Here is a 110,231-nt window from a genome sequence, read left to right as displayed (position 1 = left end):
GGCGTGTAGGCCAGCACGTGATAACCCGCCACGGCCAAGGTCAGATAGGTCCACACGAACGGCAGCCAGCCCAGCGGACTCCACCCCGCGGGCACCACCACCACCGGACGCGGCTCGTCCCCGTTCAGCTTCACGGTCAACGCCGACAACAGCACCCCGTCGGCCCCGGGAATCTGCGTGATCTCCACCCCGGCGCCACCCCGGACGGTATCCACCACCTCCTGCAACTCCGGCGGCAGCACCCCGGCCGGCGCGACCCCGCGCACCGCCGCCAGCAGCGCCCGCGCGACCTGCACCACCTCCGGCGTGAAGGTCAGCCCATCGGCCCACATGCCATTGGCCGCAATACTTTCCAGGGTTTCATTGGTTACGTTCTGGACAGGTTCGGTCACTATCGACACACCCCGATTCCACTCATGTCGTGCATGATGAAAATGGTGAAAACCTGTGCCAGGAAACGCATCTGGCACTGATTCATCGTAGGAGCGAACCATACGAGCGCGTGGCGAACCGGCGAAACATACCGCGACTCACCCTCTCGCAGAACACATTTCACCGAGTATCCCCAGCGAACAATAGACTGGATTCAACCGACTGGTCGCGATGACCAGTCGGGACATCCAGACAAAGCAAATAGGCCGTAGCCCGCCGCCGAAGCGGCTGTCCGGGGCGGGGTTTCCCCGGACCAGCGTGGGACTACATCAGCGTGTCGCCCTGCCGTTGTGCCGAATCGACGCGGCCGGGCGTGGGTCAGGTTTCGGGGAGGGGTGGGGCGGGGGTGAAGGTGACGGGGAGGGAGGCGAGGGCTCGGTGGAATGGGCCTGGGCGCCAGGATAATTGGGGGGCGGGGAGGGCCAGGCGGATTTCGGGGAGGGCGTCGAGGAGTTGGTCTACGGCTTCCTGGGCGATCAGGTAGGCGAGGGAGCTCGCAGGGCAGGCGTGGGGGCCGATGCTCCAGGCCAGGTGGGATCTGTTGCCGGTCGATTGGCCGCTGCGGATCTCGGGGTCGGTGTTGCAGGCCGCCATGCTGATGACGACGGGTTGGTGGGCGGGCAGCCAGCAGTCGTCGATGAGGACGGAGCGGGGCGGGTAGCTGATGCAGAAGTTCGCCATCGGCGGGTCGTCGAAGAGCACTTCGTCGAGGGCGTCGCGGGTGGAGAGGCTGCCGCCCAGGGCACTGCCGGCGAACCGGTCGTCCACCAGGAGCAGGAGCAGGGTGTTGACGATCAGATTCTGTTGCGGTTCGATGCCCGCGCCGTAGAGGGTGACCAATTGGTGCACCATCTCGATATCGGTCAGTTCGGCGGAGTGGTGGAGCATGCGGGTGGTGACGTCGTTGGCGGGATGGGTTCGTTTGCGCAACGTCAGCTGGTGCAGGGCGTCGGCCAACAGCATGTTGCCCTGTTCGGCGCCGATGCCCTCGAAGATCGCGCGAAAGCCCTGCGCCGCCTGCCCGGCGAGGTCGACCGGACAGCCGAGCAGGTGGTTGAGCACTTGGAAGGCGAGCGGAAAAGCGTAGTCGCGCACCAGATCCGCCGAACCCGAGGCGCAGAACGAATTGATCAGCGAGACCGAGACCTGTTCGACGACGCTCTGCAGCCCGTATCGGTCGACCCCGGCCAGGGCGGCGGCATTGGCCTGCCGGTACCGCATATGTTCGATCCCGGTGGTGCGCAGGGAACTCGGCCGCCACTGCATCATGGGCAGTACCGGGCAGTCGGAGGGCACCCCGGCCTGCCACACCCGCGGATCGGCGGGAAATCGCTCGGGATCGTTGAGAATTCTTACCGCCGTGCGATATCCGACCACCAGGGTGGCCGATACGCCCGGCGCGAGGTCGACCGGAACCAGCGACCCGTACTTCTCCCGCATCTCGCGATACGCGCGATGCGGGTCGGCGGCGAATTCCGGGGTGTACATGGGTACCCGGGTACCGCCCGGATCGGCCGGCGCGGCATCCCCGGTACGGACGAACGGCACAGACTCTGACATCGAACTCACTTCACGCGGTGCACAACACTCCCCCGCCGCCGTAAACCGCACATCCCGGACGGACGCGGAACGGTCACCCTACCGACGTGTGCCACCCGCGTGCACGGCTATCGCCCGGTTCGGTGTCGACCCTCGAGATGGATATCGCGATCACCAAGGACAGCCGCGAGGTCGTCACCCACGACAGCACGGACCCCGTTTCGAGGGTTGATATCTGGCACAAAAAAAGCAGGCCAGCACCTTTTAGGGCGCTGACCTACTCTTTTGTTGTGGTTCTAGCTGGGATCGAACCAGCGACCCCTCGCGTGTGAAGCGAGTGCTCTCCCGCTGAGCTATAGAACCGGGTCTGTCGCCGAGGCGACTGTTTGGAGCGACGCTTGCGTGCCTCTCGAACGAGAATGAAGATTACACACCCCGTTCGCATCACACCAAATCGCGTGCACAACGGCGTAAAACTGAGGTTTCAGGGGGTGGTGGGGCGGGTGAGGTTTCACCGGGATGTTGCCGGGGCGTCACGAGGGTGTCGCCGGGGCGGGGTGGGATGGGTGGCGACTCGTGCGCAGCGGTCGCCCATCTCCCGGGCCGACCGGCGGAACCACATGCCTGTAGTTCGAAATTACCCCGATCTACCAGGCGATTTGTTACCTGCGCAGATCGTCGGCTAGTGTTCTACCTCGTCAGCGGGACAGCCGAAAGGCGCCCGGGACGAAATGCGGATGTAGCGCAGCTGGTAGCGCATCACCTTGCCAAGGTGAGGGTCGCGGGTTCGAATCCCGTCATCCGCTCGAGGGGCCAACACGGCCTGCTTGGCGGTGTGGCCGAGTGGTGAGGCAACGGCCTGCAAAGCCGTGCACACGGGTTCGATTCCCGTCGCCGCCTCTTCTTTTTGAAGAGCAAAAGACCCGCGCGATTAGCTCAGCGGGAGAGCGCTTCCCTGACACGGAAGAGGTCACTGGTTCAATCCCAGTATCGCGCACCACGTTTCATACAGATCAGGCCCGGCTCACGCCGGGCCTTTCTGCATTTCCGGGTCAGGCCAGCGCCTTGTCCAGACTCCAGTCGAGGTGGTCGGTGCGCTGCACCCGCATGTGGTTGGTGCCCGGTTCGGGGCCCAGATCGCGCTGGTGGAACCGGAACCGGTAGCTGCGGTCCACCGGGTCGGCCACGTAGTTCCACAGCGTGCGCTCGGGCAGCCCGCCGGTGATGCCCGCGGCCGTGTTGTCGACGAAAGCGCACAGCACGACATCGAGCAGGGCGTCGACATCGTCGGGGCCCCACAACCCGTCGTGCGCGGCGATGGCGTCGGCCAGCATGCGGTAGCGGACGAAGGAGTCGTGCTCGCGTCCCGGATCCACCTGCGGGAAGGTGTCGACACCCGGATAGGTGTGCAGGGCGTGGTTGGTGATGATGAACGGCGCGTCGCCCGGGGCGTCGGTGAAACGGTACTGGCGTGAGGTGCGGTCGATCTCGAAGACCGTGGCCGCGCCGTGGGCGTCGGCGATGAGCCAGTGCTGGCTTTCGGCGACCGGCACGAAGATGTGCTGGGTCAGCAGCGCGCGCTTGGCCTCGGCGACGGTGGTCGCGGTCGCGAGCACGTAGCCGACGAGCTGCATCGACGACAGGCCGTGGTCGAGGAAGCCCGCGCCACTGGTGCCCGGATTACCGGGCGCGGTGTGATCGACCAGCAACGCCATGATCAGGCCCGCGTCGTTGACACCGTCGTAGCCGGGGTTGATCAGATCGTGGCAGCCCAATTGGGCAACCGCGCGGCCGGATTCGCCGAGGGTGGTGATCAGCACCGTCCGCGAGCAGGACGGGTGCTCGTCCGGACCGGGCGCCATGCCGGTGGTGGCGCTCAGCGGCAGGGGGAACCAATCCATATTGCGGCCGAACAGCGGCCGCCCGGTGGTGGTGATCGACGGCGGGAACCACACCGCCGAACACGCCGGACCGCCCGGGACGTCGTATCCGACCGCGGTGGTGTCGAATTCGTCGCCGTCGACCGGAACGCCGAACACCGATGCCACACCGCGGGCCCGCGCCGCCAGCGCCGGATGATTGCGTTCCAAATAGATGCGCCGGGCCTGCGCGTACGCCGGATCGCTGTACGGCGCGATCCGGGCGGCGAAGTCCGAGCGGCCGAGCCGGGCGAGATCGGCGCCGATCTCCTCGTCCCCGCCACGAACCGTCACCGCCCGCACCGACATGAAATCGCCCACGACCGGGGCGAGCAGATACGAATCCTCAGAGATCATCGCGAACCTCCCGGTTGCCGAGTCCTGTTCAGCAAACGTATCGCAACCTATTCCCGCGACGGTCACAATCAGGGCGTCTGTCACCTGATTCGGTTACCGCGCATCGTGATCGATACCGGCCAGACTCCGCGCGGTCTGGCCCGTACACACCGAGCCCGCGGTGTCAGTTACCGCGCCGGGAGCGAATCAGAGCGCCGGGGCGGGCCCCGGTGTCCTCGCCGTCACGCAGCACCACCTCACCGGACACGATCGTGTGACGGTAGCCCTCGGCGCGCTGGAGCAGACGGCGGGCGCCGGCCGGCAGGTCATGGGCCATGGTGGGCGGCAGCAGGCGCAGGGCCTCGAAGTCGATGACATTGAAGTCGGCCTTCTTGCCGACCGCCACGACGCCGCGGTCATCGAGGCCGTACATCTGGGCGGTGTCGAGGGTCATCTTGCGGATCGCCAGCGGCAGGGGAATCCGCTCGCCCCGGGAACGATCGCGCGCCCAGTGGGTCAACAGGTAGGTGGTGTTGGAGGCGTCGCAGATCGCGCCGACGTGCGCGCCGCCGTCGCCGAGGCCGACCGCGCTGGCCGGGTGCATGAGCATCTCGCGGATCGGGTCGTGGGTGAAGCCCGAATAGTTCAGCAGCGGACGGTAGAACAGGGCCGTGCCGTCGCGGGTCAGCAGCTGGTCGTAGATGTACTCGAACGGTTCGATGCCCGCACGGGCCGCGTCGGTGGCGAGGCCGGCCGCCGGATCCGGCTCGTAGTCCGGCGGATCGCCCAGGGTGAAGGTGCGGTCCAAACCCATGCTGATGAAGGCCATCGGGTTGTCGGGGAGGTCGGCCTCGGTGAGGATCGTCCGGCGCAGGACCGGATCGCGGAGTTCGGCGACCAGGGCGTCGAGACTGTGCCCCGCGCGTTCGACCGCGGCCTGATAGCTGGGCCGGAACGAGAACGGGTTGAAGGTCTGCAGGCCGATCAGCAGACCCAGCGGCCGGGCCGAGACCTGCGGGCGGATCGGGATCCCGGCCTCGAAGGCCGCACCGGCGGTGTCCAGCAGCCGCTTCCAGTCGTCGGGCGCGCCATCGTGTTGCAGCAGGCCGTAACTCACGGTGCGGCCGGTCTGTTCGGCCAGGCGCACCATCCAGGCGAGTTCACGGTCGGGCGCGGCGAGGTCCTCGCCCATGATGCCGGCGGGGGCGAGTTCGAAGACTCCCGCACCCGCGTCCGCCAGGGCTTGGCCGATGGCGAACAGCTCCTCCTCGGCGGCGAAGGTGCCGGGCACCGGCTCACCGTCGATGGCCCGGTGCACGATGGTGCGGGAGGTCGAGAAGCCCAGGGCGCCCGCCTCGATGCCCTCGCGCACGAGTTTGGCCATCATGGCGATGTCCTCGGGTGAGGCGTCCTCGTTCTTCGCGCCGCGCTCCCCCATCACGTACGCGCGCACCGCGCCGTGCGGGACCTGGGTGCCGACGTCGACGGCCAGCGGCAGCCGGTCGATCGCGTCCAGATACTGCGGGAAGGATTGCCAGTCCCAGCGGATTCCGGCCGAGAGGGCGGCGCCGGGAATGTCCTCGACGCCTTCCATGAGGCCGATCAGCCACTCCCGCTTCTCGGGCGTGACCGGCGCGAACCCCACCCCGCAGTTGCCCATCACCACGGTCGTCACACCATGCCAGCAGCTGGGGGTCAGTTGGGGATCCCAGGTGATCTGGCCGTCGTAGTGGGTGTGGATGTCGACGAAGCCGGGGGTGACCAGCAGACCCTTCGCGTCGATCCGGTTCTCCGCCTCGGTGTCCGCGAGCCGGCCCGGCGGGGTGATGGCGGCGATGCGCCCGTTCTCCACGGCGATATCGCCGGTGTACGGCTCGGCGCCGGTCCCGTCGACGATGGTGCCGTTCTCGATGATGAGTGAGTAGCTCACGCGAGGTCCTAGCCTTCCAGGTTCACTAACACCGCACAGATTAACTAGACATAGCGTCAGCGATATCCGATTCGGCCAAATCCGCTACGACCTGTGGCGAAATTTGTTCCGCCGCGGGATCTCAGGCCGGAAATCATGGTGGTGCCCAGGAGGATTCGGCGGTGGCGACGGGCTTACCTGGCGGCCGAGCAGATCGCACCGCCGCAGATCGCCACCCCGGCCGCGCGAATTCAGTTGGGGGCGGACAGAACTGTCTGATCCCGGTCCGCCGGAGCGGGCCGGGCGAAGACCGCGATGGCGATGATGATCAGGAAGGCCAGCAGCGCCGTGCCGGTGCGGGCGATGTGGAACAGCCCCCAGCGGTGCAGGATCTGCGCGTAGTCGTCGGGACGGGGGCCGACGGCCCACTGCTTGATCTTGCCGTTGATCGGGACATTGCCGAATCGGGTGATGACGAAGGACGTGAGCACGAGGCCGAAAGCCGTTGCGGCCGAGCGGCGCACGACTCCCCCGCTGTAGATCGCCAGCAGCAGTGAGGTGAGGGCGGCCAAGCCCATCGCCGATTGCATGACGGGGCCATTGACCTTCATCAGCGCGGTATGGAAGGTGAACCGCACATCCAGCGGCACCGTCTTGAACGCTTGCGCGACATTGATCAATCCGTATCCGAAGGCGCCGCACAGATATCCGGTGGTGAGCAGGGCGGCCGCAGTGAGCAGTCGAGTGCGCATGGATGAGCCTTTCGCGGAGAGCACCGTCTCCTATTGGTTCAGTTTTCCGAATAGTTCAAATCTTCGAACCTGTATCCTGGATCTGTCAAGACCGCAGTACGACATCGATGGGAGGGGTTCGTGCCTCGGCCACAGCGAGCGGCGGACGCCGCGGGCGCACCGGTGAGTGCGGAACACCAGCGGCAACTGGAGGCGCTCGCACCCCTGATCGCCACGCATTTCCGGCGCGCCCACGGCGATATGCCCGCCGCGTTGCGCGAATCCTTCGACGCGGGCGGGCTCGGCAATCGGCACGGCGCGGTACTCGCGCAGGTGCTGGCGGCGGGCAGCCTCAGCGTCAGCGATCTGGCTCGCCGGCTCGGCATCAGCCTGACGAATGCGAGTCAGCTTGCCGGGGAGCTGAACCGAGCCGGGTGGTTACGTCGGCACAACGATCCCGCCGACAATCGCCGCACCCTGCTGTCGCTGCCCGACGATCGCCGCGACGACGTGGCAACCTTCATCAACCGGCGGTCGGACGCGCTGCTGCGGGCGATGGGGCGGCTGACTCCGACGCAGCGGCGAGGGTTTCTGGCCGGGCTCCAAGCCTGGGCCGACGAGATCGACTGACCACGGTCCACGGGGGCCGGGCCGCAGCGCGCGGTAGTTCGACCGCCGATTTCGGGCCCCGTTCGACGGCCCCGCCAACCGACCGGGACGACCTTGTCGGGCAGACTTGACCAGGTGGGAAACCTACCTGTGGCAGCGGTGGTGTGCGCATTCATCGGCGCGGTGTTGTTCGCCGTGTCCGCGGTGGCGCAGCAACGGGCGGCGGCGGATGTCCCCCAAGGGGATGCGTTGCTGGCCAATCTGATTCGCAGTCCACGATGGGTGGCCGGGGTGATCGGCGACGCGGGTGGGTTCGCGTTCCAGGTGGCGGCGCTCGCCTTGGGCTCGGTGCTGGTGGTGCAGCCGATTCTGGTGACGGCGCTGGTGTTCGCACTGCCGCTGGCCGCGCACTACAGCGGGCGGCGGGTGACCACGGTGATGTGGTTGCAGGCGGCGGCGTTGTCGATCGCGCTGGCGTGCTTCCTGGTGGTCGGGGAACCGACCGAGGGGGTCACCGAGGCGCCCTGGCATCGCTGGGCGCTGCCGCTGGGACTGGCGGCCGGTGTCATCGCGGTCAGCATCGTGGTGGCTACCACCGTGCGCGCGCCGACCCTGCAAGCCCTGCTGCTCGGCACCGCGGCCGGTCTGCTCTTCGGCGTCTCGGCCGCCCTCACCGACAACGTCACCCAGTTGTTCACGATCAGCATCGGGACCGCCCTCACCAGCTGGGAGCTGTACGTCCTGGCCGCCTGCGGCCTGCTGGGCCTGTATCTGCAACAGCGTGGCTATCAGGTGGGTCCGCTGTCGGCCTCGCTGCCGGCGTTCACCGTCGCCGAGCCGCTGGGCGCGGCCTTCCTCGGCATGACCGTCCTCGACGAGCGGCTGCGGTCCGGTCCGGTCGGCACCGCCTTCGTCGCTCTCTCGGTGGTCGTCATGTGTGTTGCGGCGGTGCGCCTTTCCCGCGCCCAGGCCGCTCCGCTGGCCGACCCGCTGCCCGAGACCGACTGACCGGCACCGCGACATGCCCGAAATCGCCCGTTTTCCTGGCGATTTGCATTAACCACCCACCCATAGGCTAATGTTCTGTCCCGCAAGCCGATCGGCCCACAAGGCCGGGTGAGCACGCGGATGTAGCGCAGCTGGTAGCGCATCACCTTGCCAAGGTGAGGGTCGCGAGTTCGAATCTCGTCATCCGCTCAAAGGGGGATTTACCCGCGCGATTAGCTCAGCGGGAGAGCGCTTCCCTGACACGGAAGAGGTCACTGGTTCAATCCCAGTATCGCGCACCACGTTCATACAGAAAGGCCCGGCTACCGCCGGGCCTTTCTGCGTTTCCGGGTACCGACGTCGTCGAGCGCCCTCAGCCCGACTCGCCGGAAAGCAAGGCCGATCGGGCCCGAAGAGGTGGGGCCGCACCGCCGGTTCCAGCCGATTTGCATTACCCACCCACCCATAGGCTAATGTTCTGTCCCGCAAGCCGATCGACCCACAAGCCGGGTGAGCACGCGGATGTAGCGCAGCTGGTAGCGCATCACCTTGCCAAGGTGAGGGTCGCGAGTTCGAATCTCGTCATCCGCTCAACCGAAGTCCGGATCAATTGATAACGATCCGTTCCAGATCCATTTCGGATCGATTCTTCTCCCCGCCGCAGCTTGGCAATAACCTCTTGGCATGACGACAAACGTTGTGACCGAACAGAATCCGAAGATCGCCGCCATCGCCGCCTTCTTCGAGGCCTACGCCCGCTACGACCTCGACGGGATGCGGGCCGTCCTCACCGAAGACATCAGCTGGACCATTCCCGGCCGCCACCCGCTGTCGGGCACCAAGCACGGGATCGACGAGGTCGTCGAATTCTTCAACCAGCTCTCGACCGCGGGGATGAAGGCCGAGACGTTCTTCCTCGAGGCCAATGACGAATACGTCGTCGACATCCACCGTGGCTACTCCACCGCCGGCGAGGGCAAGGTCGACACCATGTGGGCGCTCGTCTGGCATTTCAACGCCGACGGCAAGGTCGACCGCGTCGTGAACCTCTCCGGTGACCAGCACCAGATGGACAACTACGTCTGGCAGAACTACACCCTCGCCCCGCTGCCGACTCGCCTGGCGTAGGCGCGGCAGCCGCGGCGCGTCCGCTACTCGCCAGCCCCCGCCCGGACACCGATTCCCGGACTGGCAGAGTGAAGCGGACGCGCCCCGAGCGAGGAGGTTCAGACCATGAGCGGACGCACCCCCAGCCAGTGGGAGGAGATCATCGCCGCCGATCCCACCCACTCGACCCGCTACGTGGAGCGTTTCCGCAATCTGGCCGCCGAGGGCACCGACATCGTCGGCGAGGCGCGACTCATCGACGCCATGCTGGGGCGCGGCAGCCGCGTCCTGGACGCGGGGTGCGGGCCGGGCCGGATCGGCGGCCACCTGCACCAGGTGGGTCACATCGTGGTGGGTGTCGACGTCGACCCGGTGCTGATCGCCGCGGCCGAGCACGACCACCCCGGCCCCACCTGGCTCGTCGGGGACCTGGCCGAACTGGACCTGCCCGGGCGGGGCGTGCCCGCCGACTTCGACGCCATCGTCTGCGCGGGCAATGTGATGGCGTTCCTGGCGCCCTCCACCCGCCGGGCCGTCCTGTCCGCCTTCGCCCGGCACCTGGCTCCCACCGGCCGCGCGGTGATCGGGTTCGGCGCCGACCGCGGCTACGACTTCACCCAGTTCCTCTCCGACGCTCAAACCTCCGGGCTCACACCGGATCTGCTCCTGTCGACCTGGGATCTGCGGCCGTTCACCGCCGACGCGGACTTCCTGGTGGCGGTGTTCTCCCGGGCGAGCTGACATCGAAGGACCGACCAGCTGATCGACGCCGCCCTGGGATTGGATTCAGCGGCAGCAGTTCGGGTCGAGGACCAGGCACAGCGCTGACAGGGCATCGCGGTAGGCGCGGTGAAAAGTGTTCATGCCGCGGCGTTCCGATTCGATCAGGCCCGCCTTCTTCAGCTGGCCGAGATGGTGGCTGACGGTCGATTCGGCCAGGCCGACGGTCTCCGCGAGGTCACCGGTGTTCACCTCGCCCGCGGGGCTGGTGAGCAGCAACGACAGCAGTTTCACCCGAGCCGGGTCGGCAATCGCCTTGAGCCGCAGCGCGATTTCGAGCGCGGCGGCGTCGTCGACCGGGCCTGCGGCGACCGGGGCACAGCAGACCGGGGCGGACATGTCGATCACTGGTAGCGCCTTGGGCATGCGATCAACCTTACCGACCTTCTTGACATATGTCGAAGAAGTGGCGCAGACTCGGTCACAGAAGTTCTTCGACATATGTCTCACAAGTGGAGGTACGGTCCCATGTCCCGCATCCAGCTCGCACTCAACGTCGACGACCTCGATCAGGCGGTCGCGTTCTACTCGACCCTGTTCAAGACCGAGCCCGCCAAGCGCAAGCCGGGTTACGCCAACTTCGCCGTCGCGGAACCCCCGCTCAAGCTGGTCCTGATCGAGAACCCCGGCCACGGCGGCAGCCTCAACCACCTCGGGGTCGAGGTGGAATCCAGCGAGCAGGTCCACGGCGAGATCGCCCGCCTGTCCGAGGCGGGCCTGTTCACCGAGGAACAGATCGCCACCACCTGTTGCTTCGCCACCCAGGACAAGGTGTGGGTGACCGCCCCCGACGCCGAACGGTGGGAGGTCTACACCGTGCTGGCGAACAGCGAAACCTTCGGCACGGCACCGGTTCTCGCCTCCGGGGAGCCGGCGACGGATGCGCAGGCCACGGCGGTGTGCTGCGGCACCGCCGAGGAAGCCGCCGCGGAGGGAGCCTGCTGCGGCAGCACCGCGAAGGCCGAGGCGGTCGCTTCGGGCCAGTCCTGCTGCGGCTGATGTCGCTGTGAGTTCGCCGGTTGTTCGCTTGCGCCTGATTTCGACACCCGTCAATATCGACGTGTGTCGAAACGAGAACTGCCGCTCACCGCGGTGACCGCACCCGGATGTGAGGTCACTCCCCTGGTCCGGCAACCCTTGACCCCGCCGGCCGCCACCGAGTTGGCGGCGGTGTTCAAGGCGTTGTCGGATCCGGTGCGGTTGCGGCTGTTGTCGGTGATCGCCAGCCACGTCGGCCAGGAGGCCTGTGTGTGCGATATCTCCGACGGGTTCGACGTCTCCCAGCCGACCATTTCCCACCATTTGAAGGTGCTGCGGGAAGCCGGGTTGCTGTCGAGTGAGCGCCGTGGCTCGTGGGTGTACTACCGCGTCGAACCCGATGCCCTGCGACAGCTGTCGTCGCTGCTGGACATCGCTCTACCCGAGGCGGCCGCCCGATGAGCGCGCTGACCCGGCGGCTACTGGCCGAGTTCGTCGGCACCGGACTGCTGGTGTGCGTGGTCGTCGGGTCCGGCATCGCGGCGCAGCAGCTGTCCGCGCAGGATGTCGGCCTCCAGTTGCTGGAGAACTCGACCGCCACCGTGTTCGGGCTCGGGGTCCTGATCCTGATCCTCGGGCCGGTGTCGGGGGCGCATTTCAATCCCGTTGTCTCGGTGGCCGATTGGTGGGCGGGCCGTCGCCGCGGCACCGGTCTCACCACCGCCGAGATGCTCGCCTATATCGGCGCGCAGGTGCCCGGCGGCATCGCCGGGGCGGTGCTGGCCAACATCATGTTCGATCAGCGGGCCGTGCAGATCTCGACCCATCACCGGGTCAGCACCGGTCATCTGGTCGGTGAGGTGGTGGCCACCGCCGGGCTCATCGCCGTCATCTTCGCCTTGGTCCGCACCGGCCGTACCGCGCTGGCGGCCGTCGCGGTGGCCGCCTACATCGGTGCCGCGTACTGGTTCACCAGCTCCACCAGTTTCGCCAATCCCGCCGTCACCGTCGGCCGGATCTTCTCCGACACCTTCGCCGGTATCGCGCCCGCCTCGGCGCCGGCGTTCGTCGCCGCCCAACTCCTCGGGGCCGCACTCGGATTCGCGCTGGTCGGCGCACTGTACCCCGACTCCGCTCCGGCTGAGCGCACCGCGCTCGACGTTCCGACTTCGTGAAAGGGCCCGCCCACCAATGACCTCCGTCAAGCCGAGCGTCCTGTTCGTTTGCGTCCACAACGCGGGCCGCTCCCAGATGGCGCAGGGCTTCCTGGCCCACCTGGCCGGGGACGCCATCGAAGTCCGCTCGGCCGGAACCGCGCCCGCCGACACCATCAATCCGGCCGCGGTCGAGGCCATGGCCGAGCTGGGTATCGACATCACCGCTCAGACGCCGAAGGTCCTCACCCCCGACACGGTGCAGACCTCCACCGTGGTGATCACCATGGGTTGCGGCGACACCTGCCCCTACTTCCCCGGCGTCGACTACCGCGACTGGACCCTCGACGATCCCGCGGGTAAGGGTGTCGAGGCCGTGCGGCCGATTCGCGACGAAATCCGTACCCGGGTGGAACGACTCATCGAAGAGTTGCGGACATCAGGAGTGGATCCGCGATGAGTGCCGTCTCCCGACCCGCGCAGTCGCCGGCAGTCTGGCGCGGCGCGGACCTCAGCGACTCCACCGAATGGGCAACCGTCCTGACCGACGCGCAGCGCGCGGAGATCGTGGACGCCACGCGCGCGGCCCGTGCCGCCGGGCGTGACGTCACGAACCTGCGCCGCGAGGACTTCCCGCTGCCGGGCCTGGCCGATCTGCTGCGCGAGTGGACGGTCACATTGGCGCAGGGCCGCGCCTTCGTTCTCCTCCGCCGGTTCCCCGTCGATCTGCTGACCGAGGCCGAGACCGAGCTCGCCTATGTCGGTCTCGGCCTGCACCTGGGCACTCCGGTCAGCCAGAACGCGGCGGGTGACCTGCTGGGCCACGTCCGCGACGAGCGCCTCCCGCGCACCGGCCCGGCGGTGCGGCTCTACACCACCAACGAGCGTCAGGACTTCCACACCGACGGCTCCGACCTGGTCGGACTGCTGTGCTTGAAACCCGCGAAAACCGGTGGGGAGAGCCGCATCGCGAGCTCCCTGGCCGTCTACAACCACATCCTGGCCGAACGGCCCAATCTCCTCGAGGTGCTGCGCAGTCCCTTCCACTGGGACCGCAACGACGAGCAATCCCCCGGCGAGGCGCCGTATTTCACCCTGCCCGCCATCCATGACATCAACGGCGAACCCCGGATCTTCTACATCGGCTGGTACATCCGCGACGCCCAACGCCACCCCGGCGTCCCGCCCCTGACCGACCTGCAACTCGAGGCCATGCGCATGCTCGAGGACACCGCCAACGACCCCGCCTTCTACCTCCCCATGGAATTCGCCCCCGGCGACATCCAGATCCTCAACAACGCGAAGATCCTGCACAGCCGTGAGGCCTACACGGACCACGAGGACCCCGCCCGTCGCCGCCACCTGCTGCGCCTGTGGCTCACCGCCCATTCCTTCGCCACCGTCGAGGACATGCTGCGCGAGGGGATCCCGCCACGCCGGGGCTGATCACCGGGCGCCTTCCGGGCCGTGACCGGTCCCGGTAAGGAAATCGATAGCGATCGTTAAGCGCCGGACCATACATTTTCGGGGAGTCCAGCTCCGAGGGGGTGAAAGGCTATGGCGCTACGTATTTCCGGACAGGCGATCACCAGTGACATGACGCCTGAGACCGCGCATCTGGTTCCCGGTCCCGCCGGGAGCCGGTGGGTGCTCAGCTGGCTACCGGGGCGGGATCTGACCCGGGAGCAGGCCATCGACGGGATGGCGCTCGACGAGATCCTGAGCGACCTGGCCTCCACCGAGGAGGAATTCGTCCTGGAGTTGGCGGCGCTGCGAGCCGAATCGCTGGGGATGCGGCTCGAGGAGGCCGTCGTCCGGTTGGCGGCGCGCATCATCGAACGCGACCGCCGGCAGCGGCGCGCGGACGGTGCGGACCGTCCCCCGGGTGATTCCCCGGAGGGACGGTACTGCATCCGACGCGCGAATCCTCCCGTCCCCCACTGCCACTCGCGCGCGCACTGACCGTTCGCCCTAGAATTGCGGCCACAGACCAACCGGGGAGGATCCACGTGGCCGCAACGATCACCATCTCGATCACCGACGCCGACGACGACATCGCCGAACTGGCCTCGCTGTTCGAGGCGATCGTGGTGGACGACGACCTACGCGCCGTCCACAAACGCCTGATCAGCGGCGAACCCGTCCCGGACGCGCTCGGCGCAACGGAACTCATCAAACTCGTGGTCGAATCCGCGCCGTTGATGGGTGCGGTCACCGCATGCGTGACAGCCTGGATCGCCAGCCGCACAACCAAATTCACCTTGCGAATCGGCGACTCGGAAATCTCGGTCAAGGGCGACGTCTCCGAGGACGTCGTACGGCAGGCCCTCGAACAGATCCGCCCCAACGGGGTCCAGAAGCCGGACCCGGAGCACATCGAGGAAGCGTAGTCCTGTCCCGATCCAGGTCATGGAGGGGACTTCGGGCGAATCCCTAGGTCGAGTTGGCGACGCACTGACGTCGGCAGCATCGAGCACCGATGGTCCACCGGTAGCTGAGTGGGGCTTCGGACAACACAAGCCGCTCGGTCATCGGCATGAGCGCGCACTCGAGCTCGCTAGAGCCAGTCGGGTGACACGGTGGGGCGCTGGCTGTGTGCCCGGGTGGACGTGGCAGAGAGGTTATTCGGCTTCGGAACGAGAGTCGAGGGGTGGGCAGGGCGTTTGAGGTGCAAGGTATTCGACGGCGACGTCGTCGAGTTCCGAAGCGGATCAGCCTCTGCGAAGACGTGAGGCAGCGCGGTATTGCGGGAGCAGCCCCGGCATCGGCCGACATCGTCTCCGTCGAGCTGTTTAGCCGTGCTTGGGACGGTGGATTCCAGGGTGCCTACATCTCTGTGATAGCGACGACCTCGACCCCGGTGACGATCGAGGTCAACGGAGTCACGCTGGGGGGCAGCCCATTTGCGCTGAAGCCAACCAACGGCGCCAACTACACCGTCACCGTCCAACTCAACCTGGCAGCCGGCGATCAGCACATCGTCGCCTCGCAGAAGACTGCGGATGGCACGATCAGCCAGCAGTCCACCGACGTCAGGTCCAACGGCACCACTGGAAGCTCCTCCTTCACCCCGAACCCGATCCAAACGATCCTGAACGGCTTTCAAACCGGCAGCACCGGCGGCCACCCCGTGACGTTCGGGATGAACTAGGCGATGGACTCGCGGGCGAACCATTCCGTTCTGGCGCGCCCCGCCAACCTGGGTCGCCGCGGCACCGCGGCGGTCGAGAGGACCGCCTGATCGTTTTCCGAACGCCACTGCACGCGAGTCGCGCGGCGTGGTGGATCCACCGCGCGACAACGCGATCCGGGTGGATCGCCCGCCGGGTGGATCGCTCAGACTCCCGATCCACCCGGCCCCGCCCCGCCATTACCGGTGAAAGACCGGCACGAGAGTTCTCCCGCCTGGGCTTGTTCGCCGACCGGCATCCGGCGCGAGCCAGCCCAGATAGAGATTCGCCAAGAGATTGCCTAGACCGGGTTTCTGGCACGAAAGGTCATACCTCTCAGCACTGTTGCGCTGTCTTTCCCGTCTACAGTGGTCGTCGTCTCCGAGTGCTGGGGGTTCGCCCGGAGATGATGGGTAGGTGTCTCGACTCTGCCGGTCCCAAACGCACATCCCAGCGTTCGGCAATCGAGACCCCTACCCCCGGCCCAGATTCCTCGCGTGCAGCGACACCACTCAGCGCACTCCCCCAGCTCGATGTCGGCCGGGTCGGTCAGTGCGGTATGCCGCGTGGTGTGCGTTCAGAGATCCATGCGCGAGCTGTTGATACCGGCTGTTTTGGATATTGAGCCCAGTGCGACCTCATGTGGCCACTGCTCTCGCAACACTCGATCCAAGTGGGGATCCGCTGATGCCACGCAAATCGGCAGCCGTTCAGGGTCTGTCACGGTCGCATCAACCGGGGCTCTTAGCATTCCCCATGGTGGAATCTGGTTCGCTAGATAGCCTTTGATCTGAAGCTGGGAATAGCCCGGGCTCCACCAGGTTTCGTAGATTGCCTGAAATTCGACGGGATGAACCAGCAGCCAAACACAATAGGTGATGCGGTAGCCGCCGGTGAGATTGATCGGAAGCATCGCGCGTACAAACGTTCCGATTTGCTGCACCTGAAGTAGCTCAGAATCGCGTATTGTCGTGCCGCTCATCCACAAATCCGCGGCGGGCACCGGCTCGGGCAAGTGCATCATCGGTTCCGGAAGCGTGAACCGATAATGTCGATCGTGCTCGTCAAGCACATGACCGCAGTCGGGGCAGGTATCACCAGGCATCGCGCCAGTATCACCGATCAGCCTGTCGCAGTTACCGGAGGGAGCCCACCAACCTCGACGTTCATCAGCCTCGGTGTCGCGTTGTCTTCACCAGGCGGTTCATGGACCGGCACGGCGGAGGTGGCGGAGGAATCGACGAGATTCGAATCCACGGCGCTTCACCATCAACTCCGGGACCGTCTGGTCGAGGAGTTGGGGCCGGTATCCGAGTACGTCTTCGGAGAGGATCTGGACAACGACTACTGGCGACTCCCCAAAGTGGTCATCACTGTTGCCCCGCACGACGGTTTCATCCTGTTGGACCTGGTCAACCCGAGATTTCAGCGGGACCTGGACGAAGAGGGCGCTCGCGACTTCATGTACGACGAGGACGAAGAGGAAGACGACGAGTACGAGGATGAGGACGACGACTAGATTCAGCAAGCTGCGAGGTTCCTGAAGGGTCCGCTCGACATCCGGCATTCGGCATTTCAGGATGTCCTGCGCGACAGATGATCTCGTGACCGGATCGAACCGATAAGCAGCCGTTATCGGCGGTCAGACCCTCCCCCTTCTCCTCCGAACAGTCGGCTGGCGGTGATGTGCTGTTTGGGACTCGCGTCCGCTGGAGTTGATCAGGGAGAAGGACCAGGTTGCGTTCGATGCGACCGGCCGGGCGTGTGCTGCGGTGGGTTGGCGGTATGCGGTGTGCGATCGGCTCGATGGGCCTCTGGTTGCGAATCAGCCGGTGGCTGGCGGGCTATCAGCATCCGTGGTGCATGAACACCGAGGTTCCAAGCGGCTGGTGGAGGTGTTTGCGACGCTGGGGCGCAACGGTTCACCCGCGGTGATTCATAGCCTTTCGGTGCGCAGCGGCGACGGCCTCGGACGCGCCCCCGTTCTGGTAGTACCAGGGGTACTGGAACATGTGGTGACTGGTGCGATCGAAGACCGCGGCGAGCTCCGACCATCGACCGGCGTGGGCGAGCGCGTATCCCAACACGCTCATGTCGTGGAGCATCAGGGCGTGCATCGGCGGCTGCGACCCCATCAGGACGGCCATCGCCCGGTCGATGTCCGCTTGTGCGCGCGGCGTCGTCCAGAGTGGGTGGGGCGGATCGACGGCCACCCGATGATCCCCGTGTTCACGCAGCATGTATTCGCAGTGTGCTTGGAGCGGCACGACCACCAACGGAGAACCCTTCGGTGCTTCCGATGCGGCGGTCTCAGCGAACTCGTACATCTGCTCGTGCGAGCCGTACCATTTCTCGGACGAGAACTGCAGGGCGGCAATATATCCGGCCCTGTTGTAGGGATCGCGTGCGCAGGTTTCCTTCCAATACGACCGGAACGAGTCCGGGGATTCCTGCCCACCGATCACCAACCACAGCCTCGCGACCCATGGAGTCGGATCATCCGGGTTCAACTCGATCGCCCGCACACACCACTGCTGCGCACGACGCAAGATCGTGGCGAAGTTAGCCATTGCCTCGTCCGAGGTCTGACTCGCGTAGGCGCTTCCCCGAGCGTTCCAGGCGCACAATACTTCCGCTTTCGCCCGCAGCACATGCGCATCGGGATCGTCCGGTCGTTCGGCACACCATCCGGCCAACCACGTCATAGCCGGTGCCGCCGACTCCGCCAGTGCCTCCACGCGGTAGGAACGCCGATCCCAGTCACGCCCGGTCGCCGCGAGCAGCTTCGCCGCGGGCATCCAGCTCCCGGTCGTCTTGATCTCGTCGAGCGCCGTCTTCAACGCCGAATCGTCTGCGGCCCATTCGGTAACCACCACCGGCGTGGGCCTGTGTCCGAAGCGGCGGAGGAACCCCATCTCAAACTTCCAATCTCACATCCAGCCCGAACGGCATGTTCGCGGCGCGCTCATGATCAACACTAGCGGGCCGGTGCGATACATACCGAGCGGTCCACTGGTGGACGGGAGGGCGGCAGACACCGGGCCGTCAGCGTCAACGTCGAGAGGAACCCGCGGGCGCGTACCCGAGATTCCGTTCCCTCTCGAACCACCCCGAATCCGGAAGCGGAAGCGGTAGCTCCACGAGGTCAGATTCACGCGGGAATGCGCACTATTCGGCATGAGCGGACGTTCGGCTGCAGTCGGATCGGTGCGGCCTGCCGATCTTCCGTTACACGGCGGATGCGAGCAGCCCAATCTCGAAGGACAGCGGTCTCGGCGCAGTCGGTCTGCGCAGGTGTGGCGGATTTCCTCGAAATCGAGGCAAGATCGGAAGCGGCAACGGCGGCTCGCTCGTTGAGAGCCCGAGGACACTGTCGAAGGAGATCGTGATGGCGGAAGCGTTTGTGCTCGGTGGCGTTCGGACCCCATTCGCTCGGTACGGTGGTTCGCTGTCGCACATTCGGGCCGACGACCTGCTGGGGATGACCATGAAGGGTGCGTGCGAACGCGTCGGCGTGGGTCTCGATCAGATCGAGGATATTGTCGCGGGCTGCGTCAATCCGGCCCACGAAGGTATGGGTGATGTCGCGCGGTGGGCGGCGCTGGCGGCGGGATTCCCCGACACGGTGGCCGGGGCGACGATCAACCGGTTCTGCGGGTCGTCCCTGAGTGCAACCATCAATGTCGCGCACGCGATCAAAGCAGGGGATCTGGGTGTCGGGATCGCCTGTGGTGTCGAGTCGATGTCGCGGTCGGGATGGGCGTACATGAAGGGGGACAGCCCGTTCGGCCCCCGTGGCCCGGTCGTCCTGCTCGACACCATGTGGGCGGGTGCAGGCGGTCCCGCCAATCCGGCGCTGCTGGCGCGCAATGCTTACATCGGAATGATCGAGACAGCGCAGAATGTCGCCAACCGCTACGGGCTGACCCGAGAGGAAATTGACGCGTTCGCGCTGCGGACGCAGCGAAATGCCAAGGCGGCCAGAGATTCCGGCCGATTGGCCAAGGAGATTATGCCGGTGGAGATCGGCGCGACGAAGAAGACCCCCGCCCGCCTGTTCGAGCACGACGAGTTCATCCGCGACGACACCACCGCCGAGAGACTGTCGGCGCTGCCCCCGCAGCCGGGGACGACGCAGATGACCGCAGGGAACTCGACTCCCCTGACCGACGGAGCCAGCGCACTGGTGCTGGCCTCGGGTGAACGAGCGGCCGAACTCGGCGTCGAACCGCTGGCGCGGGTGGTGTCGTCCGCGGTGTACGGGATCGATCCGCTTTATATGGGTTTGGCTCCGGCGTGGGCTCTACCCCTGGCGATCCAGCGTGCGGGCCTGGCACCCGAGCAGATCGACGTGTGGGAAGTACACGAGGCATTCAGCGCCCAAGCCCTGGGCGTGCTGCGTGAACTGCCGAACCAGCTCGACGGTTTCATCATCCCCGACGAGAAGCTGACACCGAACGGCGGCGCAGTGGCAATCGGTCATCCGTTCGGCGCTACCGGCGCCCGCTACGTTCTGACCCTGGCCACCGAACTGCGGGAACGCAATGCGCGCTACGGCGCGATCGGAGTCTGCATCGGATCCGGTCAAGGAGTCGCAATCGTCCTCGAAAACCCGTCCGCCGCCTGAGAAATCTCAGCGAAGAAACGACGTACGGGGATCCCAGGGAGGTCAGGAGACGACCTCGATAAGCGTGCCGGTGGCGTTGTCGAAGACAACGCCACTCGGACGTTGTCGCTGTCGACGCATGTGCCATTACGGTCATCAGCAGTTGCGGACGTTCGACCGGCCTCGGATCGGTACTCCCAGTTGATCTTCCGATGCTCCGCGTCGGCCGGCTCGGGCAGCGCGGTATGCGGCAGTGGCGGACGTTCGCCGACGCCGTGGCAGGGCTTCATTCTCTACGATTCGACCGTGCGAAATCTGTTCGACCCCAGCGCTCTCGGATGGCCGCAACTGCACGACTCACTGCACGTTTACGTCCTGCCTGGACCGGAGTTCGCTGGCGTTGTCCAGCCAGCGGTCGACGTGATCGCGCAATTCGATTTCTGTGTGCCGGTGGCACCGCAGTGGATGCACGCCACAGTCACCCGGATTCATCGGTTACCTGCTGAGAGTTGATCACGCTGCGTCCCAGCAGGCTCGGACTTGGCCGCTTCTCACACTGCGGTATGCGGCATTTCAGTACGTTGCTGTTCGCATCGTCATGATCCCTTCACCAGGGATCGAGTTCAGCGAGCATGGCGCGGAATCGGCGTGCGTCGCGTTGGGGAAGTCGGTGCGCCACCATATCGAGGACTTCCCACACCTCCTCGACCCGAGTGCAGCAACCCCAGAGCCCGCAGCCCCGATAGGCCGGATCCCACAATCGGCGGTAGGGGTTTCGCACGAACAACCGCCATTCATACAACGCGTCGGTAGTCGCGCCGGGCCACAGTCGGGTCCGCTCGAGGCCGGCGAGAACCACGCAGCCATGCGGCGAGAGCCCCGGAATGCGCGAGACCTCTCTACCGAGGTTCGGAAGGTACGGCGAAGGCGTGAGCGGCGTGCCGCGGCGGTGGAGCCGCAACCGCGACAGCGCTTGATACCGGAGCTGGACGGGCCGTCTACGCGGCATTGCCCTTTCGGATCGAGGTCATAGGCGAATCCTCGCAGAAGGTGGTCTGTTTCGCACGTCCACGGGCCTCTGCAAGCCGCACGGAATTCGGCATGAGGGTGCGTTCGGCTGGCCGCAGCCCGGCCAGGCCGATCAGCCTTGTAGCGGTATCCCGTCGCCGAGTGGCACATCCTGGAGGGATTTTGTCCAGTGTCACCTCCACCATGTGCCACTCGGCATTCGGCATGAGCGGACGTTCTGAACAGCACCGGGTTCGGCCGCCGGCGCCTCGCGCTGGCCGGTTCGGGCAGCGCGGCATGCGGCAAGACAGGACGTTCCCTGTGTGCGCCGATCTTCCGGCGGTGAGGTGGCGGCTACTCTCCTCGCCAGGGCAAGCCGTGGAACGCGAACACGGCCTTGCCCTGATCCAACACGCTCACGACCACCTCCGCCGGCGCCGGCGCGAAGATGTCCACCACCTCGAGCTCCGCACCTCGCCGATCATGGTCGAGAACGTGTGCGCGCCGGCCATTGTCGAACTGCCGCAACATGCCCGACGGCCACACGTCTGGCCGAGCGCCCTGACAGCACAACAGTCGGCCCATGGCCTCCAGATATTCGCGGACAGCGAGCAGGCAGCTCAGGTAGTCGTCATCGGCCGACCCGAACACGCCATGACCCACCAACTCCACCCGCGCCACGGAAGGCTCACCCAGACGAAGCACGACCGGCCATTGCACGCCCGCGGAATCAACCGCCGTCAAGTTCACAACCTCGGACATGTTGTTCAGTCGACTCGGATCACGATGGCGGAGGCGTTGTCGTTTCCGCCGGCTGTCTCGCAGGCCGCCAGAAGGGCGGTGACGACGGAGTCCGGCGGTGTATCCCGACCGAGAAAGGTCCGTAGGTCGTCGTAGCCGACCTGCTCGGATACGCCGTCGGTGCACAGCAGGTATCGGTCACCGGGTCTCATCGTCACGCTGAACACATCGGGTTCTGGCGCGGACCCATGGCCGACATAGCGGGTCAGTTGATACCGGGCTGCCGCGGCCTGTGCCGAGTCGAAAGGGTACAAACCATGCACAGCCCCTAGCCATGCCATCGTGTGGTCGGTGGTCAACAGTTCGAGCAGCCCGGCACGCCACCGATATACACGAGAGTCACCGATCTGAACGAGCCAGCAACCCTGTGGCGCGGCGATCATGGCGGTAAGAGTGCACCCGGCGAGGTCCCGCAATTCACGGCCGACACGGCTCACCCTGGCATGAGCTGCTGCCACCGCGTCGCGCAGCGTGTCGGGCCCCGGGTCTGCCACACGCGTGGCGTAGTCGACGAAGGTATCGACGGCGATCCGCCCCGCGGCCGCGCTGCCCGCTCCATCTCCCATACCGTCGGCCAGCACCGCGAACAAAGGTTTCTCAACGAGGTAAGTGACGTCGAAGTTCGCCGAATAGCGGTTGCCCGTATCGCTGCCCACGGCGGTTCTGATGTCGAGACCATCCACAGCGTCAAGGCTATCCACGGCGAAACGCCGACGCCCGATTGGGCGAGCGCCTCGGCGGCAGATCACTCCGTTGGATCGTCGGCTGTTCCGGTCCGCCCAGCACGATCGGCTGGTAGGCCAGCGCCTTGTCCACGATCTGTTCAGGAGTCAGCGGCGGGTCGGAGAAGTCCCAGAAGATGTGGTCGGAGATGTGCGGGTCCGCCACCGAATCTTGTAGCTGAGTGAGCCATTCATCCAACTGCTCGTCACTACCTTCGGCACTCGCCACACGCGCGACCAGTTCGATGAGCTGCCCACGATCGAGCTTGGCCATGCCGACTCCCGACTCCATAGTGATTCCCCACCCATGATCGCAGCGGATGCCGGAGAACCTGCACGGCCGGCCGAAGGCGTGACCAGTTACGAACCGTGGCTTTCGCGTACTGTCCGGAAGACTCGGGCCTGGGTGGTGGCCGATGCCCGTACCGCCCCGGTCGTATCGCGGAGAGTCCCTTGCATGCCGGCCAGTTGGTGGTCGATTCGCCCGTCGGCTTCCAACAGCGTGGGCGCGGGTGCTGCGTGGCCTGACGACCAGATGACCGACAGATCGAGGCTGACCATGCGAGTCAGGGGAGACTCGGTCCGCATCCCGGCGTCCAACAGGAATGCGTCGAAGAACATGATGTCGGTTAAGCGTCCGCAGATCTCGGCGGATCGGTGCTCCGAGTCTGCGGTGTCCGGCACCGCCCACAGCGCGACGCGCGCTTGTCCGTCATAGAAGTCGTCGTAGGTCAGCGGGTAATCCAATGCCCGCAGGTTCAGTCCTTTCAAGAACGGTGCCCATTCGGTCACCCAGGGCACACGGTCGCAGTCGTCGAACGAGATCGGCTGGGTGCCTTGGCCTTCGAGGCCATTCACCATCTGCGGGTCTACGAACCACGCCAAGGCGGTCAACACCAGGGCGCCTTCCTGTTCGATGGTGACCTCACACAATCCGCAGCTGCGGCCTGCCGACAGCGCCCGCGCCGCCACCCGCAGCGCGCCGGGCTTGGTGGGCGCGGTGAACACGGTGTGGATGCTGCGTAATGTGCGGCCCGGCATGTGCGCGAATCCCGCCAGCGCGGCGACCGCCGCGGAGTAGCCCCCGAAACCTATTCCCTGATAGCACAATTCGGGTGGCACGATCGACCGGAACCCGGAGTCTTCCGCTTCCAGGCGCACGTCCCCGAGCGGCGTCGGAATCTGCAACGGCGTCGTCATGGTGAACCGCCTATCAGTCGCGCAGGAGAAGGTCGAAATGCCTCGATCAAGCTTGCCCTCCTCGATGGTGTGCGTGACCTGTTGGCTGCGGAGGTCTTCCTCACGTTCGAGCCACGCCTTGTGCAGTTCATCGGCCAGCTGATCGTCGTTGCACGGTCGGGTTGTCGGCCCCGCGTCTTATGGTGGCGGCCACGCCGCACAGGGCAGCCGTGCCAACGAATGAGGGAGAACGTGTCGTGCTGTACGTCGTGGTCAACGGATTCTGGGGCCTCCGCGGGGAATCCGTGCCGGGCATCGCTGAACGGTGGTACGCGACGCTGCGCGCGCTCGCGGACATCGATGGCTCGACGTTCGAGCGATGGCACGAGGCCGGCGCGGACCTCCCGTCCGATCCCGTGGTGGAGCCCTCGGTCCCCGCACTGGCGGACTACATCGAGCGCACTAATACCGGACCCGACCTCGACGTCATCGGATACACGACGTCGCTGTGGGCGAAGAACACCGGTACAGCTCACGTGTCCATGGCGATTCACGCGGGCAGTACCTCGCGCTACGCGGTGAACTCCGTCGTACTCGCCTTCCGGTCACGCGAGATCGACGAGACCGCGCAGGTGATTCGGCGCGCTCCGCAGATCCTGCGTCTGCTCGCGGAGCACTGGGAGATCGACGCCGGACAGGTCTACGACAAGCACCAGTACCGCGCGGTGACCGAACGATTCGACTTGGCCAACAGCGCACCCCGTTGTGGGCGTGCGGTCTTCCTCTCCGCTCGCCGGGCCGCCCTGGCGCCCGAAGAGCTGCCCGCAACCTACGTCCACACCGCACACGATGGGCTGGTCATCGACCTCACCGGTGACGGCACGCAGTCCCCGGCCATCGAGACGATCCTCGAAGCGAACATCCGACTACGTGCCGCCGGGGCAATGGACGAGCTCCCGATCCCGTTCGACCGCGCTACGTTCTGATACCCGTGCTCACCCTCACCCTGCTATTGGGCGGCCATGGGCTGGAGCGGAATGCGCCCCCACTTGATGATTCCGCTCATGATGCCAGCCGCTACATCGCGACGAGGTCAGCCCTTCCGAACATCGGACACTCAATTGCTCGGCGGGAATTGCCCCTTCGCCACCACCTTGCCGCCCGAGAGCGTGAAGGTCACCACGCTGGGGCCGCCGCTCGGGCAGCACAGGGCGTCACTGGATTTCGCCCACTTGTATTGCACCGAGACGGTATTCGCGGTCTTTCCGATGACCTTGGTGTAACCGTAGGGGCTGGACGTCGCGGTACCGAGGTAGGTGCCGTTGGTGAAGAACAGGACATGGGTGTACGGGTGAATATTGCCCGATTCCACCGTCATCCACGACAGTACGCCCTCGCAGCCCGCCGAAATCGGGTCTTCGCTCGCGAACGGATTACCCCACGCGCCGGTCGAGGCCGGGGCGAGGCTCTTGATCGCCGAATTGGAAAGCCCGGAATTGAGGTCGAAGCACATTCCGTGGCCGCTGCCGTTGGGTGCCGGATTCGTGGTCACCGGCACGATCGCGGACTGCGGCGAGTCGGTCGCGGCACCGGTGGCCGGTGCGGCCTGTGGCGGATTGGCCTCGCCCGCAGAGGGATCGCCGCCCTGGCTGCCCGGGGCCTGGGCGGGCGGCGGAGCCGACTGGTCGCCCTGCGCCGGTGCGGTCGTCCTCGGGGATGCGGCCACTGTCGTGCTCGCTGGTCCCGCCTGGGTCGACGAGCTGCCGGAGCATCCACTCGCGGCCGCCACCAGGGCGGTGGCGAACACGGCGAACAGCACTGGTTTGGCCTTCATGTTTCTCCTCGCATCGACACCTCATCCCCGACTTCCATCCGAATGGAAGGACATACTGGTCATCGGGTTCAATAAGGCGGGCGTTAATCGGAACGCTTGCGGGCGGTATGCCCCAAAAATCAAGGGCGGCTGCGCAATCGGTACTCAGGTTTCCGCAAACAGCAGGTTCGACAGATAGATTCAACCAACGGCAGGAAGTTGCGGCTGGCGGCGGCTCGCCTCATGACAAGCACACGCGGTCGAGGAGCGGCGCAGCGCAAGTGGTTCGCTGCGCATAGCATTCGGGATATGCGTGGTGGCGGGTGGTTTCGTGTCGTGGTGTGCTTGGCCGTGCTCGGGAGTACCAGCGGGTGCATCGGGGCGGTGGATCGGGGGGATTTCGAGAAGGAGATACGGGCCCGCGGGGGCGGGTTGGTGAGTGCGCTGCCGCAGGGCGCTATCGCCGCGCTGGCGCAGCGTATCGGGGCGAGCGATCCGGAGGTGAACGTCATCTTGCTGACCGCACCGAACTCCACCCAGTTCCGACTGGTTGTGAACAACCAGCCCGCCCAAGTGACCAGGTTCTTCGACGGGGGTGATTTCACCGCGCGCGAACCCACGGTCCGGGTGCGGGTCCGGCCGCCGGGACCACCTCGCGTGCTGGACGACTACTCGTTCACGCTCGGCGACCTGAGTGACCCACGCCCGGTGCGGGTTTCCTCCTTCGACGACCTGGACGGCGAGAACTTCAGGGTCAGCGAGGTGCCGGGGCTCTCGCGGATCGAGGACATCGTCGATACGGCTCGTACGCGCAGCGAGATCCCCGACGGGCAGGTCACCGCCGTCCTGGTGAGCCGCTTCGGCCGGGACATCCGCATGGTCGCCAATGTCGTCTCCGCGCGCTCGGAGGTGGTCGTCGAGTTCGACCGCGCCGGCGTGTTCCTCCGAGCCCAGTAGGTGTAGACGATGCCCCGTGTGATGGCAGCCCTGTCGACCGGCCTCGCCGTCGGCGCTTTCAGCATTGTCGTGCCCGTCGCCATCTGGCCCGGCGAAGCGAAACTCACCGCTCCCCTGTTCTGTTCGGCCCCGGCCACCGAACCCATGGTCGTCTCCGACACCTTCCACGACTCCGAAGGCACCTCCACCAACTACACCCTGTACTGCGTGGGCGACCACGGCATTCTCACCAATGAAGGCTTCGCCCTCCCCATGGCGGTGATGCTCACCGCCCACGTCCTGATCGTCACGGCGTTGGTACTGCTCGCCACCGCGTTCAGAACCAAGGCGGAGCCCGCGCGCGACCAGCCGGATGGAGTGCAGGACGCCATCGAACTCTGACCCTTGTTCCGGCGCGGCATCAGGAGAACCTGCGGGCCTTGGTGGCGAGGGCCGCCCGGCCCCGAGGGGTGATGCGGTAACGGCCCTGGGGGCGGCTGGGGGTGATGAGGCCCCGGGATTCGAGGTGGGACAAGGCGGTCCGGGTGCGATGGCCGGTGAGGCTGGCCGACTGCTGGATTTGCGGGGCGGTCAGGGTGCGGTCCGGGTGGAGAGCGGTGAGGACCGCTATTTCGGCGGGGGTCATGGGGTCACCTCGGGTCGTGGGTGCGGTGGCGGCCGGTGGGATGGCCGGGCGGGCAAGGGATGACGAGGTGGCCGCCGCCGGTGAGGGACAGGCGGAGGGTGTCGGTGCGGGACTCCCGCGAGAGACGGTAGGAGTCCACGGCGGTGCGGGCGGTGATCGCGGTGCAGAGGGCGATGATGGCGAGCAGGGCCCATGCGTCCCAGGGCATTTCGGCCTCCCTTTCCGATGAAATTTCGAAATTCGGTGTGGCGCGCCGAATCCCAGTAGACATCAGGCGGGACGGATTGGCACTATCGAAGAGCGCAATTCCACCGAGATTGTTGGACATCCAGATTGGCCTATTCCAGTACGGCGCTCCCCAGATAGCGAGGCTAACAAAATGGCTGGGTCGACACTTCCACGCAGGGCACTTGGACGCACCCTGCGCAGCTTCCGGTTGCGTGCCAGTAAAGGACAATTCGTCGCAGGTCGGCATGTCGATATGTCACCGCAGAGCATCAGCCGAATGGAAGATGGTCAGCGGGTCAAAATATCCACTGCTCAAATACGCGAATTGCTCGAGTTCTATGGCATCGCGAATCCCAGCCAGGAGCGCGATGATCTGCTCGCACTGTGGGAAGAGGTGAAGCAGCAGGATCTGGTATCGAGGGCACTGGGGACATCCAAGGGTTGGTGGCGGTCGTACAGCGACCAATTCACACCACACTTCGACCACTATCTGAACCTGGAGACGGCCGCCAACCACCTCACGACCCACCAACTCGTCATGGTCCACGGGTTACTGCAGACGCCCGAATACCGCCGCAGCCTGATCAAGGCGACACACCCCGACCTTTCGAATGTAGATGTCGAGCGCCGGCTCGAGCTCGCCGCAAAGAGACAGGAACGCCTCAACGACAAGAACTTTCGACTCGACGCCATCCTGTCGGAGGCGACGCTGAAGCACCAGCCCGGGGGACTCGCCGTCATGGTCGAGCAACTGCAGCACTTGGCCGAGATCGGCACACGCGAGAACGTGTCCGTTCGAGTAGTGCCGTTCACCGTCGGCACACACGCCGGTCTCGCACTCCAGTCGTTCGGCCTGCTCGAATTCCCGCCCTTCGCAAACCATCTCAAGGAACCGCCGGTGGTCTACGTCGAAGGATCTGTCGGCGCACTCTACTTGGACCAGGAGCAGGTGATCATCCGTTTCCAGCAAGCGATCACCGCTCTCCGGCGAGTAGCGTTGAGCGAAGACGACACCAGGGAGCTGTTGTCGGCCACCACGAAGGAGTACGCGAAGTGATCAACAATCTGCGCGACGCCGAATGGTTCAAGTCCTCCAGGTCCGCCGATGCGTCCGAGTGCGTCGAGGTCGCATTCGTAGGCAAGCGCGCACACACTGTCGGGGTGCGGGATTCCAAGGATCCTGGCGGGCCGGTGCTCGTGTTCTCCGGGGAGCAGTGGGATCGGTTCCTGGGCAGCGAAGTCTGGCGTCGTTAGTCGCGGCGCTGGACTCGGCGCTCGGTTACTGTGCGGGAGATGAGCATCGAGTTTCTGTTGACGACGCTTGTCATTGTGGCGACGCCGGGTACCGGGGTGCTGTTCACGCTGGCCGCGGGGTTGGCGCGCGGGGTGCGGGCCAGTGTGATCGCGGCCTTCGGGTGCACGCTCGGGATCGTGCCGCATATGGTGGCGGCCATCACCGGGCTGGCGGCGCTGCTCAACGCCAGTGCTGTTGCGTTTCAGACCTTGAAGTACCTGGGCGTGGCGTACCTGCTCTACATGGCGTGGAATACGCTGCGGGACAAGGAAGTTCTCGCCATCTCGGAGGAGGGTTCCGAGGCCGCGCCCACGGCGGGACGGGTGATCGTGTCCGCCGTTCTGCTCAATGTGCTGAACCCGAAGCTGACGATCTTCTTCTTCGCGTTCCTGCCGCAGTTCGTGCCGACCGGTTCGACCGGCGCCACCGTGCGCATGCTGGAACTGAGCGGGCTGTTCATGCTCGCGACCTTCGTGGTGTTCGCCGTGTACGGAGCCTTCGCGGCGGGGGTGCGCGGCCGCATCATTTCCCGCCCCGCTGTGATGACGTGGATGCGCCGTGTGTTCGGGGTCTCGTTCATCGCACTCGCGGGACGGCTGGCCGTGCAGAACCAATAGGTGTGAGCTGCGCGGGTTCGGGGGCGGAGGCCGATATCACCATCTGGAAATTTGCCCGGATCGCTGGGCGTTTGCGATGGTGGAGGTAGTCCCGATCAGGGGCCCGGACGAGGGAGCCGTACCCGGCGTGCGACAAGACGGCCTTCGGAGGTTGTCATGTCGTGGCTGGTGCTGGTGGTGTCCGGGATATTCGAAGCCGTGTGGGCTACCGCGCTCGGGAAGTCGGAGGGATTCACCCGGCTCGGGCCGACCGCCGTGTTCGGCGTCGCACTGGTGGTGAGTATGGCGGGGCTGGCGTACGCCATGCGCGGACTGCCCGTGGGGACCGCATATGCCGTCTGGGTGGGCATCGGGGCCGTGTTGACGGTCGTGTATTCGATGGCCACCGGGGAGGCCGCTGTCAGCGCGGTCAAGCTGGTGCTGCTCGGCGGGATCGTCGCCTGTGTGATGGGGTTGAAGCTGGTCGGGTAGAAGGTTATTTGGCCGGGGCCAGCTTCACCGCGTCGCCGGGGATGGCGGGGACCGATTGGATCGTCGGGGTTTTGGCGGAAGGGTCGGGCAGCTGGAGTCGCCAGTCGTCCGAGACCCAGACGACGGTTTCGGTGGACGCGGTGACGCTGGCGTCGGAGTAAGTGGCGTAGACGGTGAGGTCGGCGCGATCGGGGGTGTAGGCGGTGAGTTTGTAGGCGGCGATGTGGGGGGCGACGGTCTGGTTGGCGGGGGCGGTGATCGAGATCTGGGCTCGGGCCAGGACCCAGGAATCCTTGGCGGCGCCGGGGATCAGGGAGATCGCGGCCACCTGGGGCCAGATGCCGTCGGGGGCCAGGGACAGGCGAGTGCTGTGGTTGATGGCGGCCAAAGCCGCGCCCTGGGGCGTGCGGGTGTAGCCCGCGGCGGTGGTACCGAGTTTGCTGGGGCCGTCGTGGCCACCGATGGGGAGTTGGACGCCCTGGTAGTTTTCCCAGCGCACGTCGGCGGGCGGGCGGGACGGATCTGCCGCCGCGGTGGTCGATTTGGCGGCGGGCTCGTCGCCCAGACCGCAGGCAGAGACGGTGACGGCGGTCGCCGAGACGAGTAAGGCCGCCAGTGCGGCGGTGAAAGTTTGCGCGTGGTGTGCTGAATTGGCGCGCACGATGATTCCTCCCGGACAACCCGAGTACGGTCGAGAAGCGTTGCGGGGACGCGAGTTCGGCGGCCGCGCGGTCGGGCTCACTCTATGACGCGGACGGGCCGGACGGAGGGTCCAGCGGTGTTGATCGGATCGGTTTAACAATTCGTCACTCCTGTCACGGAACCGGTTGCGGGGACCCACGATCCGGGTAACATCAGGGCCGCAACATGATCATCGCAGGTGGTGGGGTTGATGATGGATCATCGGGACCTGATTCCGGTGGGCCGCCTGTGTCATCTGCCAGTGGTGCGTAATGCCCTGGCGTTCGGGGGGATCGGGTCGCGAGCCCGCTGCTGTCCGTTCGGGGAAGGGGAACCGGGGAGATGAAGACCAAACGAACGTCGATCCTGCTGTCGATGCTGCCCATCGCGCTCGTCGCGGGCCAAGGGGTCGCCGTCGCGGCGCCGGGGCAACCGGGGCTCGCCGTGCCCGGCGACGGGCAGCCGGGATTGAGCACCCAGCCCCCGCCGCCCGCGGCGCCCAGCCCGGCGGATTACATCCCCGACCCGCCCATCCCGGCCCCGAACCGGCCGCGACCCAAGCAGCAGACGACGCCCTCGCCGCAGCAGAACACGATCATTCAGCCGCAGGCCACTCAGCCACAGGGCGACGAGCCGGAGGTGACACCGCCTCAGGCGGAACAGCCCTCGGCCAGCGCGCCGGAAGTGATGCCCACGGACCCGCACAAGCTGCGTGTGGGAACGAATTCCGTCGTGCTTCCCGACTTCGTTGACACCAAGTCACGAGACAAGGCTCAGTCCTATCTCGACATGGCGGAGTGGCAGATCGCCGCGTTCTATGACAGCTTGGGCTTCCCCCGCGACCAATCCGACCGCATGGCCGCCGGCAGCGTGTCGGGCAGTGTCGCTGGTGCCGGTGTCGGCATGGTCAGCACTGGGCTTTTCGTTGTCGGTGGTTGCGCGGTCGGCGGAATCATCGGTGGCGTCGCCGGAGCAGCAATCGGCGGCATTCCCACGGGCGGCGTTGGTGCACCGGTAGGCGCTGGCATCGGCGGTTCGGTTGGATGCTTGGCCGGTTCACTGATCAGTGGATTCCCCGGCATGTTCGTCGGCGCAGCACTCGGAGCCGTCGCGGGCGGTGTCCTCGGTGGCCTGACCGGCGGCACACCGACCACGCCTCCGGCTGCCCCGGTGTCGCTCATCGATGCCGCCGCGCAGGCACCCGGTGCGGACTCAGCGACGGGTTCACCTGGGGTGCAACCGGTTTCGGCTTTCATCACGCTACCTGGAGTACCCGCGCAGGTCGCGCAGGTGCTCGCGCCCGCGTTGCAGCAACTCGGGGCGGTGATCGACCAGGTCGCGCCGATGGCTCAGGGGGCGGCTCCGGTTGTGCAGCAGGTCGCTACGGCGATCGAGCAGGTTGCGCCGGTGGCGCAACAGGCGGTGCCCGCGGTGCAGGAGGTCGGGGCCGCGATCGAGCAGCAGGTGACGCCGGTCGCGCAGGCGGTGGCTCCGGTGCTGGAGCAGCCGGTGGCGCAGGCCGCGCCGGTGGTGCAGCAGGTGGTGGCCGATGCGGGGCAGCAGGTTGCCGCGGCGGTGCCGCAGGCCGCGCCCGTGGTGGAGCAGGTGGTGCAAGGCGTGAACGCGCAAGTCGATTCGTTCCGGGCCGCGGTGGCGCAGATGCCCGCGATCACCCCGGAAGCCTTCATCGCCGCCCTGCAGCCAGCCCCGCCGGGCGCGTGACCGCAACGACACGGATGACGCCGTGACCGCAGACGACAACGCCGGCAGCGACTCCGCCCCCGGCCCCCTACCCGCCCAGCATGAACCCCGCGCCGCCGACCCGGCCGCCGCGGCGCACCACCACGAGCCCGCACCGGACCGGCCGGACAGCGATTTCCTGCGGCTCGAGCCCAGCGCGCCCGAGCCCCAACCCGTCTCGACCGCGCGACCAGGCAGCCACGCGCGTCCAGAAACCACCACGCCCCGAACCGAACCCACCGCCCAGCAGGCGGGAGCGGGAGCCGGGACTCACCGATCACGGGCCGAGACCGCCGATGGGACAGAATCCGGGGCGCGGCAGACAGAATCCGGGGCGGATCAGACCGAATCCGGTCCGCACCGGACTGAATCCGTTGCACACCAGACCGACTACGCGGCCGCGCCCGTTGCACTCCAGGCCGACTCCACGGCCGCGCCCGTTGCACTCCAGGCCGACTCCACGGCCGCGCCGGTCGCACTCCAGGCCGACTCCACGGCCGCGCCGGTCGCACTCCAGGCCGACTCCACGGCCACGCCGGTCGCACACCAGGCCGACTCCACGGCCACGCCGGTCGCACACCAGGCCGACTCCGCAGCCACGCCCGCTACACACCAGGCCGACTCCGCAGCCACGCCCGCTACACACCAGGCCGACTCCGCAGCCACGCCCGTTGCACACCAGGCCGAATTCGCGGCCACGCGGCGGGTGCCCAAGCCTGGCGCGTCGCGGCATCGACGCGAATCGGGCCCGTCCGAGGATCAGGAGCCGGTGACCGAACCTGCGGTCCGTGGGGAATCGGTGGCGGGTGAAGGGGTTGGGCGGCGGCCGGTGATGCCGGAGATCGTGCCGGTCGGGGACCTGCCTGAGGCCCGGACCCAGCCGGTGGAGGTGGCGGGGTGGGCCTCGTGGCTGACGGAAGGGGCCGTCGCGGAGCCGGTTTCGGTGGGACGGGATTCCGGGTGGGACGACGAGTGGCGGGCCGTGGAGGATCTGCGGGCCGAGGATCCGATGGCGGCGCTGGTCGACGAGGCGCGGCGGCGGGCAGTGCAGACGCAACGGCGCATGCGGATCCGGGCACGAGCCCTGGCGATTGCCGGGGTTTCGCTGGCGCTGGTGATCGTGGCGGGCGTGGCGTGGCTGGTGTCGTCGGCCGGGGATTCGAGTGAGCCGCAGGCCGTTCCGGGGAACAGTGCGGGGAGCACGTCCGCGGGCCCGGCGCGCACGAGTACCGCCAGCGGGAATCAGCCGGGACTGGCCGTGTGGTGCCGGGAGTCGGATACGCCGCAGCGGGTGAGCGGGGCCGGGGCCGGGAACCTCGACAGCGGGCCCGGGGTGATCATGCGGCTCGAATACGCGTGGTACGTGCTGCGGGACGCGGCGGCGGTGCGGTCGGTGCTCAGCGCCGATGCCCGCGTCGCGCCGGAACAGGCCACGCGCGACGCGATCTCGGCGACACCGGCCGGGACAAAGCACTGCGTGACCATCACCGAGGCCGACGGCGACCGGTGGAACGTCACCGTCGACGAGAAGCACCCCGACGGCACCCAGACCTCGTGGCAGCAGGTCATCACCACCGCCACCCGCGACGGGCGCACCACCATCACCTCGATCATCGCCGGAAGCCGGTGAGCCATGGTCGATATCGACGACCGGATCCGGCCACCGGCCGGCCACGGCGGCGAGGGCGAGTCGTACGACAGTGACCTGATGCGGCCCGGCCCCGCCGGGTCACCCACCGATGCGGTGCCACTGCACGGCGGGCGGGGACGACTCGTGCGGGCCGCGGTGCCCGCGGCGCTGGTGCTGGGCGGATCCGGGTCGTCGGGAGCCAGCACCACCGCGCTCGGATTGGCCGCCGCGGCCGCGGTGGACAGCGACGGCGAGGTGTGGCCGGTCGTGGTGGACGCCACGCTCGGCGGCGGGGACGTGGCCTTGCGGGGCTGCGATACCGCCGCACCCGTGAGCTCACTCCAGAATTGGCTCGGCACCCGCGATCCGGGGACGGCCGCCAGCGTCGGGGCCTGCTCGGGACAGACCTCCACCGGCGTGCGAGTGCTGACCCGGACACCGGACCCGTTGCCGCGCAGGGAATCCCTGACCTCGGTGGCCAGATATCTCGAAAACGCCGGACTACTGGGTGTTTTCGACGCCGGCGCGCCGGTCACCAGCCGGTTGGCCGCTCCCCTGCTGTCCGATCCCCGCGTCGGGCTGGTGATCACGGTGGCCGCACGGCCCGACGCCATCAACCGATTGCAGCCCGCGCTCACCTGGCTGGACGAGAACTTCAGCGAATTCGTCGTCGGCGACGCCGTCATCGTCCTCACCGAACAGGTGCCCGGCTCCACCGCCACCGTCATCGACCACGTGCGCACCCACCTGGGCTCCTGGGTGCGCGCCGTCGTCCAGATCCCCTTCGACCTGCACCTCGCCACCGGCGGCCCCATCTCCTGGCACCGGCTCGCCGCCGAAACCCGCGACGCCTACCTCACCCTGCTGGGAGCGCTGCGATGACCAGCACCCAGCTCCCGGGACCGGCGACGCCCCGACCGTCCGCCTCGTGGCAGCCCCGAGGGGCCGGAGCCTGGCGTACAGCGGCCACGCCCCCAGCCGACCCGAACCGGCCGCAAACACCCTCCGGCACAAACCAACCGGCCGCAAGTAGCCCGGCCGAGCGGCCCCCGAGCGAACCGATCCAGCCACCCACGAGCAGCACGCCACGAACAACCCTGGTCAGCACGAACCCGCCGCCCCCGGACGGCGCGACTCCAATCGTTGCCAGCGGCACGCCTCCAGCCGTTCCGAACAGCACAACTCCAACTATTCCTCCGAGCAGCACGAGCACGACGACGCCGAGCAGCACGAGCACGACGACGCCGCCCACCGCGAGCCTGACCGTTCCCGGCAACGCAAGTAGGACAAGCCCGGGCAGCGCGAACCCGCCGGAACCGGACGACGGACAGCACCATCCCCAGGGCGACGTCAGCGAGCGATCGCGCGGCCGCGACATGCTCTTCGAAGCTGTCGACCAGACTCCCCCGCCGACAGGCGTGCCCCCGGTCGCGATGTGGCATCGGGCGGTACCGAACCGGCCGCCCCGGCCACCGCTGCTGTGGCTGGTCGGCGTGCACGGCGGGGCGGGGGTCAGCAGTCTCGCGGCCAGTCTGCGCTGGGCCGGGGATGCCGGGCAGCGCTGGCCCGCGCGGATCGGCGCGGGCGCGGATATGGACTCGCCGCTGGTGGTGCTGGTCGGGCGGAGTCATCTGCGCGGGGTCAACGCGCTGCACCGCGCGCTGCTGGCGCATCAGGCGCGGGCGACGCCCGCCGGGAGCGCGGTCGTCGGGGTGCTGACGGTGGCGGATTCGGCTCGGCCGCTGCCGGTTCCGGTCGCGCAACGGCGCGAGGAGATGGAAGGACTGGCCATCGAGCTGGGCGCCCGCACCTGGCGGCTCGGGTGGCTCGAACAATGGCGGGCGCTGGAACCCTACGAGATGGCGGCCTGGGATCCCGCCGCCGGAGTCTCGCCGATGGAAGAAGGCGATCCCACCCGCACTCCCCCGCAACCGGTTCGGCTCCTGGCCGAGCAGATCCTCACCGCGGCACGCACAGCCGGGACCCGGATCACCGAACGCGCGCAACACGGCGCGGACCCAGTCGGCCCATAACCTGAACGAGGTGCGTCGTGCATCGACAACTGCTGTCCACCCGATGGTTCCGAAGCGCGGCGCTGCTCACCGCCGCCGTCTGCGTGGTGGGGACCGCGGCCGCCGGGCCCGGCGTGTTCGACCTCGCCGTGGCCCACGGCGGCCCGCCCGACACCACGGTGCCGATCGACACATGCCCGGCCCTGTACGCGCTCGGCATCCAAGGCACCGGCGAATCCTCCCCCGACGCCGCCGTCACCACCGACACCGGCATGCTGTCGGAAGTGTTCCGGCCCATGATGGCCGACGCCGGGGACGGCCTCGTCGACCGCGCCTACGTGCCCTACGAGGCGTCCTTCGGCGGCGTGGTCGCCGTCTCCAAGACCACCTACAGCCAGTCGGTGACCGGCGGCCTGGAACGACTGCGGTCCATGGCGAAACAGATCACCGACCGGTGCCCGAACACGCGGCTCGCCATCGCCGGATACTCGCAGGGCGCGCACGTGGCCTCGGTTTTCGCGCAGGAGGTCGGGGCGGGCAAGGGGACCGTGCCCGCCGAGAAGGTCGCGGCCGTCGCCCTGTTCGGCGACCCGAACCGCAATGCCAACGCGCCGCTGTTCCCCGGCAAACCGGACCAGAAACTGCCCACCGCCGCACCCGGAACCGACGGGAAAACGGTTGCCGGGCTGGGTGATCCGCCCGCCACCAAGACCGCCTCCGGCGCGGGCATCGCGCCCGACTCCGGCACGCTGGAGAACTTCGGGTCGCTGGTCGGGCGAGTCGCCGAATTCTGCACCGAAGGCGACCTGGCCTGCGACACCCCCGTCGGCGCGCCGCTGGTGCGGACCGTCGCCAATATCGCGGGGCAGGTGGAGCTTTCGGCCGGAGACCCGATCGGATCACTGAAGTCGATCGCGGAGGCGCTGGCGTTCACCTCCATCAAGACCGCCACCTCCGTGGTGAACAAGGACCTGTCGGGGACCTCGCTCACCGACATGTCCTATCAGCCGCAGAAATCCATCTCGCAGCGCATCGCCGACGCCTCCAACCCCAATACCCAGGTCGACATCCCGGGCGCGTTCCAGGCGCTGCTCAAGGTCGGCACCATCGCCATCAACTCCATCGTGGCCGTGGTGAAAGACATTCTCACGCCGGGCAATATCGCCGAGATCGCCACCGCCGGACTCGCGAATCCGATCGCCGGACTGGCCGTGTTCGGGGCGAAACTGGTCGGGGCCGCGGCCAACCTGGTGCCGCCCACCACCATCAGCAGACTCACCACGCAGGCGTTCTCCGCCGTCACCCAGAACGTCACCGACAACAAGGATCTGCTCGACATCACCACGTGGGTGCGATACTGGGACACCGCGCAGAAGCACGACTACACCCACGCCCAGGGCGCGGGATTCGGGGCCAGCCCGACCGACTGGGTGGGACGGTGGTTCGCTGCCGTCGCACACGACCTGTCGGGAGCCGCGACACCCGGGGCCACACCGCGAGGCGGTAGCGACAAGCCCAGCGTGGGAATGGATTTCGCGGGCACCACCACCGCGACCACCACGGTCGTGCCGGGTGGGCAGTTCCCGCTCGGCGGGGCCACGACCACCCCGTCCAGCGGCGCGGCCACCACCGTGCCGAGCGGCGTGCTCACCACGACGCCGAGCAGCGGGGCACCGCTGATTCCCAACCTCATCCCGCAGGCGACGCCATGAGCACCACCGAATCAGGTTCGCGGACAACGGGTCCGGGGGCGGAACCGCCCACCCCCGCGACCGAGGGCGCGTACACCGGCAGCTGGGCGGACTGGATCACCGGCGCGAGCGGGCCGCCGCCGCGGAACGCGTATGCGGGGTCGACGCGCGGCCACGACGTCCACAACGCGTACGACGACGATCCTGACGACGGATACGACGAGTTCTACGACGACGAGACCGGGGACTACGAAGCCGCGGAATACGAGGCGCGGCACCGGGCCGAACACAGCACGACCGACAACCGATCAGCCCATGGACGATCCGATGCCTGGACCGCGGACCACGTTTCCCCGGCGCGGACCGGCGATGGGCCGTCGCACGCGAGGAGTTCGGAGCCGCCGCAGACCCGGGAGAGCGAGCCTGCCTCGCGGTACCGGGCGGCGCACCCGGCATCGTCAGCACACCAGCCGTCCCCGCACCCGGCGTCGCCAGCACACCAGCCATCAACGCATCCGACACCGTCGTCCCGTGAGGCCGCCGCGCAGCGAACCCGGACCGCACACGATTCCCCTCGCGCCCAGGCGGTGTACGACTCCCTGCAGGATCGGGCGTCCAGCGACTTCACCCCGCCCCGCGAGCGCGGATCCTCGGAATGGGGGTTCCCGGACGAACGCCGACCGCTGAGGCGAGCGCCCCACCCGACCCGATCGGGGCCGCGATTCCGGTTCCCCGCCACCGGCGAACGCGGGTGGGCGGTCCCCGTGCTGGGCGCCCTGGCAGCGATCGTGGTGACGGCGGCGATCGTCGTGCAGATCGCCAAGGTCGGCGAGGGCGACGACCAGCGTGCGAAGGCCGGGGCCACCACGCCCGCGGCGGCCCCGGTCGCCGGCGCTCCCGCCACGACCGCCGCCACCGATCAACCCGCGTCCGGGCTGCCCGCCAACCTGTGCCCCAACGAGGCCAAGGGCGGCACCGTCCGCGGCAACGGACCGGGTAGCACGCGGTCCGGGCCGGAGGCGATCCTCGCACTCCAGAACCGGTATTACGTCGACCGATCCGGCAAGGCCGTGCGCGAGATGTACGCACCCGACGCACCCGCGCCGTCCATCGAACAGATCCAGGCGGGCATCGACTCCATACCGGTCGGCACCACCTACTGCGTGCAGATCATGCCCGGGCCGTTCGACGGCCAGCACATCATGGTCGTCACCGAGCAGCATCCCGACGCCACCAAACGCACCTGGGCCCCGCAACTGGTCATCACCACGCAGTTCGGCGGCGCGACCCTCATCTCCGCACTGGTCCCGATGAACGAGGACACCCCGAAATAGCCGGTACGACCCGGCCCGGAAGGCGAGGTGGCAGGCAGGGGTACTCAGGGTTAGCCAGGGCGTTTTGGAATTGGCGCGCGGGTGGGCTAATGTTCTCTCTCGCAGCCGGACGGGCGGAGACGCCGGAACGGAAGCGATGCGGATGTAGCGCAGCTGGTAGCGCATCACCTTGCCAAGGTGAGGGTCGCGAGTTCGAATCTCGTCATCCGCTCAACACGACAACGAAAGTTGTTCTCGCGCACTAGATCTGGCGCACATTCCCGGGCATGTCGGCCCGAATTCGCGGTACCTTTGCAGGGTGACCATGTTGCTCAGCGCCTTCCACGACACTGTGCTCTCCCAGTATGACCTCGTGTCCGCCCCACTCGCCCAGCTCGGAAACCCGACCCCGGAGACTCCCCCGGTCGCGGACAAACTCATGAAGCTGGTTCGCTACTTCACCTGGTTCGTGCTGCTGTCGGGCGTCATGGCCATCACCTACGCCGGCGGCCGGTTCGCCTGGGAGAAGTGGTCGGGCAGCGGGCTCGCCTCGCCGAAGATGGTGGCCGGCGCGATGATCGGCGGCATCGTCGCCACCAGCGCGGGCACCATCATGAACGCCGTCCTCTGACCCTCCCGCGCGTACAGCGCCGACTGTCGGTGGCCCCGGCTACGCTCGTCGAACAGACTGGCGAACACGGGTAGGGGCCGCCTTGACGACGAGCGACACACGCACCGCGCGCACCTTGTTGCGCGACGACCCGGCAGACGGGGTCGACTTCGGGCTGGAGCACGTCCACGAAGTCCTGGCGGGCCTCGCCGCCGAGGTGGCGGCCGACCGGCCCCGCGATGCCGAACTCATCACCTGCCGACTCGGACTCGACGGCGAGAACCCCGAAACGCTGACGCTGCTCGGCGCGCGCTTCGGGGTCTCCCGCGACCGGGCCCGCCAGCTCTACACCCGCGCGGTCGGCGCCATGCTGCGCCAGACCCTCGCCACCGGCCAGCCCGACCTGTCGGTATTCGCCCAGCGGTACCCCGTCGGCCACGGCGACGAACGCCTCGTGCGCGCCCTGCTCGCCGAAACCTATGCCACCGACGGCGATATCGCCGCCCAGGACTGGGCCTACCTGAAACTCCGCCTCGCCGGACACGACCTCCAGGACGCGAAACGCCTGGCGGGCTTCGTCTTCCAGCGCATCGCGGGCTGGCAGCAGAAGGGACGCTGGCATCTACTGCCCGGGCCGGGGCAGGACGGGACCGCCGCGGTCACGACCGCCGATGCGGGAGACGACGTCTGGGCTCCGTGGCTGCGCCGCGCCGAATGGCCCGAGGGCGGGAGCCCCGAGCCGCTGCCCGCGCTCCCGGCGGGCCGCCTCGACTACGACGACGACAGTCGCGGCCACATGTTCTCCGAAAAGCTCGGTCGCGAAGTGACTTTCGACACCGCGTTGCAGGCCCGCCTGCTCCGGCTGCTCGACACCAGCTCGCGGGTCGAGACCTTCCGCGAGCTGCCCGTCGCCGTCACCTACGACCTCGACGGCAGCGAGCGCGTCCACTACCCCACAGCCGCAGCCACCTTCACCGACGGCCGCACCGTCCTCATCGACGTCTCCCCCCTCGCCCACACGGCCCTGCACCCCCAGCGCACCCGTGCCGCCGCCTCCCGCGCGGCCGCCTTCACCCGCGGCTGGGGCTGGCTCACCTGGACCGGCAGCCGCCATGGCCTCCCAGAACTGCTGTCCCGCAAGGTGGACACCCACCACGAGTCCACCCTGATGAGCCGCCTCTCCCAAGGCCCGCTCACCTGGCCCGCCCTCGACGCCTTCCGCACCGAGAGCGGGCTCACCCTCCTCGACCTCGCCGCCCTGGTCCACCGCCACGACTGGCAGTGGCACCGAGGCCCCTTCCGCCTCACCCGCTGACCACCGAGATCAGGGAGCATTCACCGACGAATCTCGCCCGATTCTCCGCCAGGACCGCTCCGTGATCTTGGTACAGACCGCGCCGGTCACGGCTGTGACCGCCGCCGGTACGGAAACACGAAGCGGCGCACCGCGATCACGCCGGACCGCTCATCGGATGTCTCGCCGGTGGCGAGCAGGTGCGCGATCACGGGGTGGCGGTCCCGAACCAGCGGGACAGCGCCATCAGGAGGTCTTGTTGGTCCGAGCCCGCCCAGGCTATGTGGCCGTCGGGACGGAGCAGGAGTGCCGGGGCGGGGAGTTGGTCGCTGATGTCGACCACGTGGTCGACTCGGTCGGACCAGCCGGTGATCGAGAGGGTGCCGGTTTGGTCGAGGAGAAGGCCGCGGGCCTGGTGCAGGTGTTCGTAGAGGCGGCCGTTCTTCAAGGGGACGTCGCGTTGGCGGCGGCCGATCAGGTCGTCGGCGGAGCCGAGGTCGTAGCGGATATTGAGGGCGGTGACCTTTTCGATGAGGTAGCGGTGAACGTCCTCGAACTCCATGAGTTCGGTCAGGATGCGGCGGATGGCTTGCTGGCCGGGGTCGAGGGAGGTCAGTTCGCTGGAAGCGCGGGCGGTGGTGAGGACGTCGGCGGCCACGGGGCGGCGTTCGGATTCGTAGGTGTCGAGGAGATCGGCCGGGGCCCAGCCGGATACGGCGGCGGCCAGCTTCCAGCCGAGGTTCACCGCGTCCTGGACGCCCAGGTTCAGGCCCTGGCCGCCATTCGGGGGATGGATGTGGGCGGCGTCGCCCGCGAGGAAGACGCGGTCCACGCGATAGCGGTCGGCGAGGCGGGTGGCGTCGCCGAAACGCGACAGCCAGCGCGGGGAATGGGCTCCGAAGTCGGTGCCCGCCAGGGCGCGAACCTGGCGGGTGAGGTCGTCGAGGGTGGGCGGGGTGTCACTGTCCTCGGCGAGGCCGTCAGCGGGGGCACCCAGGCGGTAGACGCCGCCACCGAGCGGGACCGCGCCGAAACGGCGGTGGGTCTTGTGGACCTCCATGACCGTCGCCATCACCTCGTCCTGCGGGGCGGTGAGTTCGACCTCGCCGAGCAGGGTTTCGAAGCGGGCCGGTTCGCCAGAAAAGTCGACGCCGACCAGTTTGCGGATGGCAGAGCGGCCGCCGTCACTGCCGACCAGGTAGCGCGAGCGCAGTGTCGAACCGTCCGCCAGTTCGGCCGTCACGCCCGTCTCGTCCTGGGTCAGCCCGGTCACCAGCGCGCCGTAGCGGATCTCCGCGCCGAGCTCGACCGCCCACTCGGCCAGCAGGCGATCGGTGATCGGCTGCGGCAGGCCGAGCACGAACGGGAACGAGCTGTCCAACGTCAACGGCTTCGACGGGACGATCCCGGCGAAGAACGCGCTCGGGTCGTGCTGCTTGCCCAGCGCCACGAACCGATCCGCGACCCCGCGCTGATCGAGCACCTCCAGACTGCGCGCGTGCATCCCCATCGCCCGCACCACCTTGGTCGGCTCCGGATCGCGCTCCAGCACGACCACTCCGACCCCGTGCAACCGCAGCTCCGCGGCCAGCATCAACCCCGTCGGCCCGGCCCCGACAATGATCACATCGACCATGAACGCCCTCCTGATTTCCGCAGGTCATCGCCTTACGGTCGACGATTCTGCGGCATACCCGGGGCCTTGCCGCAAGCCCCCCACTGCGATATACGTTGAAGGGGGAGGGAAATTCGAACGCGATCGTCTACTTCAGGACGAGTCCCGCGGCGATGAACGTCACGATCACCAGGACCGCGAACCAGGTGATCAGCTGCCAGTGCATGATCGCCGACTTCTGGGCCGCGACCGTCAGGCGCAAAGTGGCGTCCACCCGATTGTGGTCGGCGATGCGGCGACGGGTCTGAGCCAGGTCGTCGGCCTGCTGCTGAGCCGCGATCTCGGCGCGCTCCAGGCGGTGGTTCAGGCGCAGCAGCTGTTTGGACTTGTCGCGGGTGGCCTTGCGGGCCAGCGCCAGCGCGGTGCGCTGATTCGTGAGTTCCTGACGCTGGCGGGCGATGACCGCGGCCTGCGTGCGGGTGTGGCGCTCCCAGTCGGTCACTGTCGCCCATCCTCCCGTGTGTTCGTCGCGGCAGCCGAACGCTATTTCGGCGGCCACCCAGCCCGTCACGAATTCGTCCAGTTCGCACGAGGTTTGGCGCGCCGACACTACACCGCCCGGCCCGGCGGTCAGCAGCCCGCCGGTCACCCGGTACGCGCGGCCCGCGGCGGCGAAATCGTCGAGAGCCAGCGCGGGCAGCTGCGCGGTCCAGAACCCGGGCGGGCAGATCCAGAGGACTTCACCGCACCCGCCGGTCCGCAGCTCGGCCGTGATCAGCCGGGCGCGCGTCAATTCCGGTGGCGCACTGGATACCTCGATCGCACAGGTGCGATCACCCTTGCGCCACAACACATCAACAGTGTGCGCGCCGACTACCGTACCCAGGCTCACCTCCTCGGCTCCGGCCGCGAGCAGCTGCCCGCGCAACCAGAACTCCAGCCGTCGCACATCCTGACGGCAGTCCGCACAGTCGGTTTCCCGGCACCGCTCCCCCGCCGCATGACCCTTGCCCGCGGCACGACCCTTGCCCGCCGCGGCCGGCGAATCCGTCACCGCCGCCGCGGGATTCACGCGCGAGACCGGGTCGGCGAGAGCCACCGACCGGTCGCGCTGACCATCCGCTCGCCTCATGCTCACAAGATCACCCCAGCCACCACACTCACCGCAGGGGCCGCTCCCGCCTCATCGGAAACCACCAGCCCTAGCTGTCACTTCCAGAGTGCCGCAGCGCATGCACCCACCGGCAGCAAAGCGACCAGATTCGTTACGCAACCGCGAGCCGCGTGTGATCAAGCGCGTCGCGGTTCGTAATCGTCGACCGCGATGCCGAGACCGAACTTCGCGCCATGACAATAGTCGTGACCGGCCACGCCCCAACCGGTCCGTCCCCGATGCCCCGGTAATGTCCGGGATGCCCGCTCGCGCCCCCGCCGCTACTCTTTCGAAATGCTCCCGCCGCAGTCCCCGAACCCGCAGCTCAGCGCGCTACACCCGACCCTGAGGGCGGCGCGCGCCGCCAACTCGGCGGCGTTCGCGCTGCAGGGGTTCTTCCTGGCCGTCATCCTCACCGAACTTCCGCAGCAGAAGGACAAATTCGGGCTCACCGACGGCCTGATCGTGGCCTCGGTCGCGATGATCTCGCTGCTCGCCGGGGCCGGCAGCATCACCGCCGAGCGGATCGCGCTGCGCTGGTCGAGCCGGACCGCGCTGCGGATCGGGCTGGCATTGATCGTGGTGGCGGGCGTGGCGATCGCGGTATCGCCGAACAAGATCGCGCTCTTCGCGGCGCTCGCGGTGTACGGCATCGCGCTGGGCATCGTCGACGCCGGAACGAACATGCAGGCGGTGTTCATTCAGCACGGCTATGGCCGCTTCGTGCTCGTCTCGTTCTATGCGGCCTGGAGCGCGGGATCGGTCGCGGGCGCGCTGCTGGTATCGGCGTTCGAGACGCTGGACATGCCGCTGACGATCTCCATCCTGATCGCCGCCGCGGTGGTGCTGGCCGGGTGCCTGGCCGCCGGGCCGCGCCTGCTGGGCACCGACGAGGCCGAAGCGGGTCCGGCCGAACAGGAAACGACCAGTTCGGTGCCAGTGCGCATCTTCTGGATCTTCGGCACGGTGATCGCGCTCGCCTTCGCCATCGACCTCGCGGTCGGCAACTGGTCGGCGCTGTACCTGAAGGACGAACTGCTGTCGTCCTCCTGGACCGCCGCGCTCGCACTGGCCGCCTATCAGGGCGCTTCGCTGCTCGGCCGCCTGACCGGCGACCTGTGGGTGCGCCGCTTCGGCCCGCGCACCGTGGTGCGGACCGCCGCCGCGGTCGGCTCGATCGGCCTGGTGATCGTGGTGTCCGCACCCGGACCGGCGGTGGCGATCCTCGGATTCCTGGTCGCCGGAATCGGCTTGCCGGTGATTGCACCGTTGTGCTTCAGCGAAGCCGGGCAACTCACCAGTGGCCGCGACCTCGACGCGCTCATAGCGCGGCTCAACCTGTTCAACTACGCGGGCACCCTGGTCGGCGGCGCGGTGGTCGGCGTGCTCGCCGACGCCGTGAACATGCGGGCCGGATTCGCGATTCCGCTCGCCTTCGCGGTGCTGCTGATCGGGTTCGCCCGCGTCTTCCACCCGCGCGCCACCACCGCCCCCTCGCCCACCGAACCCGCGGCGGAGCCTGCTTGACTGGACGCATGAGCGACGCCGTAGCAATCGAACCGGCGGTCGCGGACGATGCCGACGAGCTCGCCGCCGTGGCCGCCGTGACCTTTCCCCTCGCCTGCCCGCCCGGATCGACACCGGAGGACATGGCGGCGTTCATCGCGGAGGTGCTGTCGGCGGACCGGTTCCGCGAGTACCTCGACGACGGGGAGCGGTCGGTGCTCAAGGCGGTCCTGGACGAGAAGATCGTCGGCTACGCGCTGCTCAACGCGATGCCGCCCGCGAACCCCGACGTCGCCGCCGTCGTCACGCAGCGCCCGGTGACCGAACTCAGCAAGATGTACGTGCTGCCGGGCCAGCACGGCAACGGAGTGTCCGCGGCCCTGATGCGCGCCGCCCTGCAGACGGCGCGCACCGGCGGCGACATCGCGGTGTGGCTGGGCGTGAACCAGGACAACGTGCGCGCCCAGCGCTTCTACACCAAACACGGCTTCACCGTGGCCGGCACCAAGACCTTCACCGTCGGCAGCCGGCTCCACCACGACTACGTCATGCTGCACCGGTTCTGACACTGGTTCTGACACGCCGCCCGCGAGCGGCGACCGCACCGGCAACCGCCGATTCGGCATCGCCCGCGACCAATTCGACGTGGCTGCCCCGGAACCGCTGCCGCATACGGCGATCGTGGGTCACCAGGACCACCGCACCGGTGTAGCCGTCCAGGGCCTGCTCCAGATCCTCGACCAGGCTCGGGGACAGGTGGTTGGTCGGCTCGTCGAGCAGGAGCAGATCCACCGGATCGGTGACCAGCCGGGCCAGTTCGACACGGCGCCGCTGACCGTAGGACAGCTCGCCCAACCGCAGGCCCAGGTCGGCCGGGCGGAACAGGCCCAGCGCCAGCAGCGCGTCGGCATGCTCGTCCGGGTAGCCCGTGCGGCCGGACGCGAACGCCTCCAGCACCGTTCGATCCGCCGGACCCGACGTCTCCTCCTGTCGCAGATGCCCGACCCGGCCGCGGACCGTGACCACGCCCGAGTCGGCGGCCAGCTCACCGGCCAGCAGCCGCAGCAGCGTGGTCTTGCCCACGCCATTGGGGCCGGTCACCAGCATCCGATCAGCCGCACCGATCCGCAGCCCGGCCAGACGCAAACGGCCCTGCACCACAACCGAACTCAACTCGGCGACCGGCGGCAGCGCGGACCCCGCCGACAGCACCGACTCCGGCTGCGGCGCGGCCGGTGCGTCCGGGAGGGCGAGATCGGCGGTGAAGCGGAGCGGGTCCGGGGGTGGGGCGATGGGATTCGTGGTCAGGCGGGAGACCCTTTCCTTGGCGTTGCGGATGCGGGATTGCGCGCCGTGGCCGCGGCTGCGGGTCCGGAAGGGACCCGCGGCGAAGACCGCCAGGGGGAGTTTGCGCGGAATCGCGTCCAGGCGTGCGACATTCGACTCCGCGAGGCGGCGGTTGCGGGACAGTTCGGCACGCCAGCGGTCGTGCTCCTGGTGTCGGCGGTGGCGTTCGGCGGCCTTGGCGGTGAGGTAGCCGGCGTAGCCGTTGCCGTGGCGGGTGACCGCGCCGCCGTCCACCTCGAGCACGATCTTGGTGATGCGCTCGAGGAAGACGCGGTCGTGGGTCACCGCGACCACCGTGCCGGAATGCTCCCGCAGGTGACGTTCCAGCCATTCGACCGCGCCGTCGTCGAGATCGTTGGCGGGCTCGTCGAGCAGCAGCAGTTCCGGCGACGAGGCCAGGGTGGCCGCCAGCGCCAGCCGCCGCCGCTGACCGCCGGACAGCGTGCCCAGCAGTCGATTTCGGTCCAGGTCCGGCAGGCCCAGGCCGTGCAGGGCCGCGTCCACCCGGGCGTCAACCGTGTATCCGCCGCGCGCCTCGAAGCGGGCCACCAGGTCGGTGTACGCGTCGAGCCGCTTGCCGAGCGGGCCCGGGGCGACGAGATCGGCTTCGGCCGTGCGCATCCGGGACTCCAGGTCCCGGAAATCGCTGAGCGCCAGGTCGATCGCGTCGACGACGGTGGCGGTGGGCGGGAGCTCCAGGGTTTGCGTCAAATAGCCGACACCGCCCGCCGCCCGCACGACGACATCACCGTTGTCGGGCCGGTCGCGACCGGCGATGAGCCGCAACAGAGTCGACTTCCCGGCCCCGTTGTCGCCGACGATGCCGACCTTCTCACCGGGACCGATGGACAGGCTCACCTCGTCGAGCACCACGCGATCGGCGTAGCGCTTGGTGACGCCGGACAGGGTCAGCTGGGATACCGCGGAGGGTTGGACAGAAAGCACAGGGGTCTCCTGTTCTGGCTCGCGCGCGAGCCGGATCGTGGGGGAACCCACGCGAAAATCGGTCGCCGACAGGCGAATACGAGCCACTGACCAGCGGATACGCGTGGGGAGGGAGTCGCGGCGGAGCAGGTGCTCAACGCGGCGACGCGATCACAAGAAAAGGAAACCGAAACCCATGAGGACTCGAACGGTAGCGGTGACGCGACAGGGTCGTCAACCACTTTGATCGGGATCACACACACGGCGAGCGCCGGGCGGGATCACCCGCCCGGCGCTCGACCGTGCTGTTCACGAAGTGTGAAACGCCTTGTCAGGCCAGCAGTTTCGCCTTCAGTGCGGCGATGTCCGCGTCGGTCAGCTTCAGCCCGTCGCGCACGTAGCCGTCGAAGCTGCCGTAGCTCTTGGTCGCCTGGTCGAAGGCCGAGTCCAGCGCCGAGGCGGTCACGCCGTTGAGCATGTCGCCGTCCTTGGCGCCGCGGTAGTAGTTCGACAGCAGGTAGTCGTAGTAGACCGTGTCCTTGTCCACGCCCAGGAGGGTGAGCAGCACCGCCGAGGTCCAGCCGGTGCGGTCCTTGCCCGCGGTGCAGTGGAACAGCACGCCGCCCGGGTTGTAGGCGATGTCGCGCAGCACGTTCGCGAAGCCCTCGTTCGCGCCGGGCGCGGTGATGAAGGCGCGGTACAGGTCGGTGCCCGCGGACAGGGTGGAGGCCATCACCTGCGGCGGGGCCTGGCCGATGATGTCGTCGTGGTGCTCGGTGGCTCCGGCGGGCACCTTGTCCTGACCCATCAGCTGCTCGTAGCCGGTGCGCAGGTCGTGGATGGAGACCACATTGTCGGCGGTGAGCTTGGCCAGGTCGGCGTCGGTGGCCTTGCTCAGTTCGCCGGTGCGGAAGACCAGGCCGGTGCGCACGGTGTGGCCGTCAGCGGTCCGGTAGCCGCCGGCGTCGCGGGCGTTGAGCACACCGGTCAGGCCGAGGGCGCGGTTGTCGGTGTTGACCAGCACGCTGCTAGTGGCGGCCGGCGGGTCGGCGGCGACGGCGGTCGCCACCGAACCGAGACTCGCGGACAGGGCGATGGTGACCGCCGCGGCGGCCTGAACAGCACGGTTACGCAAGGTGGGGCTCCCTTCCGGGGCCGAAAACCGACTTCGACCCGGTTTTGGCTGACCACCGAAATCTATTACCCCGGCAAACTATGAAAGCCACCGGGGTGGGCAACGCCCGGGATCTCACCGGAGACCCCGAGCCCACCGGAACCGGATCAGGCGTGAACCGGAGCCTCGAAACGCGACAGCGCCAGCAGACGCGAGATCGCGCGCAGGTACTTCTTGCGGTAGCCGCCGTCGAGCATCTCCTGGGTGAAGATCTCGTCCAGCTTCGCGCCCGACACCGTCACCGGGGTACCCGCGTCGTAGAGCCGGTCGGCCAGCACCACGATGCGCAGGGCGACAGCCTGATCGGTGACCGGGTGCACGCCCGAGACGTACACCGCCGACACGCCGCTGATCAGCGCGCCGTAGCGGGACGGGTGCAGGGTGCTCAGGTGCTTCAACAGCTCGTCGAAGTCGTCGAGCGTGGAATCCGGTGTGGCCGTGGCCCGTTCGACCAGCAGCTCCTGCGAGGTCGGCTCCGGGGCGGGCGGCAGATCGCGGTGCCGGTAGTCGGGGCCGTCCACGCGGATCGGCTCGAACAGCGAACCCAGCTTCTTGATCTCGCGCAGGAAGTCCTGCGCCGCGAAACGGCCCTCGCCCAGCTGGCCCGGCAGGGTGTTGGAGGTCGCCACCACCGAGACGCCGCGCGCGGTCAGCTCGGTCAGCAGCCGCGAGACCAGCATGGTGTCGCCCGGATCGTCGAGCTCGAACTCGTCGATGCACAGCACGCTGTTGGCCGACAGCCGCTCCACGGCGTTGTTGAAACCCAGCGCGCCAACCAGATTGGTGAGCTCACCGAAGGTGCCGAACGACTTCGGGTTCGGCACGCTGTGGAAGATCGAGGCCAGCAGGTGGGTCTTGCCCACGCCGAAGCCGCCGTCGAGATACAGGCCGATGCCCTGCACCGGCTTCTTCTTGCCGAACAGGCTCTTCTTGTCCGCGGCCTTACGCAGCTTGGTGACCTGATCGGCGAACAGTTCGGCCTTCAGCACGGCCGCGGCCTGCGACGGTTCCTTCGGATCCGGGATGTAGGAACCGAAGCTCACCTCGTCGAAGGTGGGCGGCGGAACCATCTGGGCCACGAGCTGGTCGGCCGGAACCTCCGGGTGGCTGTCGACGAGGCGTTTCTGCACTGCGTCAGCGTAGATCCGGGCCCGCGTGGGGCTTTACGCAGCATGTGCCGAATGCGATTCAGCTCACAGAACCCCGCCGCGCCCGCACCCGGATCGCATCCCGCACCCGACGCGGATGGCATCCGATGGCCAACGCGCCCGCACCCGAGGCTGAAACCGCGTGCCCGACCTGGCAGGCTGTAGCGCATGCGCTGGACTCGGGCCGCTCTGCTGGCGTCGACACTGACGGTATTGGTGACCACCGCCTGCGGGGCCGGGCCGTCCGACCGGCCCGCCGTCGCCGTGGAACACCCGCACCAGGCCGGAAACGCCCCCACCACCGCGCCCGCCGACACTCCCCCGCCCGCACCCGAGGTGCCCAAGGCGGAATTGCAGTGGAAGGACTGCACCGCACCGACGTTCAGCCTGCTCTCGCTCGGAGCGCCGCCACAGGGTCTGGTGCTCGAATGCGCCGAGTACACCGCGCAGATCGATATCGCGGGCAATGTGTCGGGCATCTTCAAGAACGCGGTGCTGCGCGCTCGCTACGACCGGACGCCCAAGGACGTGGCGCCGCTGGTGCTGACCTCCGGATCCGACCGGTCCTCCACCTCCACCCTGGCCGGACTCGCGGCCGGGCCCGCCAGCGCGCTGCTGGCCGCGCGGCCCATCATCGCGGTGGACCGGCGCGGCATCGGCAGCTCGGTGCCGGTCAGCTGTATGACCGACCCGCAACGCCGGGTGCTGGCCGACCAGGCCCAATTCACGCGCGGCACAACCGATCCCGTGGACGCCATGGCGACCGCCGGCCGCGAGGCCACCGTGGCCTGCCTGGACTTCCTGGCCCCGGGCCAGGGCCTCTACGACGCGCCGCACGCCGCCGACGACATCGAACAGCTGCGCAAGCAGTTGCAGGTGGACCACATCGCGCTGCTGGGCACCGGCACCGGCGCGAACGTGGCGCTGAACTACGCGCGCAAGTACGGACCCAAACTGGGCCGCCTGATCCTCGACTCGCCCCAGGCCATCGGGCTCGACGCCAACGGGCGCGCCGAACAGAAGGTGAAGGGCCAGGAGGCCGCGCTCACCGCCTACGCGCAGCGTTGCGCCTCCCTGAACTGCTCGCTCGGCGCCGATCCGCGCGCGACGGTCGTCGACCTCGCCAACCGGGCCGCCGCCGGGCAGCTGCCCGATCTGTCCGCCTCCGCGTTCGTGACCACGCTGAGCGGTTACCTCGGCGACTCCCGCGCCCACGGCAACCAGCAGATCACCGAATTCGCCGACGCCCTGACCGCCCTCGGCAAGGGCGACCGCGGCCCGATCACCCCGTTCGTGCTGCGCGCCACCGCCGCGATCGCCACCGACGGCGAATACGTCAACCGCTGCACCGACAATCACGAGCCCTCCACCCCCGGCAAGGCCAAGGAACTCGAAACCGCCTGGGCCACCCACTATCCGGTGTTCGGCAAGGTCGCGGCCATCGACCTGATGGCCTGCTCGGCCTGGCCCGCCGCCACCCCCATGGCACTGCCCGACAAGCTCACCCTCCCGGTCCTGGTCATCGGCGGCAGCGCCGACCCCGTCACCGGTCAGGACGGACGGCCCACCGTCACCGGCGCCCTCGGCACCGCCGGAGCCCGCACCGCGACCGTCGTCTGGCAGGGCTGGGGCCACCCGACCTTCGCCCACTCCGGCTGCGCCCAGCAATCCCTCGCCGACTACCTGAAGGAAGGAAAGCTCCCCGCGGACGGCACCGCCTGCCCCGCCTGACACCGCGGCCGCGCGCCTTTTCGGGCTCGAGAACAAGGACCGGCAACCTCCATCGACCAGGGCTGGCCGCACCACGTGACGCGTCGGCCATCCCACGGCGGCGGCCGACACCGTGGGCAAGGCCGACCGTCGCACCAGAGGCTGCGTCGAATTGTCCCCCCGTATGCCATCGCAACCACTGATCTCGCAACGTTCGGGGTAACTCGCCGGGTACGTCCGAAATCGGTTCGGCACCCAGCCGCCGGCACGGATGAGAAACGGACGACGGCACCCGAGCCGCCCGCTGAGGTCCCGGAGAGGCGGAACTGCGGGTCGGCGCATGTGTGACGCGGGGATTCGGTGTACCGTGCCCGAGTGTTCCTTCGCCAGCTCGAGCCCCGCACCGCTCGCACCACATCCGAAGTACTGAACTTCGTCCTGTGGCCGTTCGCGATACTCACGGTGCTGAACCGGGTGTTCATCAAGGCTGTCAACGGGTTCATCACCGACGACTTCCGTCCGGTGTACAACGCCTCGCTGGCGTTCCTCAACCACCACGCCATCTACGGTGAGAACTACGACACCACCGACCCCCACTACCTGTACCCGCCGAGCGGGACGCTGCTGATCTCGCCGCTGGCCATCCTGGACCCGGAGAAGTCGCGGTGGGGGTTCATCCTGGTCAACGCGATCGCCATCCTGCTTGCCTGGTACCTGCTGCTCAAGCTGTTCGACTACTCGGTGAAGTCGGTGGCCGCGCCCGCGCTGCTGCTGGGCATGTTCGCCTCCGAGACGGTCACGAACACGCTGGTGTTCACCAACATCAACGGCTGTCTGTTTTTGTCGATGATGGTGTTCATCCACCTGATCCTGAAGCGCAAGGACCTGTGGGCGGGCGTGGCGCTCGGCCTGGCGATCGCGGTCAAGGGGCCGCTGCTGGCGCCGCTGCTGCTGATCGCGCTGGCCCGCGGGCAGTGGAAGGTGTTCATCACCGCGCTCGGAATCCCGGTGGCGCTCAACCTGATCGCGTGGCCGCTGATCGTCGACTTCGACCAGTTCTGGTCGCACACGCTGCCCTACCTGACCGAGTCGCGCGACTACTTCAACAGCGCGATCGTCGGCAACGGCGCCTACTACGGCGTCGCCGACTGGCTGGTCTGGGTCATCCGGATCGCCATGGCCGCCATCGTGGCGCTCACGCTGTGGATGCTGTACCGCTACTACCGCGAGGACGAGGTGTTCTTCGTGTGCACCTCGGCGGGCATCATGATCACCGCGACCCTGCTGCTCGGCTCGCTGGGCCAGATGTACTACTCGATGTACCTGTTCCCGCTGCTGATGACCGTGGTGCTGCCGAACTCGGTGATGCGCAACTGGCCCGCCTGGGTCGCGGTGTTCGGGTTCATGTCCTACGACAAGTGGCTCTCCGACCGCTGGCAGCACCCCGGCCGCGTGGTCGAGTACCTGCGCACCACCTTCGGCTGGGGCCTGCTGCTCATCGTCGCGTTCTGCGTCCTCGGTGACCGCTATCTGGCCGCCAAGCGCGAGGGCCGGCTGCGGGCCGGCAAGTCCCTGGACCCGGCCTGGATGCACCCAGAGTGGGCCGCCACCGAACCGGAACCGGTCGTCGCGCCCCGAACCAAGGCGGGCGCGGCGTACTAGCGTGGAAACATGAGTTCCGACGCCAAACCCACCCCGACCGCCCTGCCGGTCCCGCGCATCCAGCTCACCCCGCAGGAATGGCGCACCAAACTGACCCCCGACGAATACCGTGTCCTGCGCGAAGCGGGCACCGAGCGGGCGTTCACGGGCGAATACACCGACACCGAGACCGAGGGCGTCTACTCCTGCCGGGCCTGCGGGGCCGAATTGTTCCGCAGCACCGAGAAATTCCATTCGCACTGCGGCTGGCCGTCGTTCTTCGACCCGGCCGAGTCGGACGCGGTGGTGCTGGTGGAGGACGACTCCCTGGGCATGCGACGCGTCGAGGTGCTGTGCGCCAACTGCCACAGTCACCTGGGGCACGTGTTCGAGGGCGAGGGTTACCCCACGCCCACGGACAAGCGCTACTGCATCAACTCCCTCTCACTGCGACTGCAGCCCGCGGAGGACTCCACCAGCTGAGCTCACCGGCTGGCGGCGAGACCGCTCTCGGCCTTGGCCGCTTCCCGCGCCAGGATGCGGGCCCGCTGTTCCTCGAATCGGATGACGTCCTTCTCGAGGTTCTCCATGTACAGGCCCAGTTCCTCCCGGGCCTTCTCGCCGCGCGCGGTGAAGTCGTCGCGCTCGAAGATCTTCCAGATCTTCAGCACGGGCCACAGGACCTCGTCGAGGTGCTGCCGTAAATCGTAGATGCCGTGCTTGACCATGAGTACGCCGTTGCGCCGCCAGTTCGGCATGCCGTGGCCCGGCATCGCGAAGTTCATCACCACCGAATTGATGCATTCGATGGCCTGATCCGGGGCGAGGTCGATCGCGGCCCCCGCGACATTGCGGTAGAAGATCATGTGCAGGTTCTCGTCCGCGGCGATGCGGGCGAGCAGGCGGTCACAGACCGGGTCCTCGCACACGCGGCCGGTGCTGCGGTGGCTGACGCGGGTGGCGAGCTCCTGGAAGGTGACGTAGGCGACCTGGTCCATCACCCCGCCGAAGCCCATGGGCGCGTTCACGCCGCGGGTCATGTGCACCATCCGGTCGTGCTCGAGCGCGACCGGATCGACCGCACGGGTGACGACCAGGTAGTCGCGCATGGCGATGCCGTGGCGGTTCTCCTCGGCCGTCCAGCGGCCCACCCAGGTGCCCCACGCGCCGTCCATCGAGAAATTCTCGGCGATGGTGCGGTGGTAGGACGGAAGATTGTCCTCGGTGAGCAGATTGGTGATCATCGCGACCTTGGCGACCTCCGAGAGCCTGGATTGCCCGGGCTCCCAATCGGTTCCGCCCATCGCGGCGAAGTTGTAGCCCTCGTCCCACGGAATGTAATCGTGCGGATTCCACTCCTTGGCGATGGCGAGGTGCCGATCGATATTCTGGCCGACGACCGGTTCCAATTCGGTCAGCAGCTCGAGTTGCGTCAATTCTTTCGCCATGCAAAGCCCTCCGATGTCGGTAGAGACAAACTTGCAGACCAATCGATCGCGCTCACAGTAGTCTGTCGGGCTCCCATGCCGACTGCCGCATCGGCGAGTCCTGCCGGCATTCGACACCCGACGGGTCCGCTATATCCGAGTTGTGCACATATACCGGATCTTTCGCGGCCAGATTGACCAGCGCCATCACGCCAATGAATACATCGACGAGTTTCCACACCAGGGTCGGTGACCCCAGCGCACCGCCGAATACAGCCGGCAGCACCAGCATTCGATAACCGAGCAGCATCGGCCGGCTGATGGTCAGGAATTCGACATCGGCCTCCCCGTAGTAGTAATTGCCGATCAGGGAACTGAACGCGAGCATCACCACGATCACCGTCAGCGCGTGACCCGACCACGCGCCCAGGGTCTGCTCGAGCGAGCGCCGGGTGATGTCGGCGCCGCGACGCTCCGACCTCACCGGATTCGTGGTGAGGATGATGAACGCCGTGCACGATGGCGTCATTGATGTCGACGATCGCGGAGTCGAGGGTGTGCACCCATTGAGGCTATCGACCGGCAACTGCCAGATGTGGCTTCTCGAACCCGGCCAGTCGCGATGCGCCGCGGGGAGCACGTGTTCGAGGGCGAGAGATGTCCCGCGCCCGCAAACAAGCGCTACCGCGTCGAACCGACCGCGCGCGGGCCACACCCCTCGGGCGGCACAGGCGGATCGGGTCGCAGAAACTCTATGGGGCGGCCCCGATGTCGCGCATGCCCCGAATTCTGCGGGCAGGCAGCGGGTTACCGTGCGGCAACGACCGCCGCGGCAACCCGCCGAACACGTCAGGGCAGCGCGTTGATCAGCTGCTCGAGCTCCACGCGCGGACCGGTGAAGAACGGAATCTCCTCGCGCACATGCCGGCGCGCCTCGGTGGCGCGCAGATCGCGCATCAGGTCCACGATGCGGTGCAGCTCCGGGGCCTCGAACGCGAGGATCCACTCGTAGTCGCCCAGGGCGAAGGACGCGACCGTGTTGGCGCGCACGTCCGGGTAGTCGCGGGCGGCCTTGCCGTGGTCGGCGAGCATCTTGCGACGCTCCTCGTCGGGCAGCAGGTACCAGTCGTAGGAGCGCACGAACGGGTACACGCAGATGTAGTTGCCTGCCTCCTCGCCCGCCAGGAACGCGGGGATGTGGGACTTGTTGAACTCGGCCGGGCGGTGCAGGGCGGCCTGGCTCCACACCGGGTTCGAGATCTGGCCCAGCTCGGTGACGCGGCGGAAATCGGAGTACGCGGCCTGCAGATCCTCGATCTGCTCCGCGTGCCACCAGATCATGAAGTCGGCGTCGGCGCGCAGACCCGCGACGTCGTAGATGCCGCGCACCACGACACCGCGCTCCTCGAGCGACTCGAAGAAGGCCGTGGCCTCCTTGATCGCCGCCGCGCGGTTCTCACCGAGCTCGCCGGGCTCCACCTGGAACACCGAGAACATGAGGTAGCGGATGGTGTCGTTGAGGGCCTTGAAGTCGAGTCGCGCCATGGCCCCCATCGTGCCACTGCCCCTCCGACCGCCCGGAATCGGGCAGGACGGACAGCGGATTCAGCGGGCGGTGGCCGCCCAGGAGGCGATGATGCGGCGCAGGCCGTCGTGGAAGACGGCGTCGCTGGTGAGCAATTCGGTGACGGTGTCCAGATGGGTTGCCATGATCGGGAATTCATCGGGATCCAGGGCGGCCAGGCGGCCCCGGGTGGCGAGCTGGGTGGGTTTGCGGTCGCGGAACTCGACCAGGCTCGCGCAGCCCAGCGTGTAGAGATAGCACTCGCGGTAGGCGAAGAACGACTGCTCCGGGGTCAGCCCGAGCGAGATGTTGTCGGCCAGTTGCGGTTCGGTGAGCCGGGCCAGGATGCGGCGGCCCACCCACGGGCGCGGGCCGCGCAACATGACCAGGCCCGGGTAGGCGGTGAGCAGGTCGTACCAGGCCGAGAAACGGCGCTCGGTGGACTCCGACCAGTCGCCGGAGCCGGGCGGAACCTCGGGGAGGTCCAGGGCCAGGACGTCCGCCACGAGTTCGACCAGGCCGTTGAAATCGCCGCCGCCGCGGCGCACGACGGTAGTGTGCGAGACCCGCAGATGCGCGGCGATGCCGCGGAAACTCAGCTCGCTCGCGCCTCGGGATCCGATGATCTCCAACCCCGCGCGGGCGATCGCCTCGGGAGTCGCCTCGGCCAGCGACTGGGAGTTCCTGGGCATGTATCCATCGTAAGTTACAGTGTAACCAGGGGGTCGATCGGCCCGGGGTTCCCGCAGGCCGTGCGCGCGGAACAACGTGCCCGACCGGAAGTCTGACCAGATCGAGCGAAAAGAGCGCACGTGCAGTTGACCCATGCCGACGTGACAACCGCGGCCGAACGGATCGCCGGACACACCCGGTCCGTCGTGCTCGCCCGGGCGGACACCGAGACGGTGCCGGTGGCCGGGGACGTCTGGCTGGCGCTCGAGCACATGCAGCACACGGGCAGTTTCAAGGCGCGGGGGGCCGCGAATTTCGTGCTGGCGCACCAGGCCCGGGGGCGGCTGCCGAGGGTCGGCATCACGCTGGCCTCCGGCGGGAACGCGGGCGTGGCGGGAGCGTGGGCGGCGCGACTGGTGGGCTCCAGCGCCACGGTGTTCCTGCCCGACGCCACCCCCGCCGTCAAACTGGCTCGGCTCCGGACGCACGGCGCGCAGGTGCTGTGCGGCAACGGCGGATACGCCGAGGCGGCCGCCGAATGCGAGCGGTTCGCGGCGGTCAGCGGGGCGCTGCGCTCCCACGCCTACGACGACCCGTACATCGCGGCGGGCGCGGGGACCCTCCTGGAGGAGATCGTCGCCCAGCTCCCGGACCTCGACACCGTGCTGGTCGCGGTCGGTGGCGGCGGGCTGCTCGCCGGAATCACGGTGTCCGCCAACCACCATGGCGTGCGGGTGGTCGCCGTCGAACCCGAGAACTGCCGCGCGTTCAATGCCGCCCTCGCCGCCGGGGCACCCGTCGACGTCGACATCGACTCCGTCGCCGCCGACTCCCTGGGCGCGCGCCGCGTCACCCCCATCGCCCTGTCCGCCGCCGCCGCGGGCGACGTCCAGTCGGTCCTGGTCACCGACGAGCAGATCGCCTCCGCCCGCCAAACTCTGTGGGACACTCGGCGACTCGCCGTCGAACACGGCGCCGCGACCGCCCTGGCAGCCCTGCTGTCCGGCGTCTACGTCCCCTCGCCCGGCGAGACGGTGGCGGTTGTCGTGTGCGGCGCGAACACCGACCCGGCCGACCTCGTCGCACGATGACATCCGACGATCACTGACACCACCGGCGCGCACCGCCGGGCGCGCTCGGCGGATATCCGGCGCCGCAGAGCGTCCCCGCGGCGGCAGATACCCAGTGGTGCAAGCCATCCTCAGCGGCGCGTCGGCACGGCCGGGCGGGGATCCAGCCCCCAACAGGATCAGGGCGAGCGCCGCAGGGCGTCCCCGTGGCGGCAGATATCCAGTGGCGCAGGCCATCCTCAGCGGCGGGTCGGCACGGCCGAGTGGGGATCCAACCGCCGAGGATCAGGGCGAGCGTCTCAGGCCAGGTGGGCGGCGATGCGGGCGGCGGCCTTGCTGCCGCTGGCGGCGCAGGCCGGGACTCCGACGCCGTCGAGGTAGGCGCCCGCGAGGGCCAGGCCGGGGAGATCTGTTGTGGTGGAACGCAGGTCGAGGATGCGGGTGACGTGGCCGGGAGCGTACTGCGGGAGGCCGCCGGGCCAGCGTTGGACGACCGCGTGCAGGGGGCTGATGTCGGCGCCGGTGACGGTGGCGAGGTCCTCGACGGCGGCGGTGGTGAGGGCGGCGTCGGACCAGGACTGGGTGGAGTCGTCGCCGAAGCGGCCGAAGGAGGCGCGGACCAGGGCCACGTCACGGGTGGCGAGGTGGGGCCATTTGCGGCTGGAAAGAGTGAAGGCCTTGGCGCGCAAGGGTTCACCGGTGGCGACGAGGATGCCGGAGTTGTCCGGCAGGGCGGTGTCGGCGGGCAGGGTCAGGGCGACCACGGCCGAGGAGGCGAGTTCGATACCGGCGGCCAGGTCGGCGGCGTCGGGGGCCACCTCGCGCAGGAGGCGCGCGGTCACGGGGGCGGGTGTCGCGAGCACGACCGCGTTCACCTCGCCGATCGGGTCCAGCTGCCAGCCGGTCGCGGTGCGGGTGAGACGGGTTGCGGCGGTGCCGGTTTCGGACTTCACGTCGGCGGCGGCGCGCAGGGCGTCGAGCAGGACGCGGTAGCCGTCGCGGATGCCGCCGAACACCGGGGCCGTACTCGGGGGCGGGAGGGCCTCGGAGACGGCCCGGGTCAGGCTGGTCGCGCCCCGATCCAGGGCCGCGGCCAGGGTGGGCAGAGCGGCGCGCACGCCGATCGAATTCGCCAGGCCCGCATAGACTCCGCCGAGCAGCGGGTCGACGCTGCGGCGCACCACCTGCTCGCCGAAACGGTCACCGACCAGGTCCCCCACCGAGACATCCGCGCCCGGCTTCCAGCGCAGCGGCCGCGAGGGCTCCGCTTCGACCTGGGCCAGGGTGTCCGCATCCACCAGTCCCGCAAGCGATTCCGGTGTGGCGGGGATCCCCATCAGGGTGCGTTCGGGCAGGCGATGCCCGGTCCCCTCCGACCACACCAGGGGCCGCCTTCCCGCCGGGAACACGAGCTGATCCTCGATCCCCAATTCCCGCATCAATTCCGGGATCTCGGGCCGTCGTCCCACGAACGCCTCGGCCCCCAGATCCACCGGATCCCCGTCGATGTCGACGGTCCGGAGAATCCCCCCGACCCGGTCGCGCTCCTCGACGAGCACCAGCTCCGCCGACTCCCCCAGGGCCTGACGCAGCCGGTATGCGGCCACCAGCCCGCTGATCCCGCCACCGACCACCGCGACCCGCATCGATCACTCCTCGCCCGCTCGTCACCGCCGCGAACGCACCGCTCGCAGCGCGCGACCCGCACCTCGACGTCGAGCCGCTCCGACGCCAAACCTACTCCCGCCGCCCGGCCCGCCCCGCGTCGGTGCCGCGTCCGTGAGCCTGTTCCCGCGCCCTGGCGTACCCGTACGCGCCAACCCGGACCGGCCATCGTCGATCGCGCGGGAGTGTCCGAAGGATCATCCGCCCGACCGGCCCGCTGTGACCGTCCGAGCGCGACCGAGCGATCTCGCCCGGCGGATCTTCCACACCGCGCCGGCGACCGGCGACAGCGGCCGGACCGGTCGCCCGCACGCGCTCGTGGGTGCCGCGCCGACGTCGCCCGAGAGCAGCGCTCAGGCCCGCACCGCCGTCGTCAGAGCGGGGTGGGGAGGCTGTGGATCAGGGCGACGGTGTCGGTGATGACCGACGGGTCGGTGTTGGGGAGGACGCCGTGGCCCAGGTTGAAGATGTGACCCTTCGCACCGAGGGTGATCGCCTCGTCGGCCTCGCGGGCGATGCGGCGGACCTCCGCGTCGATGGCAGCCGGCCCGGAGAAGAGGACGGCCGGATCCAGGTTGCCCTGCAACGCTTTTCCGGGGCCGACCCGGCGGGCGGCCTCGTTCAGCGGGATCCGCCAGTCGACGCCGACGACATCCGCGCCCGCTTCGCCCATGGCGCCCAGCAGTTCTCCGGTGCCGACACCGAAGTGGATGCGCGGCACGCCGGCGGCGGCGATCTCGGTGAAGACCCGTTCCGAGTGCGGCATAACGTATTCGCGGTACTGGGCCAGCGACAGCGCGCCCGCCCACGAGTCGAACAGCTGCACCGCGTCCACGCCCGCGGCGATCTGCGCGCGCAGGAACTCGATGGTGATGTCGGTGAGCACGCCCAGCAGCTGGTGCCAGGTCTCGGGGTCGGCGAGCATCATCGCCTTGGTGCGCTCGTGGTTCTTGCTGGGACCGCCCTCGACCAGGTACGACGCCAAAGTGAACGGGGCACCGGCGAATCCGATGAGCGGGGTCTCGCCCAGGGCGTCGAGCAGCAGCTTCACGCCCGCGGTGACCGCGCCCACGTCCTCGGGGCGCAGCCGCGGCAGGGCGCGCACGTCGGCGACGGTGCGCACCGGGTCGGCCACGACCGGGCCGACACCGGCCACGATGTCGAGGTCGATGCCCGCGGCCTTGAGCGGAACCACGATGTCGGAGAACAGGATTGCCGCGTCGACCTGATGGCGGCGGACCGGCTGCATGGTGATCTCACACACCAGTTCCGGGTCGAAACACGATTCCAGCATGCCGATTCCGGCACGCACCTCCCGGTACTCGGGGAGGGACCGACCGGCCTGTCGCATGAACCACACCGGACGCCGATGCGGCACGCCACCGGTGGCGGCGGCGAGGAACGGGGCATCGGTCAGCTGGCGGCGGGCGTGAGTAGTCATCGCCGCCCATCGTAAAGGGGCGCGGCGGCGCGCCTCGCACTGCTGGGTGCCCGAGAGGTCTACGGTTGCGTTTCGTGACACCGCTCGACTTCCGCGACGGCGCTGCCCCGACCCCGGAGCCCGAAGAACCAGCCCGGTTCCGCGCCGCGGTCGAGGCCATGGGAACCGCGTCAGTGCATCCCCGCATCGAACTCGCACCGATCCGCCCGCCCCAGCGCCTGGCGCCGTACTCCTACGCCCTCGGCGCGGAAGTCACGCGACCCGACAGCAATGTGGTGCCCGTCGACTCCGACGGCGACGCGTTCGGCCGCCTGATCCTGCTGCACGACCCGGCCGGACAGGACGCCTGGCACGGCGTGTTCCGCTTGGTCGCGTACTGCCAGGCCGATATCGACTCCGCCCTCGCCGCCGACCCCCTGCTGCCCGAGGTGGCGTGGAGCTGGCTGGTCGACGCGCTCGACTCGCGCACCCCGTTCACCGCCCTGGGCGGCACGGTGACCGCCACCAGCTCGGTCCGCTACGGCGACATCGCCGGGCCGCCACGCGCCCACCAGCTCGAGGTACGGGCCTCCTGGACCGTCACCGACACCAACCTGCGCCCGCACGTGGAGGCGTTCTGCGAGGTGCTGGCCTACGCGGCCGGGCTGCCGCCCGCCGGGGTCACCCGGCTGGACGTGCGCCGGGGCGAGGGCACCGAGTAATTGCGGCCCGCGCCCACCGCTCGCCGAATTCCCGCCCGTCCGGGCGGGAAACCCCCTCTCGCCTGCGAGAACATCTGTACTGCAACGAAATCGCTAGCCGGTGAGTACGATTCCCCATGGCCCGACGCAGTGTCACGGCCGGTCGTTTCACCGACGTGACGCGGCTCGCCCTTGCCCAACCCGTAGAGTTCAAGACCATGTCCGTACCAGATGAACCCGAAGCCACTGCCGCGGTACCGTTGCTCGCGCCAGTGGACGGTGTACCGCCGGTACTGGACTCTGCCTCCGAAGTGGTCGCGGCCGCCCGCCGCCTCGCCGCCGGCACCGGCCCGCTCGCGGTCGACGCCGAGCGCGCCTCCGGCTTCCGCTACTCCAATCGCGCCTACCTGATCCAGCTGCGCCGCGAGGGCGCAGGCAGCTTCCTCATCGACCCCATCCCGGTCGACGGCGACCTGGCCCCGCTCGCGGACGCCATCAACGGCCTGGAATGGGTGCTGCACTCCGCCGACCAGGACCTGCCCGGGCTCGCCGAGCTGGGGCTGTACCCGGCCGAACTGTTCGACACCGAGCTGGGCGGACGCCTGGCCGGATACGAGCGGGTCGGGCTGGCCGCCATGGTCGAGAAGCTGCTGGGCCGCGAACTGAAGAAGGGCCACGGCGCGGCCGACTGGTCCACCCGCCCGCTGCCCGACGACTGGCTGAACTACGCCGCCCTCGACGTCGAATTACTGCTCGAACTGCGCGCCGCCGTCGCCGCCGACCTGTCCGACCAGGGCAAATCCGAGTGGGCCGCACAGGAATTCGAGCACGTCCGCACCGCCGAACCCTCCGGCCCCAAGGCCGACCGCTGGCGGCGCACCTCCGGCATCCACACCCTGCGCCGCACCCGCCAGCTCGCCATCGTCCGCGAACTATGGACGACCCGCGACCGCCTGGCGCGCCTGCGCGACGTGGCCCCGGCCCGCATCCTCCCCGACTCGGCCATCGTCTCGGCCGCCACCAGCGAGCCCAAGACCATCGCCGCCCTGCGCGCCCTGCCGATCTTCGGCGGCCCCCGCCAGCGCCGCTACTCCCGCGAATGGCTCGGCGCCGTCGAACGCGCCCGCGCCCTCCCCGACACCGAGCTCCCCCCGCTCACCCAGCCCTTCGACGGCCCGCCCCCGGTCAACCGCTGGGAACGCCGCGACCCGGCCGCCGCCGCCCGCCTGCAACGCGCCCGCGCCGCCATGACCGAACTCTCCACCGAGGTCGCGGTCCCCGTCGAAAACCTCCTCACCCCCGACCTGCTCCGCCGCATGTGCTGGGACGGCCTCCCCAAATCCGTCACCAACGGCGAGGCCCCGACCCTCATCGAGGACTTCCTCTCCGTCGGCGGCGCCCGGCCCTGGCAGCGCGCCCTGACCGTGCCGCGCCTCAGCGAAGCCCTCTACCCGAAGGCGTAGCGGCGGACGTCGCCGAGCCAGCCTCGCGGCCCCCTGCTCTGTGGCCCAAAGAAGTTGGGGCACATGGGTTTTCCGCTTCCTTCTCATCGCCCGGGGCGCGCGGGATAGATTCTGCCGACCCCCACACCCAGGGGATGCAGAAGGAGCTCACGGATGGCGAACAAGAACCGGGCGTTGCGACATATCGGCTGGGGCGCAACGACTTTGGTAATCGGCGCGACGGTCACCGCGCTGACCGCGCCCAGCGCCGCGGCGGACGTCGGTCCGGTGCAGGTGCTGGCTTGTCCGTCGGACCCGGCGGCGTCGACGCCGTGCGTGACGCCGGGGTCGTATGTCGTGGGACAGGCCTACACGATTTCTACGTCGTACGGGATCTCCTACGGATGGGACGGGGTGCAGACCAACACCTTCGTGGATGCCTTCGACAACGGAGCGTGCGTCGCGGGCACCACGGCGACCGACATCGACGGGATCCACAATTACACGCACATCACCTGGGTTCCGGCCACCCCGGGAGCGCACAAGATCCGCGTGGTTCAGGGCTCCGACTTCGCCGACACCACCGTCACTGTCGTCGCCGCGCCGCCGGGGTCGACCAGCGTCACGCCGCCCGCGCAGGCCCCTTGCCACGGGGACGGCACGATCTCCGGCAGCGCGGCGCTCCCCAAGATCGTCATCGGTCCCAGCTCGGGCAGCTCGCAGCTGTTCCCGACCGGTAGCGCCAGCCGCCGGTGATCCGTCCCTCGGCTCGGCAGGGAGCCGAGGGATCCGGCCGTCGCTCAGTCCAGGAAGTTGGGTGGGCGGCGGTCGCGGCGGGCGCGGACGGCCTCGTCGAAGTTCTCGGTGGTGAGACGGACGTAGAGCTGGGCCATGCCCTCGGTCTGCATGTGGGATTCGAAGCTGCCCGCCTCCAGACCGCTCCACAGCAGGCGCTTGGTGAGTTCGCCGCCGCTGCGGCTCCAGCGCAGGATCTGGTCGGCGGTGTCGTAGGCGGCCTCGAGGAGTTTGTCGCCGGGGACGACGCGAGAGACGATGCCGATGCGCTCGGCTTCGGCGGCGTCGACGTCGCGACCGGTCAACATGATCTCGAAGGCGCGGGTCGAGCCGATGGCGCGCGGGAGCGTGTAGCTGATGCCGAGTTCAGCGGCGGTGAGACCGTTGTTGATGCCCGCGGCGCGGAAGTACGCGTCCTCCGAGGCGATCCGGATATCGGTCCCCATGGCCAGGCAGAAGCCGCCGCCGATGGCCGCGCCGTTGATGGCGCTGATCACCGGCTGGTGCATGCGCTTGATCGTGAGCATCACATTGTCGAGCAGTTCCATCGAGCGGCGGCCGATGGTGGTGCGCGTCAAGCCCTCGACACCCGGCACCTTGCCCGCGTGCTGCAGATCCGCGCCCGAGCAGAAGCCGTGCCCGGCGCCGGTGAGCACGACCACGCGCACCTCGTTGTCGGCGGAGACCTCCTCGAGGGCCTCGCGCAGCGGCACCATGACATCGAACGCCATGGCGTTCATCCGCTCCGGCCGATTCAACGTGACCAGCGCGATCTGGGGACGCGGCTTCTCGACCAGCACAAACGACATCCGAACTCCTGACCAGAAAACTGTAACCTGTTACAGAATCTACGCGAGAAGTCCAGCTCCGCCTAGAAAAACGGAACCCGCGATCCGAGGATCGCGGGTCCGTGAGCTGCGAGCCGGTCACCCGGCGTCGGTCGGCCGGCTACTCGACGGCGGGCAACAGCGCTTCGGCGAGATCATCACCGGAGGCCGTCAGGTCGCCGGTCGACACCGCACCGAGCCAGCCGTGCACGCGCTGCGCCACCTCACCGGGCACCAAGCCCAGATCCTGGTGGATCTTGCCGCGCGCGGAATGGTCCAGGAAGAGCTGCGGCACACCGAGATCGCGGGCGGGCACGTCGACACCCGCGCTGCGCAGCCGCGCGGACACCGTCGAACCGATACCGCCGTGCAGACCCGAATCCTCCAGGGTGACCACGAGCCGGTGGTTCCCGGCCAGCTTCACCAGCGTGTCCGAGACCGGCAGCACCCAGCGCGGGTCGACCACCGTCACCGAAACACCCTCGGCCGCCAGCAGATCCGCGACCTCCAGGGCGAGCCCGGCGAACGCGCCGACCGCCACCAGCAGCACATCGGCGTGCACGTACGCGGCGTCGCCCGTGTCGGGCAGGCGCAGCACGTCGACATCCTCGAAACGTTCGACCGCCTCGATCTCCTCGACGGCAGCGCCCTTGGGGAAGCGGATCGCGGTGGGCCCGTCACTGATGTGCAGGGCCTCCCCCAGCTCCTCGCGCAGGCGCACCGCGTCACGCGGCGCCGCGACCCGGATGCCGGGCACGATGCCCAGCACCGACAGGTCCCACATGCCGTTGTGCGAGGCGCCGTCGTCACCGGTGATGCCGGCGCGGTCGAGCACCAGCGTCACCGGGAGCTTCAGCAGCGCCACATCCATGAGCAGCTGGTCGAAGGCGCGGTTGAGGAAGGTGGAGTAGATGGCCACCACCGGGTGCAGACCACCCAGGGCCATGCCGGCCGCGGAGGTCATGGCGTGCTGTTCGGCGATGCCGACGTCGAACATGCGGTCCGGGAAGCGGTTTCCGAACGGGGTCAAACCGGTCGGTCCGGGCATGGCGGCGGTGATCGCCACGATGTCGTCCCGCTGCTCGGCCTGCGCGATCAGCTCCGAGGAGAACACCGAGGTCCAGCTCGGCCCGGACGGGCCGCCCACCGGCACACCGGTCTCCGGATCGATCCGGTTGATGGCGTGCATCTGATCGGCCTCGTGATCCTCGGCCGGTTTGTACCCGCGACCCTTCTGCGTCACCGCGTGCACGATGACCGGACCGCCGAAGTCCTTGGCGCGACGCAGCGCCGCCTCCAGCTGGACCTGATCGTGCCCGTCGACCGGGCCCACGTACTTCACCCCGAGATCGCTGAACAGCTCCTGCGGGGCGACCGCGTCCTTGATGCCGGTCTTGATGGCGTGCAGCATCGAGTACGCCGAATCCCCCACGCGCGGAATGCTCTGCACGATCCGCTTGGTGGCGTCGAGCGCGTGCTCGTAGGCGGGCTGGGTGCGCAGGCCCGCGAGCCGCTCGGCCAGACCGCCGATGGTCGGCGCGTAGGAACGGCCGTTGTCGTTGACCACCACGATGACCGAGCGGTCCTGCCCGGCGGCGATATTGTTCAACGCCTCCCAGCACATGCCGCCGGTGAGCGCGCCGTCACCGACCACGGCGACCACGTGCCGCTTCTGCCGGGTCAGCGCGAACGCCTTGGCCAGCCCGTCCGCGTAGGACAGCGAGGCCGACGCGTGCGAGGACTCCACCCAGTCGTGGGCGCTCTCGGCGCGGCACGGATACCCCGACAGCCCGCCTTCCTTGCGCAGCGTGTCGAATCCGTCCTTGCGGCCGGTGAGGATCTTGTGCACGTAGGCCTGATGCCCGGTGTCGAAGATGATCGGGTCGGCAGGCGAGTCGAAAACCCGGTGCAGGGCGATGGTCAGCTCCACGACGCCGAGGTTCGGCCCGAGGTGCCCGCCGGTGACGGCGACCTTGCGCACCAGGAACTCGCGAATCTCCTCGGCCAGCTCCTGCAACTCCGGTACCGACAGCCGGCGCAGATCCTCGGGCATGTCGACCCGGGAAAGCACTCCCACGGCTATTGCTCCCTCCGGATGTCTCCTGTGTTTGCAACAGTCTACGGAGCCCTTTCCGGCCCCCGATGCCAGGAACGAAACACCACCTGCGACATCCGTGACAGATGTGAGGCTCAACACAGATTACGCCCGTTACGCTGGGCCTGTGCTCCCCTCCGGCGGCGTCGTGGCCAGCATCATCGAGGAAGTGTACGAGCTCTGTCGCGCCGACACATCGGGAACGCTCGCCGACTACATTCCCGAACTCGCCGCCGTGCAACCCGATTCGTTCGGCATCTGCCTGGCAACCGCGGACGGGCGTATCTACGGCAGCGGAGATCTCGACGCCGCCTTCACCATTCAATCGATCTCCAAGCCCTTCACCTACGCGCTCGCCCTCGCCGACCAGGGGCCGGCCGAAGTGGCTCGGCGCATCGACGTGGAGCCGACCGGCGAGCCGTTCAACGAGATCAGCCTCGACCCGCGGACACAGCGGCCGCGCAATCCGATGATCAACGCCGGGGCCATCGCGGCGGCCGGACTCGTCAAGGGGACCGACGCCGCCGACCGATTCACCCGAATCCGGCGCAGTTACAGCCGATTCGCCGGACGCGAACTCACCATGAACGAGGACGTGTACGCCTCCGAGGCGCGCACCGGATACCGCAATCGCGCCATCGGATACCTGCTGCGCGGGGCCGACATCATCGACGTCGAACCGGACGAGGCGGTCGACCGCTACTTCCGGCAGTGCTCGATCGACGTCACCTGCCGCGATCTGGCCGTCATGGCCGCCACCCTCGCCAACAACGGCGTCAACCCGCTCACCCGGGAACGCGCCCTGACCGGACCGCTCGTCCAACAGGTGCTCTCGGTCATGACCACCTGCGGCATGTACGACGCGGCCGGGGACTGGGTGACCACCGTCGGACTGCCCGCCAAAAGCGGTGTGGGCGGCGGCATCCTGGCGGTACTGCCGGGACAGATCGGAATCGCGGTGTACTCACCACGATTGGACGCGCACGGCAGCAGCGTGCGCGGAGTCAAGGCGTGCCGGGAACTGTCGACCCGGCTGGGACTGCACTTCCTGCACGTGACCCGGGCCGCGCACGCCGCCATCCGGACCGCCTACACCGTCGCCGACACGCCCTCCCGGCTGCGCCGCGACCCCGACGAACTGGCGGTGCTGCACGAATTCGGCGACCGCGCGCGCATCTTCGAACTGCACGGCGACCTGCTGTTCGCCGGAGCCGAATCCGCCGTGCGCGCCGTCGAGGACACCGCCGGTGAACTCGAGGCCCTGGTCCTGGATCTGAAGGAGGTCGGCGACGTCAGCCCGATCGCGGTCCGCATGATCGAGGACCTGCGCACCGAGCTGGCCACCGCCGGTTGCCCTGTGGGACTGGTCGATCCGGACGCAAAACTCGGACAGCTCGCCTCCAGCCTGGATCCCGCCGACGTGCACGGGCGGGTGTTCATCGATCGCGACGCCGCCACCGAATGGTGCGAACAACTCATGCTCGACAAGCATCGGCCCGCCGGGCAGCGACAGCCCGCCGCCCTCACCGTCGACCAGCATCCCGCGCTCGCCGACATGCCCGCCGACGAGCGGGAGCGGCTGGCAAAGGAATTCGAGACCCGCACCATCGCGCGCGGCGAACTCATCGTGCCGCGCGACAGCGAACGCTGCGGGCTGTTCCTGATCCTCGACGGACGGGTGCGGTTCACCTTCACCGACCGCGACCACCGCCGGCACCGGCTGATCACCCTCACCCCGGGCATGTCGTTCGGCGAGACCTCGATGCTGGCGGACATGCGCTACGCCAACGACGTGTACGCCGAGACCACCGTCCGGCTGGCCGTGCTGCCGCCCGCACGCTTCGACGAGCTCACCGACCAGGCCCCGGAGATCAAGCTCGCGCTCTTGGAACGGCTGGCGGCCGCCGCGTACGCCCAGGCCGACGCGGCCGTGCGCGCGGTCTCCGCACACGGCGGGGCCTGACCACGGACGCACTCCGCCGACCCCCGCCGGCTCGAGGGCTCGTGCGCCGACCGTGCGCGACACCCGGAACTGGCTCGACGATGCGACCGCCACTGCTCGCGGGACGGTGCGATCGCGAGTGCTCGCGCGGCCGATCATCGGGGCCGCACTGTCGGTGGGCCACCGCCGACGCGGCCCCCGGGTACGTCGGCGGGCGTACGCCCGATTACGCCACCGCGTGCAGGCGCGCCGCCGGGAACACGCCTACGCTGGCGGACAACGAAATTCCTTCCCTCCCACGAGGCGGATGTCATGACCGATTTCGATCCCGCGGTCTACGGACCGCCCACCGTGCGTGTCGGCACCGCGGAACGCGAGCAGGCGGCCGCCGCGCTGGGTGAGCATTTCGCGGCCGGCCGCCTCGACCTCGCCGAATACGACGACCGGGTGGGACGCGCCTACGCCGCGAAAACCGCGGGCGAGCTGGCTGTCCTGTTCGGCGACCTACCCCGGCCGCAACCTCCGGCACCGCGGGTCCAGGCCGCGCCGCCCGCTCCGCGCCGCGCGCTGCCGCTGGTGCCGGTCGGGGCGGGCGCGCTGGTGGTGCTCGCGCTGGTGTTCGCGATCGTCACCCACATCTTCCCGTTCTTCCTGTTCCCAGTGTTGTTCTTCGTGTTCGCGCGGGGCCGGCGCGGCTACGGCTATCACGGTCCGCGCTACCACCGCGGCTGACGGCTATGGTGGATCCGTGGGTGTATTCGGTGAACTGTTCCCCGGCAAGAAGCTCGAGGACGACGGCAGCGAGGACGGCGGCGGCCAGCTGCACCAGCCGCGCGTGAGCCTCGACCTGGACGCGGGAGTCATCCGCGTGTCCCCCGCGACCCCGCCCGCGCCCCCGGCCGACCCGGACACGCCCGCCGAGCACGCCTGATACCCAGCCGCTAGGGTGGGCCCCGACAGGCGACGAGCCGGGGACGAGGGGCGAAACACCGTGACGGACAACCATGATCAGTGGCGCAACCCCGACAGCCCGGCGGCACCCGCGCATTCCCCGCAGGACCCGAACCGCGCCTGGGGCGAGCAGCCGACCACGAATTACCCTGGGCACCAGCCGATAACGCCGGACCCGACCATGGTCCACCCGGGCTATGACCCGACGGCCGTCCACCCAGGACCAGCGCCCGTCCCGAATCACCCCGGCTATGAGCCGACCGCCGTGTACCCCGGCCAGAACCCGGTGACCAACCAGCCCGGATACGAGCCCACGGCAGTGCACCCCGGCCACACACCGGCCCCGAATCATCCTGGGTACGAACCGACTGCGGTCTACCCCGGCCAAACACCGATCCCGAACCAGCCTGGCTACGAGCCGACGGCGGTGCACCCCGGCAACACACCGGCCCCGAATCATCCTGGGTACGAACCGACTGCGGTCTACCCGGGGCAAGCGCCGATCCCGAACCAGCCCGGCTACGAACCGACCGCGGTCTACCCCGGCCACACACCGATCCCGAACCAGCCCGGCTATGAGCCGACGGCGGTATATACGGGGCAGCAGCCGATTCCGGGATACCCGGGACAGGATCCGGCGGCGGTCTACCCCGGTCAGCCCGTTCCCGGCTACCCGTCCGGTGCGTACCCGGGTCAGCAGTCGGCACCGAATTACTTTGGCCAGCAGCCCGTTCCGGGGTACGGACAGTCGCAGCCCACGCCGGGCGGCGGAGGCAATCGCACCTGGATCGTGCTGGCCGCCATCGTGGCCGTGATCGTGGTCGTCGGCGGCGGGATCGCGGCGTACGCGCTGACCCGGGACTCGTCGAGCTCCACCACCGCCGCGCCCGGTACCACCACCGGCCCGGCTCCGACCAGCCGCTCCGGAGGACCGTCGACCGGGCCGTCCAAGTCCGGTGCGCCCAAGCCGGGCGCGGGGACGGTGGCCGTTCCGGCCTACGGCGTCAGCTACGACGTGCCGAGCGGTTGGTCGGTCGGCGACCCGTCCGACACCGTGCCGCAGAGCGGGATCGACGGCACGTTCACCGGGCACGGCAAGGCCACCGAGGGCGGCGGCTACTGCCCCGGCTCGGCGTACCGGTCGCTCGCCTACGTCACCCGCGCCGACGGCAGCGATCCGGCCGCGGCCGCGCTCAAGGTCGCGAAGATCTCCGCCCAGGGCGGCTACATGGACAAGTCCGGCGGCGCCGCGGGCGCGCCCAGCGCGGTGACCACCAAGAGTGGCATCGCCGGCCAGCAGGTGGAGACCTCCGGCAGCTGGAAGCCCGAGCCGGCCGGCTGCACCACGACCACCTACTCGATCTACACCTTCGCCTTCACCGGCCCCAAGAACGCCCTGCTGGTGCTGGCCATCCTGGCCGACCGCGGCACCACCGGCGAGCTCGCCGCCGACCAGGCCAAGCAGATCATCGCCAGCGTCCGCACCTCCTGACCCCTACGCTGACGCCATGGCCACTATGGACGACGACGCCATCGCCGACGCCTTCCTCGTCGAGGTGCGGCCCTACTCGGTGCCGGTGATCCTCGAGGAGTACGACCGGCGGTGGCCCGCCCGGTACGAGGCCGAGGCGACGGCGATCCGGGAAGCGCTGGCCACGAGGGTCTTACGTCTCGAGCACACCGGTTCCACGTCCGTCCCGGGTCTGGCCGCCAAGCCCATCATCGACATGCTGCTGCTGGTCGCCGACACCGCCGACGAAACCGCCTACGTCCCGGCCCTCGAAGCCCTCGGTTTCACCCTGCGCGTGCGCGAACCGGCCTGGTTCGAGCACCGCTGCCTGGTCCGGCGGGTCGAGGACGGCGCACCCTACAGCGTCAACCTGCATGTCCTCTCCCCCGACCGCGCCGCCCCCGAAATCGAGCGCATCCTCGCCTTCCGCGACCGCCTGCGCACCCACGACGACGAGCGCGCCCACTATGAGCGCACCAAACGCGAACTCGCGCAATGCCGATGGAAGTACGTCCAGCACTATGCCAATGCCAAGAGCGACGTCATCGAGGAGATCATCGCGCGCGCCCTCGCCGCCCGCTGAATCACGATCCATAGACTGGGGCGATGCCCCTCGTCGAGGTGACCCACAAGGCGGAACTGCCCGAGACGATCCTGCGGGAGTTGGGTAAATGGCTGCCCCACCTGGTGTCGCAGGCGGTCGAGTGCCCCGAGGAGCCCTACGACGGGGATCTGCAGCCCGGGGACGTGGAGATTCGTTTCCGGCCGTTGGGCACGTTCGACCGGTCCGGACTGGACGTGGTCATCGAGATCCGGTCGAAGTACTTCGCGAGCCGCGCCGACAACCGGCAGGAGCGCTGTGACCGGCTGCTGGCCGATATCGAGAAGTTCGTCGACGCCACGATCGGCGTCTATCTGACACTGCCCGTCGCCGCGTGGGCCCAGAGCGAGTAGCCGCTCACCGGGACCGCTTCCATCAGTATTTCAATCACTGATTGAAATACTGATGGAACCGTGTTTCACTGCTTGGCATGGTCGAGAAGGTGTCCGCGGGAACGCGGGAACGGCTCATCGCCGCGGCGGAGCAACTGCTGCTGACCGAGCCGTACGACGAGGTCTCGGTGCGGGCGGTGTGCGCGGCGGCCGGGGCCAATCCGGCGGCCGTGCACTACCACTTCGGGTCCAAGGAGGCGCTGGTCGGCGCGCTCATCGAGGATCGGCTCGGGCCGTTGTGGGCCGAGGGACTCGCCGGAGCGCGGGGCGGGCGCGATTCGGTGCCCACGGTGGTGGACGCGATCCTCGCGCCGTTCGTCACGCTGGCGGCGGATCCGCTGGGGCGCTTGCACTTACGGCTGCTCGCCCGCTTCGTCCTGGGACGGCATCTGACCACCTGGCGAGGGCCGTGGTTCCAGATGGATTCCTGGGCGCCGCTGCTGCCCGAACTGTCCCGGGGCCAGGCCGCGCAGCGCTGGATGCTGGCCTTCGACCTCATCATCATGCGATTCGGCGCACCCGAGATCGAGGATCACGGCATGCCGGAATCGGCGCTCACGGCCCTACGCACCTTCGTGGTGGCCGGACTCACCGCATCGGGAGAACAACCATGAACGACATCTTCGCACCGGCGAAACTCGGCCCGATCACCCTGCGCAACAGGGTGATCAAGGCCGCCACCTTCGAGGGCCGCACCCCCGAGGCGCTGGTCACCCCCGAGCTCATCGACTTCCATCGCGAGGTCGCCGCGGGCGGGGTCGGCATGACCACGGTCGCCTACTGCGCGGTCGCGCCGGGCGGGCGCACCGACCGGCACCAGATCTGGATGCGGCCCGAAGCCGTTGCCGGACTGCGGGAGTTGACCGACGCCGTGCACGCCGAGGGCGCGGCCGCCAGCGCGCAGATCGGGCACGCCGGACCGGTCGCCAATGCCGCCTCCAACCGAGTGCCCGCGCTCGCGCCCAGCCCCCTGTTCAGCCCGCTGAGCATGAAGGCCATGAAGGTGCCCGGCGACGCCGAGATCCGCGAACTCATCACCGCGCACGCGCGGGCCGCGCTGCTCGCCGAAGAGGCCGGATTCGACGCCGTCGAAATCCATTTCGGCCACAACTATCTGGTCAGCTCGTTCCTGAGCCCGCTGCTCAACCGGCGCGGCGACCGCTGGGGCGGGCCGCTGGTCAACCGGGCCCGGCTGGCCCGCGAAATCGCCTGCGCCGTCCGCGAAGCCGTCGGCGACCGGCTCGCGGTGACCGCCAAACTCAATATGGAGGACGGCCGTCGCGGCGGGCTCACCATCCCCGAGAGCGTGCAGGTGGCCGCCTGGCTCGAAGCCGACGGCGCCCTCGACGCGCTCGAATTGACCGCGGGCAGTTCCCTGCTCAACCCGATGCTGCTGTTCCACGGCGACGCGCCGCGCAAGGAATTCGCCGAGGTCCTGCCCGGTCCGGCACGGCTCGGCTTCAAGGTGGTCGGGCGCGCCTTCCTCAAGGAGTACCCGTACCAGGAGGCGTACCTGCTGGAGCGGGCCCGCCAGTTCCGCCGGGAACTGTCCATGCCGCTGATCCTGCTGGGCGGCATCACCAATCTCGACACCATGAACCTGGCCCGCGCCGAGGGCTTCGAGTTCGTCGCCATGGGCCGGGCGCTGCTGCGCGAACCGGACCTGTTGCGGCGCATCCAATCCGAGGCGGGCACCCAGTCCGCCTGCGTGCACTGCAACAAGTGCATGCCCACGATCTACACCTCCACCCGCTGCGTGTTCCGGCCGGAGCGGACCATCATCGATTTCGACGGAAGGCAACGAGCATGAGCGGGGCAAGCCCGGAGGCGGCGGCGGAGCGTAACCACGGAGGGCTCCGCTCAGGCTCGAATGGACACGGCATGAGCGGACGGCTCGACGGGCGGGTCGCCCTGATCAGCGGCGGCGCATCGGGAATGGGCGCGTCGCACGCGCGCGCGTTCGTGGCCGAGGGCGCCTCGGTGCTCATCGGCGACATCTCCGACGAGGCGGGGACGAAGCTGGCCGCCGAACTCGGCGACGCGGCGGCGTTCATCCACCTCGACGTGACCAGCGCCGCGGACTGGCGGGCCGCGGTGGACGCGGCCGTCGAACGGTTCGGCAAGCTGGACGTGCTGATCAACAATGCCGGCATCCTCGACTTCGGACCGCTCGGCGAATACACCGAAGAACAGTGGCAGCGCGCACTTTCCATCAATCTGACCGGCCCGTTCCTGGGCTTGACCGCCGCCCGTGACGCCTTGGTGGCGGCGCGGCCCGCGTCGGTGGTGAACATCTCCTCGGCCGCCGGGATCCAGGGCGTGCCGGGCGCGCACGCCTACACCGCATCCAAGTTCGGGGTGCGCGGGCTGACCAAGTCCGCGGCGATCGAGCTCGCCCCGCACGGGGTTCGAGTGAATTCCGTGCACCCGGGCGGAATCCTGACCCCGATGATCGGGGTCCCCGAGGGCACCACCGCCGATCGCGCGGCCAACCCCCTGGCCCGCCTGGGCACCCCCCAGGAAGTCACCGACGTGGTCGTCTTCCTGGCCAGCCAAGAATCCAGCTACTGCAACGCCGCCGAATTCGTCGTAGACGGCGGCATGACAGCCGGCCGCCCCGTCTGATCCGCCGAGTGGCACATGCTGGAGGCGGAATCGGATATATCCCCTCCGGGATGTGCCACTCGGTGAATTGTCACTGCTTGTAGGTGGCCAGGAAGCGGCCGATGCGCTCGATGATGGCTTCGAGTTCGTCGGCGTGGGGCAGCGTCACGATTCGGAAGTGGTCGGGGCGCGGCCAGTTGAAGCCGGTGCCCTGGACGATGTGGATCTTCTCGCGCAGCAGCAGGTCCAGGACGAACTGCTCGTCGTCGTGGATCTTGTACATGTCGAGATCGATGCGCGGGAAGGCGTACAGGGCGCCCTTGGGCTTCACGCACGAGATGCCCGGGATGGCGTTGAGCGCCTCCCACGCGCGGTCGCGCTGCTCGCGCAGGCGGCCGCCGGGCAGGGTCAGGTCGTAGATGCTCTGGTGGCCGCCGAGCGCGGCCTGGATCGCCTGCTGCGCGGGCACATTCGCGCACAGACGCAGACCGGACAGCATGGTCAGGCCCTCGAGATAGTTCTCGGCGTGCTCGACCGGGCCGGAGACCACCAGCCAGCCGCCGCGGAAACCGGCCGCGCGATAGGACTTCGAGAGCCCGGAGAAGGTCAGGCACAGCACATCCGGGGCCAGGGCCGCGGTCGCGGTGTGGGTGAGGTCGTCGTAGAGGATCTTGTCGTAGATCTCGTCGGAGAAGACCACCAGGTTGTGGCGGCGCGCGATCTCCAGCATCTGCCGCACCACCTCCGGCGAGTACACCGCGCCGGTGGGGTTGTTCGGGTTGATGATCACCAGGGCGCGGGTGCGGTCGGTGATCTTGGCTTCGATATCGGCCAGATCCGGCATCCAGTCGGCCTGCTCGTCACAGATGTAGTGCACCGGACGGCCGCCGTTGAGCGCGGTGGCGGCGGTCCAGAGCGGGAAATCCGGTGCGGGAACAAGGACTTCGTCGCCGTTCTCCAGCAGCGCGGTCATGGCCATCATGATCAGTTCGGAGACGCCGTTGCCGAGGAAGACCTGCTCGACGTCGATCTCGCTCAGACCCAGGGTCTGGTAGTACTGCACCACCGCGCGGCGCGCCGAGAGCAGGCCCTTGGACGAGGAGTAGCCGCTGGACTGCGGCAGGTTGCGGACCATGTCCTGGAGCAGTTCGGCGGGCGCTTCGAAGCCGAAGGGCAGCGGGTTACCGGTATTGAGCTTCACGACGTGATGCCCCTCGGCTTCCAGCCGTGCGGCATGCTCGGCGACCGGTCCACGGATCTCGTAGGACACGCCCGACAGCTTGCTCGACTGCTTCACCTGCATGAACGACCTCTTCTCGGTGTGGTTGCCGCACACTCTACTTGGAATTTCCAAGTTTGCACTTGGTATTTCCAAGTTGTTGGTTACAGTGGGATCGTGCCACGCCGAAGCTACGACCACTACTGCACCGTGAGCCGCGCCCTCGACATCGTCGGCGACCGGTGGAATCTGCTGGTGGTCCGCGAACTCTGTTCGGGCCCGCGCCGCTACAGCGACCTGTTCGCCGACCTGCCCGGCATCAGCACCGACGTGCTGGCCGCCCGGCTCAAGGACCTCGAGCGTGACGGGATTCTCACCAAACGCCGCATCGGGCCCAGGGCGGGTACCGCGCTCTACGAACTCACCGACTCCGGCGCGGCGCTGCGGCCGGTCCTCGACACCCTCTCGGCCTGGGGCACCGCCCAGCTCGGCGAGCAGCGCGCCACCGACGCCGTCCGCGCCCACTGGTTCGCGCTCCCCCTCGGGCGGGCCGTCGCCGAACTCGTCCCCGCGGGCACGGTCACGGTCCGTATCGGCGACACCGCCTTCCACTACGTGATCACCGAGACCGGCCTCACCCACCACGACGGACCGGCCGACACCCCCGACCTGGACCTGCGGCTCGACCTCGCCGCGGCGAGCGAGATCGCCACGGGCGCACGCTCACTCGCCGACACCCTCGCCGAGGCCACGGGCACCGGACATCCGGCCGCCTGAGGCGGACCGTCCGCGCGGCACGGGCGACGGGTCACCCGGCGTCGGTAGCATCGGCTGGGTTGCGCCCGCATCGACCGAGGAGGACCGCGTGACCAGCGATAACGTCGGCACCATCACGATGATCGGATCCGGGAGCGCCAGTGCGACACCGGACATCATGCGGGTAGCCATCTCCGTGGACACCCGCGCCGACACCGTGGCCGCGGCCTACGCGCGCGCCGGGGAACGGGCCGACGCGGTGATCCAGTCGCTACGCGGGGACGGAGTACAGGGACGCGACATCTCCACCAGCGGGCTCACCGTGCGGGCGGAAACCGTATGGACCGATGGCAATCGGGAGAAGCTGGTCGGCTATACGGCGGGGACGTCGCTGACCGTGACACTGCGTGACATCGCCGGGCCCGACGGGGAAGCCGAGTCCGGCAAGGATGGTGGGCCCGCCGCGATCATCGCCCACGCCGTCGCCGCCGGAGGTGACGATGTGCGGTTGGGCGGGCTGACGCTGACCGTGGCCGATGAGGAATCGCTGATGGTCCGCGCTCGCGACGAGGCCTGGGATCACGCGGTCAGCAAGGCCGAACAGTACGTATCGCGGGCGGGCCGCGCACTCGGGCCGGTCGTCGAGATCACCGAGAACATCTCGGGCCCGACCCCGGCCCCGCGCATCGCCTTCGCCGCCGCCGCGAAAGCCGGAGGGGCCCCGGCCATGCCGGTGGAGCTCGGCGAGAGCGAGCTGTCCACCAGCATTCGGGTCACCTGGCAGCTCGCCTAGCCGGGAGTCCCGGCTACCCCACCGCCACCCTGCCCCCGGCAAGACCGTGTGGACCGCATTCCGGGTCCACCTCGCCTTCGGCTCCAACTCGCAGCTGCGGGCCCTGGCCGTTCACTTCGGCCCAATCCGCGTGCGTGGCCGGCCCACAGCTCAGGATCGACCCCGTTGCCGAGTCAGTGCTGGACTTGGGCCAGCAGGGCGGTGAAATGGACGACGGTCAGCTGGACGCGGAATCTGGTGGCGTCGGCCCTGGTTCGGTGCGGGAACGGGTCCTCGTCGGTCAGGCCGCGCAGGTCGCGCAGCAGGCGGGTGCCCTCGGCGATGGTGAGCCGTCCGGTGTCGACGAGGTGGCGGACATTGCGGGTGCCGTCGAGGTCGCCGGTGCCCGTGGCGTAGGCGGTCACCTGGAGCAGGGCCGAACGCAGGCGCTTCTCACACGCCGGAAATCGGCCGCGCCCATAGTGTTTGACGGCGGCGCGCAGATGGTCGAGGGCGGTCTGCTGGCCGCGCACCTCCAACTCGGTCTCCAGCAGGGTGACCCGGTCGGCGAGCCGCACCGGCAGCTCGCCGGTGGGTTTGAGGCGGCAGCGCACGGTTCCGTCGGGGCCCTCCCCCGTCACCCGGTCGATCTTCATGCGATACCCGTCGGCCAGCAGCGCCCGGCGCAGCTCCGGCATCCACGCCGGAAGACTCTTGCGCTGCAAAGACTCCCCCCGCAGAAAGCGCGACACCGTCACCTCGACCAGATCCAGCAGCGCCCGATCCGCCTCCGCGTTCCCGCCCTGCGCCGCGACCCGCGCCCCGTACACCGGACTCACCAGCCGCCCCCAGTAGCTGTCGGCGTTCACCCACATCGGGACCCCGTACTCCGGCCGCTTGAGATCCACCCCCAGCAGCAGCGCCTCGAGCGAGTGGAACTTCGACTGATCCCCGTAGATCAGTTCCAGGACCGACGCCAGCGTCGGATCCGACAACGTACTCATGGGCAACATCTTGGCGCAGCCCCCGACGCCGCCGCCCGCCAACCCACCTGCGCCACAACAAGATCAGGGAGCGGTCGACGCGGGGAATCGGAGGGAATCCCGCGATGACAGCTCCCTGATCCCGGAGGTCAGCGTTCGAAGGCGGCGATGCACTCGACGTGATGAGTGCCGGGGAACGCGTCGAAGACCCGCAGGGCCACGGGGCGGTACCCGGCGGAGCGGTAGAGGCCCACGTCGCGGGCGAAAGAGGCCGGGTCGCAACCGATATGGATGACGCGGCGCGGAGAATGCCCGCTCAGGGCGTTGATCACGTCCTTGCCCGCGCCCGCGCGCGGCGGGTCCAGGACCACGACATCCGGTGCGGCGCCGGACTGTTCGTGAATCCAGCGCTCGACCCGCTCCGCGGTCAGATCCACCCACGGCATATCCCGCAGCGCCGCCCGGCCTTCGCTGACCGCGGTGCGGGCGAACTCCACACCGTGCACGACACCGGTGTCGCCGACCTGCCCGGCCAGTCGCGCCGCGAACACGCCCACACCGCAGTACAAATCCCACACCAGCGCGCCCGGCGCGGCATCGGCCCACTCGGCCACCACATCCGAATAGCACTGCGCCGCACCGTAATGCGGCTGCCAGAACCCGGTCGCCGACAGCTCCCACCGGCGCTCGGCGACATACTGCACCGCCCGCCCGGTGCCATCCACCACCCGCTCGGTCCGGGCGCTGTGCGCCGCCGCCCGCCGCGCGGCGGTACTGCGCCGATCCCCGCCACGACCGGAGCCGCCCGCGGAACCCCCGGCGCGACCGCCCCGCTCACGCCGCTCCCGCTGCCCACTGCGTTCGTCCCCGGCGGGCGCGATCTCGACCAGATGCCGCATCCCGTCCCCGTCGACGGCCACCACAAGATCGGCCCCGGGCGTCCACTCGCGTTCGGCGATCCCCTCCATGGCCCCCGCCATCGGCTGTGGGCACCCCAGATCCGTGATCACCTCGGTGCTCCGATACCGGTGCACCCCGGCCCGCCCGTCAGCGTCCACCACCAGCCGCACCCGGCTGCGCCAGCCACCGGCATACGCGTCCGCCGACGGCGGCCCGACCAGCCGCACGCCGTGTCCGGGCCCGGCGTCGTGCGTCGCGGAACTGCCGATGAGGGCGCTCGCGACATGCGTGGCCACTCCCCCGATCCGGCCCGGCGCGACACCCGTGTCCGGGCGGCCCCCGGCGCGCGATTCGGATACCGGTCCTGACTGAGCCTTTTCGGGCACGGCAGGCTCGGAGGCACCCGCGGTCGGCTGCGATTCGGGGCTCGAGCCCGCCAGCAGGGTCGCGCCGAGACTCGTGGTCACGCCACGGGTCCGTCCGGAACTGCCCGGCAGGGCGATCAGTCCGGTGCGGGAGTCCGGTTGCGCCGCCGCACCGGTCGGCAGCCCGAAGGGCACCGGGATGGGTTCGACGGTGAAGTCCGGCTCCCAGTCGGCGAGGCGGCGCAGCTGGTCGGCGACGACCTGATGCTTGAGGGCGCGCTGCGCCTCGGGGGTAGCGAAGGTGAAGTCACAGCAGCCCGCGCCGCCGGGGCCCGAGACCGGGCAGGTGGCGGGGACGCGGTCCGGCGACGGGTCGAGGATGTCGATGGCGTCGGCACGGCAGAACGAGCCGCCACGATCCTCGGTGACCAGGGCGCGGACCAGCTCGCCCGGCAGGCCGTGGCGGACGAACAGCACGCGGCCCTCGTGGCGGGCCACGCAGAATCCGCCGTGGCCGGGCGGGCCGAGACGAACCTCGAAGACCTCGCCGTACCAGTCGGGTCCGCTCACGATTCGTCCCCGAAACCACGACGCACCGAACCGGGCGCGTTGACCACACGGCTCGGGTGAGCCCGCCCCGCCGACGAGGACAGCTGCCAGGGGACGCTGGTCACCATGACGCCGGGCTCGAACAGCAGACGCCCCTTCAGACGCAGCGCGCTCTGGTTGTGCAGCAGCTGCTCCCACCAGTGGCCGACCACGTATTCGGGGATGAACACGGTGACCACGTCGCGCGGTGAGGTCTTGCGCACGCGCTTCACGTAATCCACCACGGGCTTGGTGATCTCACGGTACGGCGATTCGATCACCTTGAGCGGCACCGCGATATCGCTGGACTCCCACGCGCGCACCAGCGCCCGGGTGTCGGGTTCGTCGACATTGACCGTGATGGCCTCGATGGTGTCGGGCCGGGTGGCGCGGGCGTAGGCCAGGGCGCGCCGGGTCGGCATGTGCAGCTTGGACACCAGCACGATGGAGTGGGTGCGGCTGGGCAGCACCGCGTCCCAGTCGGCCTCGTCCAGCTCCCGCGACACGGAGTCGTAGTGGCGGCGAATGAGTTTCATCAGGCCGAAGATCGCCGCCATGGTGATGATGGCGATCCAGGCGCCCGCCAGGAACTTGGTGACCAGCACGATGATCAGGACGGTCGCGGTCATGGTCAGGCCGACGGCGTTGATCACCCGTGACCGCTTCATCCGCATCCGCTGAGCGGGATCGGTCTCGGTGCGCAGCAACCGGGTCCAGTGCCGCAGCATGCCGGTCTGGCTCAGCACGAACGACACGAACACGCCGACGATGTAGAGCTGGATCAGGCGCGTCACCTCCGCGCCGAACAGCACCACGAACGCGATAGCCGCACCCGCCAGGAACAGGATGCCGTTGCTGAACGCCAGCCGGTCACCACGGGTGTGCAGCTGACGCGGCAGGAAACGGTCCTGCGCCAGAATCGAACCCAGCACCGGGAAACCGTTGAAGGCGGTGTTGGCCGCCAGCACCAGGATCAGCGCGGTGACGATGGTGATGAAGTAGAACCCGGCCGGGAAGCCGGAGAACACCGCCCCCGCCAGCTGCGCCACCAGGGTCTTCTGCTCGTAGCCCGCGGGCGCGCCGATCAGGTCCGAGGTGTTGTGGGCGTAGACGATGCCGACCTTCTGGGTGAGCACGATCATGCCCATGAACAGCGTGACCGCGATGCAGCCCAGCAGCAGCAGGGTGGTCGCGGCATTGCGCGACTTGGGTTTGCGGAAGGCCGGCACACCGTTGGAGATGGCCTCGACACCGGTCAGCGCCGCACAGCCGGAGGAGAAGGCGCGGGCGATGAGGAATACGAACGCCAGGCCGAACAGATGCTCGTCCTCGGCTTTGAGCCCGAACCCGTACGACTCGGCGTGCACGGTCTGCCCCAGGAAGATCCGGACGAAACCCCAGATCAGCATGATGAACATGCCGATCATGAAGGCATAGGTGGGAATCGCGAACGCCGTGCCGGACTCGCGCACACCACGCAGATTGATCGCGGTGAGGATCACAATCGCCGACACCGCGAACAGCACCTTGTGCGTCGAGACGAACGGCACCGCCGACCCGATATTGGACGCCGCCGAGGAGATCGACACCGCCACCGTGAGCACGTAGTCGACCAGCAGCGCGCTGCCGACCGTCAACCCCGCGGTGGGTCCCAGATTCTTGGTGGCGACCTCGTAGTCGCCGCCGCCGGAGGGATAGGCGTGCACGTTCTGCCGATAGCTGGCCACCACGACCGCCATCACCAGCGCGACCGCCAGACCGATCCAGGGTGCGTAGACGTAGGCGGACAGACCGGCCACCGACAGCACCAGGAAGATCTCCTCGGGCGCGTATGCCACCGAAGACAGCGCGTCCGAGGCGAAGACCGGGAGCGCGATCCGCTTGGGCAGCAGCGTATGACCGAGAGAATCGCTGCGGAATGGGCGGCCCACCAGCATGCGCTTGGCGGCCGTCGTCAACTTCGACACTCCTGGCAGCATAGGTCAGTCCGCGGGGGACCGTGTTCGCGGCGCGACGTGGCCGGTCCGCGGCCGTAGGGTGACCTCGGGCGCTGTGAGGTTTTTCCGGTTCCGGTTTGAACATGTTCCGGAGGGGGAAAGTGCCCGCAGTGAAACTCGAGCGGTACGGTTGCCACCCGGCCGATATTTCGATCAAGCAACCAGACCGCACACCACGGTTTTCGGGAATGGGGTTCGTACGGTGTACGTCGTGATCATGGGATGTGGGCGGGTCGGATCCTCGCTCGCCCGCGCCCTCGTCCGCATCGGCCACGAGGTCGCGGTGATCGATCAGAACTCGAGCGCCTTCCTGCGCCTGGGCCGCGACTTCCCGGGCCTGTGCATCACCGGTGTCGGCTTCGATCGAGATGTGCTGACCCGGGCCGGAATCGAACGCGCCGGCGCCTTCGCCGCCGTCTCCTCCGGCGACAACTCCAACATCATCTCCGCGCGCGTCGCCCGCGAGACCTTCGGCGTGGAGCGCGTGGTCGCCCGCATCTACGACGCCAAACGCGCCGCCGTCTACGAGCGCCTCGGCATTCCCACCATCGCCACCGTGCCCTGGACCACCGACCGGTTCCTGCGCACCCTGGTCGCCGACCAATCCACCACCACCTGGCGGGACCCCACGGGGACCGTCGCGGTCACCGAACTCGACGTGCACGAGAACTGGTACGGGCGTTCGGTACACGATCTCGAGGAGGCCATCGGCGCCCGAGTGGCCTTCGTCATCCGCTTCGGGCAGGGCGTCCTGCCCACCGGCAAGTCCATGCTGCAGGCCGACGACCTGGTCTACATCGCCGCCACCTCCGGCACCGTGGGCGAAGCCGTCGCCCTGGCCGCCAATCCCCCTGCCCCCGAGCACTGATCGTGAAGGAATCCCGATGAAGGTAGCCATCGCCGGGGCCGGAGCCGTCGGACGCTCCATCGCCCAGGAACTGCTACGCGGCGGTCACCAGGTCATGCTGCTCGAGCGCCGCCTCGACCACATCGACCCCACCAGCGCGCCCGCCGCCGTCTGGACCCACGCCGACGCCTGCGAGCTCGAGACGCTCGAGGAAGCCGGACTCGAGACCTACGACGTGGTCATCGCCGCCACCGGCGACGACAAGGTGAACCTTGTGTTCAGCCTGCTCGCCAAGACCGAATTCGGGGTGCAGCGGGTGGTGGCCCGGGTCAACGACCCGCGCAACGAATGGCTGTTCGACTCCTCCTGGGGCGTCGACGTCGCGGTGTCCACGCCGCGGCTGCTGGCCTCGCTCGTCGAGGAGGCGGTCTCGGTCGGCGACCTGGTGCGACTGATGACGCTGCGCCAGGGTCAGGCCAACCTGGTCGAGATCACCCTGCCCACCGATACCCCTCTGGCGGGCAAGGCCGTTCGCACCCTCACCCTGCCCCGCGACGCCGCCCTGGTCACCATCCTGCGGGGCGGGCGCGTCATCGTCCCGCAGGCCGACGATCCGCTGGAAGGCGAGGACGAACTGCTGTTCGTCACGTCCATCGAGGCCGAGGACGAGCTGCGCAAGACGCTCGGCGTCAATGGGGTCAACGGGCTCGGCTCGGCCGAAGCCACCGCCTGACCCGCGACCCCCGCATACGGCGATGGGCCGGGCGCACCCCCTGCGCCCGGCCCATTCGCCGTCTTCACCCCCCGAACCCTCAGGACGCCTCCCGCAGTTCGGCGCGCAGCCGGTTCAGCGCGCGGTGCTGCATGACCCGGACCACGCCCGGGCTGGTGCCGATGGCCTCGGCGGTCTCGGCCGCGGTCCAGCCCAGCACGATCCGCATGACCAGCACCTCACGGTGGGTCGAGGACAGCACCTGCATGAGGTCGCGGGTGGCGCGACGGGTCTCCATCGCCAGCGCCCGCTCCTCCGGGCCCGCCTCGGTGTTCGGAGCGTCGGGGAACTCCGCCACCGGGTAGGCCGGGTGCAGCTGCGCCCGCCGGAACGCGTCGGCCACCTTGTTCGCCGAGATGCCGTAGACGAAGGCCAGGAAGGACTTGCCCTGGTCGCGATAGCGCGGGATGGCCTGCACCGTCGCCAGGCAGATCTCCTGCGCCACATCGTCCGCAGTCACGTGCAGGTGGCCCGCGCCGCCCATGCGAGCCGCGCAGTAGCGGCGCACCAGCGGGTACACGATCTTGAGGATCTCGGAGACGGCGGCGCGGTCACCGGCGGCGGCCGGGCCGATCAGCTTCTCCAATTCCGCTGCGGCGCGCCGGGACTCCGACGTCGCCACACTGCCGGTCTTGCTGCTTCCCCGCCCCGCCGGGTGCCGGCGCGAGGCTGCAATCTGCACCGCGGTCCCGAGCCCCTCGCCCCGTTCCTGCGCTGCCACTGCCTTGCCGTCGGTACTCAACACCGCGTTCCTTTCTCCGTAGCCTGTGAGAGCTTCTGAGAAAGATCGTGCTCGCCGGGAGCCCGCCGAAATAGGTACCCCAGGGGTGGGTTGGTCACCCCCTTCCGTCCCCCGACGGCCCCGAAGGTGTTGCGCGACGCGGATTTAGCGCGATAAGTGCCCGAAATGGACGATTGAGCTAGACGGCGGAGTCCGCGGCCCCGGCCGCATTCGCCCTGGCAGAGGGCAGATGACCGGCCTTGCGAACCGCCCAGAAGGTCACCAACGCCGCCACCGCGGTCAACGGCCACCCCATGGCGATGCGCGCCACCGCGAGCAGACCGGTGCTGTTGGCCGCGTACAGATGGTTCTGCACCAGGTACCGGGCCACGAACACCAGCGCCCACACCGCGGTCGCGATGTCGTAGAGCCGCATGGCGCGCTTGTCCGAACGCCACCCGGTGCCGTGCCCGTTCAGGGCGCCCCAGATCACGCCCGCCAGCGGCCAGCGCACCACCAGCGACAGCAGGAACGCCCCGCCGTACACCAGGCTCGCGTAGATGCCGAACAGGAAGAAGCCCTTCGCCTCACCCATCCGGTAGGCGATGAACGCGCACACGCCCACCCCCAGGAAACCGGAGATGGCGGGCTGGATCGGACCGCGACGCACCAAGCGCCACACCAGGATCGCCCCGGCCACGGCCAGCGACGCCCAGATCGCGGCGGTCAGGCCGCGCAGCGAATTCACCGGCACGAACACCAGTACCGGCAGCGAGGAGTAGATCAGGCCCGACAGGCCGCCCATCTGCTCGAGCAGGGTGGGCTCGGGGCCGTCCTCGGCGCCCTCGTGGTCCTGGTCGGCGGCGCGTTCGGCGTCGACCATCGCCTGCATGTCGTCGTCCAGCAGCGCCTTGTCCAGCCGCCACGGGGTCTCACCGGCCTCCGGTACCGCGTTGAGCTGGACCGTGGGCGGATCGAAGGCGGGCGCGCCAAAGGGCTCGGCGGGGCCGCGGCCCTCGTCGCCGCTGCTGGTGGGGTTCGGCATGAGTGTCAGGAATTCCCGCGCAGTTCGTAGTAGGGGTTGTAGATGACCTTGCCGCCATCGCGTTCACCGACGCGGCCGCGGACCAGAATACGACGGCCCGGTTCGATTCCCGGGATACGACGCCTGCCGATGAACACCAGGGCCACACTGTCGGTGCCGTCGAAGAATTCGGCGGCGACCTCCGCCCCGCGGGCCTTGGGACAGGCCTCGACACTGCGGAGCCGGCCGACCATGGTGACTTCCTCACCACGCCGGCATTCCGATGCCCGGGACGCGCCCGACGCCTCCGACGTCTCGGCGAGCTCCTCGGCATCCAAACGATCCAGGTCCTCCGTCAGTCTGCGGCCGAGCCGCCGGAAATAGCCTGACGGGGTGTCCTTCCCACCCGCGGATGGCATCTCGCACGCTCTCCTGTAGAGCTCGGACGGCGTGGGTCTCACGTCGTTCGTTCCTTCCACGTCGACCGGGCGGTTTGCCACCCGGCCGCTCGTGGCCGTACCTCCGCCACTGTAGATGGGACGGGCTGCACCCGCCACGCGCGCCCGTCCCCGCTACAGTCGGCCGGTGCCCGATCTTCCCCGTCCGGCGGTCGCCGTCGCCCTGCCCGGAACCGGCTCCGACGCCCATTTCGCCCGCCGCGCCTTCGGATCCGCCTGCGCCGCATTGGATCTGCCGTTCCTGGCGGTCGACCCGGACCCGCGCGCCGTGATCGAGAGCTACCGGGCCGCCCTCGACGCCGCCGCCCGCTCCGGACCCGTCCTGGTCACCGGGATCTCGCTCGGCGCCGCCGTCGCCGTGGACTGGGCCGCCCAGCACCCCGACTCGGTCTTCGGCGTGGTCGCCGCCCTGCCCGCCTGGACCGGCGCCGACACCACCGGCTGCCCCGCGGCCCTGTCCGCCGCCGCCACCGCCGCCCAGCTGCGCGCCGACGGCCTCGACGCCGTCATCGACCGGATGCGCGCATCCAGCCCCGCCTGGCTGGCCGACGCCTTGACCCGCTCCTGGACCTCCCAGTGGCCCGAACTGCCGTCCGCGCTGGAGGAGGCCGCCGCCTACGCCTGGCCCGAACCCGGGCTGCTCAGCCGGGTCAGCGCACCCGTCGAGATCATCGCCGCGGTCGACGACCCGGTGCACCCGCTGGCGGTGGCCGAGCAGTGGGCCGCGCACCTCCCCCACGCCACGCTGCACCGGATCACCCTCGACGAGTTGGGTTCGGACCCCTCGATTCTGGGTACCCGTGGCATCAATGCCCTCTTCCCTCGCCGCGTCACCACCCCCTGACCGAATTCCGGCCCACCGCAGCACAACTCCGGCCCAGCGCAGCACAACTCCGGCCCAGCCGACCGCGTTCGCCGGGTCCGAGGCCCGGCCGTCCGCCGCGCGGACACCGATTCCGCTGACAGCGAAACGGGGCGCCGCCCGTGTGGCGATGCCCCGTTTCGTCGTGTGTCAGAGCCGAATCCGGGTCGGTGATCGCGACCCGGACAGCTCGGCGCGGACCTCTACCGCTCGGTCAGTTCAGACCCAGCTGCTGCATGGCCGAGCCCTCCGCGCCGCGCCGCGGTTCGGTCGGGGCCTGCTCGGGCTGGAAGGCCGGACCGCCCTGCATGGCGTCCATCTGGGCCTGCATGGCCTGCTGCTGGGCCGCCAGCTGCTGCTGGTGGGCGGCGGCCAATTGGTCGGCCAGCTCCTGGGGTAGGACCACGGGGAGGGGTTCGCGGACCGGTAGCGGCTCGTCGCCACGGCGGACCACGGTCTCACCCATGACCGCGCGAGCGGCCGCGACCAGCGGCGTGTTCTCGTCCGCCGCGCCGGTCGGGCCTGCCGCGACGAGGCGAACCATCCAACGGTGACCGTCCACGCCGATGAACCGCAGATCCGCGCCCTGGGTGATGGCGTGCAGCTCGCGACCCCACGGACCCTGCACCACCGACACCTGCGCGCCGTCCTTGCGCAGCGTCTCCGCGAGATCGGCTGCCACCGAACGCCATTGGCCCGCCGACTTGGGCGCGGCGTAGGCCGCCACGGTGATGCGGCCGTGCTGGGTGGCCAAGTGCACCGCCTGCGGGGTGCCGTCGGGGGTCATCTCGACCTGCAGCTGCCCGCCCGGCGGCACCGGCACGATGACCGAGCCCAGGTCCAGGCGCTGTTCGGCGATGGCCTCGAGCCGGTCGGCGACGTCCTCGTAGTCGTACGGGCCGATCTCGGGGCCGCGCGCGGGCGCCGGCTCGTCGTCGTATTCGTCTGCCGCGTCGGCGGTTTCGTCGTCCTCGTACTCGTCGTACTCGTCGTACTCGGCGTACTCGTCGTCGTACTGCGGCGCGTCGTCTCTGTCGCCGCCCTTGCTCTTCTTGCGTCCGAACACCATCGTCATGCCTCCTTGCCGGTCGCCTGACCCGCCCCACCGGACTGCGCGAGGCTGGCATGCCCACCGCTGGATCCGTATCCTCCCGCGCCGCGCGCGGTGTCGTCGAGCGTCTCCACCTCGACGAAGTCCACCAACTCGACCTTCTGCACCAGTAATTGTGCGATGCGGTCACCCCGCCGGAGCTCGATCGCGGTGCGCGGATCGTGGTTGATCAGGCACACCTTGATCTCACCGCGGTATCCCGCGTCGACCGTGCCGGGGGTGTTGACAACCGACAGGCCCGCCTTGGCCGCCAGCCCGGAGCGCGGATGGATCAGCCCCACCGTGCCGATCGGGAGGGCCACCGCGATGCCGGTACCGACCAGCACCCGCTCCCCCGGTTCGATGATGACGTCCTCGGTGGTGCACAGGTCCACGCCGGCGTCGCCCTCGTGAGCACGCGTCGGTACGGGGATGCCGGGATCGAGCCGCAGCAGGGGAATAGGTGGAATACCGGTCACGTGCGCCGAGCCTACGCGTTCGACCGCTCAGCCATTGACCTAGTCTGAGGTCGTGTCCGACCAGCCCCCTCAGGTGAAACCTCAGCCGCAGACCAAGCCCCTCTACACCGAGCGCCTCTGGGTGCCGCTGTGGTGGTGGCCGGCCGCGCTCGTCGTGACCGGACTGCTGGCAGCCGAAATCCACATGGGCGCACCGGGTGTGCGGGCCTGGCTGCCTTATGTGCTGCTGTTCCCCGTCGCGGCGTGGGTGCTGCTGTGGTTCTCGCGTCATCGCCTGGAAGTGGCCCCGGACGCGGACGGCGTCCCGGAACTGCGCACCGGCCGCGCGCATCTGCCCGCGACCTTCGTCAAGCGGGCTGCGCCGGTTCCGGCCAGCGCGAAGAGTGCGGCGTTGGGTCGACAACTCGACCCCGCCGCCTTCGTCCAGCATCGGGCCTGGATCGGGCCCATGGTGTTGCTCGTCCTCGACGATCCCGAGGATCCGACGCCGTACTGGCTGGTCAGCACGCGTCATCCGGAACGTGTGATCGCAGCGCTCGGCCTGGAGAACGCGGCCGAATCGGCCTGATCCCCTTCGATCACATTTCCTGAGAAGTACTGCGCGATCCGGCCCGGCCCGCGCTCGGCGAACCGAGCGCGGGCTGGCCGGACACGCTCCGAGGGACCGAGCCTTAGGCGGCGCAGTCCATGCAGATCAGCTGACCGCCGGCCTCGCTGGCCAAGCGGCTGCGGTGGTGCACCAGGAAGCAGCTCGAACACGTGAATTCGTCCGCCTGCTTCGGGATGACCCGGACCGAGAGCACTTCCTCGGAAAGGTCCGCGCCGGGAAGCTCGAACGACTCCGCGGTATCGGATTCGTCGATATCCACGACGGCGGACGCGGCTTCGTTGCGGCGAGCCTTCAGCTCCTCCAGCGAGTCCTCCGAAACGTCGTCGGATTCATTGCGCCGCGGTGCGTCATAGTCGGTTGCCATGTCGTCTTCCCCTCGTCCTCACTCCGTATATCCCGGACCGGCACCCGTCCGACCGCCTCCTGCCGGAGCCTGATCGGGCCGCGGTACCGCCCCGCCCGTGGTGTACGTCACGCGTACACCGGTCACAGATCCGGGCCGGATAGTTCCTCATCCGCACCGGATCGCGCTCGGTCAACGCAGGACATGCCCTTGTTGTTCCCGAAATCGAACCCCAGATTCACCTGGGTTGTACGATCTGGGCCGCCAGACAATAGCGGACCCCGGGACCAAAGTCGCAATCAAAACCCGCGCGAGTTGAAACTGAGGGGCAATCGTCACCGCTGAGGGAACTGTCCGAGATCTTCCGCACCGCCTCGAGACCTCCCCTCCACCTTCGCGACACCCCGCGCGCCACACCGGTGCCCGACTTGCCGCAGCCGTTCACGCGACATTCCCGACGTTTTCGTAGAGTGTGGGCGTGGTTTCACTGATCACCCAAGGTAAAACGACCGATCCGACTGGGCGGACGTTCATTCGCCGACGCTGGGAGCCCTGGGCCGCCATGGTCGGCGTCATCGCCCTGATCTGCGTCGTCGTGTGGTTCAAGGCGCTGACGACGAGCGAGGGTGACCAGGGCGCGATGGCCTGCAACTCCCCCAGCCCCGCCTCCAGCACCGCCGCGGCCAAGCCCACGCCGCTCGGCGAACGGGTCGGCAACTCGCGGCTGCGCGATGTGCAGCCCGCGGCGCTGGCGGCCTCCAAGGTGCGGGTGTTCAACGCCAACGGACAGCGCGGCCAGGCCGCGCATGTGGCCTCCCAGCTGGGCGATCTCGGTTTCGCCAGTGCCCCGGACGTGCAGATCGGCAATGACCCGGTCTATGTGAACGGCGACCTGGAGTGCACCGGGCAGATCCGCTTCGGTGTGAAGGGACGTCCCGCCGCGGCCGCGGTCCAGCTGGTCGTGCCGTGCGCCGAGCTGATCGAGGATCAGCGCCAGGACGAGACCGTGGACATGGTGCTGGGCTCGCTGTTCCGCGATATCCGGCCCAGTACCGACGCCGAAGAGGTGCTGCGGGCGCTGAAGAACCCGACGCCGGGCACCGCGCCCGCGGTGGACCCGAAGCTGCTCGACGCCGCGCGCCACGCGAAGTGTTGAGAATCTCTTTCGCGACGGCGCGGCTCTGACCGTTCGCGGCGTCCGCGAAACTCGCGCCGTCACAGTCGAATAGATGCCCCGGGGCCCGATGCCCCGGGACGAATCGATCGCCGCGACCGCCTCGGTCGCGGCGATCGGCTGTCCAGCCCTCTGTCAGGAAATCGGGATAGGGGTGGTGACATCGAACCGTTCGAACATGCCGAACAGTTCGTCAGCGATGCCGGGCGCCGCCGCCGACACCAAATCGCCTGCCGCGCCCGGCGAGTCGAGCTCCGGCGGCAGGATCAGCCGTGCGCCCGCCTCGGTGGCGATCAGCGCGCCCGCGGCCCAGTCCCACAGGTTCAGGCCGTGCTCGAAGTAGGCGTCGGTCCGGCCCTCGGCCACCGCGCACAGGTCCAGGGCGGCCGAACCGAAGCGGCGGAGGTCGCGAATGTGCGGCAGCACCTTGCCGATCAGTTCACCCTGGCGGGTGCGGCGCTCGGTGGCGTACGCGAAGCCGGTGGCCACCAGCGCCATGGACGCCGTGTCGACCGGGTTGGCGCGCAACGTAACCGGGTCGCCGCCGGGGGCGGCGCCGTCGGGGCTGGAGTCGGCACGGTGCGCGCCCAGGCCCAGCCCGGCGCTGTAGGTGACGGCGTGCGCGACGTCGGCGACCGCGCCCGCGACCGGTCGGCCGCCGCGGACCGCGGCCACCGACACCGAGTAGGACGGGATGCCGTAGACGAAGTTGACGGTGCCGTCGATGGGGTCGACCACCCAGTGCACCAGGTCCGGGTCGTCGGCGATGGTGCCGCCGTCCTCCTCGCCGACCACCCGGTCGCCGGGGCGCAGCTCGGCGACCAGCTTGCGGACCAGCTGCTCGGTCTCGGTGTCGACGATGGTGACGGGGTCGGTGGGGGTGGACTTGGACTGCACGGCGTCGGTGGCGTGCGCGCCCGGCCCGAAGACCTGCGGGCGGCGCTCGCGGACGTGGGCGGCGGCGGTCTCGGCGAGATGCACCGCGACCCGGCGCAGTTCGGCTATGTCTGAAGTGTCGGTGTTCGTGGCGTCGGTGGGGGCGGTGGAAGTGAAATTCGATTCCGGCACGAGCTCCATCGCAGCACAGATCCGGCATCGCGCGCATTAGGCTTGTCGTGCACGACACAAGGTGCAGGTCGAGGGAGAGAACGAGGTGTGGTCCATGTCCGATCCCGGGCACGCGTTCGGCATCGATATCGGTGGCAGCGGTGTGAAGGGCGCCGAGGTCGATCTCGCGACCGGTGAGCTGGTCTACGAGCGCATCAAGATCGCGACGCCGCACCCGGCCACCCCGAACGCGGTCGCCGAGTCGGTGGCCAAGCTGGTCGCGCAGGCCGGCTGGGAGGGCCCGGTCGGCATCACCATGCCCAGCGTGGTGCTGCACGGCCAGGTGCGCACGGCCGCCAATATCGACAAGACCTGGATCGGCATCGACGCCCGGCACCTGTTCTCGGTGGCGCTCGGCGGCCGCGACGTGACGGTGCTCAACGACGCGGACGCCGCGGGCATGGCCGAGGACCGTTACGGCGCGGCAAAGGATCTCAGCGGTCTGGTAATGCTGCTCACCTTCGGCACCGGTATCGGTTCGGCGGTCATGTACAACGGTGTGCTCATGCCCAACAGCGAGCTCGGGCACATCGAGGTGGACGGCCGCGAGGCCGAGCATCGGGCGGCCGCGTCGGTCAAGGATCGGGTCGGCATGAGCTACCCGGAGTGGGCCGTGGAGGTGTCCAAGGTGCTGGTCACCTTGGAGAACCTGTTCTGGCCGAACGTGTTCGTCGCCGGTGGCGGCATCAGCCGCGATCACCAGGAGTGGATTCCGTTGCTCACCAACAGAACCCCCGTGGTGCCGGCCGCTCTGCGCAACACCGCGGGCATCGTCGGAGCCGCCATGGCGGTGTCAGCCGGTATCGCACCGTAAGTAAGCTGGTTCGATCGTTACAATGGAACGCATGCCCGGCGGTGAGCCGGAAACCGACACCGGCACGAGAGCCGGCTTATCCCCCCGACAGAACCGCTCCGCCGGATGATCACTCTGGCGTGACGCCGCACGAGACCGTCACGAAAGGGCGTACGTGGTAGCCACGAATACCCAGGACACCGCCGATTCGGCAGCAGCCGCCGACTCAGCAGACACCACCGCAGCACCCGCGGTCAAGAAGGCCGCCGCCAAGAAGGCTCCGGCCAAGAAGGCCGCTGCGAAGAAGGTCGCGGCCAAGAAGACCGCGGCCAAGAAGGCCACGAAGGCGACCGCCAAGAAGACGGCCGCCAAGAAGGCGTCGCCGAAGAAGGCGGCCGAGCCCGGTGCCGAGGGTGGCGAGGGCGACGAGGCCATCGACGACGAGTCGTTGGAACTCGACGACCTGGGTGACATCGAGCTCGACGAGGACGAGCTCGAGGACGAGGAGATCGTCGACGAGTCCGACGACGAGGAGGGCGAGGCCGCCGCGCCTGCCGCCGCCGCCGAGGCCGACGACTCCGAGGAGGCCGACGAGCCGTCCGCGAAGGACAAGGCGTCCGGTGATTTCGTCTGGGACGAAGAGGAATCCGAGGCACTGCGCCAGGCCCGTAAGGACGCCGAGCTCACCGCTTCCGCCGACTCGGTCCGCGCCTACCTGAAGCAGATCGGTAAGGTCGCGCTGCTCAACGCCGAGGAGGAGGTCGAGCTCGCCAAGCGCATCGAGGCCGGCCTCTACGCCACGGAGAAGCTGCGCGAGTTCGCCGACAAGGGCGAGAAGCTGCCCGTGCAGTCGCGCCGCGACCTGCAGTGGATCATGCGGGACGGCAACCGCGCCAAGAACCACCTGCTGGAGGCCAACCTCCGCCTCGTGGTCTCGCTGGCCAAGCGCTACACCGGCCGCGGCATGGCCTTCCTGGACCTCATCCAGGAAGGCAACCTGGGTCTGATCCGCGCGGTCGAGAAGTTCGACTACACCAAGGGCTACAAGTTCTCGACGTACGCCACCTGGTGGATCCGTCAGGCCATCACCCGCGCCATGGCCGACCAGGCCCGCACCATCCGCATCCCCGTGCACATGGTCGAGGTCATCAACAAGCTCGGCCGCATCCAGCGCGAACTCCTCCAGGACCTGGGCCGCGAGCCCACCCCGGAAGAGCTCGCCAAGGAAATGGACATCACGCCGGAGAAGGTGCTGGAAATCCAGCAGTACGCGCGTGAGCCCATCTCGCTGGACCAGACCATCGGCGACGAGGGCGACTCCCAGCTCGGTGACTTCATCGAAGACTCCGAAGCTGTCGTCGCCGTCGACGCGGTGTCGTTCACCCTGCTACAGGACCAGCTCCAGTCGGTCCTCGAAACGCTCTCCGAGCGTGAAGCAGGCGTCGTCCGCCTCCGCTTCGGCCTGACCGACGGCCAGCCCCGCACCCTGGACGAAATCGGCCAGGTCTACGGCGTCACCCGCGAACGCATCCGCCAGATCGAGTCCAAGACCATGTCGAAGCTGCGCCACCCCAGCCGCTCGCAGGTTTTGCGCGACTATTTGGACTGAGTTCCGAACCTGATTGGGCCCCTGAGCTGCGGCTTCGGGGCCCAATTTCTTTTTCGTGGCAAAGCTTTTTCGTGGCAAAGCACAGAGCTCTCAGTCAAGATAGTGGGATGGCGATCGAACATACGATCGACCTCGCCACGCTGTTGCCCTCGTGGGAGCTAGCACTGCGGGCCGAACGCAAATCCGACCACACGGTGAACTCGTACCTGTACGGCGTCCGCATCTATCTCGACTAGTGCGCAGCCAAAGGCCATCCGCCAGAGCGAGACAGCTTACGCTTCGGCGCTTTCGGTGTGGCTCGCCGAAGAAGACGAACTCGATTCCGATCCCCTCCTCGGCCTCAAGCCCCCAAGCTCGACGAGAAGGTCATCCCCGCCCTCACCGACGACCAGATCAAGGGAAGGCTCAAAGCCTGCCAGGGCAAGGACTTCCGCGACCGCCGAGACGAAGCGACTATCCGGCTGATGCTCGAAAACAGGCATCGAAGACTTCCATCCCACGTCCTCAGACATACCGGCACGCCCCGCTGGCTCAGCGCCGGCGGAACCGAAGGCGGCCTCATGGCCCTCGCCGGATGGAGCACCCGAGACATGATCGACCGCTACACCAAATCGACAGCGGCCGCCCGCGCAGCCGAAGAAGCCCGCGGTCTGAATCTTGGAGATCTGTAACAGATTCCGACCGTTGCCGTGAAAACCAGAGCCGCGGTGGGGCGAGGATCCCTGCCGCGGACCTGCTGACACCTGGCGGAACATCACCTGACGCCAGTTGGGCAATCTCGAACTAGGTGACCTTCTGCGGCAGCGGAGCCTTCCAGGTTCCGTTGATTGCCGCCTCATCGGGCCAGTAGAGCCGCTCGATCAGGACAAAGGGCCCCGCGGGCGCCGGCAACCAGTTCGATTCCTTGTCCGCTCCGGGAGAATCCTGCTGCACGTAGAACGTGTAGCCACCATCCGCATCCGGCTTCAGATCAGGAAGCATCGGGGAGTTGATCAGGTAGCGATTGATCGGGTTGGCCACCAGCAGGCTCTCCGGCATCCTGTACATCGTGATGGACCAGAACCCCTTGACCGGCGGCAACTGCCCGGGGGCGAACCGATAGACGTACTTGTTCGCTCCGTCCAGCGTCGCACCCGAGGAGTCCTGGCGGAAGATCGGATACATCGCCTCGGCTTGGTCGTTACCGTAGATTCCGTTGATCGCACCGGCCATCCGGTACAGGTAGTTGTTGCCGAGCATTTGGCGACTACCGAAGAGCTGAGCGCTGACGACCTCACCCTTGTCGATCTTCTCCTGCAGCGGGTTGTACTCGTTCCAGGCGTCGGTGAGCCCGTCCTGGAAAGCTTGCTGCTGATCTGCGGGCAGCGTGCTGATGTCGAACTTCTTGTCGGTTCCGATTCCGATCGAAGCGAACTTCGCACGAAGGTCCTTCTCCGACTCCTGCACCGGTACATACTGCAGCACGAAATCGAGTGTGTTGAAGAACTGCGTCGACTTCCTCTGGTCCTGAGGGTTCTGCGGAACCATGAAATCGATCGTGGCCGGTGCGGTGGGCGCCGACTTACTCAGGAACTTCGACAGCGGTTCCACCTTGTAGCCGGCCTGAATCGCCTTCACATTATCGATATCGTCCGGACCGAACAGTTGGGTTCGGTACAGCGCGAGTACGAAATCGGTTTCGGACCGCAGCACCTGGTCCACGCCGGCGGGCTTCTCGCCCTTCCAATCGGGTCCTGCCAGCAGATACTTCCCCGCCTTGTTGCCCGTTGTACGGCTACCTACGTAGGCCATGTTGTAGGTGTAGGCGTCGATGAACTGGACCGAGTAGTACCGATTGCTCTCAACCTCCGGCACGGTCAACACCTGCGGTTCCGCGCGAAGATCCGCACCCAGCGTTGTATACGGAGTGTCGGAGTTGGGGGTCTGGACGGCGGTGTCCGCGGGGGTTGCCACGTGAGCATCGGAGTGCAGGACGTTCCAGGGGCTACGGTACTGTGAACTCTGTTTGTCCTGGAAGTACGAATACTGGATCCGATAGTTGTCCACCATCGGATAACCGTAGACGTACGCTTGCTTCGCGATATCGCGAATTTTCGCGGTGCTCACCGACTTATCGTTCGCGTTCTTGCCATTCGATTCCTCGCTGCCACTGCAGGCGGACAGTGTCACGACGAGCGCCGTCAGGGTGATGATGGCCGACCAGCGTCGCCAGGATCCACTTCTCTTCAACAAAGCACTCCTCCATCGTTGCCGAAGTCATCGAACGACTTGCCGGACCGGGCGCACACACCCGGTCCGCGACGCGAAATCACCTGAGCTATGCGACCTTCTGCGGCGCCTGAGCGCGCCACGTTCCGTTGAGAGCGGGCTCCTGGGGCCAGTACAGACGCTCGGTCAACCGGAATGGCCCCTCCGGTGCAGGCAACCAGTTCGACTCCCTGTCCGCGCCCGGAGATTCGTGCTGTACATAGATGCTGTATCCACCATCCGGATCCTGCTTCAGCGACGGCAACATCGGAGAGTTGATCAAGTATCGGTTGATCGGATTGGCGGACAAGAGGCTTTGCGGCATCTTGTACATCGTCAGCGACCAGAACGCGTTCACCGGAGGCAGTTGCCCCGGAAGGAAGCGGTAAATGTATTTGTTCGCCCCGTCGAGCGTGGCACCCGCAGCGTCCGAGGAGAAGCTCGGGTACATCGCTTCGGCCTTGTCGTTGCCGTAGATACCGTTGATCGCACCGGCCATCCGGTACAGGTAGTTGGTGCCGAGCGTTTGGCGGCTGCCGAACAAGTCGCTCGGTTGAAGCTGTCCGTCATTCACCTTCGCCTGGATCGGGTCGTATTCTTTCCATGCATCGGCGATCGCTGTCTGGAAGGCTTCCTTCTTCTCGCTGCTCATCGACTCGAGATCGAGATTCTTATCTGTACCGATTCCGATCGAGGCGAACTTCGCACGCAGCTCCTTCTCCGTATCCAGCACAGGCGCGTACCGCAGGACGAAGTTGAGTGTCTCGAAGAACTGTGGAGACTTCTTCTGATCTTCGGAGCTCTGCGGCACCGCGAAATCGATCGTGGGTGCGGCAGCGGGCGCAGGCTGCCCGAGGAACGTCGATAGCGGTTCCATTTTGTAGCCGGCCTGGATCGCCTTGACGTTGTCGAGGTCGTCGGGTCCGAATAGCTGCGTTCGGTACGCAACGAATGCGAAATCCGTTTCTGCGCGCACAACCTTGTCGATACCGTCAGGCTTGTCACCCTTCCAACTCGGGCCCGCGAGGAGGTACTTCCCCCCATTGTTTCCGGTCGTCCGGCTGCCCACGTAATCGAAGTTGTAAAGATACGAGTCGATGAATTGGAGGGAGTAGTAGCGATTGGACTCGATAGTCGGAACCGTCAGCACGAGTGGTTCCGCGCGTAGATCAGCACCCAGAAACGAGTACGGGGTGTCCGAGTTCGGAGTCTGTATGGTGGTGTCCGCAGGGGTGTATACCTTTGCAACCGAATGCAGCGTATTCCACGGGGCCATATACTGCGGGTTCTGCTTGTCCTGGAAGTAGGCGTACTGGATTCGATAGTTATCGACCATCGGATAGCCATAGATATATGCCTGCTTCGCGATTTCGCGAATCTGGTCGGCACTCGCTCCAATGTCTTTCGCATCCTTGTCGTCACCGCCACAGGCGGTCACCGTTAGCGCGAGCATCGCTACGGCGACGGCTGCAGATCTTCGGCGCCGCGACCTCCGTCCGGTCGTCAGACCAGAATTCAACGCGACGCCCCGACGACGATTGAACATATTGCCTGTTTCCCTTCGCAAAGTATGTTTCCTATACTCAGAAGCACCAGACCAGATCGGCTGACCCTGGCATTGGGAGGGTAATACAGAATCCAGCTGATCCTTCGACAAACGCAAGTGTCGTCACGAGAGCAATGGATCGATCCGGACCGACCGAGACTATGGGAGCCGCGATGGCGCCGAACAACAAGGCGTAGCGGTTTGCGGCAAACACCGAGGCGAGGGTGCTACGCATTTTGCGTATCCTTCTACTAAAGGCTCATTGTCAGAGGTCCGTTCGCATTTGCACAATAGTCGGGAACAAGCCCGATGATCCGACTCGGATCGGTGGTCACACCAGCCAGTGCGGACACTCAACGGGCGGGGTGAGGGCACAGGATCCGCACCGGCACCTGGCGCCGATTGTGATTCCGGCGCGCCACATCGGGTAGGTCTTGCAAGCGAACCCCAATCGGACCTCTGACTAGAACTGTTGGCAGCCGTTCGGGGAGCGATTCGCAAAAACGGGACAATTGGGGAACACGGCCAACAGGGAAGGGCCGAACGGTGAATCGTTCGGCCGCCTCATATTTGGCCGTCGCGCGTACCGATCCCGTTGCCGCTCACAGCATTCCGCGGCCCGTGCACTCCATGGCCGCGATCCGGACCCCCGCCGAGACGTCGCAGCTCAGCTCATTGCCGCGTGGCCCACAGAATGCCGTTGGTGGCGACACCAGACACCCTTCAGGTGGGTGCCGATAGGCGCTAGATTGCCTGTGCGGCAGACTGTTTTATTGCCGAGATACGGTGCTCATTACCGCAGGGATGTCACGATCTTCAGGGCACAGCCGGACCGGTAACGGTGGCGTTCGCTCGGCCTAGCTGATCCGATCGGCATCGGGCTGTGCGAAGCGGGAGATGGCGTGGGCGAGCGCCTCGCCCATGGCGGGGCTCCCGGTGTGGCCGGAGTCGGCGATGATCCGTAGGCGGGCGTCCGGCCAGGCCTTCGCGAGTTCCCACGCCGTTTCGACCGGGGCGCTGAGATCGAGGCGGCCGTGGATCAGTTCGCCGGGGATCCCGGCCAGCCGCCAGGCCTCGCGCAGCAGCACACCTTCGTCGAGCCACGCCGCGTGGGCGAAGTAGTGCGTGCAGATCCGGACGAAGGCGAGTATGGCGTCATCTGGCTTGGCGCTGTATTGCCCTGGGCTGCCCAGGGATTCGTGTGCGATCACCGCGTCCTCCCAGCGACACCACTCGATCGCGGCGCTGCGACGTATCTCCGGGTCCGGGTCTTCCAGCAGCCGGCGGTAGCCCTCGACCAGGTCACCGGCGCCGGGCACCGCCGCCCGGAATCGCTCCCACTCGGCGGGCAGCAGCCGCGCGAGATCGCGGTACAGCCAGTCGATCTCGCGGCGGCGGGTGCTGGTGACGCCGATCAGCACGATCCCGGTGACCCGCTCCGGGTATCGCTCGGCGTAGGCGAGGACGAGCGTCGAACCCCAGGAGCCGCCGTAGAGGAGCCAGCGGTCGATGCCGAGGTAGGTACGCAGCCGCTCCATGTCGGCGATCAGGTGTTCGGTGGTGTTCACCGCCATATCGGTGGCCGGGTCGGCGGCGCTCGGAATGCTCCGTCCGCAACCGCGCTGATCGAACTGCACGATCCGAAAAATGTTCGGATCGAACGACTTCCGAGGACCGGGGCTGCTCCCACTGCCAGGCCCGCCGTGCACCACCAGCGCCGGCCGCCCCGCCGGGTTGCCGCTGGCACACCAGTACACCTGGTTTCCGTCGCCGACATCGAGCAGTCCGTCGGCGTACGGGTCGATCGGGGGAAGAGACATCGGCACGGTTGCCGAGGCTAGCTGACGAACGGGCCGAGCTCGAGCTATCGCGGGCCAAGACTCACCACGCCGACGCTGTCATCAACCAGGTGCTTCTCGTTGTCCGGGTAGCGTGGGCGCGTGAGAAGCACCGGGGCTATGAGGAATCTGGCGATTGCGGCTGCCGCGGCGATGGTTCTGCTGGCGGGGCGAGGTGGTGTGGCTGAGGCGGATGCCGGGAACACTGAGCGGCTGGTGGGCTTGCTGGCGGAGCGGCTCGCTACCGCGGATACCGTCGCGGCGATCAAATGGGAGGCCGCGGTACGGGATGGAGGTGAACCGGTGATCGATGATCCGGGGCGGGAGGCGGCGATTTATGACGCGATGGCTCAGGCGGGGGCGGAGCGGGGGCTGCCCGGAGGTCGGGTGCGGGAGGTCTTTCACGGACAGATCGAGGCCAACAAGATTGTGCAGCGGGGGTTGATGACGGAGTGGCGGTATGGGCTGGCGGCGGCTCAGGTTCCGGGTACGGATCTCGCGGGTGTGCGGCCCGTAATCGATGGGCTGAATACCGTGATTCTCGACGAATTAGCTTCTGAGAGAAAGGAATTGGCGGAGGCCAATTGCCCGACGCGGGTCGCGGCGGGCGTAGTCGCAGTCGCCGGGAGCAAGCAGCTCGACGCGTTGCATTCCGCGTCGCTTGCGAGGGCGTCGACGCCATTGTGCGGCGGCTGATCGTCGCGCGGGATCCCGGCGGGAATCCGCCGGAGACCGGTAGGGGCGGCCCGCCCCCGCACCCCTGAGCGCGGATATATTCTCCAGCAGCACCTTTCGCCGGCTCACACCACGAGCGCATGCGGCGCGAGCCGGGTCAGATCCAGGGCCAGGCGCGGAGGGCTCCCCTCGCGGTGAACCAAGAAGCGCAGAGGGATGTCGATCCGCCGACCGGACGTCAGTGGCGCAGTAGAGGACTCCCTTCCAGCGCGGCTGCCCAGAGCTTCTTCGCGGCATCTTCAGCGTCATCGTCCAAGAACTCGGGCAGCAGGGTGTCGGCCGCGTCATCCGCGTTCGCGTCCTCGAGGTAGTCGCCGCCGGATACGCGTAGATGCCGGGCCTTCAGATCACCGTTGAACGCGACTTCGCCCCTGTCCCAGGTTTCGAGCCATGCGCCCGCCGATGTCGCCCCGTGGACGACGAGCAGCCCCATGTCGGAGAGTTCCGTCATCAGCAGGCCCCCGACGGTGAGCGAGCCGCCGATGAACAGATTGCTGTCCATGAGGCACATCAGGTGCTGCGCGGTGACCGAACCGGTGACATAGAGAGGCGTGTAGACGTCTCCGTTCAGCATGCGCATCGGACCGTTGACCGTCAGGTCGCCGTCGATCACGTACACGGTGTCCGGTGCCAGATCGGGGTCGTTCCCGATCGACAGGGGCCCGTCGATGGTGAGGTCACCCTGGTGGACGAAGAAGCACTCCGGTTCTTCCCCGAAGACTTCCTCCAGATCCTCCACGCGGGTGTCGCTGGCTTCACCGATGTCGTAGCGTTCTACCGCCTCGGACAGCGGTACCGATTCCCAACGTGTGCACCATTGTTCGAAGGACACCCGACTCCTCGCATTCTATTCGATTCCGATTGCTGTGTAGCACAGCACAACTCACCCATCGAGTCTTGCATAGGTCGACGCTCGACCGCTCAGCATCACGATCCCCAGAAGATTCTCCAGGTCCCGCCTTCCTCCTGGTCGATGCCTTCGAAGAAGACGTGATGCACGTCGATGCCGCCGAACCACTGCGACTGGGGGCGAGTACGCCGCTCCGTTTCGGTGATAGCGGCGACCAGGTCACGGACGGTGAACCATCTGCCGTTCGGCGCCCGGTGGGCGACGGGTTCACCCTCACCCTGCAGATTCAGCATGGTCGCTTCCAGAACCACCCGGTCGAGCTCATCAGCGGTCAGGTCGCGAAAGCTGTTGTCCTGAAAGACCTGCGGTGCGAACGAGAGCTCTTTGATCTCCGCAGTCGCTTTCGCCCGCTGATTCGAGAGGTTCGCCGCGATGTCTATCGTCGGCTCGGACAGCTCGATCGACAGCGTTCCGGACAACCCGTTGAAGAACTCCAGTGACATGCGGGCATGGTCGCATGGCTCACCGACATATCTGCTCGGGTCAGTGCCTCTTCGCCGCAACGGTTGTGGGGTCGGCGGTGGCCAACGCGTCGGCGACCGGGATCTCCTCGCGTTCGGCCAGCCCCAGCCGCTCGCGAACCTCGCGCGGAGTACGCGGGCGGTAGCCGGGACCGGTGCCGCAGCAACCGCCGTAGAAGGTCAGGCCGGAGTCGAGGACAGCGGTGAGGGCTCGCCACCCGGCCGTGTCGGCTCTTCTGGGCACCTGGAGGTGCGGCCCCGCGTCGATGAGCTCCCCCGCACATCGCACACACCGGCCCGAACCGACACCGATCGAGCCCTTGTAGGAGACCCGGCAGTGCAGGCAGACGCGATGTGTCCGGCTCGGGTAGATGCACATCCCGGCACCGTACGCAGCCGAACCCATCTCGGTCGAGCCATTTGCCAGGAAGCGAATGACTCAGTCCTTCTGCGGACTTTCCTTGTCGTCGCCCTGGGGAAAGAGGTGGTCGAAGCCGATGGCGAAGGAGTTGTCGGTGGGGTCGACCATGAGGTTGAAGGTGTGGCCGCGGGTTAGGCCCGAGTGGTTGTCGAGGGTGCAATCCGCGGTGAAGGGGTCGAGGGTGGGCCCGGTGATGCGGATTGTCAGGTCCGCTGTGTCCGGGTTCTCGCCGCCGGGGTGAATCTCGTTGATGGAGAGGACTTCTCCGATACCGGGGACTCCGACCGCTTGGAATCGTCGCTCTGCTCGGCGCCATTCGTATGTGCTGGCGACCATGACCAGGCCGATCGGGAAAGTGAAGACGCCGGCACACAGGCCGTCGGCCCATCCGTCGCCGGTCAGACCGAGGATGGGGCCGATCAGCGTCAGGGCGGCGCCTGTGGTGTAGGCAAATACACCGGCGTATGGGCCGATGAGTTCGACCTGTCTCGGTCCTTCGTTCTCGCTGCGAGCCATTTCAGTTGCAGCGTAGCCGGTGAGGCAGCGGGACGGAGGCGTGTCCGATCGGGGCGGGGAAGGCTTGTTCGAGCTGCTGATCGAAGGGACGCCGCAGGCATACCAGCGATGGGCTGAGGACTATTACGAAACCACCGTCAGCCTTTCGGAGGTGGAGCACGTGTACGCACTGCGACCGTTGGCGCCGGCTGTGGTGGCGCGACTCAATCCCGAGGTCGAATTTGCCGATCTCGACGGCGACATCGGCGACATCGGATACCTGCGTTGAGAAGGTCACGCTCGCTGTCGGGGTACGCGGTTAGGGTGCCGGGCATGGGATATGAGTTTCAGGTCGTCGTGGACTGTTCCGACCCGCATACGCAGGCCGACTGGTGGGCGGAGGCGCTCGGGTGGGAGGTCGAGCCGCAGGATGAGGGGTTCATTCGGAGCATGGTCGAGCAGGGGCATGCGACCGAGGAGGAGACGACCACTCATCGGGGGAAGCTCGTGTGGAAGATCGGTGGGGCGATTCGGCATCCTGACCGGCCGCGGGTGTTGTTTCAGCTTGTGCCCGAGGCGAAGACCGCGAAGAACCGGCTGCACCTGGATATTCGGGTCGGGGACGAGAAGCGGGCGGCGGAGGTCGAGCGGCTGATCGGGATGGGCGCGAAGGTGCTGCATGACGGGAGGCAGGGGCCGTTCACGTGGGTGACGATGGCCGATCCCGAAGGTAACGAATTCTGCGTGGCCTGAGCTGCGGCTGGCTACCATCTAGAGCGATTCTTCCCGTGGCAGTTGATGTTTCAGGAGGTTGCGCGATGTTTGTTACCAGGTGTGCGGTGGTCGCGGTCGTGGGGGCCGCGATGACGCTGCTGGGATCGGGCCCGGCGAGTGCCGCCCAAGAGGACGAGTTCATCACGCTGAATTCCGTGGTGACGTCGACGCCCGATGGCTTGAACGCCACCGGAACCTATCTGTGCGACGGCGGAATCGGATATCTCGATGTTTCCGCGCAGATGGGCACCAGCGGCAGCGGCACGATCCAGCTGACCAGCTCCCCGCCGGGAGTGACCCTGCAATGCTCGGGCCGGGTCGAGACCTGGTCCGTGACGCTGAAACCGACCAATGGCCTGCCCGTGCTCGTGCCGTACACCGAAGGCACCGGCAAAGCCCAGCTGAACCGCAAGTACTGGAAGACCGACTCCGGTCAGGTGGCCCTCCACCTCTGAGCACCCGAATTATCGAGGTGCTGTCGTGAGAACTCTGCCGGGACGCGGGTCCGATTCGGCTCAACCCTGAGCTTCTGACCACGTCCGCGCAGCGCCTCGGGGCTGGCTCAGCGGCGACCAGCCGAAACCTCGCTTCCAGCCGCCGTCATTCGGCGAATACACGTTCAGTGTGGCCGCCGAAGGCTTTTCGCATGGCGGACAGGGACTTGTTGGCGTAGAAACCGCCGTCGCGGGAGGCGAAGCGGGAGTAGAGGGCGGTGGTGAGGACGGGGGCGGGGACGGCCAGGGCGATGGCGGTTTGGGCGGTCCAGCGGCCTTCGCCGGAGTCGGGGACATGGCCGGTGAATTCGGTGAGGTCGGGGTCGATGTGGAGGGCGGTGGCGGTGAGATCGAGGAGCCAGGAGGTGATGACGCTGCCTCGGCGCCAGAGTTCCAGGAGGGCGGGGACGTCGAAGGCGTAGGCGGGGGCGGTGGGCGAATCGGGTTCGGCTACACCGGTTCCGGCGGCGCGGAGGATGGACATGCCCTCGGCCAAGGCCGCCATGTGGCCGTACTCGATGCCGTTGTGGATCATCTTCGCGAAGTGGCCCGCGCCCGAAGGGCCGCAGTGGAGATAGCCCTGTTCGGCGGGGGTGGGGATGCCGTCACGGCCGGGGGTGCGTGGGGCGGCGTCGACGCCGGGGGCGAGAGTGCGGAAGATCGGGTCGAGGCGTTCGACTGCTTCGGCAGGGCCGCCGATCATGAGGCAGAAGCCGCGGTCGAGGCCGGAGGTGCCGCCGCTGGTGCCCACGTCGAGGTAGTGGACGCCTTGGGTGGCCAGGGATTCAGAGCGGGCGACGGCGTCGCGGTAGAAGGAGTTGCCGCCGTCTATGAGGATGTCGCCGGGAGCCAGGAGTGGCGTCAGGTCGTCGACGACCGTGCCGGTCAGCTCGGCGGGGACCATGATCCAGACCGTGCACGGTTTCGGCAGCGCCGCCACCAGTTCTGGGAGGGAACCGGCGGCGGGGATGCCGTCGGCGGTCAGGGTGGCGACGGCGGCGGGGTTGGGGTCGTAGACCGTGCAGGTGTGGCCCGCGCGGACCAGTCGGCGGGCCAGGCCGGAGCCCATTCGGCCCGCGCCGACCATTCCGATATGCATGGGGGGATCCTTCGGAGCGGAGATCGGTGGTGGCTCAGCCGAGTTCGCGCAGGCGCGGGAGGAGGTCGGTGGCGAACTGGGTGAGGAAGCGTTCCTGGTCGTGGCCGGGGCCGTGGAAGACGAGGTGGTTCAGGCCCGCGTCGAGGTACGGCTTGATGCCCGCGATCGCCTCGTCCGGATCGGAGGCGACGATCCAGCGCTTGGCGACCTGCTCGATGGGGAGCTGGTCGGCGAGGGCTTCCATTTCGACGGCGGAGTCGACGCTGTGTTTCTGCTCGGGGGTCAGCGACAGCGGGGCCCAGAAACGCGTATTGGCCAGGGCCAGTTCGGGATCGCGGTCGTAGGAGAGTTTGATCTCGATCATCTTGTCGATGGTCGACGGGTCGCGGTGGGCGGCGGCCGCGCCTTCGGCGACGGCGGGCATGAGCTTGTCGTTGTAGAGCTCCATACCCTTGCCGGAGGTGCAGATGAAGCCGTCACCGGCGCGGCCCGCGTACTTGGCGACGACCGGGCCGCCCGCCGCGATGTACACGGGGACCGGCTGCTCGGGGCGGTCGTAGATATTGGCCTTCACGGTGGTGAAGTGCTCACCCTCGAACGACACGTCGGATTCGGTCCAGAGTTTGCGCATCAGGCTGACGGCTTCGCGCAGGCGGGCGAAGCGTTCCTTGAATTCCGGCCATTCCCGGCCGGAGACCGCGATCTCGTTGAGCGCCTCACCGGTGCCGACACCCAGCATGACGCGCCCGTTGGACAGCAGCGACATGGTGGCGAAGGCCTGGGCGATGACGGCGGGGTTGTAGCGGAATGTCGGGGTGAGGACGCTGGTGCCGATCTGGACGCGGCTGGTGCGCTCGGTGACGGCCGACATCCACGACAAGGCGAAGGGCGCGTGCCCGCCATTGTGCCGCCAGGGCAGGAAGTGGTCGGAGACGACCACGCTGTCGAGGCCCAATTCCTCGGCGCGAACAGCGTATTCGACGAGGTCGCGGGGGCCGAACTGCTCGGCGGAGGCCTTGTAGCCGATCTTCAGGGTCATCGCTGTACCGCTTTCTCAGGGTGATCGGCCGCCTTGCGCAGGCGGCGGTAACGTTCGATGAGGGCATTGGTCGAACTGTCATGTGACAGTGCGGATCCGGACTCGATGTCGTCGACAAGGCGTGTCGCGAGGATCTTTCCGAGTTCGACGCCCCACTGGTCGAACGAGTTGATGTTCCAGATCCATCCCTGCGTGAACACCTTGTGCTCGTACAGGGCGACGAGCGCGCCCAGCGAATAGGGGGTCAGCTCATCCAGCAGGAGGGTGCTGCTCGGCCGGTTGCCGGGAAACGCGCGGTACTCCCCCGCGTCGTCGCCGGCGCGCCCGAAGGCCAGCGCCTGCGACTGGGCGAACAGGTTCGCCATCAACAGGTCGTGGTGCCCGGTCAGATCATGCGCGGGCGTGAGGACGCCGATGAAATCGCAAGGGACCGTGATGGTTCCCTGATGCAGCAGCTGGAAGAAGGCGTGCTGGCCATTGGTGCCGGGCTCGCCCCATACGATCGGCGCGGTGCCGACAGCGACCGGATTTCCGTCCCGATCGGCCGACTTGCCGTTGCTCTCCATCTCGAGCTGCTGCAGATACGCGGGCAGCCGGGCGAGCCGCTGATCGTAGGGCAGCACCGCGTGCGTCTGGGCGTCCCAGAAGTTGCGATACCAGATCCCGAGCAGCCCGAGCAGGATCGGCAGGTTGCGATGCGCCGGCGCGGTGCGGAAGTGGACGTCCATCGAATGCGCGCCCGCCAGGAACGACCGGAACTGTTCGCCGCCGATCGCGATCATCACCGACAGTCCGATCGCCGAGCTCAGCGAGTAGCGCCCGCCGACCCAATCCCAGAACTCGAACATATTGGCCGGATCGATGCCGAAGGACGATACCTCCGAGGCGTTCACCGACACCGCGACGAAATGCTTGGCCACAGCGGCAGGATCGTCCAGCGCGTCGACCAGCCAATCCCGGGCCGCCCGCGCATTGGCGAGAGTCTCGACGGTGGTGAATGTCTTCGACGACACCACGAAAAGCGTCGTCGCCGGGTCGAGATCGTGCAGCGCCCGGGTCAGATCATGCCCGTCCACATTGGCGACGAATCGCGATTCCAGTGTGCCCGTGCCGTATTCACGCAATGCCAGGCACGCCATCGCCGGTCCGAGATCCGAACCTCCGATCCCGATATTGACCACCGCCTCGATGGGCTCCCCCGTCGCCCCACGCCACTCGCCCGACCGAACGGCCTGCGCGAACCCCGCCATCCGCTCGAGGGTGCGCTGCACGGCGGGCACGACATCGACGCCGCCGACCTCCACCACCGCGTCCGCGGGCGCGCGCAACGCCGTGTGCAGCACCGCGCGCCGCTCGGTGACATTGATCGGCGCACCGGTGAACATCGCCTCCACGCCCGCGGCCAGGCCACGTTCGGCGGCGAGTGCGACCAGGAGGTCGATGGTTTCACCGGTGACCAGATTCTTCGAATAGTCCAGCGCGATCCCGTCGTGCTCGACGGTCATGGCCGGACCCCGATCGGGCGTCCGCCCGAACAGCTCCGAGATCCGCTCTCCCGCAAGCTCTTCGCGGTGCGCGGCCAGCCGCGCCCACGCCCGGGAGCCGGTCATCCCCGCACCGCGGCGCCACGGTCGGCCAGTGCCGATTCGACGCCGGCGATCAGCTCGCGCCATGCCTGCTGGAACTTGGCGATGCCCTCCCGCTCCAGCTTGGCGGAGATGTCGTTCATGTCTATGCCGAGCGCGTCGAGCTCCGCGAACACCCGGTGTGCGTCGTCGTAGCGACCGGTGACCTGGTCGCCGACCACCTTGCCGTGATCGATGACCGCCGCGAGAGTCGGCTCGGGCACGGTGTTCACGGTCCCGGGCGCGACCAGATCCACCACGTAGCGGGTGTCGTCGTAGGCGGGATCCTTCACCCCCGTCGACGCCCACAACGGCCGCTGCGGCCGCGCACCCGCCGCGGCGAGCGCCGCCCAGCGCTCCCCGCGCAGCGTCTGTTCGAACGCCTCGTAGGCGAGCACCGCGTTCGCGATGGCGGCGCGGCCACGCACCGCCCGCGCCGCGTCAGTGTCCAGCGCGTCGAGCCGGACATCGACCTCGGAGTCCACCCGCGAGATGAAGAACGAAGCGACAGAGGCGATCCGGGCGATGTCGTGCCCGTTCTCGCGCGCCAGCTCCAGCCCGGACTGGAAGGCGTCGAGCACATCCCGATACCGCCCGAGCGAAAAGATGAGCGTCACGTTGACGCTGATCCCGCGCCCCAGGATGGCGGTGATCGCGGGCAGTCCGGCGGGCGTGGCCGGAACCTTGATCATCAGATTGGGCCGGTCGACCAGCCACGACAGCAGCACCGCTTCGCTCACCGTGCGATCGGTGTCGTGCGCCCACGCCGGATCGACTTCGAGGGACACGTAGCCGTCGAGCCCGTCGGTCGCGGTGTGCACCGGCCGCAGCACGTCGCAGGCGGCCCGCACGTCCCAGCTGGTGAGGATGCGCGCGGCGTCCGCGGTGCCCATGCCGAGTTGCGCGAATTCACGCAGCTGCGTGCCGTACTGCTCGGACCCGCGCAGGGCGGCCTCGAAGATCGCCGGGTTGGTGGTCACGCCGGTGATGCCCCGCTCGACCCATTCGGCCAGTCCACCGGATTCGATCCGGCCGCGGCTCAGGTCGTCCAGCCAGAGGGAGACACCTTCTCGGGCGAGGAGCTGCAACGGATCACTCATAGGAATACCTCTGCCATACACAGTCTGCGATTGCTCGTTTTCGAGCAGATGTTGCACGAAATCATGCAGCCGGGGCCGATTGCTGTCAATGTTTCGCGCAGGATCGCGTACCATCCGAGACGGCGACGATGGCTCGACAACCCTTCAGGAGGTCCGTTGCTCTCCAGCACCCGCCGGCGTCAGATCCTCGACAGGCTGACCACCGACGGCTACGTCGAGGCGAAGGAATTCGCCCGCGAGCTCGGAGTGGACACCTCGACCATCCGCCGGGACCTGGAAGCGCTCGAACGCGACGGCCAGATCCAGCGCACCCACGGCGGCGCGCGGCCCATCCCGGGCGTCACCTCGGATCTGCCGTATTCGGCGAAGAGAAACACACGGCTGCAGGAGAAGTCGGCCATCGCGCGCGTGGCCGCGGGCCTGGTCGCCGACGGCGACACGGTGATCCTCGACAGCGGCTCGACCACCTACGAGGTCGCGGTCGCGTTGAGCCGCCGCGAGAATCTCACCGTCATCACCAATGATCTGCGCATCGCCGAGTACATCGCGGGCCTGCAACGCTTCCGGCTGCTGGTCGCGGGCGGCGAACTGCTCGGCTCTGTCTACACCCTCGCCGGCGACCGCACGGTCGAGTTCCTGCGCGATTACGCGGCGGACTGGGCATTCCTCGGCGCGGACGCGGTGGATACGAACGCCGGGATCACCAATACGAACACCCTCGAGGTTCCGGTCAAGCGGGCGATGATCGCGACCGCGCGCTCCACCGCCGTGGTCGTCGACAGTTCGAAGTTCGGCCACCGCGCCCTGGCCCGGGTCGCCGGACTAGACGAGATCCACACCCTCATCACCGATCACGGCCTCGACGAGGAGGCCGCGAAACCCTACGGCGACCATCTGATTCGGGCCGACGTCACCAAGCCGCCGCGGCCCAAGCCCTGGCCGACCGTCGCGGCGGCGGCCTCCCTGGCCTCGCGCGGCAAGACCGCGCGCGAGTCAGGCGAGGCGGCGGAGTAGTTCGGTGCGGTAGCCGGCGGTCACTTCGGCAGCGGGCTGTAGAAGACCAGACCGTTGCCCTTGTTGTCGTAGACGACCGCGCGGCGCTCGTGCGCGTCGTTGTAGGGCGCGGTCACGATGCCGCC

115 protein-coding genes, 8 tRNA genes, 1 pseudogene and 1 riboswitch (2 of these 125 only partly in view) are annotated in these 110,231 nt (G+C 68.2%); of the genes and pseudogenes, 69 read left to right on the top strand and 55 right to left on the bottom strand.

Features of this window, described 5'->3' with window-relative positions:
• The 3 genes from ACFRAQ_RS10835 to ACFRAQ_RS10825 all read right to left on the bottom strand — a co-directional run.
• On the bottom strand, positions 1-392 hold the beginning of the coding sequence (locus ACFRAQ_RS10835; RefSeq protein WP_379097247.1) for an alpha/beta fold hydrolase. The gene continues 1,390 nt to the left of window position 1, outside the view; only the first 392 of its 1,782 coding nucleotides appear in the window; it begins with the start codon at positions 390-392; the stop codon falls past the left edge of the window.
• A gap of 358 nt (positions 393-750) precedes the next feature.
• Positions 751-1,992, bottom strand: coding sequence for a cytochrome P450 (locus ACFRAQ_RS10830; protein ID WP_379097244.1), 1,242 nt, complete (start codon positions 1,990-1,992; stop codon positions 751-753).
• A gap of 270 nt (positions 1,993-2,262) precedes the next feature.
• Positions 2,263-2,334 (bottom strand) — tRNA-Val (locus ACFRAQ_RS10825).
• A gap of 370 nt (positions 2,335-2,704) precedes the next feature.
• Between ACFRAQ_RS10825 and ACFRAQ_RS10820 the strand changes: the two genes are divergently transcribed.
• The 3 genes from ACFRAQ_RS10820 (at position 2,705) to ACFRAQ_RS10810 (ending at position 2,971) form a co-directional block, all read left to right on the top strand.
• Positions 2,705-2,777 (top strand) — tRNA-Gly (locus ACFRAQ_RS10820).
• Between the two features lie 23 nt (positions 2,778-2,800).
• Positions 2,801-2,871, top strand: a tRNA-Cys gene (locus ACFRAQ_RS10815).
• A gap of 25 nt (positions 2,872-2,896) precedes the next feature.
• A tRNA-Val gene (locus ACFRAQ_RS10810) sits at positions 2,897-2,971 on the top strand.
• 52 nt (positions 2,972-3,023) lie between these two features.
• Here ACFRAQ_RS10810 and ACFRAQ_RS10805 read toward each other — a convergent pair.
• From ACFRAQ_RS10805 to ACFRAQ_RS10795, 3 genes are all read right to left on the bottom strand, one after another.
• Positions 3,024-4,247, bottom strand: coding sequence for a C45 family autoproteolytic acyltransferase/hydolase (locus ACFRAQ_RS10805; RefSeq protein ID WP_379097241.1), 1,224 nt, complete (start codon positions 4,245-4,247; stop codon positions 3,024-3,026).
• A gap of 163 nt (positions 4,248-4,410) precedes the next feature.
• Positions 4,411-6,156 (bottom strand): amidohydrolase family protein, encoded by a 1,746-nt coding sequence (locus tag ACFRAQ_RS10800; RefSeq protein WP_379097238.1) that lies wholly within the window; start codon positions 6,154-6,156, stop codon positions 4,411-4,413.
• Between the two features lie 230 nt (positions 6,157-6,386).
• Positions 6,387-6,887, bottom strand: coding sequence for a DUF1772 domain-containing protein (locus tag ACFRAQ_RS10795; protein WP_379097235.1), 501 nt, complete (start codon positions 6,885-6,887; stop codon positions 6,387-6,389).
• Between the two features lie 120 nt (positions 6,888-7,007).
• Between ACFRAQ_RS10795 and ACFRAQ_RS10790 the strand changes: the two genes are divergently transcribed.
• The 7 genes from ACFRAQ_RS10790 to ACFRAQ_RS10760 all read left to right on the top strand — a co-directional run bounded on the left by ACFRAQ_RS10790 (position 7,008) and on the right by ACFRAQ_RS10760 (position 10,310).
• Positions 7,008-7,496, top strand: coding sequence for a MarR family transcriptional regulator (locus ACFRAQ_RS10790; RefSeq protein WP_357093990.1), 489 nt, complete (start codon positions 7,008-7,010; stop codon positions 7,494-7,496).
• Between the two features lie 114 nt (positions 7,497-7,610).
• Positions 7,611-8,483 carry a DMT family transporter gene (locus ACFRAQ_RS10785; RefSeq protein ID WP_379097231.1) on the top strand — a complete coding sequence of 291 codons (873 nt, stop codon included), beginning with the start codon at positions 7,611-7,613 and terminating at the stop codon, positions 8,481-8,483.
• Positions 8,484-8,599: 116 nt separating this feature from the next.
• Positions 8,600-8,672: transfer RNA gene (locus ACFRAQ_RS10780), tRNA-Gly, on the top strand.
• 17 nt (positions 8,673-8,689) lie between these two features.
• Positions 8,690-8,764, top strand: a tRNA-Val gene (locus ACFRAQ_RS10775).
• A gap of 216 nt (positions 8,765-8,980) precedes the next feature.
• Positions 8,981-9,053: transfer RNA gene (locus ACFRAQ_RS10770), tRNA-Gly, on the top strand.
• Between the two features lie 93 nt (positions 9,054-9,146).
• Positions 9,147-9,590 carry a nuclear transport factor 2 family protein gene (locus ACFRAQ_RS10765; protein ID WP_379097228.1) on the top strand — a complete coding sequence of 148 codons (444 nt, stop codon included), beginning with the start codon at positions 9,147-9,149 and terminating at the stop codon, positions 9,588-9,590.
• A 105-nt stretch (positions 9,591-9,695) separates the two neighbouring features.
• Entirely contained in the window at positions 9,696-10,310 is a 615-nt protein-coding gene (locus tag ACFRAQ_RS10760) for a class I SAM-dependent methyltransferase (RefSeq protein WP_379097225.1), read from the top strand.
• Between the two features lie 45 nt (positions 10,311-10,355).
• Here the strand turns inward: ACFRAQ_RS10760 and ACFRAQ_RS10755 are convergent, their stop codons facing one another.
• On the bottom strand, positions 10,356-10,715 hold the full coding sequence (locus ACFRAQ_RS10755; protein WP_357289140.1) for an Rv2640c family ArsR-like transcriptional regulator: 360 nt from the start codon (positions 10,713-10,715) through the stop codon (positions 10,356-10,358).
• Positions 10,716-10,817: 102 nt separating this feature from the next.
• On the opposite strand from ACFRAQ_RS10755, the gene ACFRAQ_RS10750 reads away from it, so the two are divergent.
• The 8 genes from ACFRAQ_RS10750 (at position 10,818) to ACFRAQ_RS10715 (ending at position 15,632) form a co-directional block, all read left to right on the top strand.
• Positions 10,818-11,348, top strand: coding sequence for an ArsI/CadI family heavy metal resistance metalloenzyme (locus tag ACFRAQ_RS10750; protein WP_379097221.1), 531 nt, complete (start codon positions 10,818-10,820; stop codon positions 11,346-11,348).
• Positions 11,349-11,411: 63 nt separating this feature from the next.
• Positions 11,412-11,789 (top strand): ArsR/SmtB family transcription factor, encoded by a 378-nt coding sequence (locus ACFRAQ_RS10745; protein ID WP_379097218.1) that lies wholly within the window; start codon positions 11,412-11,414, stop codon positions 11,787-11,789.
• Positions 11,786-12,502 (top strand): aquaporin, encoded by a 717-nt coding sequence (locus ACFRAQ_RS10740; protein ID WP_379097215.1) that lies wholly within the window; start codon positions 11,786-11,788, stop codon positions 12,500-12,502. Before ACFRAQ_RS10745 ends, ACFRAQ_RS10740 begins: the two co-directional genes overlap by 4 nt.
• A gap of 16 nt (positions 12,503-12,518) precedes the next feature.
• Positions 12,519-12,941, top strand: coding sequence for an arsenate reductase ArsC (locus ACFRAQ_RS10735; protein WP_379097212.1), 423 nt, complete (start codon positions 12,519-12,521; stop codon positions 12,939-12,941).
• On the top strand, positions 12,938-13,927 hold the full coding sequence (locus ACFRAQ_RS10730; RefSeq protein ID WP_379097209.1) for a TauD/TfdA family dioxygenase: 990 nt from the start codon (positions 12,938-12,940) through the stop codon (positions 13,925-13,927). The genes ACFRAQ_RS10735 and ACFRAQ_RS10730 overlap by 4 nt, the downstream gene beginning before the upstream one ends.
• Positions 13,928-14,077: 150 nt before the next feature.
• Positions 14,078-14,443, top strand: a complete 366-nt coding sequence (locus ACFRAQ_RS10725; protein ID WP_379097206.1) for a hypothetical protein — start codon at positions 14,078-14,080, stop codon at positions 14,441-14,443.
• A 47-nt stretch (positions 14,444-14,490) separates the two neighbouring features.
• Positions 14,491-14,871 (top strand): hypothetical protein, encoded by a 381-nt coding sequence (locus ACFRAQ_RS10720; RefSeq protein ID WP_379097203.1) that lies wholly within the window; start codon positions 14,491-14,493, stop codon positions 14,869-14,871.
• A gap of 338 nt (positions 14,872-15,209) precedes the next feature.
• Positions 15,210-15,632: a hypothetical protein gene (locus tag ACFRAQ_RS10715; protein WP_379097200.1), complete on the top strand. Its 423-nt coding sequence runs from the start codon at positions 15,210-15,212 to the stop codon at positions 15,630-15,632.
• 596 nt (positions 15,633-16,228) lie between these two features.
• Here ACFRAQ_RS10715 and ACFRAQ_RS10710 read toward each other — a convergent pair.
• Complete coding sequence (locus tag ACFRAQ_RS10710) at positions 16,229-16,756, bottom strand: DUF2199 domain-containing protein (protein WP_379097197.1); 528 nt, start codon at positions 16,754-16,756, stop codon at positions 16,229-16,231.
• On the opposite strand from ACFRAQ_RS10710, the gene ACFRAQ_RS10705 reads away from it, so the two are divergent.
• A complete protein-coding gene (locus ACFRAQ_RS10705; protein ID WP_379100300.1) occupies positions 16,709-17,170 on the top strand; it encodes a hypothetical protein in 462 nt (153 codons plus the stop codon). The two genes, ACFRAQ_RS10710 and ACFRAQ_RS10705, sit on opposite strands and share 48 nt — an antisense overlap.
• Positions 17,171-17,573: 403 nt before the next feature.
• Here the strand turns inward: ACFRAQ_RS10705 and ACFRAQ_RS10700 are convergent, their stop codons facing one another.
• Positions 17,574-18,527 carry a hypothetical protein gene (locus ACFRAQ_RS10700; protein ID WP_379097195.1) on the bottom strand — a complete coding sequence of 318 codons (954 nt, stop codon included), beginning with the start codon at positions 18,525-18,527 and terminating at the stop codon, positions 17,574-17,576.
• 512 nt (positions 18,528-19,039) lie between these two features.
• Between ACFRAQ_RS10700 and ACFRAQ_RS10695 the strand changes: the two genes are divergently transcribed.
• Entirely contained in the window at positions 19,040-20,278 is a 1,239-nt protein-coding gene (locus ACFRAQ_RS10695) for a thiolase family protein (protein WP_379097192.1), read from the top strand.
• Between the two features lie 1,341 nt (positions 20,279-21,619).
• Here ACFRAQ_RS10695 and ACFRAQ_RS10690 read toward each other — a convergent pair.
• The 4 genes from ACFRAQ_RS10690 to ACFRAQ_RS10675 form a co-directional block, all read right to left on the bottom strand.
• Positions 21,620-22,027 carry a hypothetical protein gene (locus ACFRAQ_RS10690; RefSeq protein ID WP_379097189.1) on the bottom strand — a complete coding sequence of 136 codons (408 nt, stop codon included), beginning with the start codon at positions 22,025-22,027 and terminating at the stop codon, positions 21,620-21,622.
• Between the two features lie 5 nt (positions 22,028-22,032).
• Positions 22,033-22,749, bottom strand: a complete 717-nt coding sequence (locus ACFRAQ_RS10685) for a PP2C family protein-serine/threonine phosphatase (protein WP_379097186.1) — start codon at positions 22,747-22,749, stop codon at positions 22,033-22,035.
• 10 nt (positions 22,750-22,759) lie between these two features.
• Positions 22,760-23,062, bottom strand: a complete 303-nt coding sequence (locus ACFRAQ_RS10680) for a hypothetical protein (protein WP_379097183.1) — start codon at positions 23,060-23,062, stop codon at positions 22,760-22,762.
• Positions 23,063-23,148: 86 nt separating this feature from the next.
• On the bottom strand, positions 23,149-23,988 hold the full coding sequence (locus tag ACFRAQ_RS10675; RefSeq protein WP_379097180.1) for an acyl-CoA thioesterase domain-containing protein: 840 nt from the start codon (positions 23,986-23,988) through the stop codon (positions 23,149-23,151).
• 236 nt (positions 23,989-24,224) lie between these two features.
• Here ACFRAQ_RS10675 and ACFRAQ_RS10670 point away from each other — a divergent pair, with 236 nt between their 5' ends.
• Complete coding sequence (locus tag ACFRAQ_RS10670; RefSeq protein WP_379097177.1) at positions 24,225-24,953, top strand: Imm52 family immunity protein; 729 nt, start codon at positions 24,225-24,227, stop codon at positions 24,951-24,953.
• Between the two features lie 131 nt (positions 24,954-25,084).
• On the opposite strand, the gene ACFRAQ_RS10665 is transcribed toward ACFRAQ_RS10670, so the two are convergent.
• Complete coding sequence (locus tag ACFRAQ_RS10665) at positions 25,085-25,801, bottom strand: LppP/LprE family lipoprotein (RefSeq protein ID WP_379097174.1); 717 nt, start codon at positions 25,799-25,801, stop codon at positions 25,085-25,087.
• A 414-nt stretch (positions 25,802-26,215) separates the two neighbouring features.
• Between ACFRAQ_RS10665 and ACFRAQ_RS10660 the strand changes: the two genes are divergently transcribed.
• Together ACFRAQ_RS10660 and ACFRAQ_RS10655 are read left to right on the top strand one after the other, a co-directional pair.
• Positions 26,216-26,737: a hypothetical protein gene (locus ACFRAQ_RS10660; protein ID WP_379097171.1), complete on the top strand. Its 522-nt coding sequence runs from the start codon at positions 26,216-26,218 to the stop codon at positions 26,735-26,737.
• Between the two features lie 9 nt (positions 26,738-26,746).
• Positions 26,747-27,118 carry a hypothetical protein gene (locus tag ACFRAQ_RS10655; protein ID WP_379097169.1) on the top strand — a complete coding sequence of 124 codons (372 nt, stop codon included), beginning with the start codon at positions 26,747-26,749 and terminating at the stop codon, positions 27,116-27,118.
• Between the two features lie 19 nt (positions 27,119-27,137).
• Here ACFRAQ_RS10655 and ACFRAQ_RS10650 read toward each other — a convergent pair whose 3' ends face one another.
• Positions 27,138-27,362 (bottom strand): hypothetical protein, encoded by a 225-nt coding sequence (locus ACFRAQ_RS10650; protein WP_379097166.1) that lies wholly within the window; start codon positions 27,360-27,362, stop codon positions 27,138-27,140.
• Positions 27,363-27,366: 4 nt separating this feature from the next.
• Complete coding sequence (locus tag ACFRAQ_RS10645; protein WP_379097163.1) at positions 27,367-27,570, bottom strand: hypothetical protein; 204 nt, start codon at positions 27,568-27,570, stop codon at positions 27,367-27,369.
• A gap of 171 nt (positions 27,571-27,741) precedes the next feature.
• Here ACFRAQ_RS10645 and ACFRAQ_RS10640 point away from each other — a divergent pair, with 171 nt between their 5' ends.
• The 4 genes from ACFRAQ_RS10640 (at position 27,742) to ACFRAQ_RS10625 (ending at position 29,972) form a co-directional block, all read left to right on the top strand.
• Positions 27,742-28,647 carry a helix-turn-helix domain-containing protein gene (locus tag ACFRAQ_RS10640; RefSeq protein ID WP_379097160.1) on the top strand — a complete coding sequence of 302 codons (906 nt, stop codon included), beginning with the start codon at positions 27,742-27,744 and terminating at the stop codon, positions 28,645-28,647.
• Entirely contained in the window at positions 28,644-28,844 is a 201-nt protein-coding gene (locus ACFRAQ_RS10635) for a DUF397 domain-containing protein (RefSeq protein WP_379097157.1), read from the top strand. Before ACFRAQ_RS10640 ends, ACFRAQ_RS10635 begins: the two co-directional genes overlap by 4 nt.
• Before the next feature lie 39 nt (positions 28,845-28,883).
• The gene (locus tag ACFRAQ_RS10630) at positions 28,884-29,501 is read left to right on the top strand and encodes a LysE family translocator (protein ID WP_379097155.1); all 618 of its coding nucleotides are present in this window, start codon (positions 28,884-28,886) and stop codon (positions 29,499-29,501) included.
• Between the two features lie 83 nt (positions 29,502-29,584).
• Positions 29,585-29,648, top strand: a riboswitch (guanidine-III (ykkC-III) riboswitch).
• Between the two features lie 9 nt (positions 29,649-29,657).
• Positions 29,658-29,972: an SMR family transporter gene (locus ACFRAQ_RS10625; RefSeq protein ID WP_357283170.1), complete on the top strand. Its 315-nt coding sequence runs from the start codon at positions 29,658-29,660 to the stop codon at positions 29,970-29,972.
• 4 nt (positions 29,973-29,976) lie between these two features.
• On the opposite strand, the gene ACFRAQ_RS10620 is transcribed toward ACFRAQ_RS10625, so the two are convergent.
• The gene (locus ACFRAQ_RS10620) at positions 29,977-30,633 is read right to left on the bottom strand and encodes a hypothetical protein (RefSeq protein WP_379097152.1); all 657 of its coding nucleotides are present in this window, start codon (positions 30,631-30,633) and stop codon (positions 29,977-29,979) included.
• Positions 30,634-30,995: 362 nt separating this feature from the next.
• Here ACFRAQ_RS10620 and ACFRAQ_RS10615 point away from each other — a divergent pair, with 362 nt between their 5' ends.
• The 9 genes from ACFRAQ_RS10615 to ACFRAQ_RS10575 all read left to right on the top strand — a co-directional run bounded on the left by ACFRAQ_RS10615 (position 30,996) and on the right by ACFRAQ_RS10575 (position 40,964).
• Positions 30,996-32,375: a hypothetical protein gene (locus ACFRAQ_RS10615; RefSeq protein WP_379097149.1), complete on the top strand. Its 1,380-nt coding sequence runs from the start codon at positions 30,996-30,998 to the stop codon at positions 32,373-32,375.
• Between the two features lie 22 nt (positions 32,376-32,397).
• Positions 32,398-34,023, top strand: a complete 1,626-nt coding sequence (locus ACFRAQ_RS10610) for a hypothetical protein (RefSeq protein WP_379097146.1) — start codon at positions 32,398-32,400, stop codon at positions 34,021-34,023.
• A gap of 3 nt (positions 34,024-34,026) precedes the next feature.
• Positions 34,027-34,905, top strand: a complete 879-nt coding sequence (locus ACFRAQ_RS10605; RefSeq protein ID WP_379097143.1) for a MinD/ParA family protein — start codon at positions 34,027-34,029, stop codon at positions 34,903-34,905.
• 494 nt (positions 34,906-35,399) lie between these two features.
• Entirely contained in the window at positions 35,400-36,056 is a 657-nt protein-coding gene (locus ACFRAQ_RS10600) for a hypothetical protein (RefSeq protein WP_379097140.1), read from the top strand.
• Positions 36,057-36,073: 17 nt separating this feature from the next.
• The gene (locus ACFRAQ_RS10595; protein WP_379097137.1) at positions 36,074-37,747 is read left to right on the top strand and encodes a cutinase family protein; all 1,674 of its coding nucleotides are present in this window, start codon (positions 36,074-36,076) and stop codon (positions 37,745-37,747) included.
• The gene (locus ACFRAQ_RS10590) at positions 37,744-39,060 is read left to right on the top strand and encodes a hypothetical protein (protein ID WP_379097134.1); all 1,317 of its coding nucleotides are present in this window, start codon (positions 37,744-37,746) and stop codon (positions 39,058-39,060) included. Before ACFRAQ_RS10595 ends, ACFRAQ_RS10590 begins: the two co-directional genes overlap by 4 nt.
• A gap of 138 nt (positions 39,061-39,198) precedes the next feature.
• A tRNA-Gly gene (locus ACFRAQ_RS10585) sits at positions 39,199-39,271 on the top strand.
• A gap of 93 nt (positions 39,272-39,364) precedes the next feature.
• Entirely contained in the window at positions 39,365-39,670 is a 306-nt protein-coding gene (locus ACFRAQ_RS10580) for a hypothetical protein (RefSeq protein WP_357094104.1), read from the top strand.
• An 82-nt stretch (positions 39,671-39,752) separates the two neighbouring features.
• A complete protein-coding gene (locus ACFRAQ_RS10575; protein WP_379097131.1) occupies positions 39,753-40,964 on the top strand; it encodes a hypothetical protein in 1,212 nt (403 codons plus the stop codon).
• Between the two features lie 187 nt (positions 40,965-41,151).
• Here the strand turns inward: ACFRAQ_RS10575 and rox are convergent, their stop codons facing one another.
• Entirely contained in the window at positions 41,152-42,579 is a 1,428-nt protein-coding gene (rox, locus tag ACFRAQ_RS10570; RefSeq protein WP_379097128.1) for a rifampin monooxygenase, read from the bottom strand.
• A 127-nt stretch (positions 42,580-42,706) separates the two neighbouring features.
• Positions 42,707-43,690, bottom strand: coding sequence for a hypothetical protein (locus ACFRAQ_RS10565; protein ID WP_379097125.1), 984 nt, complete (start codon positions 43,688-43,690; stop codon positions 42,707-42,709).
• 315 nt (positions 43,691-44,005) lie between these two features.
• Between ACFRAQ_RS10565 and ACFRAQ_RS10560 the strand changes: the two genes are divergently transcribed.
• Both ACFRAQ_RS10560 and ACFRAQ_RS10555 read left to right on the top strand, forming a co-directional pair.
• Complete coding sequence (locus tag ACFRAQ_RS10560) at positions 44,006-45,238, top strand: MFS transporter (protein ID WP_379097122.1); 1,233 nt, start codon at positions 44,006-44,008, stop codon at positions 45,236-45,238.
• A gap of 8 nt (positions 45,239-45,246) precedes the next feature.
• Positions 45,247-45,783: a GNAT family N-acetyltransferase gene (locus ACFRAQ_RS10555; RefSeq protein ID WP_379097119.1), complete on the top strand. Its 537-nt coding sequence runs from the start codon at positions 45,247-45,249 to the stop codon at positions 45,781-45,783.
• Here the strand turns inward: ACFRAQ_RS10555 and ACFRAQ_RS10550 are convergent.
• The 3 genes from ACFRAQ_RS10550 to zapE form a co-directional block, all read right to left on the bottom strand.
• A complete protein-coding gene (locus ACFRAQ_RS10550; protein WP_379097116.1) occupies positions 45,764-47,509 on the bottom strand; it encodes a TlrC/CarA/OleB/SrmB family ABC-F type ribosomal protection protein in 1,746 nt (581 codons plus the stop codon). The genes ACFRAQ_RS10555 and ACFRAQ_RS10550 overlap by 20 nt on opposite strands.
• A gap of 310 nt (positions 47,510-47,819) precedes the next feature.
• Positions 47,820-48,623, bottom strand: a complete 804-nt coding sequence (locus ACFRAQ_RS10545) for a tyrosine-protein phosphatase (RefSeq protein WP_379097113.1) — start codon at positions 48,621-48,623, stop codon at positions 47,820-47,822.
• A 146-nt stretch (positions 48,624-48,769) separates the two neighbouring features.
• A complete protein-coding gene (zapE, locus tag ACFRAQ_RS10540; protein ID WP_379097110.1) occupies positions 48,770-49,792 on the bottom strand; it encodes a cell division protein ZapE in 1,023 nt (340 codons plus the stop codon).
• A 186-nt stretch (positions 49,793-49,978) separates the two neighbouring features.
• Here zapE and ACFRAQ_RS10535 point away from each other — a divergent pair, with 186 nt between their 5' ends.
• From ACFRAQ_RS10535 to msrB, 3 genes are all read left to right on the top strand, one after another.
• Positions 49,979-51,541: an alpha/beta hydrolase gene (locus tag ACFRAQ_RS10535; protein ID WP_379097107.1), complete on the top strand. Its 1,563-nt coding sequence runs from the start codon at positions 49,979-49,981 to the stop codon at positions 51,539-51,541.
• A gap of 354 nt (positions 51,542-51,895) precedes the next feature.
• Positions 51,896-53,182, top strand: a complete 1,287-nt coding sequence (locus ACFRAQ_RS10530; RefSeq protein ID WP_379097104.1) for a glycosyltransferase family 87 protein — start codon at positions 51,896-51,898, stop codon at positions 53,180-53,182.
• 9 nt (positions 53,183-53,191) lie between these two features.
• On the top strand, positions 53,192-53,644 hold the full coding sequence (gene msrB, locus ACFRAQ_RS10525; protein ID WP_379097101.1) for a peptide-methionine (R)-S-oxide reductase MsrB: 453 nt from the start codon (positions 53,192-53,194) through the stop codon (positions 53,642-53,644).
• 2 nt (positions 53,645-53,646) lie between these two features.
• Here the strand turns inward: msrB and ACFRAQ_RS10520 are convergent, their stop codons facing one another.
• From ACFRAQ_RS10520 to ACFRAQ_RS10505, 4 genes are all read right to left on the bottom strand, one after another.
• Positions 53,647-54,609 (bottom strand): acyl-ACP desaturase, encoded by a 963-nt coding sequence (locus tag ACFRAQ_RS10520; protein WP_379097098.1) that lies wholly within the window; start codon positions 54,607-54,609, stop codon positions 53,647-53,649.
• A 52-nt stretch (positions 54,610-54,661) separates the two neighbouring features.
• Positions 54,662-55,228: an alanine:cation symporter family protein gene (locus ACFRAQ_RS10515; RefSeq protein ID WP_379097095.1), complete on the bottom strand. Its 567-nt coding sequence runs from the start codon at positions 55,226-55,228 to the stop codon at positions 54,662-54,664.
• A 209-nt stretch (positions 55,229-55,437) separates the two neighbouring features.
• A complete protein-coding gene (hemQ, locus tag ACFRAQ_RS10510; RefSeq protein ID WP_379097092.1) occupies positions 55,438-56,133 on the bottom strand; it encodes a hydrogen peroxide-dependent heme synthase in 696 nt (231 codons plus the stop codon).
• A 60-nt stretch (positions 56,134-56,193) separates the two neighbouring features.
• The gene (locus ACFRAQ_RS10505; RefSeq protein ID WP_379097089.1) at positions 56,194-56,844 is read right to left on the bottom strand and encodes a TetR/AcrR family transcriptional regulator C-terminal domain-containing protein; all 651 of its coding nucleotides are present in this window, start codon (positions 56,842-56,844) and stop codon (positions 56,194-56,196) included.
• Positions 56,845-56,964: 120 nt separating this feature from the next.
• On the opposite strand from ACFRAQ_RS10505, the gene ACFRAQ_RS10500 reads away from it, so the two are divergent.
• Positions 56,965-57,915 carry a serine/threonine dehydratase gene (locus tag ACFRAQ_RS10500; RefSeq protein ID WP_379097086.1) on the top strand — a complete coding sequence of 317 codons (951 nt, stop codon included), beginning with the start codon at positions 56,965-56,967 and terminating at the stop codon, positions 57,913-57,915.
• Between the two features lie 278 nt (positions 57,916-58,193).
• Here the strand turns inward: ACFRAQ_RS10500 and ACFRAQ_RS10495 are convergent, their stop codons facing one another.
• Positions 58,194-59,540: a protoporphyrinogen oxidase gene (locus ACFRAQ_RS10495; RefSeq protein WP_379097083.1), complete on the bottom strand. Its 1,347-nt coding sequence runs from the start codon at positions 59,538-59,540 to the stop codon at positions 58,194-58,196.
• Between the two features lie 392 nt (positions 59,541-59,932).
• Positions 59,933-61,000 (bottom strand): uroporphyrinogen decarboxylase, encoded by a 1,068-nt coding sequence (gene hemE, locus ACFRAQ_RS10490; protein ID WP_379097080.1) that lies wholly within the window; start codon positions 60,998-61,000, stop codon positions 59,933-59,935.
• A 74-nt stretch (positions 61,001-61,074) separates the two neighbouring features.
• Here hemE and ACFRAQ_RS10485 point away from each other — a divergent pair, with 74 nt between their 5' ends.
• The 3 genes from ACFRAQ_RS10485 to ACFRAQ_RS10475 all read left to right on the top strand — a co-directional run bounded on the left by ACFRAQ_RS10485 (position 61,075) and on the right by ACFRAQ_RS10475 (position 63,878).
• Positions 61,075-61,701, top strand: a complete 627-nt coding sequence (locus ACFRAQ_RS10485) for a DUF3000 domain-containing protein (RefSeq protein WP_357093771.1) — start codon at positions 61,075-61,077, stop codon at positions 61,699-61,701.
• A gap of 197 nt (positions 61,702-61,898) precedes the next feature.
• A complete protein-coding gene (locus ACFRAQ_RS10480) occupies positions 61,899-63,143 on the top strand; it encodes an HRDC domain-containing protein (protein ID WP_379097077.1) in 1,245 nt (414 codons plus the stop codon).
• 153 nt (positions 63,144-63,296) lie between these two features.
• Positions 63,297-63,878 (top strand): hypothetical protein, encoded by a 582-nt coding sequence (locus ACFRAQ_RS10475; RefSeq protein WP_379097074.1) that lies wholly within the window; start codon positions 63,297-63,299, stop codon positions 63,876-63,878.
• Positions 63,879-63,922: 44 nt separating this feature from the next.
• Here ACFRAQ_RS10475 and ACFRAQ_RS10470 read toward each other — a convergent pair whose 3' ends face one another.
• Positions 63,923-64,726, bottom strand: coding sequence for an enoyl-CoA hydratase (locus ACFRAQ_RS10470; protein WP_357093762.1), 804 nt, complete (start codon positions 64,724-64,726; stop codon positions 63,923-63,925).
• 139 nt (positions 64,727-64,865) lie between these two features.
• On the bottom strand, positions 64,866-66,821 hold the full coding sequence (gene dxs, locus ACFRAQ_RS10465) for a 1-deoxy-D-xylulose-5-phosphate synthase (RefSeq protein ID WP_379097070.1): 1,956 nt from the start codon (positions 66,819-66,821) through the stop codon (positions 64,866-64,868).
• 145 nt (positions 66,822-66,966) lie between these two features.
• Here dxs and glsA point away from each other — a divergent pair, with 145 nt between their 5' ends.
• The 9 genes from glsA (at position 66,967) to ACFRAQ_RS10420 (ending at position 74,860) form a co-directional block, all read left to right on the top strand.
• The gene (gene glsA, locus ACFRAQ_RS10460; RefSeq protein ID WP_379097067.1) at positions 66,967-68,802 is read left to right on the top strand and encodes a glutaminase A; all 1,836 of its coding nucleotides are present in this window, start codon (positions 66,967-66,969) and stop codon (positions 68,800-68,802) included.
• Positions 68,803-69,093: 291 nt separating this feature from the next.
• A complete protein-coding gene (locus ACFRAQ_RS10455; protein ID WP_379097065.1) occupies positions 69,094-69,513 on the top strand; it encodes a DUF1707 domain-containing protein in 420 nt (139 codons plus the stop codon).
• Positions 69,514-69,529: 16 nt separating this feature from the next.
• Entirely contained in the window at positions 69,530-69,712 is a 183-nt protein-coding gene (locus tag ACFRAQ_RS10450) for a hypothetical protein (RefSeq protein WP_379097062.1), read from the top strand.
• Positions 69,713-69,772: 60 nt separating this feature from the next.
• Positions 69,773-71,224, top strand: a complete 1,452-nt coding sequence (locus ACFRAQ_RS10445; RefSeq protein WP_379097059.1) for a hypothetical protein — start codon at positions 69,773-69,775, stop codon at positions 71,222-71,224.
• 16 nt (positions 71,225-71,240) lie between these two features.
• A complete protein-coding gene (locus tag ACFRAQ_RS10440) occupies positions 71,241-71,825 on the top strand; it encodes a GrpB family protein (RefSeq protein WP_379097056.1) in 585 nt (194 codons plus the stop codon).
• A 23-nt stretch (positions 71,826-71,848) separates the two neighbouring features.
• Positions 71,849-72,196, top strand: coding sequence for a hypothetical protein (locus tag ACFRAQ_RS10435; protein ID WP_379097053.1), 348 nt, complete (start codon positions 71,849-71,851; stop codon positions 72,194-72,196).
• A 77-nt stretch (positions 72,197-72,273) separates the two neighbouring features.
• The gene (locus ACFRAQ_RS10430; protein ID WP_357283118.1) at positions 72,274-72,849 is read left to right on the top strand and encodes a TetR/AcrR family transcriptional regulator; all 576 of its coding nucleotides are present in this window, start codon (positions 72,274-72,276) and stop codon (positions 72,847-72,849) included.
• The gene (locus tag ACFRAQ_RS10425; RefSeq protein WP_379097049.1) at positions 72,846-74,045 is read left to right on the top strand and encodes an NADH:flavin oxidoreductase; all 1,200 of its coding nucleotides are present in this window, start codon (positions 72,846-72,848) and stop codon (positions 74,043-74,045) included. Before ACFRAQ_RS10430 ends, ACFRAQ_RS10425 begins: the two co-directional genes overlap by 4 nt.
• 71 nt (positions 74,046-74,116) lie before the next feature.
• Complete coding sequence (locus ACFRAQ_RS10420) at positions 74,117-74,860, top strand: glucose 1-dehydrogenase (protein ID WP_379097046.1); 744 nt, start codon at positions 74,117-74,119, stop codon at positions 74,858-74,860.
• A 70-nt stretch (positions 74,861-74,930) separates the two neighbouring features.
• Here ACFRAQ_RS10420 and ACFRAQ_RS10415 read toward each other — a convergent pair whose 3' ends face one another.
• Positions 74,931-76,214 (bottom strand): pyridoxal phosphate-dependent aminotransferase, encoded by a 1,284-nt coding sequence (locus tag ACFRAQ_RS10415; protein ID WP_379100203.1) that lies wholly within the window; start codon positions 76,212-76,214, stop codon positions 74,931-74,933.
• A 21-nt stretch (positions 76,215-76,235) separates the two neighbouring features.
• Between ACFRAQ_RS10415 and ACFRAQ_RS10410 the strand changes: the two genes are divergently transcribed.
• Together ACFRAQ_RS10410 and ACFRAQ_RS10405 are read left to right on the top strand one after the other, a co-directional pair.
• Complete coding sequence (locus tag ACFRAQ_RS10410) at positions 76,236-76,835, top strand: winged helix-turn-helix transcriptional regulator (protein ID WP_379097043.1); 600 nt, start codon at positions 76,236-76,238, stop codon at positions 76,833-76,835.
• Between the two features lie 88 nt (positions 76,836-76,923).
• On the top strand, positions 76,924-77,607 hold the full coding sequence (locus tag ACFRAQ_RS10405) for an SIMPL domain-containing protein (protein ID WP_379097040.1): 684 nt from the start codon (positions 76,924-76,926) through the stop codon (positions 77,605-77,607).
• A gap of 173 nt (positions 77,608-77,780) precedes the next feature.
• On the opposite strand, the gene ACFRAQ_RS10400 is transcribed toward ACFRAQ_RS10405, so the two are convergent.
• From ACFRAQ_RS10400 to ACFRAQ_RS10385, 4 genes and pseudogenes are all read right to left on the bottom strand, one after another.
• A complete protein-coding gene (locus tag ACFRAQ_RS10400) occupies positions 77,781-78,590 on the bottom strand; it encodes a hypothetical protein (protein WP_379097037.1) in 810 nt (269 codons plus the stop codon).
• 128 nt (positions 78,591-78,718) lie between these two features.
• Complete coding sequence (locus ACFRAQ_RS10395) at positions 78,719-79,855, bottom strand: class I SAM-dependent RNA methyltransferase (RefSeq protein ID WP_379100201.1); 1,137 nt, start codon at positions 79,853-79,855, stop codon at positions 78,719-78,721.
• A gap of 174 nt (positions 79,856-80,029) precedes the next feature.
• A pseudogene (locus ACFRAQ_RS10390) lies at positions 80,030-80,404 on the bottom strand (TRAM domain-containing protein); the annotation flags it as partial.
• Entirely contained in the window at positions 80,401-82,389 is a 1,989-nt protein-coding gene (locus tag ACFRAQ_RS10385) for an APC family permease (RefSeq protein ID WP_379097034.1), read from the bottom strand. The gene ACFRAQ_RS10385 and the pseudogene ACFRAQ_RS10390, both read right to left, overlap by 4 nt.
• Positions 82,390-82,621: 232 nt before the next feature.
• On the opposite strand from ACFRAQ_RS10385, the gene ACFRAQ_RS10380 reads away from it, so the two are divergent.
• Both ACFRAQ_RS10380 and ACFRAQ_RS10375 read left to right on the top strand, forming a co-directional pair.
• Positions 82,622-83,287 (top strand): TrkA family potassium uptake protein, encoded by a 666-nt coding sequence (locus ACFRAQ_RS10380; protein ID WP_213556565.1) that lies wholly within the window; start codon positions 82,622-82,624, stop codon positions 83,285-83,287.
• Positions 83,288-83,303: 16 nt separating this feature from the next.
• Positions 83,304-83,999 (top strand): potassium channel family protein, encoded by a 696-nt coding sequence (locus ACFRAQ_RS10375; protein ID WP_379097030.1) that lies wholly within the window; start codon positions 83,304-83,306, stop codon positions 83,997-83,999.
• A 79-nt stretch (positions 84,000-84,078) separates the two neighbouring features.
• On the opposite strand, the gene ACFRAQ_RS10370 is transcribed toward ACFRAQ_RS10375, so the two are convergent.
• From ACFRAQ_RS10370 to ACFRAQ_RS10360, 3 genes are all read right to left on the bottom strand, one after another.
• Complete coding sequence (locus ACFRAQ_RS10370) at positions 84,079-84,660, bottom strand: sigma-70 family RNA polymerase sigma factor (RefSeq protein WP_357195933.1); 582 nt, start codon at positions 84,658-84,660, stop codon at positions 84,079-84,081.
• A 298-nt stretch (positions 84,661-84,958) separates the two neighbouring features.
• The gene (locus ACFRAQ_RS10365; RefSeq protein WP_379100199.1) at positions 84,959-85,642 is read right to left on the bottom strand and encodes a DUF3159 domain-containing protein; all 684 of its coding nucleotides are present in this window, start codon (positions 85,640-85,642) and stop codon (positions 84,959-84,961) included.
• A 167-nt stretch (positions 85,643-85,809) separates the two neighbouring features.
• Entirely contained in the window at positions 85,810-86,202 is a 393-nt protein-coding gene (locus ACFRAQ_RS10360; protein ID WP_357283100.1) for an OB-fold nucleic acid binding domain-containing protein, read from the bottom strand.
• 166 nt (positions 86,203-86,368) lie between these two features.
• Between ACFRAQ_RS10360 and ACFRAQ_RS10355 the strand changes: the two genes are divergently transcribed.
• Complete coding sequence (locus tag ACFRAQ_RS10355) at positions 86,369-87,085, top strand: alpha/beta fold hydrolase (protein WP_379097026.1); 717 nt, start codon at positions 86,369-86,371, stop codon at positions 87,083-87,085.
• 232 nt (positions 87,086-87,317) lie between these two features.
• On the opposite strand, the gene ACFRAQ_RS10350 is transcribed toward ACFRAQ_RS10355, so the two are convergent.
• Together ACFRAQ_RS10350 and dut are read right to left on the bottom strand one after the other, a co-directional pair.
• Positions 87,318-88,169, bottom strand: a complete 852-nt coding sequence (locus ACFRAQ_RS10350; protein WP_379100197.1) for a DUF3710 domain-containing protein — start codon at positions 88,167-88,169, stop codon at positions 87,318-87,320.
• Between the two features lie 5 nt (positions 88,170-88,174).
• Positions 88,175-88,672 (bottom strand): dUTP diphosphatase, encoded by a 498-nt coding sequence (dut, locus tag ACFRAQ_RS10345; RefSeq protein WP_379097023.1) that lies wholly within the window; start codon positions 88,670-88,672, stop codon positions 88,175-88,177.
• Between the two features lie 52 nt (positions 88,673-88,724).
• On the opposite strand from dut, the gene ACFRAQ_RS10340 reads away from it, so the two are divergent.
• Positions 88,725-89,240 carry a DUF3093 domain-containing protein gene (locus ACFRAQ_RS10340; protein ID WP_379097021.1) on the top strand — a complete coding sequence of 172 codons (516 nt, stop codon included), beginning with the start codon at positions 88,725-88,727 and terminating at the stop codon, positions 89,238-89,240.
• Between the two features lie 103 nt (positions 89,241-89,343).
• On the opposite strand, the gene ACFRAQ_RS10335 is transcribed toward ACFRAQ_RS10340, so the two are convergent.
• Complete coding sequence (locus tag ACFRAQ_RS10335) at positions 89,344-89,646, bottom strand: DUF4193 domain-containing protein (protein WP_040859007.1); 303 nt, start codon at positions 89,644-89,646, stop codon at positions 89,344-89,346.
• 457 nt (positions 89,647-90,103) lie between these two features.
• On the opposite strand from ACFRAQ_RS10335, the gene cei reads away from it, so the two are divergent.
• On the top strand, positions 90,104-90,781 hold the full coding sequence (gene cei / locus ACFRAQ_RS10330; RefSeq protein ID WP_379097019.1) for an envelope integrity protein Cei: 678 nt from the start codon (positions 90,104-90,106) through the stop codon (positions 90,779-90,781).
• A gap of 153 nt (positions 90,782-90,934) precedes the next feature.
• Here cei and ACFRAQ_RS10325 read toward each other — a convergent pair whose 3' ends face one another.
• Positions 90,935-91,876 carry an inositol monophosphatase family protein gene (locus ACFRAQ_RS10325; RefSeq protein ID WP_379097017.1) on the bottom strand — a complete coding sequence of 314 codons (942 nt, stop codon included), beginning with the start codon at positions 91,874-91,876 and terminating at the stop codon, positions 90,935-90,937.
• 85 nt (positions 91,877-91,961) lie between these two features.
• Between ACFRAQ_RS10325 and ppgK the strand changes: the two genes are divergently transcribed.
• The 3 genes from ppgK to ACFRAQ_RS10310 all read left to right on the top strand — a co-directional run bounded on the left by ppgK (position 91,962) and on the right by ACFRAQ_RS10310 (position 94,544).
• Positions 91,962-92,720, top strand: coding sequence for a polyphosphate--glucose phosphotransferase (gene ppgK / locus ACFRAQ_RS10320; RefSeq protein ID WP_379097015.1), 759 nt, complete (start codon positions 91,962-91,964; stop codon positions 92,718-92,720).
• 154 nt (positions 92,721-92,874) lie between these two features.
• Positions 92,875-94,308, top strand: a complete 1,434-nt coding sequence (locus ACFRAQ_RS10315) for an RNA polymerase sigma factor (RefSeq protein WP_379097012.1) — start codon at positions 92,875-92,877, stop codon at positions 94,306-94,308.
• 107 nt (positions 94,309-94,415) lie between these two features.
• Complete coding sequence (locus ACFRAQ_RS10310; protein ID WP_379097010.1) at positions 94,416-94,544, top strand: hypothetical protein; 129 nt, start codon at positions 94,416-94,418, stop codon at positions 94,542-94,544.
• Between the two features lie 36 nt (positions 94,545-94,580).
• On the opposite strand, the gene ACFRAQ_RS10305 is transcribed toward ACFRAQ_RS10310, so the two are convergent.
• The 4 genes from ACFRAQ_RS10305 to pip all read right to left on the bottom strand — a co-directional run bounded on the left by ACFRAQ_RS10305 (position 94,581) and on the right by pip (position 99,921).
• On the bottom strand, positions 94,581-95,084 hold the full coding sequence (locus ACFRAQ_RS10305) for a hypothetical protein (RefSeq protein WP_379097007.1): 504 nt from the start codon (positions 95,082-95,084) through the stop codon (positions 94,581-94,583).
• A gap of 7 nt (positions 95,085-95,091) precedes the next feature.
• On the bottom strand, positions 95,092-96,540 hold the full coding sequence (locus tag ACFRAQ_RS10300) for a DUF1254 domain-containing protein (protein ID WP_379097004.1): 1,449 nt from the start codon (positions 96,538-96,540) through the stop codon (positions 95,092-95,094).
• A gap of 85 nt (positions 96,541-96,625) precedes the next feature.
• Positions 96,626-98,008, bottom strand: a complete 1,383-nt coding sequence (locus ACFRAQ_RS10295) for a DUF1254 domain-containing protein (protein ID WP_379100195.1) — start codon at positions 98,006-98,008, stop codon at positions 96,626-96,628.
• Between the two features lie 950 nt (positions 98,009-98,958).
• Positions 98,959-99,921 carry a prolyl aminopeptidase gene (pip, locus tag ACFRAQ_RS10290; protein ID WP_379097001.1) on the bottom strand — a complete coding sequence of 321 codons (963 nt, stop codon included), beginning with the start codon at positions 99,919-99,921 and terminating at the stop codon, positions 98,959-98,961.
• A 138-nt stretch (positions 99,922-100,059) separates the two neighbouring features.
• On the opposite strand from pip, the gene ACFRAQ_RS10285 reads away from it, so the two are divergent.
• Positions 100,060-100,635 carry a chorismate mutase gene (locus tag ACFRAQ_RS10285; RefSeq protein ID WP_379096999.1) on the top strand — a complete coding sequence of 192 codons (576 nt, stop codon included), beginning with the start codon at positions 100,060-100,062 and terminating at the stop codon, positions 100,633-100,635.
• 217 nt (positions 100,636-100,852) lie between these two features.
• On the opposite strand, the gene ACFRAQ_RS10280 is transcribed toward ACFRAQ_RS10285, so the two are convergent.
• From ACFRAQ_RS10280 to ACFRAQ_RS10265, 4 genes are all read right to left on the bottom strand, one after another.
• Positions 100,853-101,413: a hypothetical protein gene (locus ACFRAQ_RS10280; RefSeq protein WP_379096996.1), complete on the bottom strand. Its 561-nt coding sequence runs from the start codon at positions 101,411-101,413 to the stop codon at positions 100,853-100,855.
• A gap of 188 nt (positions 101,414-101,601) precedes the next feature.
• A complete protein-coding gene (locus tag ACFRAQ_RS10275) occupies positions 101,602-102,027 on the bottom strand; it encodes a hypothetical protein (RefSeq protein ID WP_379096993.1) in 426 nt (141 codons plus the stop codon).
• 40 nt (positions 102,028-102,067) lie between these two features.
• Positions 102,068-102,424, bottom strand: a complete 357-nt coding sequence (locus ACFRAQ_RS10270) for a hypothetical protein (RefSeq protein WP_379096990.1) — start codon at positions 102,422-102,424, stop codon at positions 102,068-102,070.
• A gap of 60 nt (positions 102,425-102,484) precedes the next feature.
• Entirely contained in the window at positions 102,485-102,982 is a 498-nt protein-coding gene (locus ACFRAQ_RS10265) for a hypothetical protein (protein WP_379096987.1), read from the bottom strand.
• Between the two features lie 40 nt (positions 102,983-103,022).
• On the opposite strand from ACFRAQ_RS10265, the gene ACFRAQ_RS10260 reads away from it, so the two are divergent.
• From ACFRAQ_RS10260 to ACFRAQ_RS10250, 3 genes are all read left to right on the top strand, one after another.
• Positions 103,023-103,250 carry a hypothetical protein gene (locus ACFRAQ_RS10260; RefSeq protein ID WP_379096984.1) on the top strand — a complete coding sequence of 76 codons (228 nt, stop codon included), beginning with the start codon at positions 103,023-103,025 and terminating at the stop codon, positions 103,248-103,250.
• Between the two features lie 44 nt (positions 103,251-103,294).
• Positions 103,295-103,714 carry a VOC family protein gene (locus ACFRAQ_RS10255; protein WP_379096981.1) on the top strand — a complete coding sequence of 140 codons (420 nt, stop codon included), beginning with the start codon at positions 103,295-103,297 and terminating at the stop codon, positions 103,712-103,714.
• A gap of 65 nt (positions 103,715-103,779) precedes the next feature.
• Positions 103,780-104,190 (top strand): hypothetical protein, encoded by a 411-nt coding sequence (locus ACFRAQ_RS10250; protein ID WP_379096978.1) that lies wholly within the window; start codon positions 103,780-103,782, stop codon positions 104,188-104,190.
• A gap of 145 nt (positions 104,191-104,335) precedes the next feature.
• On the opposite strand, the gene gnd is transcribed toward ACFRAQ_RS10250, so the two are convergent.
• Genes gnd through tal form a run of 4 tightly spaced genes read right to left on the bottom strand, consistent with a single transcriptional unit; the run spans position 104,336 to position 109,092 of the window.
• The gene (gnd, locus tag ACFRAQ_RS10245) at positions 104,336-105,328 is read right to left on the bottom strand and encodes a phosphogluconate dehydrogenase (NAD(+)-dependent, decarboxylating) (RefSeq protein WP_379096975.1); all 993 of its coding nucleotides are present in this window, start codon (positions 105,326-105,328) and stop codon (positions 104,336-104,338) included.
• A 34-nt stretch (positions 105,329-105,362) separates the two neighbouring features.
• Positions 105,363-106,367 (bottom strand): glucose-6-phosphate dehydrogenase (coenzyme-F420), encoded by a 1,005-nt coding sequence (gene fgd, locus ACFRAQ_RS10240; RefSeq protein WP_379096972.1) that lies wholly within the window; start codon positions 106,365-106,367, stop codon positions 105,363-105,365.
• Positions 106,364-107,977 carry a glucose-6-phosphate isomerase gene (gene pgi / locus ACFRAQ_RS10235; RefSeq protein ID WP_379096969.1) on the bottom strand — a complete coding sequence of 538 codons (1,614 nt, stop codon included), beginning with the start codon at positions 107,975-107,977 and terminating at the stop codon, positions 106,364-106,366. The genes fgd and pgi overlap by 4 nt, the downstream gene beginning before the upstream one ends.
• Positions 107,974-109,092: a transaldolase gene (gene tal, locus ACFRAQ_RS10230; RefSeq protein WP_379096966.1), complete on the bottom strand. Its 1,119-nt coding sequence runs from the start codon at positions 109,090-109,092 to the stop codon at positions 107,974-107,976. Before tal ends, pgi begins: the two co-directional genes overlap by 4 nt.
• Before the next feature lie 156 nt (positions 109,093-109,248).
• Between tal and ACFRAQ_RS10225 the strand changes: the two genes are divergently transcribed.
• Positions 109,249-110,106, top strand: a complete 858-nt coding sequence (locus ACFRAQ_RS10225) for a DeoR/GlpR family DNA-binding transcription regulator (protein ID WP_379096963.1) — start codon at positions 109,249-109,251, stop codon at positions 110,104-110,106.
• Positions 110,107-110,126: 20 nt separating this feature from the next.
• Here the strand turns inward: ACFRAQ_RS10225 and ACFRAQ_RS10220 are convergent, their stop codons facing one another.
• A protein-coding gene (locus tag ACFRAQ_RS10220; protein WP_379096961.1) for a VOC family protein crosses the window boundary here: on the bottom strand, positions 110,127-110,231 show its 3' end. 249 nt of this gene lie beyond the right edge of the window; the window shows 105 of its 354 coding nt (coding positions 250-354); its start codon lies off the right edge, out of view — the gene reads right to left on this strand; its stop codon occupies positions 110,127-110,129.

It is taken from the genome of Nocardia sp. NPDC056611 (assembly GCF_042792755.1).
In the GTDB taxonomy this organism is placed as follows: Bacteria; Actinomycetota; Actinomycetes; order Mycobacteriales; family Mycobacteriaceae; genus Nocardia.
The sequence above is the reverse complement of the archived record's forward strand: the minus strand, read 5'-3'. Positions and strand labels throughout refer to the sequence as shown.

What these genes read in the sequence shown, in the direction of transcription:
- ACFRAQ_RS10830 (WP_379097244.1), bottom strand. Translation starts at nt 1,992, where the DNA reads ATGTCAGAGTCTGTGCCGTTCGTCCGTACCGGGGATGCCGCGCCGGCC.
- ACFRAQ_RS10805 (WP_379097241.1), bottom strand. Translation starts at nt 4,247, where the DNA reads ATGATCTCTGAGGATTCGTATCTGCTCGCCCCGGTCGTGGGCGATTTC.
- ACFRAQ_RS10795 (WP_379097235.1), bottom strand. Translation starts at nt 6,887, where the DNA reads ATGCGCACTCGACTGCTCACTGCGGCCGCCCTGCTCACCACCGGATAT.
- ACFRAQ_RS10765 (WP_379097228.1), top strand. Translation starts at nt 9,147, where the DNA reads ATGACGACAAACGTTGTGACCGAACAGAATCCGAAGATCGCCGCCATC.
- ACFRAQ_RS10760 (WP_379097225.1), top strand. Translation starts at nt 9,696, where the DNA reads ATGAGCGGACGCACCCCCAGCCAGTGGGAGGAGATCATCGCCGCCGAT.
- ACFRAQ_RS10755 (WP_357289140.1), bottom strand. Translation starts at nt 10,715, where the DNA reads ATGCCCAAGGCGCTACCAGTGATCGACATGTCCGCCCCGGTCTGCTGT.
- ACFRAQ_RS10750 (WP_379097221.1), top strand. Translation starts at nt 10,818, where the DNA reads ATGTCCCGCATCCAGCTCGCACTCAACGTCGACGACCTCGATCAGGCG.
- ACFRAQ_RS10740 (WP_379097215.1), top strand. Translation starts at nt 11,786, where the DNA reads ATGAGCGCGCTGACCCGGCGGCTACTGGCCGAGTTCGTCGGCACCGGA.
- ACFRAQ_RS10735 (WP_379097212.1), top strand. Translation starts at nt 12,519, where the DNA reads ATGACCTCCGTCAAGCCGAGCGTCCTGTTCGTTTGCGTCCACAACGCG.
- ACFRAQ_RS10730 (WP_379097209.1), top strand. Translation starts at nt 12,938, where the DNA reads ATGAGTGCCGTCTCCCGACCCGCGCAGTCGCCGGCAGTCTGGCGCGGC.
- ACFRAQ_RS10725 (WP_379097206.1), top strand. Translation starts at nt 14,078, where the DNA reads ATGACGCCTGAGACCGCGCATCTGGTTCCCGGTCCCGCCGGGAGCCGG.
- ACFRAQ_RS10710 (WP_379097197.1), bottom strand. Translation starts at nt 16,756, where the DNA reads ATGCCTGGTGATACCTGCCCCGACTGCGGTCATGTGCTTGACGAGCAC.
- ACFRAQ_RS10695 (WP_379097192.1), top strand. Translation starts at nt 19,040, where the DNA reads ATGGCGGAAGCGTTTGTGCTCGGTGGCGTTCGGACCCCATTCGCTCGG.
- ACFRAQ_RS10690 (WP_379097189.1), bottom strand. Translation starts at nt 22,027, where the DNA reads ATGTCCGAGGTTGTGAACTTGACGGCGGTTGATTCCGCGGGCGTGCAA.
- ACFRAQ_RS10680 (WP_379097183.1), bottom strand. Translation starts at nt 23,062, where the DNA reads ATGGCCAAGCTCGATCGTGGGCAGCTCATCGAACTGGTCGCGCGTGTG.
- ACFRAQ_RS10675 (WP_379097180.1), bottom strand. Translation starts at nt 23,988, where the DNA reads ATGACGACGCCGTTGCAGATTCCGACGCCGCTCGGGGACGTGCGCCTG.
- ACFRAQ_RS10665 (WP_379097174.1), bottom strand. Translation starts at nt 25,801, where the DNA reads ATGAAGGCCAAACCAGTGCTGTTCGCCGTGTTCGCCACCGCCCTGGTG.
- ACFRAQ_RS10655 (WP_379097169.1), top strand. Translation starts at nt 26,747, where the DNA reads ATGCCCCGTGTGATGGCAGCCCTGTCGACCGGCCTCGCCGTCGGCGCT.
- ACFRAQ_RS10650 (WP_379097166.1), bottom strand. Translation starts at nt 27,362, where the DNA reads ATGACCCCCGCCGAAATAGCGGTCCTCACCGCTCTCCACCCGGACCGC.
- ACFRAQ_RS10645 (WP_379097163.1), bottom strand. Translation starts at nt 27,570, where the DNA reads ATGCCCTGGGACGCATGGGCCCTGCTCGCCATCATCGCCCTCTGCACC.
- ACFRAQ_RS10640 (WP_379097160.1), top strand. Translation starts at nt 27,742, where the DNA reads ATGGCTGGGTCGACACTTCCACGCAGGGCACTTGGACGCACCCTGCGC.
- ACFRAQ_RS10630 (WP_379097155.1), top strand. Translation starts at nt 28,884, where the DNA reads ATGAGCATCGAGTTTCTGTTGACGACGCTTGTCATTGTGGCGACGCCG.
- ACFRAQ_RS10625 (WP_357283170.1), top strand. Translation starts at nt 29,658, where the DNA reads ATGTCGTGGCTGGTGCTGGTGGTGTCCGGGATATTCGAAGCCGTGTGG.
- ACFRAQ_RS10615 (WP_379097149.1), top strand. Translation starts at nt 30,996, where the DNA reads ATGAAGACCAAACGAACGTCGATCCTGCTGTCGATGCTGCCCATCGCG.
- ACFRAQ_RS10605 (WP_379097143.1), top strand. Translation starts at nt 34,027, where the DNA reads ATGGTCGATATCGACGACCGGATCCGGCCACCGGCCGGCCACGGCGGC.
- ACFRAQ_RS10600 (WP_379097140.1), top strand. Translation starts at nt 35,400, where the DNA reads ATGCTCTTCGAAGCTGTCGACCAGACTCCCCCGCCGACAGGCGTGCCC.
- ACFRAQ_RS10590 (WP_379097134.1), top strand. Translation starts at nt 37,744, where the DNA reads ATGAGCACCACCGAATCAGGTTCGCGGACAACGGGTCCGGGGGCGGAA.
- ACFRAQ_RS10580 (WP_357094104.1), top strand. Translation starts at nt 39,365, where the DNA reads ATGTTGCTCAGCGCCTTCCACGACACTGTGCTCTCCCAGTATGACCTC.
- rox (WP_379097128.1), bottom strand. Translation starts at nt 42,579, where the DNA reads ATGGTCGATGTGATCATTGTCGGGGCCGGGCCGACGGGGTTGATGCTG.
- ACFRAQ_RS10565 (WP_379097125.1), bottom strand. Translation starts at nt 43,690, where the DNA reads ATGAGGCGAGCGGATGGTCAGCGCGACCGGTCGGTGGCTCTCGCCGAC.
- ACFRAQ_RS10560 (WP_379097122.1), top strand. Translation starts at nt 44,006, where the DNA reads ATGCTCCCGCCGCAGTCCCCGAACCCGCAGCTCAGCGCGCTACACCCG.
- ACFRAQ_RS10555 (WP_379097119.1), top strand. Translation starts at nt 45,247, where the DNA reads ATGAGCGACGCCGTAGCAATCGAACCGGCGGTCGCGGACGATGCCGAC.
- ACFRAQ_RS10535 (WP_379097107.1), top strand. Translation starts at nt 49,979, where the DNA reads ATGCGCTGGACTCGGGCCGCTCTGCTGGCGTCGACACTGACGGTATTG.
- msrB (WP_379097101.1), top strand. Translation starts at nt 53,192, where the DNA reads ATGAGTTCCGACGCCAAACCCACCCCGACCGCCCTGCCGGTCCCGCGC.
- ACFRAQ_RS10520 (WP_379097098.1), bottom strand. Translation starts at nt 54,609, where the DNA reads ATGGCGAAAGAATTGACGCAACTCGAGCTGCTGACCGAATTGGAACCG.
- hemQ (WP_379097092.1), bottom strand. Translation starts at nt 56,133, where the DNA reads ATGGCGCGACTCGACTTCAAGGCCCTCAACGACACCATCCGCTACCTC.
- ACFRAQ_RS10505 (WP_379097089.1), bottom strand. Translation starts at nt 56,844, where the DNA reads ATGCCCAGGAACTCCCAGTCGCTGGCCGAGGCGACTCCCGAGGCGATC.
- ACFRAQ_RS10495 (WP_379097083.1), bottom strand. Translation starts at nt 59,540, where the DNA reads ATGCGGGTCGCGGTGGTCGGTGGCGGGATCAGCGGGCTGGTGGCCGCA.
- hemE (WP_379097080.1), bottom strand. Translation starts at nt 61,000, where the DNA reads ATGACTACTCACGCCCGCCGCCAGCTGACCGATGCCCCGTTCCTCGCC.
- ACFRAQ_RS10480 (WP_379097077.1), top strand. Translation starts at nt 61,899, where the DNA reads ATGTCCGTACCAGATGAACCCGAAGCCACTGCCGCGGTACCGTTGCTC.
- ACFRAQ_RS10475 (WP_379097074.1), top strand. Translation starts at nt 63,297, where the DNA reads ATGGCGAACAAGAACCGGGCGTTGCGACATATCGGCTGGGGCGCAACG.
- ACFRAQ_RS10470 (WP_357093762.1), bottom strand. Translation starts at nt 64,726, where the DNA reads ATGTCGTTTGTGCTGGTCGAGAAGCCGCGTCCCCAGATCGCGCTGGTC.
- ACFRAQ_RS10455 (WP_379097065.1), top strand. Translation starts at nt 69,094, where the DNA reads ATGACCGATTTCGATCCCGCGGTCTACGGACCGCCCACCGTGCGTGTC.
- ACFRAQ_RS10440 (WP_379097056.1), top strand. Translation starts at nt 71,241, where the DNA reads ATGGCCACTATGGACGACGACGCCATCGCCGACGCCTTCCTCGTCGAG.
- ACFRAQ_RS10435 (WP_379097053.1), top strand. Translation starts at nt 71,849, where the DNA reads ATGCCCCTCGTCGAGGTGACCCACAAGGCGGAACTGCCCGAGACGATC.
- ACFRAQ_RS10430 (WP_357283118.1), top strand. Translation starts at nt 72,274, where the DNA reads ATGGTCGAGAAGGTGTCCGCGGGAACGCGGGAACGGCTCATCGCCGCG.
- ACFRAQ_RS10425 (WP_379097049.1), top strand. Translation starts at nt 72,846, where the DNA reads ATGAACGACATCTTCGCACCGGCGAAACTCGGCCCGATCACCCTGCGC.
- ACFRAQ_RS10420 (WP_379097046.1), top strand. Translation starts at nt 74,117, where the DNA reads ATGAGCGGACGGCTCGACGGGCGGGTCGCCCTGATCAGCGGCGGCGCA.
- ACFRAQ_RS10400 (WP_379097037.1), bottom strand. Translation starts at nt 78,590, where the DNA reads ATGAGTACGTTGTCGGATCCGACGCTGGCGTCGGTCCTGGAACTGATC.
- ACFRAQ_RS10375 (WP_379097030.1), top strand. Translation starts at nt 83,304, where the DNA reads ATGAAGGTAGCCATCGCCGGGGCCGGAGCCGTCGGACGCTCCATCGCC.
- ACFRAQ_RS10365 (WP_379100199.1), bottom strand. Translation starts at nt 85,642, where the DNA reads ATGGTCGACGCCGAACGCGCCGCCGACCAGGACCACGAGGGCGCCGAG.
- ACFRAQ_RS10360 (WP_357283100.1), bottom strand. Translation starts at nt 86,202, where the DNA reads ATGCCATCCGCGGGTGGGAAGGACACCCCGTCAGGCTATTTCCGGCGG.
- ACFRAQ_RS10335 (WP_040859007.1), bottom strand. Translation starts at nt 89,646, where the DNA reads ATGGCAACCGACTATGACGCACCGCGGCGCAATGAATCCGACGACGTT.
- ACFRAQ_RS10325 (WP_379097017.1), bottom strand. Translation starts at nt 91,876, where the DNA reads ATGGAGCTCGTGCCGGAATCGAATTTCACTTCCACCGCCCCCACCGAC.
- ppgK (WP_379097015.1), top strand. Translation starts at nt 91,962, where the DNA reads ATGTCCGATCCCGGGCACGCGTTCGGCATCGATATCGGTGGCAGCGGT.
- ACFRAQ_RS10310 (WP_379097010.1), top strand. Translation starts at nt 94,416, where the DNA reads ATGGCGATCGAACATACGATCGACCTCGCCACGCTGTTGCCCTCGTGG.
- ACFRAQ_RS10295 (WP_379100195.1), bottom strand. Translation starts at nt 98,008, where the DNA reads ATGCTCGCGCTAACGGTGACCGCCTGTGGCGGTGACGACAAGGATGCG.
- pip (WP_379097001.1), bottom strand. Translation starts at nt 99,921, where the DNA reads ATGTCTCTTCCCCCGATCGACCCGTACGCCGACGGACTGCTCGATGTC.
- ACFRAQ_RS10285 (WP_379096999.1), top strand. Translation starts at nt 100,060, where the DNA reads ATGAGGAATCTGGCGATTGCGGCTGCCGCGGCGATGGTTCTGCTGGCG.
- ACFRAQ_RS10275 (WP_379096993.1), bottom strand. Translation starts at nt 102,027, where the DNA reads ATGTCACTGGAGTTCTTCAACGGGTTGTCCGGAACGCTGTCGATCGAG.
- ACFRAQ_RS10270 (WP_379096990.1), bottom strand. Translation starts at nt 102,424, where the DNA reads ATGTGCATCTACCCGAGCCGGACACATCGCGTCTGCCTGCACTGCCGG.
- ACFRAQ_RS10265 (WP_379096987.1), bottom strand. Translation starts at nt 102,982, where the DNA reads ATGGCTCGCAGCGAGAACGAAGGACCGAGACAGGTCGAACTCATCGGC.
- ACFRAQ_RS10255 (WP_379096981.1), top strand. Translation starts at nt 103,295, where the DNA reads ATGGGATATGAGTTTCAGGTCGTCGTGGACTGTTCCGACCCGCATACG.
- ACFRAQ_RS10250 (WP_379096978.1), top strand. Translation starts at nt 103,780, where the DNA reads ATGTTTGTTACCAGGTGTGCGGTGGTCGCGGTCGTGGGGGCCGCGATG.
- gnd (WP_379096975.1), bottom strand. Translation starts at nt 105,328, where the DNA reads ATGCATATCGGAATGGTCGGCGCGGGCCGAATGGGCTCCGGCCTGGCC.
- fgd (WP_379096972.1), bottom strand. Translation starts at nt 106,367, where the DNA reads ATGACCCTGAAGATCGGCTACAAGGCCTCCGCCGAGCAGTTCGGCCCC.
- pgi (WP_379096969.1), bottom strand. Translation starts at nt 107,977, where the DNA reads ATGACCGGCTCCCGGGCGTGGGCGCGGCTGGCCGCGCACCGCGAAGAG.
- tal (WP_379096966.1), bottom strand. Translation starts at nt 109,092, where the DNA reads ATGAGTGATCCGTTGCAGCTCCTCGCCCGAGAAGGTGTCTCCCTCTGG.